The following is a 111946-nucleotide window of genomic DNA, read 5'->3' as shown; positions in this document are numbered from 1 at the left end:
GTAATTCGACAGGCCGGCCGGGGTGCTACCCGAAACGTAACCCGGCAACAGCGGATGATTGACGTGGAAAAACAGCGGCAGCAGGGTCAGCACCGTTTGCTGGCGGGTCGACAACCCTTCCATGGCACGGGCCATGCGACCCTCGTTGAGCTTCAGGAAACGGGCGCGCAGCTGGCTGAGAACCTTGCGATCGATTCCCTCGTCCAGATCGGGGCGGATTTCATGGGTGCGGGTCATGTCAGCTCAATCCGGCTCGCGGGGCTCGGACGTGGGAGGGCTCAGGGTGAGGGGCAGTTTAGCGCCTCGGCCCCGGGACTTTTAAGCTGATTTTGTTTTCCTGGCGTCAGATTTCTATCGTTTGGCGACGGCAGGTAACAGGGCCAGTCATCAAGTGTGCCCGCGGAAATCCCGTGACAGAGCTTTCCGTGGGCTATGCAGTGATGCTCAGGCTGTTTCCCGCACGGACAGAATGGTGAGAACGGTTTGCACGTTTTGTGCGGCGTCACGCCCCAGGCTGGTCAGGTAACCGCCATCGGGCTGGGTGATCAATTCTTTGTCGAACAGTCTTTGTGCGGCGGCAATGGCTTTCGGGGCAGCGGTCTGATGAATTTTCAAACCTTCCTGGGAACTGTCCAGGTTGAAGAGTGCGAGGATTTCCAGTTCGGCAACCAACTCAGGGGTAAGCGACATAAGGACTCCAGACTTTCTAGGAATTAGACGATAGCGCCCCTAAGGTGAACCCGTCGGTGAGGCATGTCCAGTGCTGGCAACAGGGTTTTTCTCCCCGAGAGGCATTCCCCGGAGGGTGGTACGGACCGCGGGGGTGGTTTCTGTAGGAGCGAGCGCGCTCCTACAGGGGGGGCGGGGTTATTGCTTTTCCGGCGGCAACTCTGGCAGTGCGCGCAGCGCCGTTTCATACCATTCGGTGTCGAATGCACGGTCCTCATCGAGCATGGCGTCGATCTCGTAGGCCAGCACATGGGCCATCAGGTTGAGGATTTCTTCACGTTCGTAACCCACCAGGGTCAGCTTGTTGAAGGTTGCCTTGGCCGCTGGCGGGTTGTCGCTTTCGATCTGGTTTTCGATTGCTTCGATCAGCGTCGTTTCGGCGAATTCTTCTTCGTCGTTGTCGATGTCGTTTGGCTCGCTCATGGCAGGCTCCTCAAGGAAAGGCGGCCAGTTTACCTGCATTCAGCATTGTGATGCTGCTGGCAAGAAGTGCCTGGGCGTTCTATAACTGGCGCTGCCAACCCCCTGCACGGCCTGGAGGCTATGTAATGCTCAAGCTTTATGGATTTTGCGTCAGCAACTATTACAACATGGTCAAGCTGGCGTTGCTGGAGAAGGGACTGTCGTTTGAAGAAGTGCCGTTTTACCCAGGCACCAGCCCCGAGGCGCTGGCTATCAGCCCGCGCGGCAAGGTTCCGGTACTGGGCGTCGAGCAAGGTTTCGTCAACGAAACCAGCGTGATTCTCGAGTATCTCGAGCAGAGCCAGAAAGGCACACCGCTGCTGCCGAGCGAGCCTTTCGAGCGAGCGCAGGCGCTGGCTTTGGCCAAGGAAATCGAGTTGTACATCGAACTGCCGGCGCGCGCCTGCTACCCCGAAGCGTTTTTCGGCATGTCAGTGCCGGAGGCGATCAAGGACAAGACCAAGGCCGAGCTGCTGCTGGGGTTCGCCTCACTGGGCAGGCACGGCAAGTTCGCCCCTTACGTAGCGGGCGACCGTCTCAGCATTGCGGATTTGTATTTCCTGTACAGCGTGCCGATGGCTTGTGCCGTGGCGCAGAAGCTGTTCGATATCGATCCGTTGGCTGAGATGCCGGCGGCCAAGGCGCTGCTGGAGCGTCTGGGGCAGAATCCGAACGTGCAGCGAATTGCGGCAGACAAGGACGCATCAATGCCCGCGTTTCTGGCGATGATCGCGTCAAAGAAATAGATTGTGTAACGATCTTGAGAATGCCTTCGCGGGCAAGCTTAGCTTCCTACAGGGACGGTTCCCTGTAGGAGCGAGCGGTGCGGCGATCCGACTTGCCCGCGAAGCTTTTAACGGCTGGCGAGTAGTGCCTGACCGCGAGCCACGGCAGCCTTGACCTGTGCCGGCGCGGTTCCGCCGATATGGTCACGGGCATTCACCGAACCTTCCAGGGTCAGCACGGCAAACACGTCCTGCTCGATCTGGTCGCTGAACTTGCGCAGTTCTTCCAGGCTCATTTCCGCCAGGTCCTTGCCGCTGTCTACGCCGTACTTCACCGCGTGGCCAACGATCTCGTGGCAATCACGGAACGGCAAGCCGCGACGTACCAGGTAGTCGGCCAGGTCGGTGGCGGTCGAGAAACCGCGCAGGGCCGCTTCGCGCATCATCGCGTGCTTGGGCTTGATCGCCGGGATCATGTCGGCGAAGGCTCGCAGCGAGTCGCGCAGGGTGTCGGCGGCGTCGAACAGCGGTTCCTTGTCTTCCTGGTTGTCCTTGTTGTAGGCCAACGGCTGGCCTTTCATCAGGGTCAGCAGGCCCATCAGCGCGCCGAACACCCGGCCAGTCTTGCCGCGAACCAGCTCCGGCACGTCCGGGTTTTTCTTTTGCGGCATGATCGAGCTGCCGGTGCAGAAACGGTCCGGCAGATCGATGAACTGGAACTGCGCACTGGTCCACAGCACCAGCTCTTCGGAGAATCGCGACAAGTGCATCATCGCGATGCTCGCGGCCGAGCAGAACTCGATGGCGAAGTCGCGATCGGACACGTTGTCCAGGGAGTTGCCGCCAACAGCGTCGAAGCCCAGCAACTGTGCGGTGTACTCGCGGTCGATCGGGTAAGTGGTGCCAGCCAGTGCAGCGCTGCCCAGCGGCATGCGGTTGGTACGCTTGCGGCAGTCCACCAGGCGTTCGTAGTCGCGGCTGAGCATTTCGAACCAGGCCAGCATGTGGTGCCCGAAAGTCACCGGCTGCGCGGTTTGCAGGTGAGTGAAGCCCGGCATGATGCTGCCGGCTTCGCGCTCGGCCTGCTCCAGCAAGCCTTTTTGCAGGCGGGTGATCTCGGCCAGGATCAGGTCGATCTCGTCACGCAGCCACAGACGAATGTCGGTGGCGACCTGGTCGTTGCGGCTACGGCCGGTGTGCAGCTTTTTACCGGTCACGCCGATGCGGTCGGTCAGGCGCGCCTCGATGTTCATGTGCACGTCTTCGAGGTCGATGCGCCAGTCGAACTGGCCGGCCTCGATTTCACCCTGGATGGTCTTCAGGCCATCGATGATGCTGTCGCGCTCGGCATCGGTCAGCACGCCGACCTTGGCCAGCATCGTGGCGTGGGCGATCGAGCCCATGATGTCGTGGCGATACAGGCGCTGGTCGAAGGTGACGGAGGCGGTGAAGCGGGCAACGAAGGCGTCGACGGGTTCACTGAAGCGGCCGCCCCAGGACTGATTGGTCTTGTCAGTGCTCATGAATTCGCTCGTATCGGCTTGAAGAAAGATGGCGTGGAACGCTGACGCGGATAATAACAGGGTTGCCAATCCTGTCGCTGACACTGGTCGATACGTTTTTTTCTCATGGGGCGATCCATACTCGAAGCCAGCGATGCGCAAATTGCGCAACGATATTTCTCATTTGAGCAATATCGTCGCGGCAACCGTCTACAGTTGGACAGTAGGATCAGCGCACTTCTCGATGCTGCAGCTGACTATAGAGAGAAGAGGGGTGTTCATATTGTGTATCAGCAAACCCTATGGCGATGCCTCGCCAACGCGGGCCTGGGCCGTCAGTCACCCGGCAGATGAAAATTTAGCCGCCGGTCTCGCGGCACTTTTTGGCCCTCGCGCTAGTCTTAGCGTGGATCGCGGTGACGGACGTCACTTCACCTGTCTACGCTATCTTTGTGCGAGACTCACGCAGGAATCCAGCGCAATATGAATGTCCTGATCGTTGATGACGAACCCCTGGCCCGCGAGCGCCTGAGCCGAATGGTCGGCGAACTCGAGGGATACAACGTCCTGGAGCCCAGCGCCACGAGTGGCGAAGAGGCGTTGGCACTGATCGACAGCCACAAGCCGGATATCGTTCTGCTCGATATTCGCATGCCGGGCCTCGATGGCCTGCAAGTGGCGGCACGATTGTGCGAACGCGAAACCCCGCCCGCCGTGGTGTTTTGCACAGGGCCCGATGAATTTGCCGTGGAAGCCCTACAGGCCAGCGCCGTGGGCTATCTGGTGAAGCCCGTGCGCACAGAACAGCTACATGAAGCATTGAAAAAAGCCGAACGCCCCAATCGCGTCCAGCTCGCAGCCTTGACTCGTCCCGCCGCCGAAACCGGCAGCGGCCCACGCAGCCATATCAGCGCTCGCACCCGTAAAGGTATTGAACTGATCCCGTTGGGCCAGGTGGTCTACTTTATTGCCGACCACAAGTACGTGACCTTGCGCCATGAAGGTGGCGAAGTGCTGCTGGATGAGCCACTCAAGGCCCTCGAAGACGAATTTGGCGACCGTTTCGTGCGGATCCACCGCAACGCACTGGTCGCCCGCGAACGCATTGAACGGCTGCAACGCACCCCCCTGGGGCATTTCCAGCTGTTTCTCAAAGGCCTGAACGGCGACGCCCTGATCGTCAGCCGACGCCATGTGGCCGGCGTGCGCAAAATGATGCAGCAGCTTTAATCCGCCATTCAGGGCGGATTTCTACCCTGTTTTAGGACCTTGAGGGCCAGGGAGGCCATGCAGTTTCTGATACAAGTCAAAGTGGATTTGGCTGAGCTGTTATTATCCGCCGTATCTATTCAGTACGGATTGATCCATGTCCTCTCGCGAAATCCGCATCGCCACCCGCAAAAGTGCTCTGGCCCTATGGCAGGCCGAATACGTCAAGGCTCGTCTGGAACAGGCCCATCCGGGCCTGCTCGTGACACTGGTGCCCATGGTCAGTCGCGGCGACAAGCTGCTCGATTCGCCCCTGTCGAAAATCGGCGGCAAGGGCCTGTTCGTCAAGGAGCTGGAAACCGCGCTGCTGGAAAACGAAGCCGACATCGCCGTGCACTCCATGAAAGACGTGCCGATGGACTTCCCCGAAGGCCTCGGTCTGTTCTGCATCTGCGAGCGCGAAGACCCGCGCGATGCATTTGTCTCCAATACCTTCGCCAGCCTGGATGAGTTGCCGCCAGGCAGCATCGTCGGCACCTCCAGCCTGCGCCGCCAGGCTCAGTTGTTGACCCGTCGCCCGGATCTGGAAATCCGCTTCCTGCGTGGCAACGTCAACACGCGCCTGGCCAAGCTCGATGCCGGCGAATACGACTCCATCATCCTCGCTGCGGCGGGTTTGATTCGTTTGGGCTTCGAACACCGCATCACCTCGGCCATCAGTGTCGATGACAGCCTGCCAGCCGGTGGCCAGGGCGCGGTCGGTATCGAGTGCCGTAGCGCCGACACTGAGATTCATGCACTGCTCGCGCCGCTGCATCATCAGGATACGGCCATCCGCGTGACCGCTGAACGTGCCCTCAACAAACATCTGAATGGCGGCTGCCAGGTGCCGATCGCCTGCTACGCCGTGCTTGAAGGCGAGCAGATCTGGTTGCGTGGCTTGGTGGGCGATCCGAACGGCGGCCTGCTGCTCTGCGCCGAGGCCCGAGCGCCACGCAGCGAGGCCGAGGCCCTGGGCGTGCAAGTGGCCGAAGACCTGCTGAGTCAGGGCGCCGACGCCATTCTCAAAGCAGTCTATGGCGAGGCTGGGCACGAGTGACTGGCTGGCGCCTGCTGCTGACGCGCCCTGCGGATGAATCAGCGGTGCTTGCCCGTGTGTTGGCTGACGCGGGGGTTTTCAGTAGCAGCTTGCCGCTTTTGGACATCGAGCCGATGCCGGCCTCTGCCACAATGCGCGCAGTGATTCAGGACCTGGATCACTATTGCGCGGTGATCGTGGTCAGCAAGCCGGCCGCCAGAATCGCTGTCGAGCTGCTCCACCAGCATTGGCCGCAACCACCGGTTCTGACGTGGTTCAGCGTCGGCGCGGCGACGGCACAGATCCTCGAAGCTAACGGGCTGGATGTGAGCTTCCCGGCCGACGGTGATGACAGCGAAGCCTTGCTTGAACTTCCACGGTTGCGCGAGGCTATCGCCCGTCCCGAGCCACGGGTGTTGATCGTGCGTGGGGAGGGTGGGCGCGAGTTGCTGGCTGAGCGTTTGCGCGAGCTTGGTGCTAGTGTCGAGTATCTGGAGTTGTACCGACGCGGCTTGCCGCAGTACCCACCGGCAGCGTTGCCTGAGCGGATCGAGGCGGAACGCTTGAATGGGCTGGTGGTCAGCAGTGGACAGGGTTTTGAGCACCTGCACCGATTGGCTGGCGATGCCTGGCCGATCATGGCGCGGTTGCCGTTGTTTGTTCCAAGCCCCAGGGTCGCCGAGCTGGCACGCGCCGCCGGGGCCCAAACAGTTGTGGATTGTCGTGGCGCCAGTGCCGCGGCCTTGCTGACGGCGTTACGGGAGCACCCCGTACCCGTTTTCTAATGCAAAGGATGGATACGTGAGCAAAACAGCCTTGCCTAAAGATGACGTCCAGCCGGTGCTCGATGCGCCGGTAGAAGCACCGGTTGTAACCGGGCCACCTGCTACTGAGCCGCGCCGAGGCAATGGGCTGGCAATCGTCGCGCTGCTGTTGGGCGCTGCCGGTGTTGCCGTAGGCGGTTGGGGAGTCTGGCAGGTGCGTCACCTGCAAGCCAATAACCTGCAACAGTTGAGTCAGGTACAGGCGTTGAACGATCAGGCGCAGAGCCTGAAGCTCAACGAGCAGCGTCTGACCGCTCGCCTCGAACAGATGCCTGCCGCCGAAGAGCTCGATGCGCGCAGTCGCCTGGTCACTCAACTTCAGGGCGATCAACAGCGTTTGAATCAACGCCTGGAAACCGTCCTCGGTGCCAGCCGCAAGGATTGGCGTCTGGCCGAGGCTGAGCATTTGCTGCGACTGGCCAGCCTGCGTCTGTCGGCCTTGCAGGACATCAGCAGTGCCCAGGCCCTGGTGCAGGGTGCCGATGAGATACTCCGTGAACAGAATGACCCGGGGGCTTTTGCCGCTCGCGAGCAAGTGGCCAAAACCCTGGTGGCCCTGCGCAGTACTGAACAGCCGGATCGCACCGGGTTGTTCCTGCGACTGGGTGCCTTGCGCGATCAAGTGATCAGCCTCACCGAACTGGCGCCCGAGTACAAGGACCGTGGCGAATCCCTGCTGGGCCTGACGGCCGATGGCGACGGCGCCAGTCGCTGGGCGCAATGGTGGGATCAGATCTCGCGTTACATCCGAATCGATTTCAACGCCGACAAGAATGTCCGTCCGTTGCTGGCAGGGCAGAGCCTGAGCCAGGTGCGTCTGGCCCTGAGTCTGGCGCTGGAACAGGCGCAGTGGGCCGCGCTCAACGGTCAGGCTGCGGTTTACACTCAGGCGCTGACCGAAGCGCGGGACGTGCTCAAGGGTAACTTCAACCCGGACAACCCTCAGAGCAAGATCATGCTGGAGCAGGTGGCCGAGTTGAGCAAACAGCCAGTCACGGTGGTCACGCCGGATCTGACAGGCACGTTGAGCGCCGTCCAGGCTTACCTTGAGCGACGCAACGTCAACGCCGAGGACTCAGTGAAACCTCTAGCCAAACCTGCCGCGAACACTGCGCAGGAGGCCACACCATGAAGCGTCTCTATGTGATCGTGTTCGTGGTCATCGCTGCCGCCGCCGCGTTGGGGCTGGCGATTGCCGAGCATTCCGGCTATGTGCTGATCGCCTACAAGAGCTTCCGTTACGAATCGAGCCTGTGGGCAACCCTGGCCTTGGTGGCCGTGCTGTGGCTGGTGTTCTGGGGCATCAAGGCGCTGGTCGAACTGGTGACGACTTCCGGTGGGGTGGTCAACCCATGGTCGCGGCGCAATCGCAGTCGACGGGTGCAAGTGGCGATCGAGCACGGCCAGCTGGATTTGGCCGAGGGCCGCTGGGCCAGTGCGCAGCGTCACCTGTATCGCGCGGCAGAAGCCGAACGTCAGCCGCTGCTCTACTACCTGGGTGCTGCCCGCGCCGCGAACGAACAAGGTCTCTACCAGGAAAGCGATAACTTGCTGGAGCGCGCTTTGGAGCGACAACCCCAGGCCGAGCTGGCGATTGCCTTGAGTCATGCCCAATTGCAGACCGACCGCGGCGACACCGACGGCGCCCTGGTCACACTGCAAGCCATGCATGAGCGTCATCCTCATAACGTCCAGACCCTGCGCCAGTTGCAACGCCTGCATCAGCAGCGGGGCGACTGGTCGGCAGTGATTCGTTTGCTGCCGGAGTTACGCAAGGACAAGGTGCTGCCGCCAGCCGAGCTGGCTGAACTGGAGCAACGCGCCTGGGGTGAGAATCTTTCGTTGGCGGCGCACCGGGAAGAGGACGGAACGGTCGGTTTGCAGTCGCTCGCTCGTGCCTGGCAGCAGCTCACCGCGGCTCAGCGGCAGGAACCGCAACTGGTGCTGGCCTATGCCGAGCAACTGCGGCAACTGGGCGCGCAGGTCGAAGCCGAAGAGGTTCTGCGTACGGCTCTCAAGCGCAAATACGACAGTCATCTGGCACGCCTGTACGGTCTGGTTCGCGGTAGCGATCCGGCCAGGCAGCTGCACACCGCTGAAGGTTGGCTCAAGGATCATCCTGCCGACCCGAGCCTGTTGCTGACGTTGGGCCGTTTGTGTCTGCAAAGCAGTCTGTGGGGCAAGGCCCGGGACTATCTGGAAAACAGTCTGCGTGTGCAGCGTAATCCTGAAGCCTGCGCCGAACTGGCGCGGTTGCTGGCGCAATTGGGTGACACCGAACGCAGTAATCAGTTGTTCCAGGAGGGCTTGGGCCTGCTGGACGAGCGCTTGCTGTCGGCTCCGCTGCCGGTGCCGGCTCATGCTTGATGCCGGCCTGTAGCCGCTGCCGGAGGCTGCGTTCGGCTGCGCAGCAGTCGTAAATCAGGCGTCGCAGTCGGAACAGGTGAGTCGTGTTAAATCGATTACGACTGCTGCGCAGCCGAACGCCGGCTGCGCGAGCTGCCATGGGGGGAGTCGTTCGTCAGGGCAATCCAACCGCTCCGAGTCTGCCACTGTTTTTGCCTTGTAGTCCTTGTCTGGCAAAGTCCTACAGCGGACTACATCTTATCCTCTCGACTCTGTCGGGAATTCCCTACACTTCTGGTGAAGTGTCCGTGCTGGCCTGCCTTGAAAGGCTGTTGCGCTTTCCTCTACCGTAACCGCTTGTCTCTACAGTTACGGAAAAGCCATGTCTTTGGCCTGCTCACGCTCCTTGTTTTTCATGGTTTTCATTGCAGGTGCCCTGGCCTTGGGCGTTTCCTATTACCTGGAATATGCGGTCGGCCTCAAGCCTTGCGGGTTGTGCCTGTTGCAGCGGGTTTGCCTGGCGCTGCTCACGGGTGTCTGCCTGACGGCTTCGGTGCAGGGGCCTGGTCGCTTGGGATCATTCCTGTATTGGCTACTGGGTCTGCTATGCAGTGTGGCGGGTACCGTCACGGCGTGGCGGCAGGTTGTGTTGCAGAGCGATCCGGTGCATCAGCTTTCGGCATGCTCGCCCAACCTGACTGATCTGTTTGCCAGTACACCCTGGTTGTGTGCCGTGCAACGGTTGTTCAAGGGAACCGCCGACTGCGCGGAAATTTCCTGGACGCTGTTCGACCTGAGTATCCCGGAATGGAGCCTGTTGTTCTTCGTTGCGATGATGATTCTGGGCGGGTATCAATTGCTGCGCCTTGTCTGGATCGCGTGTCAGCGACCGCTCAGCGACGAGTCGTCGCACCGGGTATTGGCGGGCGATTAAACACTTGTATGAACTTTATCTCCTGCGTACCTTGAAGCCATAGGCGCGCGGGCATAATCTGGCCCGCACGTATCATTGGAATTATGTTGCTCGTTGCTGTTCTGCCTGACCAAGACCGGATGTGCCGAGTCTTGGGGGCAGGCGTAGAACGGCATGACCCATTAGGGAAGAGAGATCGCCATGTTAGATAGTTGTCAGAATGCTCAGGAACGCTGGGGTGGGGTTCATAAGCTCATTGACCGCTGGCTACAAGAGCGTGAAGAGTTGGTAAAGTCGTTCCACGACTTGCGAAATGCCAAACCGGCTTTTGCCGACAAGTCCTTGAACGGTCGGTTCTGCGAGATTCTTGTCGATTACGTTTCTGCCTGGCACTTCGAAGTGAGTGAGCATCTGGTCAATGAGGCCAAGGCCTTTGGCGACGATGGCGGCCTTGAACTGGTGAAGCAGATCAACCCGCGTATCGACGTGAGCACCGAGATGGCGCTGTCGTTCAATGATCATTGTCACAAGGGTGACTGCAACGACACCGAGCGTTTCGCCGAAGCGCTGGAAAAGCTGGGCAGCCAACTGCGTGAACGCTTCGAACTGGAAGATTGCCTGATCGAAGTGCTGCACACCGCCCACAAGGAAGAGAGTTCGGTTCAGGCCTGACCCTTTCCCGGCTAGACACTGAAAACGGTGCGCAATGCGCACCGTTTTTCGTTTCCGGCATTCAGCTTGTAGCACCACGCAATTCGACTTCGAATACCAGCGGCGTGAACGGCGCGATCAAGTCGCCGGCACCGTCGGCGCCATAGGCTTGCGCTGATGGAATCACCAGGCGCCATTTCGCGCCGACCGGCATATTTTGCAGCGCGCTACGCCAGCCGCTGATCACACTATCAAGACTGAACCACTGCGGCTGACTGTTCTGATCGAACACGGTGCCGTCAGGTAGGCGACCGATATACAGCACCTGGACTTTGCCGTTCGGTCCTGCCTTCGCGCCGGTTCCGGGAGCCAGCTCGGTCAGCAATACTCCATCTGCCAATTGACGGACGCCGGGTTTGGTTTTTTCCTCATCGAGAAAGCGCCGCTCTTTTTCGAGGGCAACTTCACTTTGCGCGACGGCGGGTTGCTCGGCGACCTGGGCTTCGTGCTCGGCAAGAATCTGTTCGATCTGCTCGTCTTTCAGCGCCAGCGGCTTACCTTGGTAGGCTTGCTGCAAGCCTTCGAGCAGCGCCTGAAGTTGCAGGTCCGGAACCTCCTGGCGCAAGCGTTCGCCAAGGCTTGCACCCAAGCTGTAAGCGAGATCGTGAGCGTCATTTGTGGCGGTTTTTTCAGCGGCCTGGACCACGGAAAAAAACATGCACAGCGATAAAAAAAGGTAGCGCGACATAGGCACTCTCCGACCTGAGATGCGCAGGATTATGCCAGTGTGAATGCTCTCGAAGGTGAACTGGTTTTGCGTAAGCGCAGAACATTTTTACTTCGTTGCAACGCAGCGCTTTCGATACTGTCAACATGCCCTAGCGGCGGTTGCAGCAGAGGTCTAGTATGAGCCGCATTCACGTCAGCCAGGAGGTAAACCATGTCGGCCACCAAGAAGCCAGTAAATACTCCGTTGCACTTACTCCAACAACTCTCGGGCAGCCTGCTCGAGCATTTGGAAAACGCTTGTTCCCAAGCCTTGGCTGATGCTGAAAAACTGCTCGCCAAACTGGAAAAGCAGCGCGGAAAAGCGCAGGAAAAACTGCATAAATCCCGCACCAAATTGCAGGACGCTGCGGCGGCCGGCAAAGCCAAGGCACAAGCCAAGGCCAAAGATGCGGTGAAAGAACTTGAGGACCTGCTCGACGCCCTCAAGGCTCGTCAGTCCGACACTCGCAGCTACATCCTGCAACTCAAACGCGACGCTCAAGAAAGCCTGAAACTGGCCCAGGGTGTCGGTCGTGTCCAAGAGGCTGTCGGCAAGGCGTTGTCCCTGCGTTCGGCCAAGCCAGCCGCGGCACCTGCGAAGAAAGCCGCTGCCAAACCGGTTGCTGCAAAAGCACCGGCCAAGCCTGCTGCGGCTCCTGTTAAAAAAACCGCCGCCAAAGCACCGGTAAAAGCTGCAGCGAAACCAGCCGCAAAACCTGCGGCGAAAAAACCAGTCGCTGCCAGCGCTGCGAAACCAGCAGCTAAAACGACAGCTGCCAAACCTGCCACTAAGCCAGTCGCTGCCAAAACAGCTGCCGCTAAACCCGCTGCAAAAACCACGGCTGCCAAACCCGCCGTGGCGAAAACTGCAGCTGCCAAACCGGCTGCAAAACCGGCCGCTAAACCTGCTGCAAAACCAGCAGCCAAAACTGCCGCCGCCAAACCAGCTGCCAAACCTGTCGCGGCTAAAACCGCTGCAGCCAAGCCTGCTGCAAAACCGGCGGCGAAACCTGCTGCAAAAGCTGCAGCCAAACCCGCCGCTAAGCCGGCTGCCAAAACTGCTGCTGCGAAACCTGCCGTTGCTGCCAAGCCAGCGACTGCCGCCAAACCAGCTGTAGCGAAACCAGCAGCCAAACCTGCCGCTGCCAAACCGGTTGCAAAACCTGCCGCCAAGCCAGCAGCAAAACCGGCTGTGAAAAAGCCAGTCGTTGCTGCGAAGCCGACTGCCGCACCTGTTGTCAAGCCAGCAACCCCGGCTCCTGCCCCGGCTGCATCGGCTTCACCGGCTCCGGTAGCCACTACCTCGACAGCTTCGCCTGCGCCAACGCCAGCCGCATCGTCGAGCACCAGCACTACCCCAACCAGCGCTTCCTAAGTGCCGGTTACCGCGACGCGCAGCTGATGCAGCGCGTCGCGGTTCAGGTTGGCAGCGCCTGCTGCCATACCTTCCAGCCAGGCCGTTAGATCGGTCGCTTCACACTGCGGCCAACTCTGTGCCAAACGCTCCAGTCGCAGCAACAAATGCCTTTCGGCTTCCATCTCCAGTGTCTTCACTTGTTCGCGTAAATCATCCAGACCGGCATCCTCGCCGGCAGCGGCTTTCCATTGCTGGCGCAAGGTGCGCAACGGTTGCACGACATCCGCGTCCCAAGGCCCGGCTACATCGCCTAGCAGCTGCAAGCGTTGTTCGTTGCAGGCGACTCCACGTTGCCCCAGCCACAATCCACAGAGCAGCAGGCACACATTCACACCCGCTGCCTGTAATTGCAGGCAGGCGTGTTCAACGCCGGGACGGGCGTAAGTGTCGAGGGAAAAGCTCCACAGGTCAGAGGACATAGTGCTACTCGCGCCAGTTGCGAGCGAAGCTGGTAGACTCCGCCGCCATTATGATTCGACTTCAGAACCTGACTTTACAGCGTGGCCCGCAACGTCTGCTAGAAGACGCCGAGCTGACCCTGCACGCCGGCCACAAAGCCGGCCTCATCGGTGCCAATGGCGCCGGCAAATCGAGCCTGTTCGCCTTGCTTCGGGGCGAGCTGCACCCGGACTCGGGTGACTGCTTCCTGCCGGCTGACTGGCGCATCGCCCACATGCGCCAGGAGGTCGACACCCTCGAACGCCTGGCGGTCGACTACGTGCTCGATGGCGACCTGCGCCTGCGCCAGGTGCAACGCGACCTGGCGGCGGCCGAAGCAGCCCATGACGGCGCCGCTCAGGCCCGCCTGCACTCGGAACTCGACAGCGCCGATGGGTACACCGCCGATGCCCGGGCTCGCAAGCTATTGGCGGGCCTTGGGTTCACCAACGAGCAAATGGACCGGCAAGTAGGAGATTTCTCCGGTGGCTGGCGGATGCGTCTGAATCTGGCGCAGGCTTTGATGTGCCCTTCGGACCTGTTGCTGCTCGACGAACCGACCAACCACTTGGACCTCGACGCCATCATCTGGCTCGAAGAGTGGCTCAAAAGCTACCCCGGCACTTTATTGCTGATTTCCCACGACCGGGACTTCCTCGATGCCGTGGTCGATCACGTAGCTCACGTCGATCAACGCAAGATCACCCTGTATCGCGGCGGTTACACCGCGTTTGAACGGGCCCGTGCCGAACGTCTGGCACAGCAACAGCAGGCGTACGAGAAGCAACAGGCGCAGCGTGCGCACATGGAAAGCTACATTGCCCGCTTCAAGGCCCAGGCCACCAAGGCCCGTCAGGCCCAGAGCCGGATCAAGGCGCTGGAGCGGATGGAAGAACTGTCCGCCGCGCACGTCGACTCACCGTTCGACTTCGTCTTCCGCGAATCGCAGAAGATTTCCAGTCCGCTGATCGACCTGTCGGATGCACGCCTGGGTTACGGCGACAAAACCGTGCTGGAGAAGGTCAAGCTGCAACTGACCCCTGGCGCGCGCATCGGTTTGCTCGGCCCCAACGGTGCCGGTAAATCGACCCTGATCAAGAACCTCTCCGGTGAGCTCGAACCATTGGCGGGCCGACTGACCCGGGGCGAGAACACCGTGGTTGGCTACTTCGCCCAGCATCAACTGGATTCCCTCGATTCCAAGGCCAGCCCGTTGCTGCACTTGCAGCGCCTGGCGCCGACGGAACGTGAGCAGACCCTGCGTGATTTCCTCGGTGGTTTCGACTTCCGGGGGGCGCGCATCGATGAGCCGGTGTTGAATTTCTCCGGTGGCGAAAAAGCGCGACTGGCCCTGGCACTGATCGCCTGGGGCCGGCCGAACCTGTTGCTGCTCGACGAACCGACCAACCACTTGGACCTGGAAATGCGCCTGGCGCTGACCATGGCCTTGCAGGAATTCAGTGGTGCGGTTCTGGTGGTCTCCCACGATCGTCATTTGCTCAAAAGCACCACTGACAATTTCTATCTGGTGGCAGACGGCAAGGTCGAGGAGTTCGACGGCGACCTGGAAGACTACACCCGTTGGCTGGTGGAGTACCGTCAGCGCAACGTGCCGGTCAGCAACACCCCGGTCAACCCGGACAAGACCGACAAGAAAGCCCAGCGCCAGGCCGCCGCCGCGTTGCGCCAGCAACTGGCACCGCATAAGCGCGAGGCCGACAAGCTCGAAGCCGAGTTGGGCAAGCTGCACGAGAAACTGGCGAAGATCGACGTCAGCCTCGGCGACAGCGATATTTACGAGCCGGCACGCAAGAACGAATTGCGTGATCTGCTGGCCGAGCAGGCCCGGCTGAAGGTGCGTGAAGCCGAGCTGGAAGAAGCCTGGATGGAAGCGCTCGAATTGCTCGAAAGCATGCAGGCGGAGCTGGAGGCGCTGTCTTGATGGAGGCCTTCAAGCTGCCGTTGCCGGCGATGTGGGTCGAGCCGCTCTGGCTGGTCGTGCAAATCCTGCTGATCCTGCTGGCCGGCTATGTCGCTCAGCGCGTCGTCGCCAAATGCCTGACTCGCCTGGGCGAGCGCTACCCGTTCCCGCCGCAGTTCTTGATGCCGCTGCGCGGTGGTTTGCGTTGGCTGATCATGGGCAGCGCGCTGATCTTCGTGCTGGAACGCCTTGGGGTGTCGGCCACAGTGCTCTGGACCGCGTTGTCCGGTTTCGTGGCGGTGGCTGCCGTGGCGTTTTTCGCCATGTGGAGCGTGCTGTCCAACCTGTTGTGCGCGATCCTGATCTTCACCGTCGGCCCATTCCGAATCGGCGATGTGGTCGAGCTGGTGGACACCACCGACAAGCCCGGCGTCAAGGGCCGGGTGGTGGCGATCAATCTGCTCTACACCACGCTGATCGAAGCCGAAGAACTCGGTACCGGAAGTGCCATGGTGCAAGTGCCCAACAGCTTGTTCTTCCAGCGCTCGGTTCGACGCTGGCGCGGTACTGATGTATTCCCTTCAAACGGGTCCGAAAAACAGGCTCGATAGGACGCTACCGCCATCAACGCTGGTCGGCAGTCACTCTGTCCTGCAAAAAATCGATAGTCATTGGCCGTAAGGCGCATTAGCGTAGACGTTTGTCACGAGTCTGAGTCGAGGTGTGCGATGCTGCTTCAAACATGGCTGGCATTTTTTGCCGCCTGCTGGGTGATCAGTCTTTCCCCCGGTGCCGGCGCCATTGCGTCGATGTCCAGCGGTCTGCGCTACGGTTTCTGGCGCGGTTACTGGAACGCCCTGGGCCTGCAACTGGGCCTGGCGTTGCAGATTGCGATTGTCGCTGCCGGTGTCGGTGCGATCCTCGCGGCCTCTGCCACTGCCTTTTATGTGATCAAATGGTTCGGCGTAGCCTACCTGGTCTACCTCGCGGTCAAGCAATGGCGCGCGCTGCCCAATGAGATGAACGACGACGCTGCCATTCGGCAGATCGGCAAGCCGATGGCGCTGATGTTCCGCGGTTTTCTGGTGAACGTCAGCAACCCCAAGGCCTTGGTGTTCATGCTCGCGGTGCTGCCGCAATTCATCGATCCCCACGCGCCGCTGGTGGCCCAGTACCTGATCCTTGGCGTGACCATGATCTGTGTCGACCTGATCGTCATGGCCGGCTACACCGGGCTGGCGGCCAAGGTCCTGCGTTTGTTGCGCACGCCCAAGCAGCAGAAACGCATGAACCGCACTTTTGCCGGGCTGTTCATCGGCGCGGCGGCATTCATGGCGACTTTGCGCAAAGCAGCGACATAAAAGCTTCAGGCACAAAAAAGGCGACCCGTCGAGGTCGCCTTTTTCATTTGTGGCGAGGGGGCTTTTGTGGCGAGGGAGCTTGCTCCCGCTCGGCTGTGCAGCAGTCGTAAAACCGGCTGATGCGGTTTGCCTGATGTGACCGGCGGAATGGTTTTGGGGCCGCTGTGCGGCCCAACGGGAGCAAACTCCCTCGCCACAGGGTGGCCAGCCATATATCAGTGCAGAATCACCGGCGCCGTATCCCGCGGCAGGTTATTACGCAACGGTGCCTGCCCCGGCTGCTCGTAACCGCCACCACCGAGCTGTTGGCTCAGTTGTGAAGCCACGTCTTCACCCAACGCCTTGGACACGTCACGCACTACCCGTGGGCGGTTCAGGGAAACCCGGATGTCCCGGCCATTCACCAGTTTGGTGTCCTGACCTTCGCCCATCGCCGTGAAGGCCGAGGTGATCTCGAAGGTCTTGGTGTTGATCAGGCTGAAGTCCGCCACCAGCGTCAGCCCCAGCACCGCCGAATAGCTGTCGGTATTGGCCAACTCGTTCATGTCGCGGGTGAAGTCGATGTCTGACACGGTGCCGAACAGCACATAGTCGGCACCCTTGAAGCTACCGGCCTTGATGCGCTTGATCACGTCATACACGTCGCCTTTGGACGATGCCGTGTAAGGCGTGCCCTGCACCAGCTGGAACATGCCGGTGCGCAGGATCTCGCCCTTGATGTCGCCGGTGAATTTGCGCAACTCGCCTTGCTCGATGTAGCTGCTGGTGGCTTCGTACTCTTCGTAACTGGATGAACCACTGGCGCCGTAATAGCTCTGGCTATGGTTACTCTGTGCCGAAACAGTGTGGACGTATTGCTCCACGCGCTCCTGGTACGCCAGATCCGCTACTGCAACTTTCGGGGCCGCTTGCACGCTGAACGCGCAAGCCAGGGCCATCATGCCAATCCATGTGCGCATCGATTAACGCTCCGTGGTTTTGCGGATCTCTTTTTCGTCCATCCACTCGGCCAGACCGCTTTCAACGTCGATCAATTGCAGGCTGAATTTGTAGAAGACATCCTTGTAGTCGCTGCTGCGCTTGACGATCGAGCTGATCGAACCTTCAAGACGGTATTGGGCGGCAATCATGTTGCCGGTCTTGGCCACGGTGCTCTTCTTGTACAGGCCGCTCTGGTTTTGCAGCTTGAGCTGGTCTACCTGGCTCTGCATTGCGGTGTTGTCGCTGGCGAAACGGGCGACGCCGGACTTCATCAGCTGGGTCTTGATGCTGGTGGTGATTTCGCGGGTATCGATGTACTCGCTGGTCTTGTTCTTCACGTCGTAGACCTGAACCACCGGACGGCCTTGCAGGATGCCGGACTGTGCCAGGGAGCGGGTCATGGATTCGGCGATCATCTGCAGGTCGGTGGAGCCGAACTCGTTGGTCACGGTTTCAACCGCTTTGGTGTCGCCGTAGCTGATGTTTTTGCTGCCCAGCGTCGGCGAAGTGTTGGCGCAACCGCTGGCCAGGAGGGCGATGACGGCGATGAACGAAAAGCGTGCAAACATGGGAATGCTCTCTAGAACTGAACGAATAGGTGTCGGGCTTAAGGCGTTTTGATTTCGAGGCGGAAATCCACGGCTTTGGCGGTTGGCGCAATGGCCTGGATGAAACTGGTCTGCTCGCCATACATCATCTGGCTTTTCCAGGTTTCTTCTTCGGCAACCGGGAAACCTTCAGGGCCGAGCCAAGCAAAACGGTAGTAGAAGGTCTTGTTGTTGTAGCTGGTGTTGCTCAGCTGTGCGTTGACCGTCATGAAGCCGTTTTCCCGGGCCACGCGCATGGCGCCGACCACGATGTTCTTGAGCTTGCCCATGGCCACGACCTTGCTGGCAGCGCTGCCTGGCTCCGGTGGTGGCGGGGTGGCGCAGCCGGCCAGCAAGGCCAGGGCGACGACAGTGATGAGTTTGAAGCGCATGCAAAGACTCCGTTCTTAAGGTTGTTTGAGGCTGGCCACGGTGGTCGGGTTGGCGCTCGGGATCACATGAGCGGCCAGGCCGCTGGCGAACACCTTGTTGCCCACGGCACGCAGGCTGATGACCTGATAGCGCTGATCGACGGTGACCTTGACCACCGAACCACCCGCGGCGCTCGGCAGGGAGACTTGGTGCTCGCCTTTCTTCAAGCGCAGACGCACTACCTGAGTAGTGTCCGGCAGGGTTCGCCACGTACGGGTATCGGCACCTTCGAGCACGGCTGAAGAGATGCCGACCGCCAGGCCTGCCAGCGGGTTGGTTTCGTTGATTTTCTTCTGCGCCACGCCTTTGGTCACGGCACGGACGGTGGTGCGCAGGATGATGCCCGGCATGTCATCACGCAGCGCGCGGCGGGACATGGCGGTGGTGCTGTTGAGTTGCGTCAGGTTCACCTGCTGACCGTCCACGCCGATCTGGGCGAAGGGCGCGGTCGAGGTGTCCGGTTTGATGATCGGGAACGACAGCGGTGTGATCACCAGCTGGTTGCTGATTGGCAATGGCAGCGGAATGCGGATCGAGTCGCGGGACGGCGCCAGGCCGCTTTGCACGACGATCAGGATGTCGCTGTCGTCGTCCTTGGCGGGTTTGTCCAGGTTCACGAGTGCCTGTTCCAGCAGCGGGGTGTTCGGGCGCAACTCGGCAGCTTTGCGATAACCCGGCGCAGCCAGGTCTTTCTCGCCCAGGGCTTCATAGACGAAACCGGCCAGGTAATGACTGAACGCACTCTGGTAGCTGTTTTTCAGGCTGACCACTTCTGGCGCGTCGAGGCTGGCCACCGGATAACCCTGGAGGTCCTTGTACTGGGTTTTGACGCCTTCCTTCTCGGCCTGCTCTTCGCTCTTGAGGTATTCCTTGTCGCGCAGGTCGGCGATCACCGCTTCACGTTCGTGAGTTTTCTTGATTGCGGTGCGCGCGCCGTCGAAGTCATTCACCGCCAGCAGGTTGAGGGCCATCTGCGTGGTCAGCATGACTTTTTCGTAGTCGTAGCCTTCGTAGCGACGGACTTTGTCATTGACCAGGAAACTGCCGAACTGAGCCAGGTACTTTTCGGTGTCGAGTTTGACCGCGTCTTCCCATTTGCCCACCACCTGATCGGCGCTGGTCCAGGCGTTCTGGCTGCCGGACAAGTCGCCCTTGGCGCGCAGCAGTTCACCCTTCTCGAAGTAATAGAGCAGGTCTTTGTCGGTGCCGGTGTTGTTCTTTTCCAGCAGGCTCAAGGCAGCGTCGACGTTGCCGGCAGCCAGTTGCTGGTTGGTTTGTGCCAGTTCGGAATCGTAGTTGCGAAAAGCCGAACAGCCGGAGAGCAAGGTGACAGCGCTGAGCGCGATCGAGGTAAGGGCGCGGGAGGCCATAGGGGTACTTCTTCCCTGAGTGTAAGCAGCCGCGTGCTGGTCGGGCTGTTGGGACCCATCGACAGGGGGACTGGCGTCCTGCCAATTCCTCATAAAAAGAGGAGCTTAAATGCCGTATCGCGATAACGAGGGCGCGGCATTATAAACAGGGGTGGTGGCCATGTAATGGCTTTTTGAGGGCGTTTTTTTGATTGATGCCATCATTCATTTCAAGTCTGGGGTCCGATGAAATGGTGTGCTGCAGCTCGTTACCCGCAAAACCCGAACACAACAAAGCTTGAGCGAAACTCATTGGAAGTGAACAATGTGTTACTTCGTATTTCCATTTGAGATTTATTCATGACTGGCTCCTCTCGTTTTCTGGCGTGGCTCGTGCTGCCGATGATCGCGTTCTGCAGCTTCAATGCGCTGGCCGAAACCGCAGAGGGTGCGCCCAAGGCCTTGCATTTGCTCGATTACATTGCCGCCGATTACCCGACGGCGGTCGAGGGAGGCAAGGTTATTGATGAGGCTGAGTATCTCGAACAACAGACATTCCTGGGGGAGCTGCAAGGGTTGATCGCCGATTTGCCGGCCAAACCTGAACGTTCCGAACTGGAGCAGGGCGTCAACGGTCTGCGCACCGCGATCGCCGCTCGCAAGGACGGCGCGGACGTCACCCGTCAGGCGCGGCAACTGGGGGCAAAACTGGCGGTGACCTATGAAGTCAGCCAGGCTCCGGTCATTACCCCGGACCCGACCCGCGGTGCGCCTCTGTATGCCCAGCAATGCTCGGTGTGCCATGGCGATACGGGCACCGGTGACGGCCCGGCAGGTGTCGGCATGACGCCACCGCCGACCAATCTGCGCGATGCTGCGCGACTGGACCGTCTGAGCCTCTACGCGCTTTACAACACTTTGGGCATGGGCGTCGAAGGCACTGACATGCCGGCCTTCGCCGATCAGCTGGATGATCGTCAGCGTTGGGACCTGGCGACCTACATCGCCGGCTTGAGCGCTGATGCTGCCGCGGCAAAATCCGAAAAAATCTACAACATCGCCGACCTGGCACGTCAGACGCCAGCCGAAGTGCAGGCCGTCGAAGGTCCGCAAGCGGCCGCGACCTTCCGCGCGCAACGAGCGCAACCGCCGCAGGTCAAGCGTGGCCCGGGGCAATTGCTTGAATACACGGCGGCCACGCTGGACAAGAGTATCGCCGCCTATCGCGCCGGCGAGCACGATCAGGCCTATGACCTGTCGGTTGCGGCGTACCTGGAAGGCTTCGAACTGGTCGAAAGCTCCTTGGACAACGTCGACGCCAACGTGCGCAAAGACACTGAAAAGTCCCTGATGGCTTACCGTCAGTCGTTGCAGGACGGCTTGCCGGTGGCCCAGGTCGAGCAACGTCTGGAAGTGGCCAAGGCCAAGCTGAAAGAATCCGCTGGCCTGCTCGGTAGCGATGGCTTGAGTTGGTCGCTGAGCTACATTTCCGGTCTGTTGATTCTGTTGCGCGAAGGTCTGGAAGCCATTCTGGTGCTCGCGGCGGTCCTCGCGTTCCTGCGCAATACCGGGCAGCAATCGGCGGTGCGCAGCGTCAACATCGGTTGGGGCCTGGCGCTGTTGGCCGGGCTGGCGACCTGGGCGGTGGCGGCATATGTGATTGACGTCAGCGGGGCCCAGCGTGAGCTGCTGGAGGGGGCCACTGCGCTGTTTGCCAGTGTCATGGTGCTCTGGCTCGGTGTATGGATGCACGACCGTCGCCACGCAGCGGCCTGGCAGGATTACATCAAGAGCAGCCTGGTGAGCGGCGGTGGGCGTTTCGGGTTTGCGATCCTGGCGTTCTTCTCGGTGTATCGCGAACTGTTCGAAGTGATCCTGTTTTACGAAACCTTGTGGTTGCAGGCGGGGCCTGCAGGGCATAACGCCGTAATGGCTGGCGGCGCGACGGCGCTGGTTATGCTGGTCGGTCTGGCCTGGGTGATTCTGCGCGGCTCGGCAAAACTGCCGCTGGCACTGTTCTTTGGCATCAATGCCGGTTTGCTGTGCGCGTTGTCGGTGGTGTTTGCCGGCCATGGCGTGAAGGCGTTGCAGGAAGCAGGGGTTTTCGGCACGCGGCCGGTACCGTTCTTTGACTTCGACTGGTTGGGGATCCACGCTGACGCGTATTCGCTGAGTGCCCAGGCTGTGGCGATCATTGCGATCATCGTGCTGTACAGTCGCAGCCGGATGGCCGAGAAGCGGCAGTTGCCGGCTTCTTAAAAGCATTCGCTGCGCTCATATTCGCGGGCAAGCCTCGCTCCTACAGGTCTGCGTCGTGCACATATTCCACGAACGACATAAATCCGTAGGAGCGAGGCTTGCCCGCGAAGATTTTTTGAAGAGGTAAAAACAATGCGCGTGTGGATCGATGCCGACGCCTGCCCTCGGGCAGCCAAGGATCTGGTGGTGAAGTTCGCCCTCAAGCGCCAGTTCGAAGTGGTACTGGTGGCCGGTCAGCCGCAGATCAAGCCGGGCCTTGCGCTGGTGAAACTGATCGTGGTGCCCAGCGGCCCGGATGCCGCCGACGATTACCTGGTGGAACACGCGGTGCCAGGGGAGTTGGTGATTTGCAGCGATGTGCCGCTGGCGGATCGGCTGGTGAAAAACGGCGTTGCGGCGCTGGATCCGCGGGGCAAGGAGTTCGATGCGCAGAACATGGGCGATCGACTCGCGGTGCGTAACCTGTTCACCGACTTGCGCGAGCAGGGGCAGATGAGCGGCGGCCCGGCGCCGTTCGGCGACCGCGAGAAACAGGCGTTCGCCAATGCGCTGGACCGGATATTGACCCGGTTGTCGCGTAAAGCTTGAGCAAGACGGTAATGATCGTTCCCACGCGGAGTGGGAACAATCACGAGTGTTACTCGTCGTTTTCGTGGGTCAGTTCCAGTACGCGGTCGACCAATTTGTTGATGCCGGAAGCGGCTTCGCTGATCGATTGCGCGAGCATGTACGCCGGCGTGCTCACCAGCTTGCGCGCCTTGTCTTCGACAATGTCGGTCACTGCGCACTCGGCGTGGGTGGCGCCCATCTTGTTCATCGCGGCGGCGGTATCGGCATCGTTGCCGATGGTGCAGGTCACGCCCGGGCCGTAGATTTTTGCCGCCAGGGCCGGCGAGATGCAGATCAGCCCCACCGGTTTGCCAGCCTCGGCGAACGCTTCGGTCAACGCCAGGACGTCAGGTTGAACGCTGCAGCCGGCGCCTTCGACGGCAAAGTTCGACAGGTTCTTGGCCGCCCCGAAACCGCCGGGAACGATCAGCGCATCGAAGTCTTCGACGTCCGCTTCACGGATATCCTTGATGTTGCCCCGGGCGATACGCGCCGATTCCACCAGCACGTTGCGCGATTCGGGCATTTCTTCGCCAGTCAGGTGGTTGACCACATGCAACTGCGCGATGTTGGGTGCAAAGCACTGCACCTGGGCGCCGCGCTGGTCCAGCCGCAGCAGGGTGATCACGCTTTCGTGGATCTCGGCGCCGTCGTACACGCCACAGCCGGAAAGGATCACTGCAATTTTTTTGCTCATGGGCTTTTCTCCAGATTCATGGCGTTAAATGTCCACTAATTTGTCACTCGTTGCCATAGGGTTAATTCGCGGCTACACCTAATCTCTGCTGAACGATTCCGATCAGGTCGCGTCATGAACTTCATTCTGTATGCGGTGCCGTTTTTCTTTGTGCTGATTGCGGTCGAGTTGTTGGCCGACCGTTGGCGCGGGGTGAGCAATTACCGCGTGGCAGACGCGATCAACAGCCTCAGCACCGGCGTATTGTCGACTACCACGGGCCTGTTGACCAAAGGTGTCGGCCTGGTCACTTATGCCTTCGCCCTGGAACATCTGGCGTTGATCGAGCTGTCGGCCGACAGTGTCTGGGTCTGGGTGTTTGCATTCGTCTTCTACGACTTCTGCTACTACTGGCTGCACCGGATGGGCCATGAGCGCAACATCCTCTGGGCCGCGCATTCGGTGCATCACCAGAGCGAGGACTACAACCTCTCCACGGCCCTGCGCCAGACCAGCACCGGGTTTCTGTTGAGCTGGATTTTCTACCTGCCCCTGGCCGTGCTCGGCGTGCCGCTGCTGGTGTTCGTCAGCGTTGCGGCGTTGAACCTGCTGTACCAGTTCTGGGTGCATACCCGGCATATTCCCAAGCTTGGCTGGTTCGAGTGGTTCTTCGTCACACCGTCCAATCATCGGGCTCACCATGCACAGAATGCTCTCTACATGGATCGCAACTACGGCGGGGTGTTCATTATTTGGGACCGTCTGTTCGGCTCGTTCCAGGAAGAGGACGACAACGAACCGGTGATCTTCGGCGTGACCACGCCGCTAGCGAGCTGGAATCCGGTGTGGGCGAACGTGCAGTTTTACGCGCAGTTGTGGGATGACGCCCGGCGCGCCGAGCGCTGGTGGGACAAGCTGCGGATCTGGTTCATGCGCACCGGTTGGCGGCCGGCGGACGTGGCGGCCAAATACCCGATGAACAAGCCGGACCTGGCTCAGTTCCGCAAATTCGAGGTGCCGCTGGACGGACGTCAGCAGTGGTATGTGGCGCTGCAGTTCTGCGCCTACATCGCCTTGGGCAGTTACTTGATGAATTTGGAGCAGAGCCTGCCGACCGCAGCCCTGGTGTTGGGTTGGGGCGCCGTGGCGTTGGGGTTGTTCGTGTTGGGCGCAGCCCTGGAGAATCGCCCGCAGGCGTTGAAGCTGGAGCTATTGCGGCTGGTGTCGAACCTGCCGCTGGTGTGGCTGGCGCCGATGGTCGGGCTATGGCCGGGCAGCGCGTTGGGCTGGGTGGTGCTGCTCAGCTACAGCCTGCTCAGCGGCATCGGTCTCTACTGCTGTAGAAACCGCGTCACTCGATGGGCGTCGTAGGTTCGCTGGACTTGGCCTGTTCGGCTTTCAGCGCCTGCTCATCGGCATAGATCTTCTTCGCCAGGCGGGCATTCTTGAAACGCCGCCGCAGCCACAGCACAAAGCCCAGAACCAGCAGGGCGCCCAGCACCCACAGCTCGTATTTCTTGACGCTGCCCAGCATGCCTTCGAGCACCGCGCCGAAGTGATACGCGGCAGCGGCCAGTGCGGCGGCCCAGATCGCCGCGCCAATCCCGTTGAGCAGCAGATAGCGTCCTGGCGGGTAGCCCGACAGACCGATCGCCACCGGCATCACGGTGCGCAAGCCATAGACAAAACGGAAGCTCAACACCCAGATGTCCGGGTGCTTGCGGATATGTTCCAGCGCCCGATCGCCCATCAATTGCCAACGCGGTTTGCGCGCCAGTAATTTGCGCCCGTGCTTGCGCCCCAGGAAGTACCACAGCTGATCGCCGGCATAACTGCCGAAGAACGCCACGACCACCACCAGGTTGATGTCCATGTACCCACGGAACGCGAGGAAGCCTGCGAGTACCAGAATGGTTTCGCCTTCGAAAAACGTGCCGAGGAACAGGGCAAAGTAGCCGAAGTCATGTAGGAATTGTTGGAGCATTGTCTGGGTGCTGGCGAAATGAACGCGCAGCCTAACCCTTCGTGCACATTCATGAAAGTGTCCAAATGTGTCTCGACGTGAACATTTCCTACAAGGACAATGGAATGCGGCTACCTGTCACAGGGGTGCACACAACTGTCATACGTTGGTCATAATGGCCGCTTATAACTGTCACGCTCGCCCGCCAGCGCGGGCTCAGGAGTCTGCCGTGAGCTTTACCCCCGCCAACCGTTTGTTTCCTGCAACCCGCCTGCGTCGCAACCGTCGTGATGATTTTTCGCGTCGTCTGGTCCGTGAAAACGTACTGACCGTCGATGACCTGATCCTGCCGGTGTTCGTGCTGGACGGTGAAAACCGTCGCGAAGCAGTGGCGTCGATGCCGGGCGTCGAACGCCTGACCATCGATCTGTTGCTGGAAGAGGCTGCCAAATGGGTCGAGCTGGGAATTCCTGCGCTGGCACTGTTCCCGGTGACGCCGCCGGAACTCAAGTCACTGGATGCCGCCGAAGCCTGGAACCCCAACGGCATCGCCCAGCGCGCTACCCGCGCTCTGCGTGCGCAGTTCCCGGAGCTGGGTGTGATCACCGACGTCGCCCTGGACCCGTTCACCACTCATGGTCAAGACGGCATCCTCGACGAAGAAGGCTACGTGCAGAACGACATTACCGTCGACGCACTGGTTAAACAGGCTTTGTCCCACGCCGAAGCCGGCGCTCAAGTGGTGGCTCCGTCAGACATGATGGACGGGCGCATACAGGCGATCCGCGAAGCGCTGGAGCTGGCCGGGCACGTCAATGTGCGGATCATGGCCTACTCGGCCAAGTACGCCAGTGCCTACTACGGCCCGTTCCGCGATGCGGTGGGTTCGGCGTTGAACCTGGGCAAGGCCAACAAGGCCTCCTATCAGATGGACCCGGCCAACAGCAACGAAGCCCTGCACGAAGTGGCGGCTGACTTGTCAGAAGGCGCAGACATGGTCATGGTCAAGCCAGGCATGCCGTATCTGGATATTCTTTATCGGGTCAAGGAAGCGTTCAAAGTGCCGACCTTTGTGTATCAGGTCAGCGGCGAATACGCCATGCACATGGCGGCGATCCAGAATGGCTGGTTGAGCGAAGGGGTTATCCTCGAATCCCTGACCGCTTTTAAACGTGCAGGCGCTGATGGCATCCTGACTTACTTTGCCGTCCGTGCTGCTCAATTGTTACGAGAGCAAAAATAGCCCTCCCAGGAACATTCGATGAATACCGAAGGACTCACTGAAGTTGCCGTAAAAGACGCTCAACCCGTGGTGGAGCAAATCGCCGAAACTCCGCCGGAGCTGGAGCCCGCTCCACCCGCGGTGGTGGCCGAGCCCGTTGTGGCGGCGCCAGCGATTGCCATTCCCGGTCTGGATGACAGCAGCCTGTACATCCATCGCGAGCTCTCGCAACTGCAGTTCAACATCCGCGTGCTGGAACAGGCGCTGGATGAGTCCTACCCATTGCTGGAGCGGCTGAAGTTTCTGCTGATCTTCTCCAGCAACCTGGACGAGTTCTTCGAGATTCGTGTGGCCGGCCTGAAGAAGCAGATCACCTTCGCCCGTGAACAGGCCGGCGCCGATGGCCTGCAGCCGCATCAGGCCCTGGCCCGCATCAGCGAATTGGTGCACGGTCACGTCGACCGCCAATACGCGATCCTCAACGACATTCTGTTGCCGGAACTGGAAAAACATCAGGTCCGCTTCATCCGTCGTCGTTACTGGACTACCAAGCTCAAGACTTGGGTCCGCCGTTATTTCCGCGACGAGATCGCGCCGATCATCACCCCGATCGGTCTCGACCCGACGCACCCGTTCCCGTTGCTGGTGAACAAGAGCCTGAACTTCATCGTCGAGCTCGAAGGCATCGACGCCTTCGGTCGCGATTCCGGCCTGGCGATCATCCCGGCGCCGCGTCTGCTGCCGCGGATCATCAAGGTGCCGGAAGAAGTCGGCGGCCCGGGTGACAACTATGTATTCCTGTCGTCGATGATCCACGCGCACGCCGATGACCTGTTCCAGGGCATGAAGGTCAAGGGCTGCTACCAGTTCCGCCTGACCCGGAACGCCGACCTCGCGGTCGATACCGAAGACGTGGAAGACCTGGCCCGCGCCCTGCGCGGCGAGTTGTTCTCCCGTCGCTACGGTGATGCGGTGCGGCTGGAAGTGGCCGACACCTGCCCGAAACACCTGTCCGATTACCTGCTCAAGCAGTTCAACCTGCAGGAAACCGAGCTGTATCAGGTCAACGGTCCGGTCAACCTGACCCGGCTGTTCAGCATCACCGGCCTGGACAGTCATCCGGAGCTGCAATACACGCCGTTCACCCCGCAGATCCCGAAACTGCTGCAGAACAGCGAGAACATTTTCAGCGTGATCAGCAAGCAGGACATCCTGCTGCTGCACCCGTTCGAGTCCTTTACCCCGGTGGTCGACTTGCTGCGTCAGGCGGCCAAGGATCCACACGTGTTGGCGGTTCGCCAGACGTTGTATCGCAGCGGCGCCAACTCGGAGATCGTCGATGCGCTGGTGGATGCGGCGCGTAACGGCAAGGAAGTGACGGCGGTGATCGAATTGCGCGCGCGGTTCGATGAAGAATCCAACCTGCAGCTGGCCAGCCGTCTGCAGGCGGCCGGCGCCGTGGTGATTTACGGCGTGGTCGGCTTCAAGACCCACGCCAAGATGATGCTGATTCTGCGTCGCGAAGCCGGCGAGATTGTTCGCTACGCTCACTTGGGTACCGGCAACTACCACGCGGCCAATGCCCGTCTGTACACCGACTACAGCCTGCTGACCTCTGACGATGCCTTGTGCGAAGACGTCGGCAAACTGTTCAGCCAGTTGATCGGCATGGGTAAAACCCTGCGCATGAAAAAACTGCTGCACGCGCCGTTCACGTTGAAGAAGGGCATGCTCGACATGATTGCCCGGGAGACGCAATTCGCCCTCGACGGCAAACCGGCGCACATCATTGCCAAGTTCAACTCGCTGACCGATCCAAAGGTCATCCGCGCGTTATACAAGGCCAGCCAGTCCGGGGTACGCATCGATCTGGTGGTGCGCGGCATGTGCTGCCTGCGACCGGGCATCGCCGGGGTATCGCACAACATCCACGTGCGTTCGATCATCGGTCGTTTCCTGGAGCACACCCGGGTCTTCTACTTCCTCAATGGCGGTGAAGAGCAGATGTTCCTGTCCAGTGCCGACTGGATGGAGCGCAACCTCGACAAGCGCGTCGAGACTTGCTTCCCGGTCGAGGGCAAGAAGCTGATTTTGCGGGTCAAGAAAGAGCTGGAGCTTTATCTTACCGACAACACCCACAGCTGGAGCCTGCAGTCGGACGGTCGCTACGTCCGCAACACGCCGACCGGCAACCAGAACCCGCGCAGCGCCCAGGCCACCTTGCTGGAGCGGTTGGGCAGCCCGATTCTGGCGGTGCGTTAACGCAAACCTTGGGCGATAAAAAATGGCGATCCATGTGGATCGCCATTTTCATTTCCACCACCGTCCCTTGTAGCTGGCTTGCCAGCGAATGGCTTTCAAGTCATGCATCCATTTCAAGGACGCCTTCGCCAGCAAGCCGGCTCCTACAGGACCGTGTTCGGCGACCATTTTCGGTTTTTTAGCGAACGTTCAACACGAAGCTGACGCGGGTCAGCCATTCGGCTTCCAGGGCGAAGTCGGCCTGGGTCAACTGGTTGTCATCCAGCCAATGTTCCGGGAATAACACATCCAGGCTGTCGCCGTTGGCGTGCAGCACGACCTGTGGCATTTCCTGGGTGCCACGGATGTGGTGGAACAGAATCGCAAAGCGCAGCAGCACGCACAGGCGAATCAGCTTGATGCCGTCGTCGCCAAAATCGGCAAACCTGTCCTTGGGAATATTGCGACGGTGGCCACGCACCAGTAGCGCGAGCATCAGTTGGTCTTCGCGGGAGAACCCGGCCAGGTCCGAGTGCTCGATCAGGTAGGCGCCGTGTTTGTGGTACTGATAGTGAGCGATGTCCAGGCCCACTTCATGGACCTTGGCTGCCCAGCTCAGCAGTTCGCGCCAGACGCCATCATCCAGCTCCCAGTCTGCGGCCACTTGATCGAAGGCATGCAGCGCCTTGCGTTCGACCCGCGCGGCTTGCTCCAGATCGACGTGGTAACGCTCCATGAGCGAGCTGAGCGTGCGCTCACGGACATCTTCGTGATGATGACGGCCCAGCAGGTCATAGAGCACGCCTTCGCGCAGGGCGCCCTCACAGTGGTCCATGCGTTGCAGTTCGAGGGCGTCGAAGATCGCTTCGAGAATCGCCAGCCCGGCGGGAAAGATCGCCCGGCGGTCGGGCTTGATGCCTTCGAAGTCGATTTTCTCGACATCACCGAGCTTGATCAGCTTGCGCTTGAGCCAGGCCAAGCCTTCGGCGTTCACCTCGCCAGTGCCATGCCCGCCGGCCTTCAGCGCCAGGCCAATGGCGCGAATGGTGCCCGAGGAGCCGATGGCTTCATCCCAGGTCAGGCGGTGCAGGGCGTGTTCGATGCTCATGATCTCCAGCCGCGCCGCGGTGTACGCCTGGGCGTAGCGGGCCGGGGTGATCTTGCCGTCCTTGAAATAGCGTTGGGTGTAGCTGACGCAACCCATTTGCAGGCTTTCGCGCAGCAGCGGTTCGAAGCGCTGGCCAATGATGAATTCGGTACTGCCGCCGCCGATGTCGGCCACCAGGCGTTTGCCCGGGGTGTCGGCGAGGGTGTGGGAGACGCCGAGGTAAATCAGGCGCGCTTCTTCACGGCCGGAGATGACTTCTACCGGATGGCCGAGGATTTCTTCGGCCCGATGGATGAATTCACCGCGGTTACGGGCTTCGCGCAGGGCGTTGGTGCCGACGATCCGCACGGTGCCGGGCGGCATACCGCTGATCAGTTGGGCGAAACGCTTCAGGCAATCGAGCCCGCGTTGCATGGATTCTTCGCTGAGTTGACGCTCTTCGTCGATGCCGGCGGCCAGCTGAACCTTCTCCCCGAGACGCTCGAGAATCCGGATTTCGCCGTTCTGGGCCTTGGCCACGACCATGTGAAAGCTGTTGGAGCCCAGGTCGATTGCGGCGATCAGGGACAGATTCTTGACTTGGGATAGCGGCATGGTCAGGGGGTCTCGGTCGATAACCTCGATATCCTGCCACGATCAAACGCTCGCGCCAACGCGCAGAGTTGAAAGCCTTGATCCAACCCTGTGGCGAGGGGGCTTGCCCCCGTTCGGCTGCGCAGCAGTCGTAAAACCTGCATGCGCGGTCTATTTGGAGTTGATGTGAATGGTTTTGGGGCTACTTCGTAGCCCAACGGGGGCAAGCCCCCTCGCCACGGGGGTGTCAGCCCGCCGCCTCCACGGTCCCAATGAAGTTCGCCAGCTCCGCCGTCTGCGGGTTGGCAAACAGCACCTTCGGATCCCCCACCTCATGCACCTTGCCTTGGTGCATGAACACCAATTTGTCGCCCACCTCCCGGGCAAAACGCATCTCATGGGTGACCATGATCAATGTCATACCCTCCCTGGCCAGTTGCCGGACCACGCTCAACACTTCATTGACCAGTTCCGGGTCCAAGGCCGAGGTGATTTCGTCGCACAGCAAGACTTTCGGCGACATGGCCAGCGCCCGGGCGATCGCCACCCGCTGTTGCTGGCCGCCAGAGAGTCGATCCGGGAAGGCGTCGAATTTCTCGCCCAGCCCGACCCGTTCCAGCATCTGTCGCGCCAGCTCGGTGGCTTTGGCTTTCGGCACTTTCTGCACCACTTGTGGCGCAAGCATGACGTTTTCGCCGACGGTCAGGTGCGGGAACAGGTTGAACTGCTGGAACACCATCCCGACTTTCTGCCGCAGGCTGCGCAGGTCGGCGCGGGCGGCGTCGAGGTATTCGCCGTCGACTTCGATCACACCGTCATTGATCGATTCCAGACCATTGAGGGTGCGCAGCAAGGTGGACTTGCCCGAGCCGCTGCGACCGATGATCGCCACCACCTGGCCTTCCTCGATACTCAGATCGATGCCTTTGAGTACATGGTGGTCGCCGTAATATTTATGCAGGGCGGAAATTCTAAGCAGAGGCATGCAGTCTCCTTTCCAGGTAGCGCGCACTGAGGGACAAGGGGTAGCAGAGCAGGAAGTAACCGAGGGCGACGAGGCCGTAGACCATAAAGGGTTCGAAGGTCGCGTTGGCGAGCATGCCGCCGGTCTTGGTCAGTTCGGTGAAGCCGATGATCGAGGTGACGGCGGTGCCCTTGACCACTTGCACCGAGAAGCCCACGGTCGGCGCCACGGCGATGCGCAGCGCTTGTGGCAGGATCACGTAACGCAATTGCTCCAGCGGGTTGAGCGCCAGGCTCGATGAGGCTTCCCACTGGCCATTGGGGATCGAGTCGACGCAACCGCGCCAGATCTCCGCCAGGTAGGCGCTGGTGAACAGTGTCAAGGCAATCGCCGCCGCCATCCACGGTGAAATTTCCACACCGGCCAAGGCCACACCGAAGAACACCAGAAACAGCTGCATCAACAGCGGCGTGCCCTGGAACAATTCGATGTAGGTGCGGGCGAAGTGGCTGGGCAGGGATTTCTTAGAAATCCGCATCACCATGATCAGCAAACCGATCAGCCCGCCACCGATAAACGCCACCAGCGACAATGCCAGCGTCCATTGCAGGCCCGTGAGCAGGTTGCGCAGGATGTCCCAGAAGGTGAAATCGCTCATTGGCTGCTCCTCGCACTGCTTTTGGACAGGTAGCGGCGGCCGATCCAGTTCAGCAATTGGCGGATCAGCAGTGCCATGCACAGGTAGAGCAGCGTGGTCAGGGCGTAGGTTTCAAAGGCGCGAAAGTTACGCGACTGAATGAAGTTGGCGGCGAAACTCAGCTCTTCGGTGGCGATCTGCGAACAGACCGCCGAGCCCAGCATGACGATGATGATCTGGCTGCTCAGGGCCGGCCAGACTTTGCCCAGTGCCGGCAGCAGAACCACGTGGCGGAAGGCTTCGAAGCGGCTCATCGCCAGGGCGGCCGCGGCTTCCAGCTGCCCGCGGGGGATCGCCTGAATGCCGGCGCGGATGATCTCGGTCGAATAGGCGCCCAGGTTGATCACCATCGCCAGCACCGCCGCCTGCCATTCGGAAATCTGCAGGCCCAGCGACGGCAAACCGAAGAAGATGAAAAACAACTGCACCAGAAAGGGTGTGTTGCGGATCAACTCGACGTAGACCCCGAAAATGCCGGCGAACGGGCGGATGTTCCACGCCCGCACCAGTGCGCCGATGATGCCCAGAGCGACCCCGAACACCGCGCCAACGGCCGTCAGCTCAAGGGTGAACAACGCACCGCGCAGCAGCAGGTCGGTGTTTTCCACCACCGGCAAAAAATCGAACTGATAAGCCATAAGTCGTCTCCCGCGCGAACGATCAGAGATCGGCCGGCAGCGGTTCTTTCAGCCAGGTTTGCGAGTTCTTCTCCAGCGCACCGTCAGCCTTGGCGGTGGTGAGGATCTGATTGACCTTGTCCAGCAACGCCGGCTCGTTCTTGTTCACGCCGACGTACACCGGCGAGTCCTTGAGCTTCACTTTCAGGGCCGGTACGCGTTTCGGGTTTTTCTCGCTGATGGCTACCATCACCACGTTGCCGCTGGCGATCAGGTCGACCTGGCCCGCGAGGTAGGCGGCGATGGTCGAGTTGTTGTCTTCGAAGCGTTTGATGGTCACGCCTTCCGGGGCGACTTTGGTCAGCTCGATGTCTTCGATGGCGCCACGGGTGACGCTGATGGTTTTGCCCTTGAGATCGTCCAGCCCCTTGATGGCGGCGTCTGGCGGACCGAATACGGCGAGGTAGAACGGCGCGTAGGCGCGGGAGAAATCGATGACTTTCTCACGTTCAGGGTTCTTGCCGAGGCTGGATATCACCAGGTCGACCTTGCCGGTGGTCAGGAACGGGATGCGGTTGGTGCTGTTGACCGGGGTCAGTTCGAGTTTGACCTTGAGTTGGTCGGCCAGCAGTTTGGCGGTATCGATGTCGAGGCCGCGCGGTTTCATGTCCGGGCCGACCGAACCGAACGGCGGGAAGTCCTGGGGCACGGCGACTTTAAGGGTGCCGCGTTTGACCACATCCTCCAGACCGTCGGCGTGGGCGGGTGCCTGGCTCAGCATCAGGCTGGCAAACAGGGCGGCGAGGAGGGCGCTGTAACGCTGGGTCATGGCAAATCTCCGGATCGGCGGGAAGTGATTTCTGCGGATCGACAGAGCACGGGCCATGCCAAGATTCGGTTTCAGGGGTTGCAGGCCACGGTTTTGCTGGTGTTGCTCGGTCTTACTGGTCTGAACAGTTGGGTGGCATTTCGCACCTTGATGGCGCACCCGTGAAAACTCCCGAACCCCCATGGGGCACGACTTGCCGGACGTCGCGAATAGCTTTACAACTAGCCGCTCATTGGCCTGGTTCGTCTGAAGAAACCATGAACTCGATCTCCCGCGCAGTACCTGAAGTGGCGCTGCAAGCCATCCGCAAACTGATCACCGAGCAAGGTTTCGGGCCGGGTGATGCCTTGCCCTCGCAACGGGACCTGGCGGTGCAATTGGGGGTCAGCCGGGCGTCGTTGCGCGAGGCGTTGTCGTCCCTGAGTGCGCTGGGCGTGATCAGCATCCAGCCGGGCAAGGGCGTGTTCGTGCAGTCACCGGTCGATCTGCCCCGGGGCGAGGCGGTGCCGGGCTGGCCATTCGCGGCCCAGGCATCGCCGCTGGACATCTTCCAGTTGCGCTATGCGCTGGAGGGTTTTGCCTCGGGTTTGGCGGCCGTGACCCTGAGCACCGAGGATCTTGATGCCCTGGAAGACAACGTCGCCGCCATGCGCAACGAACTGCGTGCCGCCAACTTCGATGCGGCGGCGCGACTGGACTTCGAGTTTCACCGGCGCATCCTCCTGGCCAGCGGTAATCAGGCGATGCTGAGCATCCTGACAGCCAGCGCCGACATCTTTCTGGAGAGCCAGAAGCTACCGTTCATCCGGGCCGAACGGGCCATGGAAACCTGGCAGGAACACCGTAAAATCCTCCGTGCACTGGCGCGCCGATCGTCCGGTGCCGCACAGAAGGCCATGCAGGAGCATGTGCGCAACGCCGCCCTGCGCACCGGGATTGCCTTCGTCGCTCCCGCCACCTCGTGACTTGAGCTATACCCAAATTCATGGGCCACCATAGCGAGACTCAATCATCTGCGGCTTCCTGAACGGGGGAAGGGCAGCTATGATGGGCCACGTTTTTTTGCTTACAACCTGGAGACTTCCATGAGCAGCGATCTTATCAAACACGTTAGCGACGCTAGCTTCGAGGCCGACGTACTCAAGGCCGAAGGCGCTGTACTGGTCGACTACTGGGCTGAGTGGTGCGGCCCTTGCAAAATGATCGCTCCTGTCCTGGACGAAATTGCCGAGACCTACAAAGGCAAGCTGACCGTTGCCAAACTGAACATCGACGAGAACCAGGAAACCCCGGCCAAGCATGGCGTGCGTGGTATCCCGACGCTGATGCTGTTCAAGAACGGCAACGTCGAAGCCACCAAGGTCGGCGCGCTGTCGAAGTCGCAATTGGCCGCTTTCCTCGACGCCAACATCTAAGCGTTGTTATAAAGCGTCATGAAAAGGCCCCGCATTATGCGGGGCCTTTTCGTTATTGAGGGCTAGACGCTCCGAAACTCAGGTGGTACATTCGGCCCCGCACTGGTTTCTCCACTGCCCCCTGCTAGCCGTCGCCGACGCACTCCTTTTCGAATAAGTACGCGATCCTGTCGCCTTCTCTGCGGCGCGGCCTCATTAAGCCAAAAGCTTAATTTCCCCCCTCCATAAATGATTACGTCATTCCTATATGAATCTGACTGAACTCAAGCAAAAGCCGATTACCGAACTGCTCGAATTGGCCGAACAGATGGGCATAGAAAATATGGCCCGTTCGCGCAAGCAGGACGTGATTTTCTCCCTGCTCAAAAAGCACGCTAAAAGCGGCGAGGAAATCTCCGGTGATGGCGTGCTGGAGATTCTCCAGGACGGCTTCGGCTTCCTGCGCTCCGCTGACGCTTCCTATCTCGCCGGCCCGGACGATATCTACGTCTCGCCGAGCCAGATCCGTCGCTTCAACTTGCGCACCGGTGACACCATCGTTGGCAAGATCCGTCCTCCGAAGGAAGGCGAGCGGTATTTCGCGCTGCTCAAGGTCGACACGATCAACTACGATCGTCCCGAGAACGCGAAAAACAAGATTCTCTTCGAGAACCTGACCCCGCTGTTCCCGACTGTGCGCATGAAGATGGAAGCCGGTAACGGTTCCACCGAAGACTTGACCGGTCGTGTCATCGACCTGTGCGCCCCGATCGGCAAAGGCCAGCGCGGCCTGATCGTTGCTCCGCCGAAAGCCGGTAAAACGATCATGCTGCAGAACATCGCGGCAAACATCGCGCGTAACAATCCTGAAGTTCATCTGATCGTGCTGTTGATCGACGAGCGTCCGGAAGAAGTGACCGAAATGCAGCGCACCGTGCGCGGCGAAGTGGTTGCCTCGACGTTCGACGAGCCGCCAACCCGCCACGTGCAGGTTGCCGAAATGGTGATCGAGAAGGCCAAGCGCCTGGTCGAGCACAAGAAGGACGTGGTGATTCTGCTCGACTCCATCACCCGTCTGGCGCGTGCCTACAACACCGTGATCCCGAGCTCCGGCAAGGTGCTGACCGGTGGTGTCGATGCCCACGCCCTGGAGAAACCGAAACGTTTCTTCGGTGCTGCACGGAACATCGAAGAAGGCGGCTCGCTGACCATCATCGCTACCGCGCTGGTTGAAACCGGTTCGAAGATGGATGAAGTGATCTACGAAGAATTCAAAGGCACCGGCAACATGGAACTGCCTCTGGATCGCAAGATCGCCGAAAAACGTGTGTTCCCGGCCATCAACATCAACCGTTCCGGTACTCGCCGCGAAGAGTTGCTGACAGCCGACGACGAACTGCAGCGTATGTGGATCCTGCGCAAACTGCTGCACCCGATGGATGAAGTCTCTGCCATCGAGTTCCTGGTCGACAAGCTGAAACAGACCAAGACCAACGACGAGTTCTTCCTGTCGATGAAACGCAAGTAAGTCGAACAGGCCAAAAAGCCGGGGAAACCCGGCTTTTTGCTATCTGATTTTTGATCAACGGCAGTTCGTGGTTCTGAACTGAGGGGTTCGGCGCTAAACTGCCACCCCCGAACGCCACGGCCAAAACGAGGCTCACGCATGCAGTATCGCGACTTGCGCGACTTTATCAGCGGCCTGGAACAGCGCGGCGAACTCAAGCGCATCCAGGTTCCGGTGTCCCCAGTGCTCGAAATGACCGAGGTCTGCGACCGCACATTGCGCGCCAAAGGCCCGGCCCTGCTTTTCGAAAAGCCCACGGGTTATGACATCCCTGTGCTCGGCAATCTGTTCGGTACGCCTGAGCGCGTGGCGCTGGGCATGGGTGCAGAGGCGGTGAGCGAGTTGCGCGAAATCGGCAAGTTGCTGGCGTTCCTCAAGGAGCCCGAGCCGCCGAAAGGTTTGAAGGACGCCTGGTCCAAGCTGCCGATCTTTCGCAAGATCATCTCGATGGCGCCGAAAGTCGTCAAGGACGCGGTGTGCCAGGAAGTGGTCATCGAAGGCGACGATGTCGACCTCGCGATGTTGCCGGTGCAGACCTGCTGGCCAGGCGATGTCGGCCCGCTGATCACCTGGGGCCTGACTGTCACCAAAGGTCCGAACAAGGATCGCCAGAACCTCGGCATCTACCGTCAACAGGTGATCGGTCGCAACAAGGTGATCATGCGCTGGTTGAGCCACCGTGGCGGCGCGCTGGATTACCGCGAATGGTGCGAAAAACACCCCGGCCAGCCGTTCCCGGTGTCCGTGGCGCTGGGCGCTGACCCGGCCACCATTCTTGGCGCCGTGACACCGGTGCCGGACAGCCTCTCCGAATACGCTTTCGCCGGTCTGCTGCGGGGCAATCGCACCGAACTGGTGAAATGCCGCGGCAACGACCTGCAAGTACCGGCCACGGCTGAAATCATCCTCGAAGGCGTGATTCATCCGGGCGAAATGGCCGATGAAGGTCCGTACGGCGACCACACCGGCTACTACAACGAAGTCGACAGCTTCCCGGTGTTCACCGTCGAGCGCATCACCCATCGGATCAAGCCGATCTACCACAGCACCTACACCGGCCGTCCGCCGGATGAGCCGGCGATTCTCGGTGTGGCGCTGAACGAAGTGTTCGTGCCGATCCTGCAGAAGCAATTTCCGGAGATCACTGACTTCTACTTGCCGCCCGAAGGCTGCTCGTACCGCATGGCCATCGTGACCATGAAGAAGTCGTATCCCGGCCACGCCAAGCGGGTAATGCTCGGTGTCTGGTCGTTTTTGCGACAGTTCATGTACACCAAGTTCGTTATCGTCACCGACGACGATATCAACGCACGGGACTGGAACGACGTGATCTGGGCCATTACCACGCGCATGGACCCCAAGCGCGACACGGTGATGATCGATAACACGCCGATCGACTACCTGGACTTCGCCTCGCCGGTCTCCGGCCTGGGTTCGAAGATGGGGCTCGATGCCACGCATAAATGGCCAGGCGAAACCACCCGCGAGTGGGGCCGGGTCATCGTCAAGGATGAAGCCGTTACCCAACGGATCGATGCCATCTGGAATCAGTTAGGAATAGATTGATGCGTGTAACCTTGCAGCCCTCCGGAGCAGTGCTTGAGATTCTGCCCGGCGAGCGGATTCTCGATGGCGCGCGTCGCCTGGGCTATGAATGCCCGCAAAGCTGTCGTAACGGCAATTGCCATGTGTGCGGCGCGTTGCTGGTGGAAGGGCGGGTCGAACAGGAAGGCGATGTGCGCGACCATGGCGAGTTCTACACTTGCATTGCAGAGCCGCTGGAAGACTGCATCGTGTTGTGGGATGGCGTGCTCGCGCTGGGAGAACTGCCGGTGCGCAGCGTGTCGTGTCAGGTCATTGAATGCAGGGACGTCGGTGGCGATACCTGGCGCGTGCGTCTGCGTGCGCCAGCGGGCAAGCCACCGCGCTATCACGCCGGCCAGTACCTGATGATCGAGCGTGAGAATGGCGAGAAATCCGCTTTTTCCCTGGCCTCAGCACCGCATTCCGGCCGCGACCTGGAAATTCATGTGCTGGCGCGCGAAAGCAGCGCGCTGAGCCTGATCGAACAGCTCCAACGCAACCCGATGGTGCGGATCGAGATGCCGTTCGGCGACACCCATCTGGCGGAACTGCCGAACGGTCCTCTCGTACTGATTGCTGCCGGTACCGGCATGGGCCAGATCCACAGCCTCATCGAACATTGTCGCGCCACGGGCTTCAAGCATCCGGTGCACCTGTATTGGGGCGTACGTCGTCCCGAAGACTTTTATGAGATCGAACATTGGGATGAATGGCTGAAGCTGCCCAATCTGTTCCTGCATAAAGTCGTCAGCGATCAATGCGGCTGGCAGGGGCGTTGCGGCATGTTGCATGAGGCGGTGTGTGAAGATTTCCCTGATCTGAAAGCACTGCACGTCTATGCCAGCGGCTCTCCAGCCATGGTCTATGGCACGCTCGATGCTTTGGTCGAAGCGGGGATGGATGCCCATCAAATGCGTGCCGATGTATTTGCTTACGCCCCGCGATCATAGGTGCGTGAACCGTTCTAGAAGCGCACCCCGGTTGTCACCATGGCGGCATTGAAGCCGAGCAATACCAGCTCGGCTGCCAATGGTCCGTAGTGTGCCCCGACTGAAGGAATGATCACCGGCGCGACCCCGAAGTGATTCAGAGGGATCTTGTCCTGAGACTTGCCGCTGTAACCTTGCAACAGACCACCGGTGAGTTTTATGTACACGGGATAGTCAGCACTCTCGTAGCGTTTGCCCGCATACGCATAATATGAACGCTGGCTGAACGAGTTGCGAAAAGTTGCGCCACCAAACAACCAACCGGACGCTTGCTCGCGCTCAAGACCGATGAGGTCCTGATTGTTATTGTGGTCGGAGTCGGGGGAGAAGTGTCTGGTATAGACGCTGGCCTGCAAATACCAGGAGCCGGTGTCTTTCGCAGAGGTGTCCTCGGCCAGCGAGTGCTGCGCCGTGAGCATTAGAAGTAACCCGTAAATCCATGGTGTTTTCATTATTCAGGCCTTTGAGGCAGTTTGGTTTGCGTCTTTGGGTGGCCGTTATACGCGACGTAAAGCTGCAATGGGTAGGCGGTAAATCCGAAGGGTTTGTAGGTGTTTTCTCCTAAGTGAGCTTTATCCTAGACGCGCCGAATGCTTATGTATATTTCGTTCTGGTATTTAAGAATTCTCTTAAATGATATTAGGGTATATAGCCAAGCCCTCCAGCTTCAGTATTGGATTTTTTATGGGGGGCGCAAGGTCATAGGGCGCTTAGTACTTTTCGTTTTAGTATTACTGCTATATGTTCTATGAAGTGAAAGTTGTTTATATTTTGTAATAATTGCTGGGCCGAAATTTCATTGCCATGAGCGCCATCGAATCTGCTTTTTTGAATCTGGCTTACCCTCCGCGGCTCGATCTGGGGCCGCAGCTTACACACGAACAATTGCTCAGCTCGATGCAGTCGACCATGGCGCGCCACAAGGGTGGGCCGGTCTGGCTATTCGCGTATGGTTCGCTGATCTGGCGGCCTGAATGTGTGGCGGTTGAGCGAGTGCGCGGCCGGGTGCATGGCTACCATCGTGGTTTGTACCTGTGGTCCCACGAGCATCGCGGCACGCCGGAAGTGCCGGGGCTGGTATTTGGCCTGGATCGCGGTGGTTCGTGCAGCGGGTTCGCCTATCGCTTGCCCGAAGAACAACTCGAGGCTTCACTTTATGCACTCTGGCAGCGCGAGATGCCATTCCCTTCCTATCGTCCACACTGGCTCAACTGCCGTCTTGAAAACGGAAACCAGGTTCAGGCATTGGGATTTGTATTGGAGCGGCACCTGCCCAGCTATGCTGGCAACCTGCCAGATCACGTGCTGAGCCAGGTATTCGAGAACGCTTGCGGGCGCTATGGCACCACTCGCGAGTATGTCGAGCAGACCGCCCACGCCCTGCGTAGCCACGCCATGCCAGACCGGAATCTGGAGGCGCGGCTCAAGCGCTGCAAATCAAAGGCAGATCAGGCGAGCGCTTCGCGGCCCTGACTGGCGGCGTTTTTGTGGCCCAGGGTGGGTGCCAGGAACGCCATCGCCAGCAGGCAGGCAACGACCAACAGAATGAAGCCGCCATCCCAGCCGAAATAGTCCACGGTGTAGCCCATCATGGCGCTGGCCGCGACGGAACCACCCAAGTAACCGAACAGGCCGGTAAAGCCTGCGGCCGTACCCGCGGCCTTCTTCGGCACCAGTTCCAGCGCCTGCAGGCCGACCAGCATCACCGGGCCGTAGATCAGGAAGCCGATGGCGAACAGCGAGATCATGTCGATCATCGGGTTGCCCGGCGGATTCAGCCAATACACGATCGTCGCAACGGTCACCAACGCCATGAACACCATGCCGGTCAGGCCACGGTTGCCACGGAAGATCTTGTCCGACATCCAGCCGCACAGCAGCGTGCCGGGAATGCCCGCCCACTCGTACAGGAAGTAAGCCCACGACGTCTTGTCGAAGTCGAAGTGCTTGACCTCTTTGAGGTAGGTCGGCGCCCAGTCCAGAATGCCGTAGCGCAGCAGGTAGACGAAAACGTTAGCCAGTGCGATGAACCAGAGCATTTTGTTGCGCAGCACGTATTTGACGAAGATGTCCTTGGCGCTGAATTCCTCTTCGTGACTGGCGTCGTAGCCTTCCGGGTAATCGTTTTTGTACTTCTCAATCGGCGGCAGGCCCGTCGACTGCGGAGTATCGCGCATCACAATGAAGGCAAACACGGCGACCAACAGCGCCACGGCAGCCGGTACGTAGAACTTGCTGTGCCAGTCGTTGAACCAGCCCATGCCCAGAATCGCCAGCGGGCCGATCAAGCCACCGCCAACGTTATGCGCGGTGTTCCAGACCGAAACCACACCGCCACGTTCTTTCTGCGACCACCAATGCACCATGGTTCGCCCGCTCGGCGGCCAGCCCATGCCTTGCGCCCAGCCGTTGATGAACAGCAGGATGAACATCATGGTCACGCTGGAGGTGGCCCAAGGTGCGAAACCGAAAACGAACATCACCGCGGCGGACACCACCAGGCCAAAGGGCAGGAAGTAACGCGGGTTGGAGCGGTCGGACACGATGCCCATCAGAAACTTGGACAGGCCGTAGGCGATTGCAATCGCCGACATCGCCACACCCAGCTGGCCTTTTGTATAGCCTTGGGCGATCAGGTCCGGGAACGCCAGGGTGAAGTTCTTGCGCAGCAGGTAGTAACCGGCATAGCCAATGAAAATCCCGGCGAAGATCTGCCAGCGAAGGCGTCGGTAGGTGCTGTCTATTTTTTCTTCAGGCAATGGAGCCTGATGTGCGGCAGGACGAAAGAAAGCAAACATTCAAGAGCTCCAGATTTCTTGTTTTGACTGCGGATGCGAATGTTACAGTTTCGTTACCGAAAATAGCACCGGTTCGCATCGGCAAAACAGCGGAAATGTTGGAGATTGCATGTTCCTTTATGAACATGTCGCTCAGGTGTAAGTGAAGGGCGGTGTGGGAAACGTCCTGTGCAGCCCTTAATGCCGCATTTCGGTCCGGAGTAGGATGGGGCTTTGGGAAATGTCCTGCGTTTGAATGGGAAGTCGCGACGTTCTGCTTGAGGTCGCAGAGCCTTACCTTTGCGCTGTTGCCAGGTTTGGCATTTCAGTCGCGAAGGGGTGGGGTTTATGCGGTGGTTTGCATTGGTTGTTTTGTGTGTGATTTCCAGCGGTGTCCGCGCAGGTGCGGTGTTCCTGATACCGACGGACAATCCCAAGCCGACTTACCCTAGGGCACTTAACCGGGCTGGCATCACTGGCGAAGTGCGGGTCAGCTTGACCGTTCATGCTGATGGATCTGTGAGCAATGTGGCTGTTCCAAAAGACGCCCACCCCGACCTCGCCGAAGCCTCCCAATCTGCGGTCAGCCAATGGCGATTTCAGCCATGGGAAATCAGCGGCGATCGCCCGGCGCAAATTCAGGTAGTCGCGCCCATGGTCTTCAGGCTGGACGATACCCCGCCTATTCACGCTAACGAAGAATTGAAGAAGTTGCGTTGTTCAGACGTCAGTCGAGTAGCACAGCATTTTTCGGATTTCTCGTGGGTGGATCTGCCAGTTTTCAATTGGACACGCAGTTATCTGACCCACTCTATTTCGCCAACGCAATTTCCGGAGGAGAAACGTCTGGCACTTATCGCCAAACTCAACAAAAGTGCTCCTTCAATTGTTCGGAGCTGTAATACGCATCCTACGAGCCGGTTTGTGCGTTTTCTGCCACAGGATATTCGCGAGCTGCTGTAATGGACAATGTGGAGTGCGGCTGTGCGGCTGCACTCCTTTACACGACTTGAACTATTCGGGTTTGAAGCCTGGTTTACCGTTTTCTTTACGCCATTCTTTGATGCTGTTCAGTATTCCAGTGGGGGAATTGTCAATATCTTGCTCAGGATAGAAAAGGATATCAGTACCATTCGGGTGCTCAGAGGCATCGACTATTTGGTGAACAAGAGTATCCAGCTCTTCTTCGGATGAGTATTCGCCGAGAAACAATCTATTGATCATCTCTAGGAATTCAGACTCGGTATATTGATCGTAAGGTTTGATTGGATTCATAGAGACTCACCATTGTCCTTTGAGTGTTCAGCAATATGAGCTTTTGGAGTTGTTATTACCATATTGTCAATATTATAGACTTCGCCGCCTTTACCAATAGGAAGCACATGGTGGATTTCGAATTTTTCACGTCCGCCCACTTGTTCGCTTCGAGGGGCATAGGGTGAGTATCCACCTTTTGCGATCGCTTTGTTTAGAGGACTGAGTTGCTTGCTCAATTCTGAATCATTTGTCACAGCCCTCCAGAATTCCTCCCTGAATTTATCAAAGCTCCTGAAGTCCTGACCACGTAACTGATCCGCGATCTGAGCAGGAATCGGAGCACCACCAACCTCCCCCGCGCTACCGAGCCAATTCTCCCCAACGGCTTGACCCATTCCAGTCACCGTACCCGGCTCATAGCGCGGGCCCGAACGGCTGACCATGACATAGACGGGTTCAATTCCCGACTCTGCTGGAAACTCCAAAATGTAATCATCAACGTCGGCCTGATCACACATTGGATGTTCGTCAGTCCGACCCTCTATTTGCGTGACTCTGGCGCCTGGGTAAATCTTGATGTCAGATTGATGAGCAGGTAACTCCGTTGAGCCTAGAGAATCATCACCAGGCGCATTATTCGGTATCCAGGTCAGCGTTCTTGGTAGAAGGCCTTCCGTCGTGAAGGTGTAGAGATTCGTCTCAGGATCAAGTTTTACTTGCCTTACTTGGACGAACGGTGAGTTACCAGACGGGGTGAAATAGAGTTGGGTGTGTTCTCCGTGTACTGACGCTACGACACGGTATGGCAACCAATCCGTTTGGGCTTTGCCTTTGTGTCGGATAGGGGTGTATGCCTCGTCTTCTCCAAATTGCGACAACGGGATGGTGACCACGACAGGATTGCGTTGAAGTTCACCGTTTCCTAGCGTCGGTGTGTAGAACACTGATGCAAAAAAAGCGGCCACCGGTCCACTAATTGCCAAGGCGCGCAGGTTGCTCAGGGACTCAGTTGCTCTACTTACAGAGAAGGGCGCACCTTCATACCCGGCGATCACCCCGTCCGGAGTGATGACTAAAGGTTGAGCGGATGCTACCGCGCCGCCGACCGTCGTCAGGTTTACGTTTTCGATCCCATGTTTTACCCGGACTAATGCCTCGATATTATGTTGTACTTTTTCCAGCGAGCCCCAGCGTTTGCTGCTCTTTGGAAGGCCGTAGAAGCCTCCGACCTTGCGTTCCGCTTCAGACGCTTTGAGGTTTTCAGCATACAGTTCTTGGTATTTTTCCTTCATCCATCGCAGTTTTTCGTCAATACCCTCAGGTTGGTTCTGGGTGAGTTGGTGAAGCATTGCATCGAACCGATCAGCGAGTTCAGTCGCGATCTGCTGCTTCCTTCGTTGTTCCGCTCTCCTTGATTCTTCTTGCTTGGCCCGAAACTCTGCTTTGGCCTGCTGCTCCGCAATGTCCCTGGCCCGAGCCTCTGCTTGCCGCGCCGCCTTTTGACGAGCCTGAGCCTCTGCTTGCCGTGCTGCCTTCTGACGAGCCTGTTCCTCTGCTTGCCGTGCTGCCTCTTGACGAACCAACGCATCCGCATAAGCGGCATTGAGCTGATTTGAACGCTGCGTAAGAAGACGGATGGATTCGGTATAAAGTTTGACCGAATATCCGGCGGCGTAAGATCGTGCCCAATGTTTGTGTGTTTCCCTCGCGCTGTAATCTTGGCGAATGTAGCGATTGAAGGTACTTATATACTCCTGATTTGATTTGTTGTTTGGGTCGCTGCCATAAAACGAGTTGGCCTCTTTCAAGCTGCTTTGCAAACGTTCTGTTCTCAGCTGAATTAGCCGATTGACGATTAATTGGTCGCGTTCGATGCTGGGTGAATCGACTGGTATGGCTGTTGCTGTGCTTGTTGCGCCATTAGTAGAGAGCTCAGTCTGTATTTGCTGAGGAAGGTTATTAAGTTTGGCCTCGTAGTCGTTTTTTATATCGCTGTTAAGGCTCAATGTTCTTTCGGCAACGCTCGGTGTCATTCGAAAGTCGCCTTGTATCCTGTTTAGGTATCCGCCGCCTTGAAAGACTCGTGAGTAGCTTTGTTGTTTGTATGGATTAATCTCGGTTGCATCTATATGTAAGGTCTGGCCCGGCTGCCAGTTTTGATCGCTCATACAGTTACTCCTTGTGTCTGTATGGAATCAAACTAATGCAAAATCTTGCAGAGAGGGCGTTACATAATTACCACCACGCCAATTGAAAATTAATGTGTTGCTGCCAGCTTTTCAAACCTGTCAATGAAAAGGCCAGAACAACTTTGTCGGTTGTCCTGGCCTTTTTGTGCCCCGCGCTGATTCAGCGAACTTGAACCACCACCTTCCCGACTGCCTTGCGCTGGCCAAGATCATTGATCGCCTGCGCCGCATTGCTCAGTGGATACACCTGCGACACCAGCGGCTTCAACTTGCCTTCGGCGAACCAGTGAAACAACTGCTGGAAGTTCGCCGCGTTGTCCTGTGGTTGGCGCTGGGCAAACGAGCCCCAGAACACGCCGACCACTGCGGCACCTTTGAGCAGTGCCAGGTTCACTGGCAGTTCGGGGATACGTCCGCTGGCGAAACCGACCACCAATAGACGGCCGTTCCAGGCGATGGCGCGGATGGCCTGATCGAACAGGTCGCCGCCCACCGGATCGTAGATCACGTCGGCGCCCTGGCCGTCGGTCAGGCGTTTGATTTCGTCCTTGAGGCTGGTTTCGCTGTAGTTGATCAGCTCATCGGCGCCGGCGGCTTTGGCTACCGCGAGTTTTTCCGCACTGCTGGCGGCGGCGATCACCCGGGCGCCCATGGCTTTGCCGATTTCCACGGCGGCGAGGCCGACGCCGCCGGACGCGCCGAGCACCAGCAAGGTTTCGCCGGGTTGCAGGTTGCCCCGTTGCTTGAGGGCGTGCATCGAAGTGCCGTAGGTCATGCTGAAAGCGGCAGCAGTGTTGAAGTCCATCGATGGCGGGATCGGCAGCACGTTGTAGCCCGGCACCGCGACCTGCTCGGCGAAACTGCCCCAGCCAGTCAGGGCCATGACCCGGTCACCGACCTTGAGGTGGCTGACCTTTTCCCCCACAGCGCTGACCACGCCAGCCGCTTCGCCACCCGGTGAAAACGGGAAGGGCGGTTTGAACTGGTATTTGCCCTCGATGATCAGCGTGTCCGGGAAATTCACCCCGGCGGCGTGCACGTCCAGCAGGATTTCGTTCTTCTTCGGGGCGGGGCTGGCGACGTCTTCCAGCACCAGCGATTCGGCAGGGCCGAAGGCTTTGCACAGCACGGCTTTCATCAGGGCTATTCCTTTGGGAGTGATGGCCGATAAGTGTAGGTGTGTGAGTTAACGGGTCAACGAGCATGCCCGGCCCTGATAGTCAGCCATAAGCTTGTGCTTGAGCGGCGGGTCGTTATGCTAGGCCGCAAACCGGATAAGGAGCGAATTGTGAAAGCGTGGATCATGTTGATGCTGGCCCTGTCTCTGCCTGTGGTAGCGATGGCCGAAGAAGCCAAAGAAGGTGAAGCCCCGAAGGTCAACTACATCACCCTGAGCCCGCCGTTCGTGGGCAACTATGGGCTGGACGGTACGCCGAAGCTCAAGGTCTACAAGGCCGATGTGGCGCTACGGGTGACCGGTGACGAGGCGACCAAGGCGGTGAAGGCCAATGAGCCTCTGATCCGCAATCAGCTGGTGGCGTTGTTTGCCCAGCAGACCACTGAAACCATGAACAACGTCGAGGCCAAGGAAAAGCTGCGTCAGGAAGCCTTGAAGCAGACTCAGCAAGTGATGAACGACGAGACTGGCAAACCGGTGGTTGAGGATCTGTTGTTCAACAACCTCATTATCCAGTAAGACTTTTGTTGTCTGGGGCGGCCCCTTCGCGGGCTTGCCCGCGAAGGGTGACTCGGCCCTTCAGGACGCCAGGCTCTTGCGAAACCGCAGCAGCGCAATGGTAAAGAACAGCAGGCCGATGGCGCTTAATGCCAGCAAGTCCGGCCAGACCACGCCGATGCCGGCGTCGCGAAACAGTATCGCGGCGCTGAGGCTGACGAAGTGCGTCGATGGCGAGCCCTGCATCACCCATTGCAGCCATTGCGGCATGCTGTCGAGGGGCGTACTGCCCCCGGAAAGCAGCAACATCGGGATAATCACCGGAATCGCCAACAAGCCGAACTGCGGTGTCGAGCGGGCGAGGGTCGCGAGGAATATCCCCAGCGCCGTGCTGGCGAACAGATAAACCGCCGTTACCAGCAAGAAAAAGCTCATGGAGCCAGCCAGCGGCACGCCAAGAGCGCCTTTGACAATGACTTCCAGCGACACCCAGGTGCACAACACCACCACCAGCATGTTGCTCCAGACTTTCGCCAGCATGATTTCCAGTGCCGTCAGTGGCAGCACCAGCAAATGATCGAGGGTGCCGTGCTCGCGTTCACGCAGCAGCGCCGTGCCCGTCAGGATGATGGCCAGGATCGTGATGTTGTTGACGATCTGAATCACCGCCAGGAACCAGCCACCCTCCAGATTGGTATTGAACAGCGCTCGTGTTGTCAGCCGCACGGGTGTCTGGCTCGCCGCATCGCTCTGGCCACTGTAGGTCAGCAGCTCGCGCTGGAAAATCCTCCCGATATAGCCTGCCCCCATGAACGCCTGGCTCATGGCCGTGGCGTCGACGTTGACCTGCACCGCCGGCTGGTGGCCGCCCAGCAGATCGGCCTGAAAATTGGCTGGAACATTGATCACGAAGGTGTACCGCCCGTTGTCCAGCACCTCGTCCAGCTGACCATAAGGCAGCGGCACGGGCGGTTGAAATTCCGGCGGCCGCAGAACCTGGGCCAGTTGGCGTGACATGGGGCTGTGATCTTCATCGACCATGGCCACACTGGCGTTGTGCACGCCGATCACTGAGCCCGCGGCCGGCATGTAGATCGCCACTGTAAAGGCGTAGAACAGGAACAGCAGCAATACACTGTCATGTCGCAGGCTGGTGAGTTCCTTGAGGCCAAGACGCAGGATGTGCGCAAGCTTATGCATCAGACCTCCTGCTTTTTCAGCATGGCCAGGCTGAGCCCGGTGAACCCGAGAAAGAACCCGAACAGTGCCAGGCATTGTGGCCACAACTGCCGGATATCCAGCGCCTTGGTAAAGGTGCCGACAGCAATATCGAGAAAATAGCCTGCCGGAAACAGCATCCCCATGACCGCGGCCGCACCATCGAGGGACGATCGCGGCACGATCAAACCGGAAAACTGGATGGTCGGCAGGCTGGTGATGATCATGGTGCCGAGAATCGCGGCGATCTGGGTTCGGGTGAACGCCGAAATCAACATCCCCATGCTGGTGGTCGCCAGCACGTAGAGCAGCCCGCCGAAGGCCAGGGTCAATGCGCTGCCCTTGAAGGGTACGCCGAACAGCCAGCGGTTCATGGCCGCCAGCACGGCGAGATTGATCAGACTGACGGCCAGATACGGCACCTGTTTACCTAACAGGAACTCCAGGCGGGTCAGTGGTGTGGCGTAGAAGTTGGTGATCGAGCCCAGTTCCTTCTCCCGCACAATGCCCAGCGCAGTCAGCATGGCCGGGATGAACGCCAGGATCAGCGCCATCACTCCAGGGCCGATGGCGTTGACGCTGACGACATCCTGGTTGTAGCGGAAACGGGTTTCCAGTTTGGCTGGCGCTTGCCGGGGTGGTGCGGGACTGGACTGATCCGCCAGTTGCTCCAGGTTGGCCTGGTGTACCGCTTCCACATAGTTGCGGCTGGTTTCAGCGCGAAACGGCATACCGCCGTCGAGCCAGGCCGCCACCGTAGGCTGGCGACCGGCGAACAGATCCCGACCGAATCCGGGGGGAATCTCCAGCGCCAGTTTGATTTCCGAGCGCTGCAGTCGTCGATGCAACTGCGCCGGATCGCTTATCGGGGGTTGCTCGTCGAAGTAACGGGAGCCGCGGAAGGCCTCCAGATAAGCCCGGCTTTGCGGGGTCTGGTCCTGGTCGTAGACCGCGAAGGCGAGTTTCTCCACGTCCAGGGAAATGCCGTAGCCGAAAATCACCATCATGAGCATCGCCCCGAGCAGCGCGAAGGCCAGGCGTACTCTATCGCGCAGCAGTTCCTTGCCTTCACGGCTCGCCAATGCCCGCAGTCGCCCAAAGCTGAAGCGATGGTCTTTCATCGATGGGGTGGGTGCGAGCGTTGTGTCGATGGGCGTTGGTGGTGCCTCTGTCGCGACCGGGCTCTGGGCCTGTTCCAGGCAGGTGACGAACGCGGCCTCAAGTGTCTGGCCGTTGAACTGCTGTTGCAGTGCTGCCGGGGTGTCGCAGGCCAAAACCTTGCCTGCGTGCATCAATGAGATGCGGTCGCAACGCTGGGCTTCGTTCATGAAATGGGTGGACAGGAAGATCGTCACGTCCTGTTCACGGGACAGTTCGATCAGCAGTCGCCAGAAATCGTCCCGCGCCGCCGGGTCGACGCCGGAGGTAGGTTCGTCGAGGATCAGCACTTCCGGGCGATGCAGCACCGCCACCGCCAGGGATAATCGTTGACGCAGACCCAGCGGCAATGCACCGGACGGCTGATGGGCGACGCTGGCCAGGCTGAAGCGCTGGATCAATTCGTCGATGCGCTGAGTGCTGTCGGCCTGGGGCAGATCGAACAGTCGCGCATGCAGGTCCAGGTTCTGCCGCACGCTGAGTTCGCCATAGAGCGAGAAGCTCTGAGACATGAAGCCGACGCGCTTGCGGGTGGCCAGATCCTTGGCGTTCACTGGGTTGCCCAGCAGCGTGGCACTGCCTTCGCTGGCCGGAATCAGTCCGGTAAGCACTTTCATGGTGGTGGTTTTGCCGCAGCCGTTGGAGCCCAGAAACCCGAAGATCTCGCCGCGGCCGATGGCGAAGCTGACTTTATCCACAGCGGTGAAATCGCCGAAGCGCAGGGTCAGGTCATGGGCTTGGATGGCGATGTCGGCCGTAGCATTGGTTCGGGGAGGGATCACTAGCGGCTGGTTGTCGTGGCCGGTGTCGCCCTGAAAGTGGGTGAAGGCTTCATCGAGCTTGCCGCTGGGGGTTACCGCCGCCAGATCGCGGCTCAAACCGGCGGCGATCAGTTTGCCGCCGTCGAGCATCAGGCAGTGTTCGAACTGTTCGGCCTCTTCCATGTACGCGGTGGCGACCAGTAGCGTCAGTTGCGGGCGTTGGCGCCGAACATCATCGATCAACTCCCAGAAATGCCGTCGGGACAAAGGGTCGACGCCAGTGGTCGGCTCATCGAGGATCAACAAATCCGGCTCATGGATCAGTGCGCAACAGAGTCCGAGCTTCTGTTTCATTCCGCCCGACAGCTTGCCGGCCGGGCGCTCGGCAAATCGCAGTAGATCGGTGGCCTGTAGCAGGCTGTGCATGCGCTGATCGCTTTCGGCCGCGGAGAGCCCGAACAGTGTGGCGAAAAAGTGAATGTTCTCGCGGATCGACAGATCAGGGTACAGGTTGCCGCCCAGACCTTGAGGCATGAACGCGATGCGCGAGTAGAGGCTGTTGCGGTGGCGCCGGTCCTGGATCGAGCCGCCGAGCACTTCCAGTTGGCCCTCCTGTAGCGTCTTCACGCCGGCGATCAATCCCAGCAGGCTGGATTTGCCGGCGCCATCCGGGCCAATCAACCCACACCGGGTACCAGTGGGCAGACTGAGCGTGATGTCAGTCAGCGCATGCCGTTCGCCATAGCGGTGTTGAAGACGAGTGGCATGCAGTGCCAGGCCGGTCATTGAAGATTGGCCGGCCAGTCAATGGGAGCGGTGCGCACGTAGCCATTGCCGGGCATCCCCGGTTTGGCCTGGGGCACGGCGCTGGGACGGGTCAGGCGTAGCTTGACCCGAAACACCAGTTTCTGACGTTCATCGCGGGTCTCGACTTCTTTGGGCGTGAACTGCGATTTGGCCGCCACGAAGCTGATTTTTGCCGGCAACGGCTGGTCAGGCAGGGCGTCCAACAGGATCCGCGCTTCATCGCCGACCGCCAGGCGTCCGGCGACGGAGGCTGCAAGGTAGAGGTTCATGTATTGGTCATTCGGGTCAATCAGCAGCAACACTCGCCCTCCGGCGCCGAGCACTTCCCCGGGTTCGGCCATGCGAAGCTGAATTATCCCGTCGATGGGGGCTCGCAAACTGCTGTCGTCGATTTCACTGTTTAACTGAGCCACTTGCGCCTGTGCAGCGCCAATGGCGGCGCCGACGGCGGACACCTGTGCGCGGGCCGCAGTAACAGCCGCGTTGGCGGTGTCGAAGCGTGACTGCTGTTGGTCGATGATCTGGCCGCTGGCGAAACCGCGATTGAACAATGCCTGGGAGCGCTTGAGCTCTTGCTGGGCAAGCAGTTGCTCGCTCTGGCGCAGTTTCACATTGGCCTGGGCCGCGGAAAGATTTTCCCGGGCGCGTATCACTTCGGCTTCAGCCTGGTTGCGCTGGGCTTCGAGGGTACGGGTGTCCATGCGGGCCAGCAGTTGCCCCTGGGTTACCTTGTCGCCTTCGTCCACCAGCACTTCAGCCAATCGACCGGGTGTTTTGCTGGCGATCTGCACTTCAGTGGCTTCAAGTCGACCATTGCCGACAGACAACCCTTGGGGCAGTCGGTTAACGGTCGACCGCCAATAACCAAACCCTCCGGCGGCCAGCAATACAGCCCCCAGTAAAAAAACGAAGAAAAGCGAAGAGCGGCTGTGCGTCGACATGTCGGCATCCTGCGTCTATAGCGTCCCAGTCTGACAGGAACGCGCCTGAGCACCTTGATGTTAGTCAACTGAAGGGCAAGCTTGACCGGTTGGCAAGGTAAGCCTGCGTGACCGGCGGTTGTGCATTATTTAGCGCAGGCCAAGCACCGCCGCCCATTGCTCGGCTGTCACCGGCATCACCGACAGTCGCGAGCCTTTCTGCACCAATGGCATTTCGGCCAGCGCCGTTTGCTGTTTCAGATAGTCGAGCTTCAGCACCTTGGAAAACGTTTCGATGTGAGCGACATCGATCGCGCTCCAGGCGTTTTTCTCGGCAGTGGCCTTCGGATCGAAGTAATGACTCTCGGGCTCCAGCGCCGTCGGGTCCGGATACGCTGCCTCGACGATCTTTCCGACCCCGGCAATCCCCGGCTCAGGGCAGCTGGAGTGATAGAAGAAAAACTCGTCGCCCACTGCCATGGCCCGCAAAAAGTTGCGCGCCTGGTAATTGCGAACCCCGTCCCAGCGCGCTCGGCCAAGCTTCTCCAGGTCTTTGATGGAGAGTTCGTCGGGCTCGGATTTCATCAGCCAATAAGCCATGTTTTTGCTCCTTGCGAGGTGGGTGGGCAAGTGGTCAGGCAATTTTATGACAAACCGACAGTCGGTTGACGCCAGCGTTTGCGTGTCGGTTCACGTTGTCGCAAAATGCCGGCCTTCTTAGCTTGACGCTGCTGCACGGCCTACACCTACAACGGAAACCGCTGCTGTCATCGTGTTGATGTGCCTTTGGGGGGCAGTCGATGAAACGCAAACCGGATTTACTATGGATTTTGGTTATTTTATTCGGCCTTGGTGTCGTGACCACCGGCTATGCCCAAAGCCTGTGGAACAACAAACCCGATGCTCCCGTCGAGATCGCGCAGCAACAGCCGTCGGCGTTCAAGCGCTGAACCTGTCGCCTGGACGCCGCTGAGATCAGTGGCGTCTAGCCCGCGAAATACCACGCCTTGTCAGTGACCGTGCCCTGCAACGGTACATCCCAGCTCGCCTGAGCCAATCGTTGAACCTTCTGACATTCATGGGCCAAGCCCAGCAGCGTCGGCTTGCGCCAGTTTTTTCGGCGCGCCAGGTACGCCAGGCTTCGGTCGTAGAAGCCGCCGCCCATCCCCAGGCGTCCGCCGACATCGTCAAACCCCACCAATGGCAGCAACACCAGATCCAGCGCCCAGACTTTGCGTTGCCGGGCGATATTGGCCCGTGGTTCTGGAATACGGAAACGGTTGGGTTTGAGCTTTTCGCCGGGGCGAATCCGCTGGAACACCATTTTGGTTCGCGGCCAGGCGCTGAGTACCGGCAGGTACGTCGCCTTGCCCCGACGTTGCGCGGCACGCATCAGCAGGCGCGGGTCGATTTCACCGTCGGTGGGCAGGTACAGGGAGATGTGTTTTGCGCGGCGAAACAGCGGGTGCTGGGCCAATTGCTTATACAGCCCGCGAGCGGCTTCGCGTTGCTGACAGGGGGTCAGTGCGCGGCGGGCCTTGCGCAGCATGCGTCGAAGTTGCGGTCGGGGCAGCAGCGCAGGTTCGGTCATGGATTCAGGCTTCAGAAAGTGCGAGTACTAAAAGCGTACCCGTAAACATGCCGATGCCGGTATGAAAACCGGCATCGGATTGAAATCAGGCTCCCCGGATGAACCGCTGCTGACTTAGCCCTTGAACCCGAAAGTTCAAGGTGGAAGATGCAGTAGGCTTTAAGGCTTTCCGTCTAGCGGACATGCACACCAGCCCAACGTGCAACCTCCAGGGTAGTGCGAATCGGCTCAGGGACGTGGTCAACTGGCAAGCACCCCAGGGAGTGATGCGAGTATAACTCAAGCGGCCTGGCGAATCAGCCCTTGGTGACATCCGGATCGGTCGACAGCGCCAGATCGACGCGGTCCAGCAGGTCGCGAACCTGTTCGCGGGTCGAACCGCTGGCCTGCACATCCGGACGTTCTTCCTTGTGCAGAAGGTCGTGCGTGATGTTCAGCGCAGCCATCACGGCAATGCGGTCGGCGCCGATGACTTTGCCGCTGCTGCGGATTTCGCGCATCTTGCCGTCCAGGTAGCGGGCGGCGCTGATCAAGTTGCTGCGCTCTTCCTGGGGGCAGATGATCGAATATTCTTTATCGAGGATCTGCACGGTAACGCTATTGCTTGAACTCATGAGTCTTGCTCCAGGGCCTTGAGGCGCGAAATCATCGATTCGACCTTACGCCGGGCGATTTCATTTTTTTCAATGAGGTGCGCGCGTTCCTCGCGCCAGGTCTTTTCTTGAGCTAGTAAGAGTGCGTTTTGACTCTTTAGTTGCTCGACTCGGGTAATCAGCAGCTCGAGTCTGGCCATCAGCGCTTGCAGGTCGGTGTCTTCCATTGTGTCCACGTGTTCGTCTGATGGGAGGTAGCTGGCGGACAGCCTTTAATAGTCTTGGCGAGTCTGTCGATGTAGGATACAAGGCCTTCATTCTAGACATAGCGCCGTCTGGCGCCTAGCTACCCATGCCCATTCAGAATTCTCCGTACCAAGCCTTCGCCACCCTGCTGAGTACCAGCGGCCATCCCGTCTCGCCTGCCGAGTTGCACGGCCTGCTGCTCGGCCGTAGCTGCGCCGGTGCCGGTTTCGATGCCGACAGCTGGCTGGCAGACGCCGCCGAGCTGCTCGAAGGCGAGCCGCAAGACAACGTTCGCAACGCCTTGATCGGCCTGCAAGAGATGGTCAAGGGCGAGCTTACCAGCGACGACATGACCGTTGTTCTGCTGCTGCCGAGCGACGACGCGCCGCTCACCGAGCGTGCAGCCGCGCTGGGCCAGTGGTGCCAGGGCTTCCTCACTGGCTTCGGCCTGACCCGTCGCGAATATGCCCTCAGCGCTGAAGCGACTGAAGTGCTGCAGGATCTGGCCGCCATTTCTCAGGTGCAAGACGCCCTGGAAGAGTCCGACGACGGCGAAAGCGACTACATGGAAGTCATGGAGTACCTGCGCGTCGCACCGTTGCTGCTGTTCACTGAAACCAAGAAAACCGACGAAGCAGCCGCCAAACCGTCGTTGCATTAATCGCGAGCCAGGAAAAGCCATCTGCCCATGATTCATATCCCGAAATCGGAATACAGCCGTCGCCGCAAGGCCCTGATGGCGCAGATGGAACCCAACAGCATCGCCATCCTGCCCGCCGCCGCGGTTGCCATTCGCAACCGTGACGTCGAGCACGTTTACCGTCAGGACAGCGACTTCCAGTACCTCAGCGGCTTTCCCGAGCCTCAGGCCGTTATCGTTTTGATTCCCGGTCGCGAACATGGCGAGTACATCCTGTTCTGCCGTGAACGCAATGCCGAGCGTGAGCTGTGGGACGGCCTGCGCGCCGGCCAGGAAGGCGCGATCCGCGACTTCGGCGCCGACGACGCTTTTCCCATCACCGACATCGACGACATCCTGCCGGGCCTGATCGAAGGCCGCGACCGGGTGTATTCGGCCATGGGCAGCAACCCGGAATTCGATCGACATCTGATGGACTGGATCAACGTGATCCGCTCCAAGGCGAATCTCGGTGCCCAGCCGCCGAACGAATTCGTTGCCCTGGATCATCTGCTGCACGACATGCGCCTGTATAAATCGGCGGCAGAAGTGAAGGTGATGCGCGAAGCCGCGCGGATTTCCGCCCAGGCGCATATCCGGGCGATGCAGGCCAGCCGTGCCGGTTTGCATGAGTTCAGCCTCGAAGCCGAGCTCGATTACGAGTTCCGCAAGGGCGGGGCGAAGATGCCGGCCTATGGTTCGATCGTCGCCGCCGGGCGCAACAGCTGCATCCTGCATTATCAGCAGAATGACGCGGTGCTCAAAGACGGCGATCTGGTGCTGATCGACGCCGGTTGCGAGATCGACTGCTATGCCAGCGACATCACCCGCACCTGGCCGGTCAACGGCAAGTATTCACCGGAACAGAAGGCGATCTACGAGCTGGTGCTGGCTTCCCAGGAAGCGGCGTTTGCCGAAATCGCACCGAACAAACACTGGAATCAGGCGCACGAAGCCACGGTTCGAGTCATTACCACGGGCCTTGTGAAGTTGGGCCTGTTGCAGGGCGAAGTCGATGAACTGATCGCCAGCGAAGCCTATAAGGCGTTTTACATGCACCGCGCCGGCCACTGGCTGGGCATGGATGTGCATGATGTCGGCGAGTACAAGGTCGGCGGCGAATGGCGCGTGCTGGAAGTCGGCATGGCGCTGACGGTCGAACCGGGCATCTACATTGCCCCGGACAACCAGAACGTAGCGAAGAAATGGCGCGGCATTGGCGTGCGCATCGAGGACGACGTGGTAGTCACCAAAACCGGTTGTGAAATCCTGACGAGCGGCGTGCCGAAAACGGTCGCCGAGATCGAGGCCTTGATGGCCGCCGCACGGACACAAGCGGCATGAGTCGAGTCAATCTGGCAATCATCGGCGGTGGCCTGGTTGGCGCCAGCCTTGCGTTGGCGTTGCAGGCCGGGGCCAAGGCCCGTGGCTGGAAGATCGTGCTGATCGAACCCTTTGCCCCTGGCGATACGTACCAACCGAGCTATGACGCTCGCTCTTCGGCGTTGTCGTTCGGCGCCCGGCAGATTTATCAACGGCTGGGCGTGTGGCAGGAAATCTCCCGCCGCGCCGAGCCGATCAAGCAGATTCATGTCTCCGACCGTGGGCGTTTTTCCACGGCGCGGTTGTCGGCGATGGAAGAGGGCGTTCCAGCACTGGGTTATGTGGTGGAAAACGCCTGGCTCGGCCAATGCCTCTGGCACAGTCTGGACAAGGACGTGATCAGTTGGCGTTGCCCGGCGGAAGTCACCGCCATGGAACCGCTGACCGACGGCTATCGCCTGACGCTCAACGATGAAACCCTGGTGGAATGCGACCTCGCGGTGTTGGCCGATGGCGGCCGTTCGGGCCTGCGTGAACAGCTGGGGATCGGCATCAAGAAGCGCCCGTACAACCAGAGCGCGCTGATCGCCAACATCACTCCGAGCGAAGCGCACAACGGCATGGCCTTCGAACGCTTCACTGACGACGGCCCAATGGCTTTGTTGCCGCTGCCGGAAAACCGCTGCGCCCTGGTCTGGACCCGTCTGGGCATGGACGCGCAACGGCTGGCGGCCCTTGATGACCGCAGCTTTCTCAGCGAGTTGCAGGGCGTGTTCGGTTATCGCCTCGGCACGCTGAAACAGGTTGGCGCCCGCAATTTGTATCCGTTGTCGCTGATCGAAGCCGAGGAACAAGTCCGCCCGCATCTGGCGATCCTCGGCAACGCCGCGCATAGCCTGCACCCGATTGCCGGACAAGGCTTCAATCTGTCCCTGCGCGATGCCCAGGCCTTGGCCGACACCTTGCTGAGCAGCGAGACCGCGCTCGGCGATTTCACCACGTTGCAGGCTTATCGCGAGCGTCAGCGGATGGATCAGAATCTGACCGTGGGCTTCTCCGATCAGGTCACCCGGTTGTTCGGCAGCACCCAGCCGCTGGTTTCCCTGGGGCGCAACATCGGCTTGCTCGGTCTCGATCTGCTGCCGCCGGCCAAGCGCTGGTTCGCCCGGCAGGCCATGGGCCTGGGTACGCGTCCCGATGTTTAAGCGGGCGCACTTGCACGTCAATATTCATGACGACGCGAGCACTTCGGTGACGCGCGTCGAGAAAACCCTTTATCTGCGGCTCAAGTCGCAAGCGAGACAGGCCTAAAGCATGGAAATGCGCGCAGATCTGCTGATTGTCGGGGCCGGAATGGTCGGCAGTGCCCTGGCGCTGGCGTTACAAAACAGCGGGCTTGAAGTCCTGCTGCTGGACGGCAGCCCTTTGAGCGTCAAACCCTTCGATGGCCAAGCGCCGTTCGAGCCGCGGGTAAGCGCCCTGTCGGCGGCCAGCCAGCGAATACTCGAACGCCTGGGTGTGTGGGGCGGCATCGCCAACCGGCGCAGCAGTCCTTACACCGATATGCACGTCTGGGACGGCAGCGGCACCGGGAAAATCCATTTCTCGGCGACCAGCGTACATGCCGACGTGCTGGGGCATATCGTCGAGAACCGCGTGGTTCAAGATGCCTTGCTCGATCGGCTGCACGACTGTGACCTCGGGATGCTGGCCAATGCGCGTCTGGAGCAGATGCGCCGCTCCGGTGATGATTGGCTGCTGACCCTGGCCGATGGCCGCACCTTGCGGGCACCGTTGGTGATCGCGGCGGATGGCGCCAACTCGGCGGTGCGGCGCCTGACCGGCGTTGCGACCCGCGAATGGGATTACATGCACCACGCGATCGTCACCAGTGTGCGCTGTTCCAAACCGCATCAAATGACCGCGTGGCAGCGTTTCACCGACAACGGCCCGCTGGCGTTTCTGCCGCTGGAACGGGACGGTCAGCAGGATTGGTGCTCGATTGTCTGGTCGACCACGCCGAGCGAAGCCGAACGCCTCATGGCGTTGGACGACGAAAGCTTCTGCAAGGAGCTGGAGCGGGCCTTCGAAGGCTGCCTCGGCACGGTGCTCAGTGCCGACCCGCGTCTGTGCGTGCCGCTGCGTCAGCGTCATGCCAAGCGTTACGTGGCAGAAGGTCTGGCGCTGATCGGCGACGCGGCCCACACCATCCATCCGCTGGCCGGACAGGGCGTGAACCTCGGTTTCCTCGATGCGGCAGTGCTGGCCGAAGTACTGCTGCAAGCGGTCGCGCGCGGTGAGCGGTTGGCGGATGTGAAGGTGCTCAGTCGCTACGAGCGTCGGCGCATGCCCCACAACCTGGCGTTGATGGCGGCGATGGAAGGCTTCGAACGGCTGTTCCAGGCCGATCCGTTGCCGGTGCGCTGGTTGCGCAATACCGGGTTGAAGATGGTCGACCAGATGCCCGAGGCCAAGGCGTTGTTCGTGCGCGAAGCGCTTGGGTTGATTGGGGATTTGCCAGCGTTGGCCAAGGCCTGAAGCCCCTCGCCACATTGTCATTCATTCGATTGTGCAACATCTGGTAACTCCTCCACCCAGTGTTCGATTGAGAAGCGAAATGTGAGTCCTTATCATTTGGGCTCACTTCCCCATTTCGAGAGACCGCTTCCATGTTGGCACCCAAGCGTCTACTGACCGCACTGGCCCTGACCCTGATAGGCAGCACCGCCGCCCAGGCTGCCGACGCGGTGGTGGTTTACTCCTCGCGTATCGATGAGCTGATCAAACCGGTCTTCGATGCCTACACCCAGAAAACCGGCGTACAGGTGAAGTTCATCACCGACAAGGAAGCGCCGCTGATGCAGCGGATCAAGGCCGAGGGCGAAAACGCCACTGCCGACCTGCTGCTGACCGTCGATGCCGGCAACCTTTGGCAGGCCGAGCAGATGGGCATCCTCCAGCCGTTCACCTCCAAGGTGATCGACGCCAACATCCCGCTGCAATACCGCGCATCCTCCCATGCCTGGACCGGCCTGAGCCTGCGGGCGCGAACCATCGCCTACTCCACCGACCGGGTGAAACCCGGTGAGCTGACCACCTACGAGGCGCTGGCCGATAAACAGTGGGAAGGCCGCCTGTGCCTGCGCACGGCGAAGAAGGTCTACAACCAGTCCCTGACCGCCACCATGATCGAAGTCCATGGCGCCGAGAAAACCGAGAAAATCCTCAAAGGCTGGGTCAACAACCTGTCCACCGACGTGTTCTCCGACGACATCGCCGTGCTGGAAGCGATCAATGCCGGTCAGTGCGACGTCGGCATCGTCAACACCTACTACTATGGCCGTCTGCACAAGCAGAAGCCGGACCTGCCGGTGAAACTGTTCTGGCCGAATCAGGGCGACCGTGGCGTGCACGTCAACCTGTCGGGTATCGGCCTGACCAAACATGCACCGCACCCGGAAGCCGCCAAGGCGCTGGTGGAGTGGATGACCACACCTGAAGCGCAGAAGATTTTCGCTGACGTGAACCAGGAGTTCCCGGCCAACCCTGCCGTTCAGCCTTCGGCTGAAGTCGCGAGCTGGGGCAAGTTCGTGGCCGATACCTTGCCAGTGGAAATCGCCGGCAAGCGTCAGGCTGAAGCGATTCGGATGATGGATCGGGTCGGCTGGAACTGAGTCTGTCGATATACTGCGCCACCGAATGAAGTGGCGGCGTCCCTGCCGGCCTGATCGTTCCAACGTTCTGCGTGGGGATGCATCCACCGACGCTCTGCGTCGAGGCGTGACGCAGAGCATCACAAGATGTGTGCCCACGCAGAGCGTGGGCACAATCATTTAAACGAGAACTGTCCTTGGCCCACCCCGCCCAACGCCGCTGGTACCCCCTGGTCTTCGCCATCGCTGCGCTGGTCCTGCTGCCCCTGAGCGTCCTGCTTCTTTCCTGGCAAACCATCGATCAGCAGATCTGGTCCCACCTGTGGGGTACGCAGATGCCGCGGCTGCTGGGCAATACCCTCACGCTGGTCGTCGGCGTTGGCATCGGCGTGACGCTGTTGGGCGTCAGCCTCGCCTGGCTCACCAGCCTCTGTGAGTTCCCGGGGCGGCGGTGGCTGGACTGGGCGTTGATGCTGCCGTTCGCGATTCCTGCCTACGTGCTGGCCTTTGTCTTTGTAGGCCTGCTGGATTTCGCCGGGCCGGTGCAAACCCTGTTGCGCGAATGGTTCGGCAGTGGTCTGAGGCTGCCGCGAGTGCGTTCCACCGGCGGCGTGATTCTGGTGCTGGTGCTGGTTTTCTATCCCTACGTTTACCTGTTGGCGCGCACTGCATTTCTGGCTCAGGGCAAAGGCCTGATGGAAGCGGCGCGAGTCCTTGGGCAATCCCCGTGGCAGGCGTTCTGGCGAGTGGCGTTGCCCATGGCGCGTCCGGCGATCGGCGCGGGGGTGGCGTTGGCGCTGATGGAAACCCTGGCGGATTTCGGTGCGGTGTCGGTGTTCAACTTCGATACGTTCACCACCGCCATCTACAAGACTTGGTACGGCTTTTTCAGTCTCCCCACCGCCGCGCAACTGGCCAGCCTGTTGCTGTTGGTGGTGATGGTCGTGTTGTATGGCGAGCGTCGCGCCCGGGGAGCCAACCGGGCGGGCAACGAACGGCCGCGGGTCAAGGCGCTGTATCACCTGCATGGGGTCAAGGCGCTGGCGGCGATGAGCTGGTGTGGTCTGGTGTTCGCCTGCGCCTTCGTCATTCCCGTGCTGCAACTGCTTGTGTGGTTCTGGCAACGCGGGCGCTTCGATCTGGACGAACGTTATGCCGGGTTGATCGTGCATACCCTATACCTGGGCGGCATGGCGGCGTTGATCACCGTCAGCGTCGCGCTGCTGCTGGCGTTTGCCCGTCGATTGGCACCGACCCGGGTGATCCGTTCCGGCATCAGCCTGGCCAACCTCGGCTACGCACTGCCAGGCTCGGTATTGGCGGTGTCGATCATGCTGGCGTTCAGTTATCTGGATCGCGAACTGGTGATTCCGCTGTCGGGCTGGCTTGGCGGCGCGGGCAAACCGTTGCTGCTGGGCAGTCTGTCGGCGTTGTTGCTGGCCTATCTGGTGCGATTCATCGCCGTGGCTTACGGGCCGCTGGAAAGCAGCCTGGCGCGAATACGGCCCTCTTTGCCCGAAGCGGCACGTAGCCTTGGCGTCAGTGGGCCACGACTGTTTTTCAAAGTGTATCTGCCGCTGCTGCTTCCGGGCACGTTGAGCGCTGCGTTGCTGGTGTTCGTCGACGTGCTCAAGGAAATGCCCGCGACCCTGCTGATGCGCCCGTTTGGCTGGGACACGCTGGCAGTACGGATCTTTGAAATGACCAGCGAAGGCGAATGGGCGAGGGCCTCGTTGCCGGCACTGACCCTGGTTCTGGTCGGGCTGTTGCCGGTCATCGGATTAATCAGAAGGTCGGCGCATCGAAACGGCTAGGTGTCAGTCCTACACCTTGCGGCTACAATGCGCGGCATTCGGTGCGGTCCGTCTTTCAGACCGGGTTGCTGAAATCGGCTGAAAGCCTTTATTTCAAGGCATTTCACCCCATACAGCGGCTGTCCGCACCTTCGCCACGCCCGGAAGGAGAAACCCATGGGACAGCGCACGCCTCTGTATGACCTTCATCTCGCCCTCGGCGCGAAGATGGTCGATTTTGGCGGTTGGGATATGCCTCTGCATTACGGCTCGCAGGTCGAGGAACACCATCAGGTGCGCCGCGATTGCGGGGTTTTCGATGTATCCCATATGACCGTGATCGATGTCGACGGCCCCCAGGCCAAGGCCTGGCTGCAATACTTACTGGCCAACGACGTCGAGCGCCTGCACAGCCCCGGCCGTGCCTTGTACAGCGCCATGCTCAACGAGCACGGCGGTATCGTCGACGACATGATCGTCTATCGCCTTGATGACGGATATCGGCTGGTGGTCAACGCCTCCACCCGCAATCAGGACCTGGCCTGGATGCAGGCTCATCTCGGCGACTTCGATGTACAGCTCAACGAGCGCTCTGAGTTGGCGATGCTGGCCATTCAAGGGCCTCACGCCCGGCACAAGATTGCCGAACTGGTGACCCAGTCCCGAGCTACGTTGATCCAGCAACTCAAACATTTCGAAGGTCAGGCCGACGGTGACTGGTTCATCGCCCGCACCGGTTACACCGGTGAGGACGGTCTGGAAATCGTGCTGCCGGCCGATCAGGCGCCGGGGTTTTTCAACGATCTGGTGGGCGCGGGTATTTCCCCGATCGGTCTCGGAGCGCGCGATACCTTGCGGGTCGAAGCCGGCATGAACCTGTACGGTCAGGATATTCATCAAGACGTTTCACCATTGGCTTCCAACATGGCCTGGAGCATTGCCTGGGAACCGGCCACGCGCCAGTTCCTTGGCCGCACCGCCCTGGAGGCCGAGCAGGCCGCTGGCGTGCAGCACAAACTGGTCGGTCTGGTCCTTGAGGAACGTGGCGTTCTGCGGGCTCATCAGGTGGTTCGCATCGCCGATGTTGGCGAAGGGGAGATCACCAGTGGTAGTTTCTCTCCTACGCTTAGCAAGTCGATTGCACTGGCGCGCGTGCCGGCGGCCACCGCTGACCGTGCCGAAGTGGAAATCCGTGGCAAGTGGTACCCGGTTCGAGTGGTCAAGCCGACCTTCGTACGCCATGGCAAAACCTTGATCTAACCTTTTTTGGCGGTCAATGACTGCCGACATTTTTCTTGAGGACACAGAACATGAGCGAAATCCCTGTCGACCTGCGTTTTGCCGAAAGTCACGAATGGGCCCGTCTAGACCATGATGGCGGCGTGAAAGTGGGTATTTCAGACCATGCTCAGGAAGCCTTGGGTGATGTGGTGTTCGTCGAGCTGCCGGAAATCGGCAAAGTGTTCGCTGCCGGTGAGGCTGCGGGTGTCGTCGAGTCGGTCAAGGCTGCGTCGGATATCTACTCACCGGTCTCCGGTACCGTCATTGCGGTCAACGAAGAGTTGGCCAACAGCCCGGAACTGGTCAACAGCGCGCCTTATGACAGCTGGTTCTTCAAACTTGAGCCAAGCGATACCTCTGAGCTGGACAAGCTGCTCGACCCGATGGCCTACAAGGCCGCCATCGGCGAGTAATACCCGCTTTGCAGGAGCTGTCTTCGGCAGCTCCTGCAAAGGCCGGATCAAGTCCGCAAGACGGCTTTCACCGCGGCCACCGAACGCTCGACGTCCGCTTTATCCATGGCCGTAAACATCGGCAGCGAGACGATCAGTCGTCCGACCCGCTCGGCGATCGGGAACATGCCTTCCTTGAACCCGCGTTCGCGGTAAAGACTCAGCAGGTGAATCGGCGGGTAGTGATAGCCGATACCCACTCCCAGTGCCTGCATCTGCTCCATGAAAGTAGCCCGTGCCGGTTTGCCATCCTGGCGTTCCGGGAGCACCAGTTGGAACAAATGCCAATTGCTGTTCTCGAAATCCGCCGGGGGCAGTTGAGCACCGTATTGCGCTTCGAAGTCCTCGCCGAAGCAAGCGAAGTAATGTTTGGCCAGCTCACGACGATGAGCGGTGATCGCTTCGATGTGGGCAAACTGGTCCAGGCCAATGGCTGCCGCGACATCGGTCATGTTGAACTTGCCGCCCAGCACATCAACGTCCAGCCCATCGAAACCGCTGCGGGTGACGCCCTGCAAGCGGTACTTTTCCGCCAGCCGTGCTTCCTCGGCATTATTCAATACCAGGCAACCGCCCTCTGAACAGGTGACGTTCTTGTTCGCCTGGAAACTGAAGGACACGAAATCGCCAGTCGCACCGATTCGCTGGCCGTTCCAGCTCGAACCCAATGCTTGGGCGGCATCTTCCACCACTCGCAAACCATGCTTTTTTGCAATCGCGTAAAGGCGCGTCATGTCCACGGGCAGTCCCGCGAGAAACACAGGGATGATGGCTTTGGTGCGCGGGGTAATCGCTGCTTCAAGCTGCGTCAGGTCTATATTGCGAGTGACTGGGTCGATGTCGGCAAACACCGGCGTGGCGCCAACTTCCAGAATCACGTTGGCGGTGGCCACCCAGGAAATCGGCGTGGTGATCACTTCATCACCCGGTCCGACGCCGGCAATTCGCAATGCGATCTCCATGGTGCAGGTGCCGGAATTGAACGTACGCACCGGGCGCCCGCCGAAGTATTCCGAGAGTTGCGCTTCAAAGGCCTGAACCTTGGGGCCGCTGGTAATCCAGCCCGAGCGCAGCACATCGCCGACAGCGGCAATCGTGGCTTCATCGATGGTGGGTTTGGAGAAGGGCAGGAAAGACAGTTGGCTCATAAATGTGGATACCCGATCAGCGAACGTTTGTAGGCGCCGAGCATAATGATCCGGATTGACCGACAGCGCCACGCCATCCGTGCCGGTATCGACTGCTATGCTGGTTTGACCGAGTTGCATCGACGCTGAGCGCCAGTCATGAGAGAGCCCGTCATGTCCCAGTTGCCGTCCTTGAGCCAGTTACGCGACCCCAATACCTTCCTGCGCCGCCACCTCGGGCCCGATGCCGCCGAGCAGCAGGCGATGCTCGACAGCCTCGGTCTTGGCAGCCGCGTCGAGTTGATCGAGCAGACGGTGCCGCCGGGAATCCGCCTCAACCGACCGCTGGACCTGCCGCCCGCCCTCGATGAGGTAGCCGCACTGGCCAAACTGCGCGGCTACGCCGAGCAGAACCAGGTTTGGACCAGCCTGATCGGCATGGGGTATCACGGCACCCTCACGCCGGCCGTCATCCTGCGCAACGTGCTGGAAAATCCCGGTTGGTACACCGCTTACACGCCTTACCAACCGGAGATTGCCCAAGGCCGGCTCGAAGCGCTGCTGAATTTCCAACAGCTGACCATCGACCTGACCGGTCTGGAACTGGCCAACGCTTCGCTGCTGGATGAAGCCACGGCGGCCGCCGAGGCCATGGCGCTGGCCAAGCGTGTCGCCAAGTCCAGAAGCAATCTGTTCTTCGTCGACGAAAACTGCCACCCGCAGACGATTTCCGTGGTGCAGACCCGGGCCGAAGGGTTCGGTTTCGACCTGATCGTCGACGCTGTGGATAACTTGAAGCAGCATCAAGTGTTCGGCGCGTTGCTGCAATATCCCGACACCCATGGCGAAATTCGTGACCTGCGTCCGCTGATCGATCATCTGCATGCCCAGCAAGCCTTGGCCTGCGTCGCCACCGATCTGCTCAGCCTGTTGTTGCTGACTCCGCCGGGAGAGTTGGGCGCCGATGTGGTGTTCGGTTCATCCCAGCGCTTCGGCGTGCCCATGGGGTACGGCGGCCCGCACGCGGCGTTTTTTGCCAGCCGCGACGAGTACAAACGCGCGATTCCCGGGCGGATCATCGGCGTGTCGAAAGATGCTCGCGGCAATGTCGCCCTGCGCATGGCCCTGCAAACCCGCGAACAACACATTCGCCGGGAGAAGGCCAACTCGAATATCTGCACCGCCCAGGTGCTGCTGGCCAATATCGCCAGTTTCTATGCGGTCTACCATGGCCCGGAAGGGCTCAAAAATATTGCCCAGCGTGTCCATCGGCTGACCTGCATCCTCGCCGCCGGCCTGGAACGCCATGGCGTTACACGTGTGAACCAACAGTTCTTCGACACGCTGACCCTGGAGGTCGGTGGCACTCAGACCGCGATCATCGAAAGTGCCCAGGCGGCGCAGATCAACTTGCGCATTCTCGGTCGCGGGCGGTTGGGCCTGAGCCTCGACGAAACCAGTGACGAAACAACCGTGGCGAAGCTGTTCGATGTGTTTCTCGGTGCCGATCATGGGCTCAACGTCGACGAGCTGGATGCTGAGACCCTGGCGTCCGGCATTCCTGCAGGATTGCAGCGCAGTACGCCTTATCTGCGTCATCCGGTGTTCAACGCCCATCACAGCGAAACCGAAATGCTGCGTTACTTGAAGCAGCTGGAAAACAAAGACCTGGCGCTCAATCAGTCGATGATCCCGCTGGGCTCCTGCACCATGAAGCTCAATGCCACCAGCGAGATGATCCCGATCACCTGGCCGCAGTTCGCCAACCTGCACCCGTTCGTGCCGAAAGAGCAGGTGGTGGGTTATTCCCTGATGATCGAGGAACTGGAACGCTGGCTCTGCGCGATCACCGGTTTCGATGCAATCTGCATGCAGCCCAACTCGGGCGCCCAGGGCGAATACGCCGGGTTGCTGGCGATCCGTAAATATCACGAGAGCCGTCATCAGGGCGCGCGGGATATCTGCCTGATCCCGTCTTCGGCTCACGGCACCAACCCGGCCTCGGCGCAAATGGCCGGGATGAGGGTAGTGATCGTCGAGTGCGACGAGGCGGGTAATGTCGATCTGGAAGACCTGAAAGAAAAGGCCATCGAGGCGGGGGACAAACTCGCCTGCCTGATGGCGACTTATCCTTCGACCCATGGGGTCTACGAGGAAGGCATCAGCGAGATCTGTGAAGTTATCCACCGCCATGGCGGTCAGGTGTACATGGATGGCGCCAACCTCAACGCGCAGGTCGGGTTGGCGCGGCCGGCAGATATCGGTGCCGACGTGTCGCACATGAACCTGCACAAGACTTTCTGTATTCCCCACGGCGGTGGCGGACCGGGGATGGGTCCGATTGGTGTCCGGGCGCACCTGGCGCCGTTTGTCGCCAATCACCCGGTGGTGCCGATCGATGGCCCGCTGCCGGGGAACGGAGCGGTAAGCGCAGCCCCTTGGGGCAGTGCAAGCATTCTGCCGATCAGCTGGATGTACATCGCGATGATGGGGCCGCAACTGGCGGATGCGAGTGAGGTGGCGATCCTCGCCGCGAATTACCTGGCGCAGCATTTGTCCGGGGCGTTTCCGGTGCTCTACACCGGGCGCAACGAGCGAGTGGCCCACGAATGCATCCTCGACTTGCGTCCGCTCAAGGCGCTGACCGGGATCAGCGAAGAAGACGTTGCCAAACGCCTGATGGACTACGGCTTCCACGCGCCGACCATGTCATTCCCGGTGCCGGGGACGTTGATGGTCGAACCGACCGAGAGTGAATCGAAGGCGGAACTGGACCGTTTTATCGATGCGATGCTGAGCATTCGCGCGGAAATCAACGAGGTGCAGAACGGCAACTGGACGGCGGAGGACAACCCGCTGAAGCGTTCGCCGCATACCCTGGCCGACATCACCGGTGTCTGGGAGCGGCCGTACAGCATCGAGCAGGCGGTGACGCCGGATGCTCACACCAAGGCCCATAAGTACTGGCCGGTGGTGAACCGTGTGGACAATGTCTACGGCGATCGCAACCTGTTTTGCGCGTGTGTGCCGGTGGATGAATACCGCTGAAATCACTCGCTCCTACAAATCAGGGGCAAAAAAATGCCGCTCATTTAGAGCGGCATTTTTTGTTCAGCAACGAACCTTACTTCGAGGCGATGGCATTCTTCGCCAGGATGGCGTTCGCCAGTTCCATGTCCGTGGCTTGCAGGCCAGGGTTTTCAGCGCGGACTTTCTGCATGGCAGATTCCAGATAGGGGCCGCGAATGGCGCCGTCACTGGCGACAAAGCTGCCGGCGTCGTCCTGGGCGGCGACGATCAGCTTGTGATCCCTGGAGGTCAGGTAGGACGTACCGGTGGTGGCACCGGAAGTAAGGACGTTACGCAAAAAGCTGTCATCAGCCATCGCCGAACCGACTTGAAGGGACAACACGGCGACGGTAGCGACAGCAAGTTTGAGACGCATAAAAGGTGACTCCACTGGGTTTTAACTGCGGCCTTTGATTGCCAATAACCCAATCGAGTTCCGTGACGTTAGTCGGCCCGCTCCACCAGTAAAATCGCCCCTTGTTGTCCGATCACCCGAACACGGCTGCCAGGCGCGGCATCAGGCCCTCGGGCCATCCACACACCGTCGGCGACCTTGATCTTGCCACGGCCATCGACAATCGCTTCAGTGACCACGAACACCTTGCCGATCAGCTCTTGCCCTCGCAGGTTCAGGTTCGGCTGATCGCTGGCCCGCACCACACTGCGCTGACGTCTCCACCAGTACAGGGCGGTGAGGATCGAAAAAACGGCAAACAACAGCACCTGCCATTCCCAGGGCAAACCCGGTATCAGGAACGTCAGCACGCCGACGGCGGCAGCTGCCATGCCGATCCACAGCAGATAACCGCCGGCACCGAACACCTCGAGGATCAGCAACAGCGTGCCCAGGGCCAGCCAGCTCCAGAACGAAAACAGTTCCATGGGCGGCGACCTCAGCCTTTCTTGCCGTCGAAGGTGGCCTTGACGATTTCGCCGATGCCGCCGACTGCACCAATCATCGAACCGGCTTCGAGCGGCATCAGGATCACTTTGCTGTTGTTGGCCGAGGCCAGTTTGCCCAAGGCATCAATGTACTTCTGTGCGACGAAGTAGTTGACCGCCTGCACGTTACCGCCGGCGATGGCTTCGGACACCACTTTGGTGGCCTGGGCTTCGGCCTGGGCCTGACGTTCCCGGGCCTCGGCTTCGAGGAACGCCGCCTGACGACTGCCCTCGGCTTCGAGAATCTGCGCCTGCTTCTTGCCTTCGGCGGTGAGGATCGCCGAAGCGCGCAAACCTTCGGCTTCCAGAATCTGTGCGCGCTTGATCCGCTCGGCTTTCATCTGGCCGGACATGGCGGCCATCAGGTCGGCGGGAGGGCTGATGTCCTTGATCTCGATCCGGGTGATCTTGATGCCCCACGGCGCAGTGGCTTCGTCGACGGTGCGCAGCAGTTTTTCGTTGATGTTGTCGCGCTGGCTGAGCATCGCGTCCAGCTCCATGGACCCGAGCACGGTGCGGATATTGGTTTGCAGCAAATTGCGCACGGCATGTTCGAGGTTGTTCACCTCGTAGGCGGCCTGGGCAGTATTGACCACCTGGAAGAAGCACACGGCGTCGATCTGCACGGTGGCGTTGTCGGCGGTGATGACTTCCTGGGGCGGAATGTCCAGCACGCTTTCCATCACGTTGATCTTGCGGCCGATGCGGTCCATCACCGGAATGATGATGCTCAGGCCTGGCTTGAGGGTGTTGGTGTAACGGCCGAAGCGTTCGACCGTCCATTCAAACCCTTGGGGCACCACTTTGAAACCCATGAAAAGAATGGCCACGACCAGCGCGACGAAGAGAATCAGTGCAATGCTCATAACGGTCCCTGTCCAGTCTGGATTGAGTTGCGATGACCAGAGTGTAGGGCAAAAGGTTTGAATGCGACTTGGAGAGGCCAAATGCCGGTAAGTCTAGAAATTTGAGTGACGAAAATCCTGTGGGAGCGTGGCTTGCCCGCGAAGAACGATGACGCGTAATACCTGAAAAACGCGGTGTATTCTTCGCGGGCAAGCCACGCTCCCACAGGGGATGTGTCTTAACTTACCGGCATTAGGGGCTGTCTATCTCTGCTCACTCTGCGGTGTCACCCGCAACACCTCTTCAATCGTGGTCAACCCCGCCGCCACTTTCTGCGCCCCCGACAACCGCAAACTGCGCATGCCTTCCTTGAACGCCTGACGGCGGACCGCCAGCAAGTCGGTGTCGGGGTTGATCAGCGCTTTGATGCCATCCGTCAGCAGCATGATTTCGTAAACCCCGGCGCGACCGCGATAGCCGGTTTCGCGGCATTCCAGGCAACCGATGGCGCGCTGGGCATTGGTCGGCAGTGGCGCTTGCCAAGGCCGGGTCAGGGTTTGCCAGTCGTCTTCGCCCAACATTAAGGGGGCCTTGCAGTGAGGGCATAACGTACGCACCAGACGCTGGGCCATGACCCCGAGCACCGTGGCCTTGATCAGGTAATGCGGCACGCCGAGTTCCAGTAGGCGGCTGATGGCGCTGGGGGCATCGTTGGTGTGCAACGTCGACAGCACCAGGTGGCCGGTAAGTGCCGCCTGAATTGCCATCTCCGCGGTTTCGAGGTCGCGGATCTCGCCGATCATGATGATGTCCGGGTCTTGCCGCATCAGCGCGCGCACGCCGGCGGCAAAGGTCAGGTCGATGTTGTGCTGGACCTGCATCTGATTGAACGCCGGCTCGACCATTTCGATCGGGTCTTCGATGGTGCAGAGGTTGACCTCCGGCGTCGCCAGTTTCTTGAGGGTGGTGTACAGCGTGGTGGTCTTGCCCGAACCGGTTGGCCCGGTCACCAGAATGATGCCGTTGGGCTGGCGGATCATGTCTTGCCAGCGGCGCAGGTCCTCGGCGGAGAAGCCCAGTTGGTCGAAATCCTTGAGCAGCACTTCCGGGTCGAAGATCCGCATGACCATCTTCTCGCCGAACGCTGTCGGTAATGTCGACAACCGCAGCTCGACTTCGCCGCCGTCCGGGGTCTTGGTCTTGACCCGGCCGTCCTGGGGTTTGCGCTTTTCCGCGACGTTCATCCGCCCCAGGCTTTTCAGGCGGCTGACGATGGCCATGGTCACTTGCGGCGGAAATTGATAGACGTTGTGCAGCACGCCGTCGATGCGAAAGCGCACCGTGCCTTGCTCGCGCCGGGGCTCGATGTGGATATCGCTGGCCCGTTGCTGAAACGCGTACTGGAACAGCCAATCAACGATGTTGACGATGTGCGCATCGTTGGCGTCCGGCTCCTGGTCGCTGGCGCCGAGGTTGAGCAATTGTTCGAAGTTGCCCAGGTTGCTTGTCTGCTGATCGGCGTTGGTGGCGCCGGTGACCGATTTGGCCAGGCGGAAAAACTCCACGCTGAAGCGCTGGATATCCACCGGGTTGGCCACCACGCGCTTGATCGGCAGTTTCAATACGTGGGTCAGGTCGACTTCCCATCCGCTGACGAAGGGCTGGGCGCTGGCCACGGTGACGGCATCGCGGTCGATGGCCACCGCCAGAATCTTGTGGCGTTGGGCGAAGGCATAGGACATCAGCGGCGTAATGGCGGCGACGTTGATTTTCAGTGGGTCGATGCGCAAGTAAGGCTGGCCGGCCTGCTGGGACAGCCACAGCGTCAGGCTTTCCAGATCGAGGTGTTTACCGGGACGGCTGAGGTCGTCCAGGTGTTGGCTGGCGATAAACTCCAGCGGATGTTGCTGAGCATTGGTGGCGTGACGGCGGCGGGCATTGAGTGCGTGTTCGGCCGAGTCCTGGCTGACAAAGCCCTGGGCGACCAGTTCACGCAGCAAATCGTTAAGGTCCAGCCAGCGGTCCTGAGTGGCAAGTTGAACGGACATGCGGGCTCCTTATGAACAACCGTTCGCAAAGGATAGCTGCGCACCCGCAGACCGTTGGGCCACTACCCGACCAACACGTGTCGGGTTTTTTCAGGGGAGGGGTCAGCCCGCTGCCTGCGCCGGCTCCTGCCACGCCGAATCGGCCGATTGCAGATTCACCGAGCAGACGCTGATCAGGTTACGCAGTTTTTCCGCGATCACCTGGGCTCGGTGCCAGCTCAGGCCGTCCATGACGATGTCGATCGACAGCAGATCGTCCAGGCGCTGCACGTTGACCTGCTGCGGCGTCAGAAACTGCAAGGCGAACAGATTGAGCGCGCGGCACAGCAGATCCGGCTCGGCCTCGGCCAGCAGTTGGTATTGAACGCGGCAGTGGGCGTTGCTGACGTTCCAGACATCGGCGCGGGCGGGCGCGGTGTTCACGGCTTCGAGGGGCGGCATGGTCGGGCTCCAAAATCATTGGAGGAATTTTTACATTCGGTGTGGGGTATTTCTTATCTATGATTGGGCTTATTGACGATTTATCGAATAGATCAATTCAATATCATATTAATTTCAGGTTTTTCTATGCATAGCGAGCTGGATGGCTACGACCGCAAGATTCTCGCGTTGCTGCAAGAGGACGCTTCGCTCTCCAGCGCGCAGATCGCCGAACAGGTGGGGCTCTCGCAGTCGCCCTGCTGGCGGCGGATTCAGCGGATGAAGGAGGAAGGGATCATTCGCGGTCAGGTGACGTTGCTTGACCGCAAGAAAATCGGCCTCAACACGCAAATCTTCGCCGAGATCAAACTCAACGCCCACGGGCGCTCGAACTTCACTGAGTTCACCGAAGCGATTCGCGGTTTCCCCGAAGTGCTGGAATGTTATGTGCTGATGGGATCGGTGGATTTCTTGTTGCGGATCGTCACGGCAGACATCGAGGCTTATGAGCGTTTCTTCTTCGAGAAACTGTCGATGGTGCCGGGGATACAGGAGGTCAACTCGATCGTGGCTTTGTCGGAAATCAAATCCACGACGAGTTTGCCGGTGTTGCGTTGATTGTTGCGGTAGAGGTTTTTTGTGGCGAGGGGGCTTGCCCCCGTTGGGTCGCGAAGCGGCCTCAAAAGCTTTGCGACTGCTTCTCAGCCGAACGGGGGCAAGCCCCCTCGCCACAGGGTGTTACATGCGCAATAGCATTTTCCAGGCACGATTCTGATACACCGCAATCGCCTGCTGCTTACGCGCATCCAGCGACTCATCGGTGATCGGCTCGTTAGCCAGCAGGGCAAGCTGTTTCAGCTCACCGTACAGGCGATCCATCTCCGGGATGTCCAGCACGCTACGGGCATGATGCAGCCAGGCCTGGATGCGCTCGATGCGCGGCAGTTGCTCGGCCAGGTCTTCCGGCTGTTGCTGGTAACGCTGTAATTGCAGCGAGTTGGCTTCTTCGCCCAGCAGGCGTGGCAGCCAGCTGCCCAGTTGCGCGGCGCCCTGGCGATTGCCACGGGTGTTGCGATCGGTAGCCCAGGTACGGGCCAGCAACCAGCGCGAAGTGTTCAGCGAGAACAGGCCCCAACGCGGGTCTTCCAGCTCTTCGAGGAACTGCTCCGGCGCGGCTTTGCGCACGTCTTCGTCGTCCAGGCCGGCTTGTACCAGCGGGCGCCAGTCTTCCAGCAAGGCATCCAGCGCGGCCCGCAGATCGTGAGTCGACTGACGTGGCGCGGCTTGACCGAGGCTGCTGATCAGCGCGCGCATTTCAGCGAGGTTTTCGACCCAGTCCTGTAGCAGGCGCCAGTGGCCATTGAAGCGATACTGCTCGGCCAGGCGCTGGCTGCTGCCCAGCAAATGCCAGCACAGGGCGGCGAATGCATCGTCCAGTGGCATTTCGGCGGTGATCTGCGGCGCCGGCAAGCTCAGCGAGTAGCTGTTGGCGTCGAACAGGCGATAACCGCGCTCGGCCTTGCTGATGTCGCATGGCATCAGCGGCAGGGTCGCGGCCAGTTCGGCGGCCAGTTCCAGCAGCGCGGCCGGCTCGCCTTCGCGCAGTTCCAGTTCCAGCTCGCAGATTTCTTCTTTCTGCTTGCCGACCACCACGTGGCCCAGGTCCAGCGCGGCTTCGATGACCACTTTGGTCTTGCCACGGCCCCAGGCGATTTCCGCGCGTTCACGCACGAAATCGGTGGTGAAGATGGCTTTCAGGGTTTTCTTGTCCAGTTCGGCCAACTGCTCGGGCCAGCATTCGCCGTCGAGTTTTTTCACGTCGAGTTTGGCTTTGGGCAGGTGCCAGTCGTACTCGTGACGTTCGGACAGACCGGCGACGCTCTGGCCACGGGTCTTGAGGGTCTGAATCACTTCTTCGCCATCGCGGCGCAGGCGCAGGGCAACCTTGGCGCGGGCCAGGTCGCGCTCAGGCGTGTCGAAGTACTGGTTCATCAACTCACGGCGTTCCCAGCCACTTTTGTTGCGTTTTTTCAGTAACGGGTGCTCGCGCAGGGCGGCGAGGGTTTCGCGGCTGACGCGGAGTTTGATTTCGGTTTCTTTCTGCATGGCCGGAAAATCCAGGATCGGGAGCGCAGCCGGGGGAATGTGTGGCTGCCAAGGTCGTGCAGTGTACAGGACTCGTTCATCCTACGCGCCGCGGCGGTTTATTCCTGTCGCCGGATGGCTCTATGATGGACTTCAATTCGGGAGTTGGGAGTCAGCGATGCCTTTGCCGTCCATGAGAGATCAGTTCGCTGCGCTGATCGCCGCGCCGTCTGTCAGCTGTACCCAACCCAGCCTGGATCAAACCAATCGGCCGGTCATCGACTTGTTGGCGACATGGCTCGGGGAGCTGGGTTTTGCCTGCGACATCCAGCAGGTCAGCCCCGGCAAATTCAACCTGCTGGCCAGTTTCGGCACAGGTCCCGGCGGCCTGGTGCTGGCCGGTCATAGCGATACGGTGCCGTACGACGCGGCGTTGTGGCAGACCGACCCGCTGAAACTGACGGAAGTGGACGGCCGTTGGGTCGGCCTGGGCAGTTGCGACATGAAGGGCTTTTTTGCCCTGGCCATCGAAGCCGTCAAACCCTTGCTCGACCAACCATTCAAGCAACCCTTGCTGATTCTTGCGACCTGCGATGAAGAAAGCTCGATGTCGGGTGCGCGTGCCTTGGCCGAAGCCGGGCGACCACTAGGTCGTGCGGCGGTGATTGGCGAGCCGACGGGGTTGAAGCCGATCCGTCTGCACAAAGGCGTGATGATGGAGCGCATCGATATCCTCGGTCAGAGCGGTCACTCCTCGGACCCGAGCCTGGGCCATAGCGCCCTCGAAGCGATGCACGATGCCATCGGCGAACTGCGCGGCTTGCGTCTGGCATGGCAGCGGGAATTTCGTAATCCGCAGTTCAGCGTGCCGCAGCCGACGATGAATTTCGGCTGCATTCACGGTGGCGATAACCCTAACCGTATCTGCGGCCAGTGCTCACTGGAGTTTGACCTGCGTCCGCTGCCGGGCATGGACCCCAGTGCCCTGCGCGCGGCGATTTTGCAGAAACTCAACCCTATTGCCGCACGGCACCAGGTGAAGATCGATTACGCGCCATTGTTCCCCGAAGTGCCGCCATTCGAGCAGGCCGAAGACTCGGAATTGGTGAGGGTCGCCGAAAAGCTCACCGGCCATCGCGCCGAAGCAGTGGCGTTCGGCACAGAAGCGCCTTATCTTCAGCGCCTTGGCTGTGAAACACTGGTCTTGGGCCCCGGCGATATCGCCTGCGCCCACCAACCGGGGGAATACCTCGAAATGTCACGTTTGCAGCCTACCGTGCATCTATTACGTCAACTGATCGAACATTACTGCCTGACGCCGGCGTCGCTCGTATAAATTGCCAGTGTCACTACCCGTACTTATGAGGAGAGCGCGCGTGTCGCCAAGCCTGTTCCGACGATAACCATCAGCCTGCTGTGCGTTTACTGCGTTACTCTTTTTTCGGCTGCTATTTATTACAGGCCCAGGTTCATGCCCGAATACGTCAATTGGCTTCGTCACGCTTCGCCTTACATCAACGCCCACCGCGATTGCACCTTCGTCGTCATGCTGCCCGGCGACGGTGTGGAGCACCCGAACTTCGGCAATATCGTCCACGACCTGGTGCTGCTGCACAGCCTGGGCGTGCGACTGGTGCTGGTTCACGGTTCGCGTCCGCAAATTGAAACCCGCCTCGCTGCTCGCGGCCTGACCCCGCACTACCACCACGGCATGCGCATCACCGATGCAGCGACGCTGGAGTGCGTGATCGATGCGGTCGGCCAACTGCGCATCGCCATCGAAGCGCGGTTGTCCATGGACATGGCCTCGTCGCCGATGCAGGGCTCGCGCCTGCGGGTGGCCAGCGGCAATCTGGTCACTGCGCGGCCGATCGGCGTGCTCGAAGGTGTCGATTATCACCACACCGGCGAAGTGCGCCGGGTCGACCGCAAGGGCATCAATCGCCTGCTGGACGAACGCTCCATCGTGCTGTTGTCGCCGTTGGGTTACTCGCCGACCGGCGAAATCTTCAACCTCGCCTGCGAAGACGTCGCGACCCGCGCGGCCATCGACCTGGGCGCAGACAAGTTGCTGCTGTTCGGCGCCGAGCTCGGTCTGCTGGATGAACAGGGTCGTCTGGTTCGCGAGTTGCGTCCGCAACAAGTGCCGGCACACCTGCAACGCCTGGGCAGCAACTATCAGGCCGAGCTGCTGGATGCGGCCGCTGAGGCATGCCGGGGTGGTGTGGCGCGCAGTCATATCGTCAGCTACGCCGAAGACGGCGCGCTGCTGACCGAACTGTTCACCCGTGACGGTGGCGGTACGCTGGTGGCCCAGGAACAATTCGAAGTTGTGCGCGAGGCGGCCATCGAGGACGTCGGCGGTTTGCTCGACTTGATCAGCCCGCTGGAAGAGCAGGGGATTCTGGTACGCCGTTCCCGCGAGGTGCTGGAGCGCGAGATCGAGCAGTTCAGTGTGGTCGAGCGTGAAGGCATGATCATCGCCTGCGCGGCGCTGTATCAGATTGCCGATTCGGATGCGGGGGAGCTGGCGTGCCTGGCGGTGAACCCGGAGTACCGCCATGGCGGTCGCGGCGATGAATTGCTGGAACGCATCGAAACCCGCGCCCGTGCGCAGGGGTTGAAAACCTTGTTCGTGCTCACCACCCGGACCGCCCACTGGTTCCGTGAGCGAGGTTTCGTGCCGAGCAGCGTTGATCGCCTGCCATCGGCGCGGGCATCGCTGTACAACTATCAGCGTAATTCGAAGATCTTCGAAAAAGCCCTCTGACTGAGTGATGATCGTTCCCACGCGTGGGAACGATCATCACTCAGTGACGTATTTGGCGCTGACCTACGGCGAATAATCCGGCAGCACCGTTTCTACCTTCCCTTGCTCCCGCAAGAACTTCGCCATCTCTCCAATCGCCTTCGTCGTGCCGCCAACGCACCGCGGTCTGCTGCGCGGCGCTGACCACTTACGAACCGCGATCGAAACGACGCCAATCGACTTTATGGCCTATGGTTTCTCGAATCGCCGTCCCGCCCGAGCCGAAAGAAAAATAATAGCGATACACAAACTGTAACAAATTGACTAGATAGTGCGCGTTTAGCCATGATGGCGTCGCCTTTTCGATAGGGATTGACGCGTACGGGATGTGCCAAAGCCAATGGGAATAAAAAAAGGCTGGTAAATACCCTTTAGGAATTAGCTTTTGGGCCAATGCCGTCATGTCCGGTTCGATGAGCCACCGGCAGGGACTCAATATTCGACGTTAGACCTTGGTCGTAGACATACATGGTTACGATTGACTTGGTAGTCACGGTCTGGCGCTAATCGCGCATCTGTGGATCCAGGGCTTTCGACCCAAGACCAAAGAACACAAAAATTAGAAAACGAGAGGAGCGAAACATGAATAAGTCCACCTTAGCCCTGGCTGTGGCCGTGGGGGTTTTGGCGCAGCAGGCAGGCGCAGCGGGTTTCCTGGAAGACAGCAAGGCTTCCGTCAGTTCCCGGACCATGTATTTCAATAACGACAACCGGGAAGGCGGCGCGGATCAGAGAGAGACCGCTGAAGGCCTCAAGTTCGATTACCTGTCCGGTTTCACCCAAGGTACTGTCGGCTTCGGTATCGACGCCCAGGCCTTGGTCGGTATCCATCTGGACGGTGGCAAGGGTCACCACCCAGCCAACAACACGTTCTTCCCAAGCGATACCGATGGCTCGGCCGTGAACGAGTGGAGCCGCGCGGCGGCTAACGTCAAGGCACGTTTCTCGAAGACCGAGGCCCACCTGGGTGGCGCTCTGCAGCCTAACCTGCCGATTCTGGTAGCGAATGACAGCCGCCTGCTGCCACAGACCTTTGAGGGTGGCACCATCACCTCGAAGGAAATCGACAACGTGACCTTCAACGCAGGTCAGTTGGAACACTCGGCGGGTCGCGCCTCGTCAAACGCTACTGGCCTGGCTGTGGCTGGCGGTACTCAGGACAGCAACCAGTTCCGTTATGCCGGTGCAGACTGGAAGGTCACCAAAGACCTCACCCTGCAGTACTACCACTCGAACCTGAAAGATTACTACAAGCAGGACTTCCTCGGCCTGGTCCACGTCTTTCCGATCGATGCCAACCAGTCCTTCAAGACCGATCTGCGCTATTTCGACAGCAGCTCAGACGGTAAGAACGGTGATGCCGGTTATCATTTCAACAACAATAACGGTTATGCCAGCAAGCCGAACGAGGTCGATAACAAGACCTGGAGCGCCATGTTCACCTACACCCTGGGTGGCAACGCCTTCCTGGTCGGTCACCAGCGCGTCAGCGATGACGGCGGTTTCGTTTACCTGAACCAGGGCAGCGTGGTTGATGGCAATGGTCGTTTGGAAGGGAACGGTGGTGCCAGCTTCTACCTGTTCACCGACTCCATGATCAACGGCTTCGTTCGTGCCGGTGAAAACACCACCTTCGGTCAGTACTCCTATGACTTCGCTGCGCTGGGTGTGCCGGGCTTGAAAACCTCGATTGCCTATCTGCATGGCGATGACATCAAAGCAACGAATGGCCGTGGTCCTGATGGGTCCGAGTGGGAACGCGACATGCGGATTGACTACACAATCCAACAGGGCAGCTTCAAAGGTTTCGGCGTGACGTTGCGTAATGGCGTCTACCGTGGCAGTGAAGTCACCAACAACCCTGATGTTGACCAGACCCGTCTGATCTTCAACTACACCTACAGCTTCCTGTAATAACCCTCAAAAAAAAGCCCCGCCTGTTGGCGGGGCTTTTTTTTTGCGTATTTTTTGATATTCCAAAAAAATAGCTTCAATTGATTATTTATTCTTTTTTGTTTTTTGCCCAAGTCTATAAAATGAATCCATCAGGTACTCATTGGCAGCAACACGAGTATCGGATTCAGCACCCCCCGACTTTGAAGATCAAGGAATTGGTTCATGAGCCGATACCTTGAGTCCCGGCATGGATATATATGCCTAAATGGCATTAAAAAATACCGCGGTAAATCTTTTGGTTTGTCATGTCGGCAAAAACAAGGGGGGCTGACCACCCGGCGCTCATTGCGCATCTTTGGATCCGGGCACTCGACCAGGACCAGGAACCCAGAATTAGAAATGAGAGGAGCGAAACAATGAACAAGTCCACCTTGGCCCTGGCTGTGGCCGTAGGGGTTTTGGCGCAGCAGGCAGGCGCCGCCGGTTTCATCGAAGACAGCAAGGCTACATTGGGGCTGCGCAACTTCTACATCAACACTGATAACCGTGATTCGGCAGCTAGAACTGCTTCCAATGTTCAGAGCAAAAACGAAGAGTGGGGCCAAGGCTTCGATCTGCGTTTCACCTCGGGCTACACCCAAGGCACCGTTGGTTTTGGTATTGATGCCATCGGCCTGCTGGGCGTCCGTCTGGATTCGGGTGGCGGCACCAACGGCGCAACTCCTACCTCTTACGGCGGCACTGTTTTCCCAAGTGAGTCCAACGGCAAAGCGGTTGATAACTTCTCCAGCCTGGGCCTGACTGCCAAAGCCAAGATCTCCCAGACCGAACTGAAGTTGGGCACCCTGCAGCCAAAACTGCCGGTGATCGTGACCAACGACGGTCGTCTGCTGCCGCAAACCTTCCAGGGCGGTCAGATCACCTCGAACGAAATCAAAGACCTGACACTGGTCGGCGGTCAGATCGAGCACGCCAAGGGTCGTAACTCCAGCAACAACGAAGAGTTGTCGATCGCTGGGGCGAACGCCCACACTGCTGCCGGTCGTGACAGCAACAAGTTCATCTACGGTGGCGGTGACTACAAAATCACCAAAGACCTGACTGCCCAGTACTACTACGGCAACCTGGAAGACTTCTACAAGCAACACTTCCTGGGCCTGGTTCACAACTGGTCGATTGGTCCTGGTGTGTTGAAGTCTGACTTGCGTTACTTCAACAGCTCCGATGACGGTGCCAACGGTCACGACTCGGCTTATTTCAGCTCCGGCAACTATCAGGGCTTCCGTGCCGGTCGCGGTAAAGTCGACAACAACCTGTATAGCGGCCTGTTCCTGTACTCCGTTGCCGGTCACACCTTTGGCGGCGGTTATCAGGTCAGCAATGGCAGCAGCGACTTCCCTTGGTTGAACCAGGGTGACGGCTCGTCGGCCTACATAATTACCGACAGCCAGATCGCCAAGTTCGCCCGTGCCGGCGAACGTACCTGGCAAGCTCGCTACTCGTATGACTTCGCCAAGGTTGGCCTGCCAGGCGCTACTGCCGGCATCGTTTACCTGCGTGGTGACAACATCGACACTATCGCCAACACCGCTGCTCACCCGGTATCCGGTAGTGGTCGTTCCGAGTGGGAGCGCGACCTGACCCTGGCGTACGTAGTACAAGAAGGTCCGTTGAAAAACCTGGGCCTCACCTGGAAAAACGCCATGTGGCGCAACGACGTTCCGGGTCAGCGCGACCAGGACGAAAACCGTCTGATCGTCAGCTACTCGATCCCGCTGTTGTAATAGCGCTCGCGTAACCGACAAAAAAAAGCCCCGCCCGGCATCACGCCGGGCGGGGCTTTTGCGTTTTCAAGGCGGGCTCACCCCCGTAAACCCGCCTTGAAGTTCCCTTTTTGCAACAACTCAAGGCCTTCTCGAACCTTGGGATCGATGTTCGTCCCGATGGCGGATCAGGTCCAGTGAACAGATCTTTAATATTTCTTTATGATCTAAATAAATTGATATTTATTCTTTTTAATTAAAATGGAACGCAGGCACAGTTGAGCTCAACAAGCACTCACCAGGAGCAGCACCATGAGCCTCAGACTTGGCGATATCGCCCCCGATTTCGAACAGGATTCCAGCGCCGGCACCCTCCGTTTCCACGAATGGCTAGGCGATAGCTGGGGCGTGCTGTTTTCCCATCCGGCAGACTTTACGCCGGTGTGCACCACCGAGCTGGGCTTCACTGCCAGGCTCAAGGATGAATTCGCCCAGCGCGGTGTCAAAGCCATTGCCCTGTCCGTGGACCCGGTGGATTCGCATCACAAGTGGATCGAGGACATCAACGAAACCCAGAACGCCATCGTCAACTTCCCGATCCTCGCCGATGCGGACCGTAAAGTGTCCGACCTGTACGACCTGATCCATCCGAATGCCAACGACACCTTGACCGTGCGCTCGTTGTTCGTGATCGATCCGAACAAGAAGATCCGGCTGACCATCACTTACCCGGCGAGTACCGGCCGTAACTTCAATGAGATTCTGCGGGTAATCGATTCGCTGCAGCTCACCGACAACTACAAGGTGGCCACCCCGGCCAATTGGCAGGACGGTGATGAGGTGGTGATCGTGCCGTCGCTCAAGGACGAAGATGAAATCCAGCGACGTTTTCCCAAGGGTTACCGTGCGGTGAAACCGTACCTGCGGCTGACGCCGCAGCCGAATCGCTGAACCTTTGTAGGAGCGAGGCTTGCCCGCGAAGCGAACGCCTCGGTCTTTCTAGCGTCAGGGATGACGCCTTCGCGGGCAAGTCGGATCGCCGCACCGCTCGCTCCTACAAGGGCTGTGTAGATTTACAAAGCAGGGGATTTTCAGGCCGTTTCGACGGCCTGTTTTTTGTCTGGAAAAAGACAAACAGTTTATTCATTTAAGCTATAACTAAATGAATAAATATGATTTATGGATATATAAATCACCTGTTAAGGTCATTTCATCGATGCGAGATCGCAAGCTGCGAATCGCCAACACCGCTCAAGGAATTGTCTGAATGCTGGTCGTCTCACTCGGTGGCAGCCCCAGCCTACGCTCCCGTTCCGGGGTGTTGCTGGAGCGCTCCAAACGCTGGTTGCAAGAGCAAGGTGTGGAAGTGGTGAGTTACCAGGTACGGGACTTCCCGGCTGAAGATTTACTGCATGCCCGTTTCGACAGCCCGAAGGTGATCGATCTGTTGCAACAGATTGATAACGCCGACGGCCTGCTCATCGCCACACCGGTTTACAAAGCCTCGTTCTCCGGCGCGTTGAAAACCGTACTGGATTTGCTGCCCGAGCGCGCTCTGGCCCACAAAGTGGTTCTGCCAATGGCGACCGGCGGCAGCATCGCCCACATGTTGGCGGTGGATTACGCGCTCAAGCCAGTGCTGTCGGCGTTGAAGGCCCAGGAAATGCTCCACGGGATTTTCGCCGTAGACAGTCAGATCGCTTACGGCGAAGGCAGCACCCAGGCGCAGTTGGCTCCCGAGCTTGCACAACGACTGAATGAATCGCTGGAGCTGTTCTACAGCGCCATGGCTCGCCGGCCCAAGCCGCTCGATCCGAACCTGTTGAACGAACGTTTGTTGAGTGCTCGCTGGAGCATTTAAGCCAGCCCTCAAGCAACATCTGAATTTGAAGTACTCACCTTACTGGCCCGCTAACGGGCAAGCAGGTGCAGCCAAAACCCAACTGCAAAAAGGAGAGCGCCATGCGCCCTGTCATTTTGCGTCGTGGTCTGGTCGCTCTGTTTGCTGCGGCTGTGTCCTTCGGCGTCATTACTCAAGCCCAAGCCGAGACTTTGCGAATCGGCTATCAGAAATACGGCACCCTGGTGCTGCTCAAAGCCAAAGGCACTCTGGAAAAACGCCTCGCCGCCCAAGGCGTGGACGTGCAATGGACGGAATTCCCCGGCGGCCCGCAACTGCTTGAAGGCCTGAACGTCGGCTCCATCGACTTCGGCGTCACCGGCGAAACGCCTCCGGTTTTCGCTCAGGCCGCGGGCGCCGATCTGCTCTACGTCGCTTATGAACCGCCAGCGCCCCACAGCGAAGCGATCCTGGTGCCGAAGGGCTCGCCGATCAAATCGGTGCAGGAACTCAAGGGCAAGAAAGTCGTGCTCAACAAAGGCTCGAACGTGCACTACCTGCTGGTGCGTGCGCTGGAAGACGCCGGCCTCAAATACACCGATATCCAGACCGTGTTCCTGCCGCCCGCCGATGCCCGCGCCGCATTCGAGCGCGGCAGTGTCGATGCCTGGGTGATCTGGGACCCGTACCAGGCTGCCGCCGAACAGCAACTGCAAGCGCGCACCTTGCGCGATGGCAAAGGCATCGTCGACAACCATCAGTTCTACCTGGCGACCAAGCCTTACGCGCAAAAAAATCCTCAAGTGATCAAAACCCTGGTGGAAGAAGTGCGCGCGGTCGGTGAATGGTCCCGGGCCAATCCCGAGGACGTAACCAGACAGGTTTCGCCACTGCTCGGCCTGCCGGCGGACATCACCCTGACTTCGGTGAAGCGCCAGGGCTACGGCGCGCTGTTCCTGACCCCTGAGGTGGTCGCCGCCCAACAGAAAATCGCCGACAGCTTCTACCAACTCAAGCTGATTCCCAAGCCCTTGAGTATCAAGGACGTGATCTGGACGCCACCGGCAGCCGTCGCCAAAGCGCCGTAATCCGATTCCCCAAGGAGACTACTCCATGAGCCTCAATATCTTCTGGTTCCTGCCTACCCACGGCGACGGCCATTACCTTGGCACCGCCGAAGGCGCTCGCGCCGTCGACCACGGTTACTTGCAACAAGTCGCGCAAGCGGCGGATCGTCTGGGTTTCGGCGGGGTGCTGATTCCCACCGGTCGCTCCTGCGAAGATTCGTGGCTGGTGGCTGCCTCGCTGATCCCGGTGACCCAGCGTTTGAAATTCCTCGTCGCCCTGCGCCCCGGGATCATTTCCCCGACGGTGGCGGCGCGTCAGGCCGCGACCCTGGATCGTCTGTCCGGCGGCCGTGCGCTGTTCAACCTGGTCACCGGTGGCGATCCGGAAGAACTGGCCGGCGACGGTCTGTTCCTCAGTCACGAAGAGCGCTATCAGGCCTCGGTGGAATTCACCCGCATCTGGCGCCGGGTCCTGGAAGGCGAAACCGTCGATTACGACGGTCAGCACATCAGCGTGAAGGGCGCCAAGTTGCTCTATCCGCCGATCCAGCAACCGCGTCCGCCGCTGTATTTCGGCGGCTCGTCGGAAGCGGCGCAGGATCTGGCGGCGGAGCAGGTCGAAATGGTCCTGACCTGGGGTGAGCCACCGGCCGCCGTTGCCGAGAAAATCGCACAGGTTCGCGCCAAAGCCGCGAAGCTCGGGCGCACCGTGCGTTTCGGTATTCGCCTGCATGTGATCGTTCGCGAAACCAACGCCGAGGCGTGGCAAGCGGCGGATCGACTGATCTCTCATCTGGACGATGACACCATTGCCCGCGCCCAGGCTTCTCTGGCGCGTTTCGATTCGGTCGGCCAGCAACGCATGGCCGCTTTGCATGGCGGCAGTCGTGACAACCTGGAAGTCAGTCCCAACCTCTGGGCCGGTGTCGGTCTGGTGCGCGGCGGGGCCGGTACGGCGCTGGTCGGCGATGGTCCGACCGTGGCCGCTCGGGTGAAGGAATACGCCGATCTGGGCATCGATACGTTCATCTTCTCCGGTTATCCACACCTGGAAGAATCCTATCGGGTGGCCGAGTTGCTGTTCCCGCACCTGGACATCGAGCGCCCGGAACTGCCGAAAAGCGCCGGTTACGTCAGCCCGTTCGGCGAGATGGTGGCCAACGACATTCTTCCCAAAGCCGCGTCCCAGAGCTGAGGCGTGGCCATGAAGAAAACTATCCACAGCCTCGCACCCTGGGTGTTGCCGATTCTGTTGCTGGCGGTATGGCAGTTGTCGGTGTCGGAGGGCTGGTTGTCGACGCGGATTCTGCCGGCGCCCATCGCGGTGATTGAAGCCGGTGTGAGCCTGTTCCGCAGCGGTGAAATCTGGACTCACCTGGCTATCAGCGGCTGGCGCGCGGCGCTCGGGTTCGCCATTGGTGGCGGCATTGGCCTGGCGCTGGGCTTTATCACCGGCCTGTCGAAGTGGGGCGAGCGCCTGCTCGACAGTTCGGTGCAGATGATCCGCAACGTTCCGCACCTGGCGCTGATTCCGCTGGTGATCCTGTGGTTCGGCATCGATGAGTCGGCGAAGATTTTCCTGGTGGCGTTGGGCACGTTGTTCCCGATCTACCTCAACACTTATCACGGCATCCGCAACGTCGATCCGGCGCTGGTGGAAATGTCCCGCAGTTATGGCCTGTCCGGTTTCAGCCTGTTCCGTCAGGTGATCCTGCCGGGTGCGCTGCCTTCGATTCTGGTCGGTGTGCGTTTTGCCCTGGGCTTCATGTGGCTGACCTTGATCGTCGCCGAAACCATCTCTGCCAGCGCCGGCATCGGTTACTTGGCGATGAATGCCCGGGAGTTCTTGCAGACCGACGTGGTGGTGCTGGCGATTCTTTTGTATGCCGTGCTCGGCAAACTCGCGGATCTCGCGGCCCGTGGACTTGAACGCGTGTGGCTGCGCTGGCATCCGGCCTATCAGGTTGCCAAGGGAGGTGCCGCATGACGGCTCAACAACCTCCACGCCTGCTGCGCGGAATTCCGCTGGCAGTGCGCAAGCTGCAAAAGACCTTCGGTTCGCGGCAAGTGCTGCGTGAAATCGACCTGCATATTCCTGCCGGGCAGTTTGTGGCGGTGGTCGGGCGCAGCGGTTGTGGCAAAAGCACCTTGTTGCGCTTGCTCGCCGGTCTCGACAAGCCTACGGCTGGCGAGTTGTTTGCTGGCTCAGCGCCGCTGAGTGCCGCCCGGGAAGACACCCGGCTGATGTTCCAGGAAGCGCGGTTGCTGCCGTGGAAAAAGGTCATCGACAACGTCGGTCTCGGGCTCAAGGGCAACTGGCGGCCGCAAGCGCTGGACGCGTTGGAGTCGGTCGGCCTGGCGGACCGCGCCCACGAATGGCCGGCGGCGCTGTCCGGTGGCCAGAAGCAACGCGTGGCCCTGGCCCGCGCGCTGATCCATCAACCGCGCCTGCTGTTGCTCGACGAACCGCTGGGCGCACTGGATGCCCTGACCCGTATTGAAATGCAGCAACTGATTGAACGGCTCTGGCAGAAGCACGGTTTCACCGTGTTGCTGGTAACCCACGACGTCAGTGAGGCGGTGGCGATTGCCGATCGGGTGATTCTGATTGAAGAGGGCGAAGTCGGTCTCGACCTGGCAGTGGAATTGCCACGCCCTCGGGTTCGCGGCTCCCATCGGCTGGCGGCGCTGGAAACCGAAGTGCTTAACCGCGTGCTGTCGGTACCCGGCCAACCGCCGGAACCGGAACCTGTTTCACCATTGCCCACGCAATTGCGCTGGGCTCAATAACGTAAAAACTCATCCAACGACAGGAATCAACATCATGACTATCAAAGCCATCAACGTTCGTAACCAGTTCAAAGGCTCGATCAAGGAAATCGTGCTCGGCGACGTCCTCTCGGAAATCGACGTGCAGACTGCCTCCGGCATCGTCACTTCGGTGATTACCACTCGTTCGGTGAAAGAGCTGGAATTGGTGGTCGGCAGCGAAGTGATCGCGTTTGTGAAATCCACCGAGGTGTCGATCGCCAAGTTGTAAGTGCGTGCGCCAACAACAACCCCGGAGGGTGTGAGCCCTTCGGGGTTTTTTATGCGCGTGAATCAGTGAGCTCGGTGAAGATCAAATGTGGGAGCGGGCTTGCTCGCGAAAGGGCCAGTGAATACAGCAAAAAAATCAGACTGGAACAGCACGCTTGGGCAAATACGGCGGCAAATACAGCCCGAGGTACGCATCAAACACCCGCATCCCTTCTTCAGCCATGCGCGGCGTGATCTGCCCATGTTGCTGCACCGAGCGTGCATACACTCGATCCCCCAGCTCCATGGCCAGGGCAAACACATCGACATCTGTTGGCAGCTTCGGCAGTTCGAAGTGGTGGTCGAACAGTTTGTGCATCAGGTCGCCGAGCTCGATGTCGTGCTGGCGGTCAGCCTGGGTGACTTCGGTCAGGCCGTGCTGGGCGAGGATCAACTGGCGGGCGGCGGCGTCTTCGCCGTAGATGTCGAGCATGCGTTGTTCCACCAGTCGCGACAAATCGCGCCAGCCGTTGAGGGCGTGGTGGTCGATGGGCGCTTGCAGGCAAGCACGGAACGCGGCGTGGACGTCGGCGGTCAGGGCTTCGAGCAGGGCCGGGACGCTGGCGAAAAAGTGGTAGACGGAGGAGGGCGGGATCTCTGCGCGTTCAGCGACGCTGTAGATCGACAGACTGGCCACGCCCTCGGCGGCCAGCAGCGTGCGGGCGGCATCGAGTATCGAATCGATCCGGGCCTGGCTGCGTGCGCGGGGTTTGCGTGGGGTGGCGAGTCGGGTCATTGAAGTCTCCTGCAGGGCAGCGGGCATTGTACGCAGAGGGCAGAGATGATCCATACCCCGTGGTGAGGGGGCTGCCCCCGTTGGAGTGCGCAGCAGTCCCCAATCCAGCTAACGCGGTATCCCTGATACAACGAGATTGCCTGTTCTGGGGCTGCTACGCAGCCCAACGGGGGCAAGCCCCCTCGCCACAATGTTTAGTGGTTGGCCATAAAAAAACGCCGCAGGCTGTAAAGCCGGCGGCGTTGTTTTTACGGCAACCGTTTACACGGTATGCAGGTACCAGTTGTATTCGAGGTCGGAGATGGAGTGTTCGAACTCCTCCAGCTCGCTCTCTTTACAGGCGACGAAGATATCGATGTATTTCGGATCGATGTACTTGGCCATGACTTCGCTGTCGTCCAGCTCGCGCAGTGCATCGCGCAGGTTGTTCGGCAGGCTTTGCTCGTTCTGCTCGTAGCTGTTGCCTTCCACGGGCGCGCCCGGCTCGATCTTGTTGACCAGGCCGTGGTGCACGCCGGCCAGGACCGAGGCCATCAGCAGGTACGGGTTGGCATCGGCACCCGCCACACGGTGTTCGATGCGCACGGCATCGGAGGAACCGGTCGGTACGCGGATCGCCACGGTGCGGTTGTCCAGACCCCAGCACGGCGAGTTCGGCACATAGAACTGTGCGCCGAAACGACGGTAGGAGTTGACGTTCGGGCAGAGGAAAGCCATCTGCGCAGGCAGGGTCTCGAGCACACCGCCGATCGCGTGACGCAGTGCGGCGTTCTGCTCGGGATCCTCGCTGGCAAAAATGTTTTTGCCATCTTTATCAAGAATCGAGATGTGGACGTGCAGACCATTACCCGCCTGGCCTGGATAAGGCTTGGCCATGAAGGTGGTGTCCATCTCATGGTCGTAGGCGATGTTTTTGATCAGACGCTTGAGCAGGACCGCGTAGTCGCAGGCCTTGATCGGGTCGGCCACGTGGTGCAGGTTCACTTCGAATTGCGCCGGGGCACTTTCCTTGACGATCGCATCGGCAGGGATGCCTTGCTCTTTCGCACCTTCCAGAATGTCCTGGAGGCAGTCGACGTATTCGTCGAGGTCGTCGATCAGGTAGACCTGGGTCGAATGCGGGCGTTTGCCGGAGATCGGCGAGCGCGGCGGTTGCGGGCGACCGTTCACGTTTTCCTGGTCGATCAGGTAGAACTCCAGTTCGAACGCGGCGCAGATTGTCAGGCCCATCTCATCGAACTTGGTCACTACTTGACGCAGGACTTCGCGCGGGTCGGCGAAGAAAGGTTCACCTTCGAGTTCGTGCATGGTCATCAGCAGTTGCGCAGTCGGGCGCTTCTGCCAGGGCTCATTGCACAGGGTGTCGGGGATTGGATAGCAGATTCGGTCAGCATCGCCGATGTCCAGGCCCAGGCCGGTGCTTTCCACCGTCGAGCCATTGATATCCAGAGCAAATAGAGAGGCCGGCAGGTTGATGCCTTTCTCGTAAACCTTGTGGAGGCTGGTGCGTTCGATGCGCTTGCCGCGCACCACACCATTCATATCCGCAATCAGAAGGTCAACGTACAGAACCTCAGGATGTTCCTTAAGGAACGCGTTCGCTTCGTTAAGCTGAACGGCACGCGGGGGTACCGACATGATGCAACACCTTTGTTGTTAAAAATATCAATCATTGATCTTTTCAGATTCCAGTCAACCCGAACGGCATGCCGAAGTCAAGCGAGGCCTTTTTTGCCCTAAAAAAGCGCTCGCAAGGCTTTTTTGAGGCACTTTGGGGCGTATTTTTGTCTTCTGACGTCTTGGCGCCCGCGGGCTTGAGCGGGCCGTGTTGTATTTTTTACGGGGGTGTTGTGTAAAAAAATGAACAAGGCTAAGCTCGATTTAAACCCATAACAGCAATAATACCGGGGTGCTTCATGTCTCGCCTGCCGTTAATCGGCGTCACCGCCTGCTCAAAGCAGATCGGTCTGCATGCTTATCACATCAGTGGCGACAAATACGTACGCGCCGTGGCTTCAGCTGCCAAAGGCCTGCCGTTGATTCTTCCATCCCTGGCAGATCAACTGGCGCCGTCCGATATTCTGGACGCTCTGGACGGCATTCTTTTTACAGGCTCTCCTTCTAATATAGAACCGTTTCACTACAACGGCCCGGCCAGCGCGCCAGGCACTGCTCATGATTCTGCACGCGATGCCACCACTCTCCCGCTGATCCGCGCCGCTGTCGAGGCTGGCGTTCCCGTGCTCGGTATCTGCCGCGGCTTCCAGGAAATGAATGTGGCGTTCGGTGGCAGCCTGCATCAGAAGGTCCACGAGGCCGGTCCCTTCATGGATCACCGTGAAGACGACAGCTTGTCGCTCGAAGGGCAGTACGCCCCCAGTCACCCGGTGCACGTCCAACCGGGTGGTGTACTTGCGGGGCTGGGCCTGTCGAGCGAGATTCAAGTCAACTCGATTCATGGTCAGGGCGTCGAGCGGCTGGCGCCGGGCCTTCGTGTGGAAGCTGTGGCGCCCGATGGGCTGATCGAAGCGGTCTCTGTGATCGAAGGCAAGGCTTTTGCTTTAGGCGTGCAATGGCATCCCGAATGGCAGGTAAGCTTGAATCCTGACTACCTTGCGATTTTCCAGGCATTTGGCGATGCCTGCCGCAAGCGCGCACTACAACGCGACGCCGATGCGTCAAACAACGCCTGACTTATAAAAGTCAGGAAACTCAAGCCTAAGAGGCATTTATGAGTAACAACCTCGACCAGCTCACCGATTGGTTGAAAGACCACAAGATCACAGAAGTCGAATGCATGATTGGCGACCTGACCGGCATCACCCGGGGCAAGATCTCGCCGACCAATAAGTTCATCGCCGAAAAAGGCATGCGCCTGCCCGAAAGCGTTCTGTTACAGACCGTGACCGGCGACTATGTCGAAGACGACATCTATTACGAACTGCTCGACCCGGCCGACATCGACATGGTCTGCCGCCCCGACCAGAACGCCGTGTTCCTGGTGCCCTGGGCCATCGAGCCCACCGCCATCGTGATCCACGACACCTACGACAAGCAGGGCAACCCGATCGAGTTGTCGCCGCGCAACGTGCTCAAGAAGGTACTGAAACTCTACGCCGACCACGGCTGGCAGCCGATCGTGGCGCCGGAAATGGAGTTCTACCTCACCAAGCGCAGCGATGACCCGGACTACCCGTTGCAACCGCCGATTGGCCGTTCCGGTCGTCCGGAAACCGGTCGCCAGTCGTTCTCCATTGAAGCGGCGAACGAATTCGACCCATTGTTCGAAGACGTCTACGACTGGTGCGAATTGCAGGAGCTGGATCTCGACACGTTGATCCACGAGGACGGCACCGCGCAGATGGAAATCAACTTCCGTCACGGCGATGCCCTGTCCCTGGCCGACCAGATTCTGGTGTTCAAACGCACCATGCGAGAAGCCGCACTCAAGCACAACGTGGCGGCGACCTTCATGGCCAAGCCCATGACCGGCGAGCCGGGCAGTGCCATGCATTTGCACCAGAGCATCATCGACATCGAGACCGGCAAAAACGTCTTCTCCAATGAAGACGGGACCATGAGCCAGCTGTTCCTCCATCACATCGGCGGTTTGCAGAAATTCATCCCTGAGTTGCTGCCGCTGTTCGCGCCCAACGTCAATTCGTTCCGCCGCTTCCTGCCGGATACCTCGGCACCGGTGAACGTGGAGTGGGGCGAAGAGAACCGCACCGTGGGCCTGCGGGTGCCGGATGCCGGGCCGCAGAACCGTCGGGTGGAAAACCGTCTGCCGGGTGCCGACGCCAACCCTTACCTGGCCATCGCCGCCAGCCTGTTGTGCGGCCTGATCGGCATGCTCGAAGGGCATAACCCGAGTGCCCCGGTGGTAGGGCGTGGTTACGAGCGGCGCAATCTGCGCCTGCCGTTAACTATCGAAGACGCGCTGGATCGTATGGAAAACAGCAAGACCATCGAAAAGTATCTGGGCAAGAAATTCATCACAGGCTACGTCGCGGTCAAGCGGGCCGAGCATGAAAACTTCAAGCGCGTGATCAGTTCGTGGGAGCGGGAGTTCCTGCTCTTCGCCGTCTGATGCGCCGGGCGCGACAAGGGGCGTGATTGCCCTCTGACGTCGCGCCGTCACTGCAATCCAAGGAGAATTCGCATGACCAGCAACAACCCGCAAACCCGTGCATGGCAAACCCTGAGCAATGATCACCACCTGGCCCCGTTCAGCGACTTCAAGCAGCTGAAAGAGAAAGGCCCGCGGATCATCACCAATGCCAAGGGTGTTTACCTCTGGGACAGCGAAGGCAACAAGATCCTCGACGGCATGGCCGGTCTGTGGTGCGTCGCGATCGGCTATGGTCGCGATGAACTGGCCGATGCCGCCGCCAAGCAAATGCGCGAACTGCCTTATTACAACCTGTTCTTCCAGACCGCTCACCCGCCGGTGCTGGAGCTGGCCAAGGTCATCGCTGAAATCGCGCCTGAAGGCATGAATCATGTGTTCTTCACCGGTTCCGGTTCCGAAGGCAACGACACCATGCTGCGGATGGTTCGCCACTACTGGGCGATCAAGGGCCAGCCGAAGAAGAAAGTCATCATCAGTCGCAAGAACGGCTATCACGGCTCTACCGTGGCCGGTGCGAGCCTGGGTGGCATGACCTATATGCACGAGCAAGGCGACTTGCCGATCCCGGGCATCGTCCACATCGCCCAACCGTATTGGTTCGGTGAAGGCGGTGACATGACGCCACAAGAGTTCGGTATCTGGGCGGCCAATCAGCTGGAAGAGAAGATTCTGGAAATCGGCGTCGACAACGTCGGTGCCTTTATTGCCGAGCCGATCCAGGGCGCCGGCGGCGTGATCATTCCGCCAGACAGCTACTGGCCGCGCATCAAGGAAATCCTCGCCAAGTACGACATCCTGTTCGTGGCCGACGAGGTGATCTGCGGTTTCGGTCGTACCGGTGAGTGGTTCGGTACCGATTTCTACGACCTCAAGCCCCACATGATGACCATCGCCAAAGGTCTGACGTCCGGCTACATCCCGATGGGTGGCCTGATCGTGCATGACGATGTGGTCGAGGTGCTCAACGAAGGTGGTGATTTCAACCACGGTTTCACCTATTCCGGGCACCCGGTGGCCGCGGCGGTGGCGCTGGAAAACATCCGCATCCTGCGCGATGAGAAAATTGTCGAGCATGTGCGAGCAGAGACGGCACCTTATTTGCAGAAGCGTCTACGGGAACTGAACGATCACCCGTTGGTGGGGGAAGTGCGTGGGGTCGGTCTGTTGGGGGCTATCGAGCTGGTTCAGGACAAGGCCACTCGCAAGCGTTACGAAGGCAAGGGCGTCGGCATGATCTGCCGGCAGTTCTGCTTCGACAACGGCCTGATCATGCGCGCGGTCGGCGACACCATGATCATTGCTCCGCCACTGGTGATTACACCGGCTGAAATCGACGAGTTGGTGACCAAGGCGCGCAAGTGCCTGGACCTGACCCTGAGTGCGTTGCAGGGCTAAGTGCTAGGCTCTGAGCGAGGTGCAATGTCTGCACTTCGCTCAGTGCAAACAAAGGATGGGGCTTTCCTTGAAAGCCTGCCTTGGATCTTGCCAGACTAACGGTTGTTCGGATGCCCTGTAACAGGCTGCTGAGCACGTGGTTAAAAAGAAAAACTGGAGCATTACCCATGAAGGCATTAGGTATGAAGATAACTGGCAAGACCCTCCTCGCCATGTCCCTGATGGGCGTGATGGCGGGCGCCGTTCAGGCCGACGATAAAGTGCTGCACGTGTACAACTGGTCCGATTACATCGCACCGGACACCATCGCGAACTTCGAAAAAGAGTCCGGGATCAAAGTGGTGTACGACGTATTCGACAGCAACGAAACCCTGGAAGCCAAGTTGCTGGCAGGCAAGTCCGGTTACGACGTTGTCGTACCGTCGAACAACTTCCTCGCCAAGCAAATCAAGGCCGGTGTTTACCGGGAGCTGGACAAGTCCAAGCTGTCCAACTACGGCAACCTGAACAAATCGCTGCTTAAAGCGGTTTCTGTCAGCGACCCGGACAACAAACACGCCTTCCCTTACATGTGGGGCTCGATCGGTATCGGTTACAACCCGGCGAAGGTCAAGGCTGCGCTGGGCGTCGATACGATCGATTCCTGGGACACCCTGCTCAAGCCTGAAAACATTGCCAAGCTCAAGGGCTGCGGTGTGAGCTTCCTGGATTCGCCTACCGAAATGCTGCCGGTCGCCCTGCATTACCTGGGTCTGCCAACCGACAGCCAGAAGAAAGAAGACATCAAGAAAGCCGAGGAACTGTTCCTCAAGATTCGTCCTTCGATCACCTACTTCCACTCGTCCAAGTACATCTCGGACCTGGCCAACGGCAACATCTGCGTAGCCGTCGGCTATTCGGGTGACGTCCAGCAAGCCAAGTCCCGTGCTGCCGAAGCCGGTGACAAGGTGAAAGTCAGCTACGCCATTCCAAAAGAAGGCGCTGGCAGCTTCTACGACATGGTCGCAATCCCCAAGGATGCGGAAAACGTCGAGGGGGCCTACAAGTTCATGAACTACCTGCTGCAACCGAAAGTAATGGCTGACATCACCAACGCTGTGCGTTTCCCTAACGGTAATGCTGAAGCCACCCAGTATGTGAGCAAGGACATCACTTCGGATCCGGGCATCTATCCGACTCCTGAAGTACAGGCCAAGCTGTATGCGATCGCTGATTTGCCAGCCGCAACCCAGCGCGAACTGACCCGCAGCTGGACCAAGATCAAATCCGGTAAATAAGTAATAAACCTGTAGCCGCTGCCGCAACCTTGGGCAGCGACTACAGGGCTCTGCATAAAAGTTTTGCTGGAACGGTTTTTCGAGGGTAAGTTGCGCGCCGGTTTTGTTGTCAGGCAGCCATGGCTGTCATGTAGCGCGGGGCAACTTGGGCCCAACTAATTTTAGAGGACCTCCACTTGCCTGTTTTTTCTTTGTTGCGCAATGCCCTGCTGGTCGGCGCCGGGCTGACGCTTGCCGTCAGTGCCCAGGCCACCGGCACGGTGCATATTTATAACTGGTCGGACTACATCGGTGAGACCACCCTGGCCGACTTTCAGAAAGACGCCGGTATCAAGCCGATTTACGACGTATTCGATTCCAACGAAACCCTGGAAGGCAAATTGCTGGCCGGGCGTACCGGTTACGACGTGGTCGTGCCGTCCAACCATTTCCTTGGCAAGCAGATCAAGGCTGGCGCTTTCCAGAAGCTCGACAAGTCTAAGCTAGGCAACTATTCCAACCTCGACCCGGTGTTGCTCAAGCGCCTGGAGCAGAACGATCCGGGTAACCAATATGCCGTGCCGTATCTGTGGGGCACCAATGGCATCGGTTACAACGTCGACAAGATCAAGGCTGTGCTGGGCCTCGACAAGATCGATTCCTGGGATGTGGTGTTCGAGCCGCAAAACATCAAGAAGCTGCACAGCTGCGGCGTCGCGTTCCTCGACTCCGCCGATGAAATGATGCCCACGGTCCTCAATTACATGGGCCTGAACGCCAATAGCACCAACCCCGAAGACTACAAAAAGGCCGAGGCTAAATTGCTGGCGGTGCGACCTTATGTGACGTACTTCCACTCATCCAAATACATCGCGGACCTGGCCAACGGCGATATCTGCGTTGCGATCGGTTTTTCCGGCGACATTTTCCAGGCCAAGGCACGCGCGGCTGAAGCCGGTAAAGGCATAAACATCGCCTACTCGATTCCAAAAGAGGGTGGCGCACTCTGGTTCGACATGCTGGCGATCCCCAAGGACGCGGCCAACGTCAAGGAAGCCCACGCCTTCATCAACTATTTGCTCAAGCCTGAAGTGATTGCCAAGGTCAGCGATACCGTCGGCTATGCCAACCCAAACCCCGGGTCGGACAAATTGATGGAGCAGTCCATACGTACCGACGCATCGGTTTATCCACCACAGGCGGTCCTCGACAAGACGTATGTGTCCATCGAGTTGCCACCGAACATTCAACGTTTGATGACGCGCAGCTGGACCAAGGTCAAGTCGGGCAAATAGCGTCAAACTATCCAGGTTCGCCACGTTGAGCGAACTGCAAATTCTGTTGGGAGTTTCGTAAATGGCAGTTGCCTCCGGCGCCTATAAGAAAGCCCTCGAGGGCGACCAATCACCTAAACAGGTGTTGGTCAAAATCGACCGGGTCACCAAAAAGTTCGACGAGACGATTGCCGTGGACGACGTGTCCCTGGAAATCAAGAAAGGCGAAATCTTCGCCTTGCTCGGCGGCTCGGGTTCGGGCAAATCCACCTTGCTGCGGATGCTGGCAGGTTTCGAACGGCCCACGGAGGGGCGCATTTTCCTCGATGGCGTAGACATCACTGACATGCCGCCGTACGAGCGGCCGATCAACATGATGTTCCAGTCCTACGCATTGTTCCCGCACATGACCGTGGCGCAGAACATCGCTTTCGGCCTCAAGCAGGACAAGATCCCGACGGCCGAGGTCGATGCCCGCGTAGCCGAGATGCTCAAGCTGGTGCAGATGAGCGAGTACGCCAAGCGCAAACCGCATCAGTTGTCCGGTGGTCAGCGTCAGCGCGTGGCCCTGGCGCGTTCGTTGGCCAAGCGGCCGAAGCTGTTGTTGCTCGACGAACCGATGGGCGCGCTGGACAAAAAGCTGCGTTCGCAAATGCAGCTGGAACTGGTCGAGATCATCGAACGCGTCGGCGTAACCTGCGTCATGGTGACCCACGACCAGGAAGAGGCCATGACCATGGCCGAGCGCATCGCGATCATGCACCTGGGCTGGATCGCCCAGATCGGCAGCCCGATCGACATCTACGAAACCCCAACCAGCCGCCTGGTCTGCGAATTCATCGGCAACGTCAACATCTTCGAAGGTGAAGTGGTGGACGACGCCGAGGGCCATGCACTGATCACCTGCAAGGATCTGGACCGCAACATTTACGTGGGTCACGGCATCAGCACCTCGGTGCAGGACAAGTCCGTTACCTATGCGATCCGTCCGGAAAAACTGCTGGTGACGGCCGAAATGCCGACCTGCGAACACAACTGGTCCAGCGGCAAGGTGCACGACATCGCCTACCTCGGCGGCCATTCGGTGTTCTACGTCGAACTGCCGAGCGGCAAGCTGGTGCAGTCCTTCGTCGCCAACGCCGAGCGCCGTGGCCAGCGCCCGACCTGGGGTGACCAGGTTTACGTGTGGTGGGAAGACGACAGCGGCGTGGTACTTCGCTCATGAACATGCGCAAACTCAAACGCCGGCTCAATCGAATAATTCCCGGTGGCCGTCAGCTGGTCATCGGGGTTCCGTTCATCTGGCTGTTCATGTTCTTCATGCTGCCGTTCTTCATCGTCCTGAAGATCAGCTTCGCTGAAGCCGACGTGGCCATTCCGCCGTACACCGAGATCTACACCTTCGTTGACCAGAAACTGCAGGTGCTGCTCAACCTGGCCAACTACGCGATGCTGGGCGATGACGAGTTGTACATCGCCGCTTACCTAGGCTCGTTGAAGATGGCGCTGTTCAGCACCATCCTCTGCCTGCTGATCGGCTACCCGATGGCCTATGGCATTGCCACCGCCCGCAAAGAGCTGCAAACGGTGCTGGTGCTGCTGATCATGATGCCGACCTGGACCGCGATCCTGATCCGCGTGTACGCGTGGATGGGCATCCTCAGCAACAACGGACTGCTCAATGGTTTTCTGATGAGCATGGGCTGGATCGACGAGCCGTTGCAGATCCTCAATACCAACCTGGCGGTTTATATCGGGGTGGTTTACTCCTACCTGCCGTTCATGATCCTGCCGCTCTACGCCAACCTGGTTAAACACGATCACAGCCTGCTGGAAGCCGCATCGGACCTCGGTTCGAGCAACTTCAACAGCTTCTGGAAGATCACCGTGCCGCTGTCGAAAAACGGCATTATCGCAGGCTGCATGCTGGTGTTCATCCCGGTGGTGGGGGAGTTCGTGATCCCGGAACTGCTCGGCGGTCCGGAAACCCTGATGATCGGTAAAGTGCTCTGGCAAGAGTTCTTCAACAACCGCGACTGGCCGGTGGCGTCTGCCCTGGCGGTGGTGATGCTGGCAATCCTGATTGTGCCGATCATCCTGTTCAACCGTAGTCAGGCCAAGGAAATGGAGGGTAAAGAATGAAGCGCTTCCGTTTCTCGAACCTGATGCTGGTGCTGGGTCTGCTGTTCATCTACGCGCCGATGCTGATCCTGGTGATCTACTCGTTCAACGCCTCGAAACTGGTGACGGTGTGGGGCGGCTGGTCGGTCAAGTGGTACGTCGGCCTGCTCGACAACACGCAACTGATGGGCTCAGTGGTGCGCTCGCTGGAAATCGCTTGCTACACGGCGATAGCGGCGGTGGCATTGGGGACGCTGGCGGCGTTCGTGCTGACCCGCATCACCCGCTTCAAGGGCCGCACACTGTTTGGCGGCCTGGTTACCGCACCGCTGGTGATGCCGGAAGTGATCACCGGTCTGTCGCTGTTGCTGCTGTTCGTGGCCATGGCGCAGATGATCGGCTGGCCGCAGGAGCGCGGCATCGTCACCATCTGGATCGCTCACACCACATTCTGTGCAGCGTATGTGGCGGTGGTGGTGTCGGCGCGCTTGCGTGAATTGGATTTGTCGATCGAAGAAGCCGCCATGGACCTCGGTGCGCGGCCATGGAAAGTGTTCTTCCTGATCACCATTCCGATGATCGCGCCGTCACTGGCGGCCGGCGGCATGATGTCGTTTGCCTTGTCGCTGGATGATCTGGTGTTGGCGAGCTTCGTGTCCGGGCCAGGCTCCACGACCCTGCCGATGGAAGTGTTCTCGGCGGTGCGTCTGGGCGTGAAGCCTGAGATCAATGCCGTGGCCAGCCTGATTCTGCTGGCGGTGTCGCTGGTGACCTTCCTGGTCTGGTTCTTCAGCCGTCGCGCCGAAGAAAGCCGCAAGCGTGCGATCCAGCTGGCTATCGAGGAAGCCGCTGCCGATTCCTGGAAACAACCGGACGTACGTCGGGCGCAGGCACCGGAAGCGGCTTAAAACTGCTGCAGATCAAAAGATCGCAGCCTGCGGCAGCTCCTTGTGGAATGTGAATCCCAAGGAGCTCCCGCAGGCTGCGATCTTTTGACTTTATGGCCCAGAATTTTGCGGCGAAGGCGTCAGCCCGGCCAGAAAAAATCTACCGCGCCGGCAACAGCTTCAAGGTGCTGCGGGTATTGGCCATCACTTCTTCCTCATTGAAATTCGCCTGGTAATAAACCCCTTCGATATACGCCTCGGCCTGGTCGGCATAATGGCTGTCGAACGGCACGCCGCTCTGGCCCACCGGGTTGATGGTCAGGCTGTGGGCCGGGTCGGCGAAGTCAATCAGGCGCCGGGTCGACGGGCCGTAGGTCACGGGCCACGGCGCCGGGCCGATCTTGGCCGAGAGGTTGTTCGGTACTTCGTGGGTGCCGGGTGCCGCGAATGGGCCAACGTTGAAAATCTGGTCCAGGGGCTTTTGCATCCCCAGCGGATGGCCGTGGGTCAGGGTGTGCGCCTTGCCCCACTGCCATTGCGCGGAATCGGCGCCAAGGGTGGCTTTGAGATGAGCCATGCTCGCTTGCCAGGCCACCTTGACCGTATCGGCACGGGTTTCCTTGCCGGGGGTGTTGCGATTGTCCCACCACGGTGAATCGGCGGAGGCCGCCAGACGCGGCAGCGCGGCATCGATCACCCGGGTCGGGAGCAGCGTTTCGAAGAAGTCATTGCCCAGCTCATCGCGCAGCGCCGCGTCGGCGAGGTTGAACAGGAACTGGTTGAACAGGGTGGCGCTGATGGAGTCCAGCGGGTAATCGCCGCTCCACTGCGCCAGTTGCTCCACCAGTTTGAGTTCGGCCGGATCGCTCACCACTTCACGCAGTACCGGCAGCAAAGGTGCCAGCAAGCGCGGCCCGTAGGCGGTGGTGGTACCCAGTTGCAGCTTCTGGTTGGCCACGTTGTCCCACTTCACATTCTTGTCACTGAGCTGGCGATTGAGCTGCTGCCCGCGATCGGCGAGGTTGTAGTAGCCGGGAATTTCCATGCCGGTCGGCGACACCGGTTGGAAGTTGGCCGAGACGATGTAGCCCCGCGCCGGGTTTTCTTCCTGCGGGTTGGCACTGAACGGGTAAAAACCTTCCTTGTCTGCCTGAGGAGTGCTGCCATCGAGGATGAAACCGGGCTTCACCCCGGCCGGACGCTTGGGCAGCAACGCCGAGGCCCACCAGCCGATGTCGCCCTTGGCGTTGGCGTAGACGATGTTCAATCCTGGAGCCTGAACCTTGGCGGCCGCGGCGCGGGCCTTGGCCAGGGTGTCGGCGCGATTGAGCTGGTAGAAGCCGTCAAGGATCGGATTCGGGGTTTCGAGGAACGCCCACCACATGGCAACCGGCGTCTTGCCGGCGGCAGTGCCGAGCGCATCGTTGACGATCGGGCCGTGGGGCGACTGGCGCAGCGTCAATGTGACCGGTGACTGGCCTTTCACTGCGATCTGTTGTTCGGTAGTGACCATGTCCACCCACTTGCCGCGATACCAGACCTGGTTCGGGTTGTCCGGGTTGACCTTCTCGGCGATCAGGTCCAGATCGTCGTTCTGGAACATCGTCAGGCTCCAGCCGAAGTCCAGGTTGTGGCCGAGAAATGCAAACGGCACCAGCGCCTGGTGGTAGCCATAAAGCTCGAAGCCTGGCGCCGACAGGTGCGCCTCGTACCACACTGACGGCACCGAGAAGCGTATGTGCGGGTCACCGGCAAGCAGCGGCTTGCCGCTTTTGCTGCGGTTGCCGGAAATCACCCAGGCGTTGCTGCCTTCGAATTGCGGCAGGCCGTGGTCGGCCAGCGCCTGTTCGCTCAGGCGGGCAAGGGCGTTCAGGTCTTTCCAGTCACTAGCGGCGAGGACCGGCGCGGGGCTGGCGCGCCTTTTGGCCAGTACGCCGTTGGGTTGCCAGTCGAGATCGAAGATGTTCAGGTACTCGGCGCCCAGTTGGTCACGCACGTAAGTCAGCAGGGGCTCGGTGCGAAACGCCGCGGCAAAGCTGTAGGCCATGTAGCCGGCGATGCTGATGCTGTCTTCGGCGGTGAAAGGGCGCTTGGGGATTCCCAGCACGTCGAACTCTACTGGCGCTGCGTGGCTGTCCTGATATTGATTGATGCCGTCCAGATAGGCTTGCAGGGCCTTCCACGCCGGCGACTGACGATCCAGCGCGGCCACGTAACTGTCAGCACGTTCGCGGATGCGCAGGCTGCGAAACAGTTTGTCGGTGTCGAGCAGTTTCGGGCCGAGGACTTCGGCCAGCTCTCCACGGGCCAGGCGCCGCACGGCTTCCATCTGGAATAGTCGGTCCTGGGCCTGCACGTAGCCGAGGGTGCGGTAGAGGTCGGTTTCGTTTTCGGCGCGGATATGCGGCACGCCGCGCTCGTCGTAGTGCACGGTCACTGAACCTTGCAGATGCTGCAACGCCACCTGGCCCTGGCGCGTCGGTTGTTTGCTGTACACATACCAGCCGCCCCCGGCGGCGAGCGCGACGATCAGCAAGGCAAGTACGGTCAGGACGCGTTTCATGGTGACTCCTTGTTCTTTCGGGGGTTGCCACCCGTGCGGGCTGCAAACGTGTAGCACAGACCTCCTGTGCCGGGCATCGCGGTCCTGGAAAAGTCAGGAATGCCTTACTTCGCCTCCGCGGGCCACGGGCAGTAGCAACCCACCGCCAGCGTGTGGGTGGCGTTCACCGCCCTGCCTGCGTTCAGCGCTTGCAGGATGGGCTCGATAAAACTGTTGCTCGAATTGCAGGTCAGGCCTTCGCTATACGGGCCGAAATATGCCAGCTTGCCGTCGCGGTCCCATATCGCCACTGCCGGGCTGGCGGGGATCTGTTCGGAGCCAGGCAGGGCCGCGAGGGTTTTCAGGCGGCTCAAGGTGCCGGGCAACTGACCGTGACTGCCGGGCTTTTGTACCGTATAGAACTCGACACCCTGCGGTACATATTGCTCAACCAGTTCTGTCAGGTGTTGTTGGTTGCCGACATTGCACGGGCAGGCCGGGTCCCAGAAGTGCACCAGGCGAATGGCGCCGGGGCCGGCGAGTTCGTCGGGCAGGCGCAACGGGTCGCCGGAGAACACGGCGGTGTGCGAACTGAAGGCTCGCAGGTAGCGTCCCTGAAACCAGTTGTAAGCGGCCCACAGCACACTGGCACACACAAGGGCGAGCAAGCTGGCAAGCAGTGTGGTGCGATAGGCCGGGCGCATGGGTTTCAATCCTCGAAGGTCGGCTAGCTTGCCATGCTTGCCGCGACAGATGAATATCGCAGGCCCATAAAGTCTGTTTCGCGCTCTGGAATAGCCCATGTCTGCCACTTTCGACCCCGATCATTTGCGTGCCAGCCTGCGGCCATTGGCCGAGTGGCAGCCGCTGTCGACGGAGGCCATGGCCTATCAGCGTTTTTACGGGCTGGATTTTCCACAGCGGACCCTGCGCCGTGGCTTGGGGCGTTTCGAGATCGATGGCTATGAAGTGGTCAGCCAGCTCTGGTGGCCCGAGCGGGCGAAGGCGACGCTGTTTCTATTTCACGGCTTCTACGATCACACCGGGCTCTACCGGCATGTGATCGAGTGGGCGCTGGACCAGGGGTTTGCGGTAATCGCCTGTGACCTGCCGGGGCATGGCTTGTCCAGTGGCGAACGGGCGAGTATCAAGGACTTCGCCGAGTACCAGAGCGCCCTGCAAGGCCTGCTGGCCGAGGCGCAGTCGTTGGGCCTTCCGCAGCCCTGGCACTTGTGCGGGCAAAGCACCGGCGGGGCGATTGTGATCGACCATGTACTCAATCAAGGTGCGAGCAGCCCGGCCCAGGGGCAAGTGATTCTGCTGTCGCCCTTGGTGCGGCCGCGAGCCTGGGGTTGGTCGCGGCTCAGTTATTACCTGCTCAAGCCGTTTGTCAAAGGCATCGCCCGGCGCTTCAGCGAGAATTCCAACGACCCTGACTTCCTCGCGTTCCTGCAAGCCGATCCACTGCAACCGCTACGTCTGCCTACGGCCTGGGTCGGTGCGCTGGGACGGTGGATCAAACGTATAGAAGCGGCACCGAGCAGCCCGCGGCGGCCGCTGATCGTGCAGGGGCAGGCGGACATGACCGTGGATTGGGAGCACAACCTTGAAGTGTTACGAGGCAAGTTCGATCGGCCCCAGGTGTTGATGCTGCCTGAGGCGCGGCATCATCTGGCGAATGAGTCGCCGGGGTTGCGGCAGGAGTATTTCGGGTTTTTGACCAAACGCATGAGTCGGGATCGGCGGTGACATTTCGACAGTCATCGCGGGCCATTTCACAGACGCCAAAAAATTACTGGGTCAGACTGGACGTGCTTTGCCCCACCGCCAACCCCGCCCGAATCGCCGCCAATGCCGCTTGGTAATAAGCCTTGCCTTCAGAGGACTCGGCAAAGGTCGAAAACTCTTCCAGTTCGTCATCCGACAGGTCGCGATAGACATACAGCAGCGTGTTGTTCAGGTCGGCGCCGATCTGTTCCATCAGGCGCTGGCGCTGACCGTTCAACATGCCTTGAGCCTGACCGTTGCCGAGCAGGCCCGGGATCATCGAGCTCAGGCTATCGGCCGCGACGCCTGCGATCGCCAGGCTGACTTCAGCGCCGGCCTCGCGGGCGGGCAGGGCCTGGGCCAGGTGGCCGATGATCAGTTGACGGGTATCGCTGGCCTGCATCTTCGGCAAGCCCTTGGCGTTTTTCGCCAATTGATCGCGACGGGTCGCCAGCAGTTCGGCGGCGACGATTTTCTTGCCCAGGGGCGATTGAAAGAAGGTCAGCGCAGGTTTCGGGTCGGCGAGCTTCTTGCGCAGTTGCGCTTCGGCGCGCTGGTCCATGGCCTTGGGGGCGAACCGCTGATTGCTGTTGTCGACCAGGGCCTGGAACACTGCCGGTGGCAAGCTGTTCTGATAGCGCTGCTGAGCGGCCGAGAGAGCATCGTTGAAATGCGCGCGTTGTTCTGGCCAACCGGCGACCTTGTACAACTGGTCGTGGCCGTCCGCCCAGGCGGGCAAAACGCAGAACATCAACAGTGAGAAAAGCAAGCGACGCATAGGGACTCCTGTCAGCAGGCGACTATTCTCCGTGCGGCATTCGTACTTGTCGAGAATTCGTATCAGGTTGAGTACCTTATCCGACCAATCCTCCGCTGCGTGGCTCTGTCGGATTTGCGGGCACAGGAATACTATGCGCGCCATGCACATACCCTCTGATCATCCACTGCTGTTACGTATCGTCGACGACCTGGCCGAACACGGCTGGTCGCAGCAGAATATTTTCCTGCCCCTGGACCTGACCCGGGCGCTGGCGGCCGAGTGTCGTAAACGTGCCGCCGAGGGTGAACTCGCCCCGGCCGCCGTGGGGCGCGGGGCGTTTTCGGAGATTCGCGAGGGCATTCGCGGCGACCATATCCAGTGGCTCGAACCTGGCCAGGCCGAGTCCTGCGACAGCTACCTGGGGTTGATGGACAGCCTGCGTGAGGCGATGAATCGTGGTTTGTTCCTGGGCCTGGAAGATTTCGAAAGCCATTTCGCCCTGTACCCGCCCGGCGCTTTCTACCTCAAGCATGTCGACCGTTTCCGTGACGACGACCGGCGCATGGTCTCGGCGGTGATCTATCTCAACGACGCCTGGCTGCCCGAGCATGGCGGTCAGTTGCGCATGTACCTGGACGAAGGCGTCGAACACGATGTAGTGCCCACCGGTGGATGCCTGGTGGTGTTCCTGTCGGGCGACGTCCCTCACGAAGTCCTGCCCGCGACCCGAGAACGCCTGTCGTTGACGGGCTGGTTCCGCCGTCGTGGCAACGAGCCGTTCTGATCATGCAAAAGATTCTGGTAAGCCGCTGTTTGCTCGGTCACCGCGTCCGTTATGACGGCGGGGCCAGCGGGCCGTTCGATCTGTTGGAGCAGTGGATTGCCGAAGGCTGGGTGGTGCCGCTGTGTCCGGAAGTCGCCGGCGGGTTGCCGACACCCAGGGCCGCGGCGGAAATTCCCGGCGGGCAGGGCGGTGAAGTGCTTGATGGCCTTGCATCGGTCATCACCACCGAGGGCGAGGACGTCAGTGCCGAGTTTCTTTCGGGGGCTTCTCAGGCGCTGGAGCTGGTGCAACAGCACGGCATCCGGATTGCCGTGCTCAAGGCCAACAGCCCGTCTTGCGGGAATCTGCTGACCTATGACGGGACGTTCAGTGGCGTGAAGGTCAGCGGTGAGGGCGTGACCGCCGCGCTGCTCAAGCGCCATGGTGTGCAAGTCTTCAGCGAACTGGAGTTGCCGCAAGCGGCTCAGGCCCTGGCAATTCTGAAGTAACAGCCCACAGGATTACTCATTCACCCGAATCAAGGTTTCGGCGCCACACCCGCATCCGCTCCAAACCACTTCTGCTCCAGCGCCTCCAGCCGGCCATCGGCCTTGATCCGCTGCAGGGCGTTTTCCAGGCTGGCATGGAACGCCGGGTTACCCTTCTGAAACGGAATGGCCAGGCTTGCAGCCGGGGCGGCTTTCGGCTTTTCTTCCGTCAGCGACTGCACCAACAGGATTGATCGCGGTTGTTCTTCTTTCTGCGCGATCAATTGCGCGTTGGTGTGAATGTAAGGTTCGCTGAAGTCGAAACGATCCTTCAGGTCCGGGGTCAGTGCTATGTGATTGATGGCAACGTCGTATTTGCCGCTTTCGACGCCGGTCATCAGATCGTCGGAATCGGTGACGACGAAGTCGGCCCGTACATCCAGCTCATTGGCCAGCAGTTGACCCAACTCGACCTCGAACCCGGTCAGTTTGCCGTCATCCTTGAAATTGAAGGGCGGTGTATTAGCCTCAAGAGCAATGCGCAATTCGCCGCGGTCGTTAACATCGTCCATCAGTTCGGCATGAGCCAAAGGGCTCAAAAGGGGTAGCAGGCAGATCAGGCCAGGCAAAAAGCGCATGGTCACTCCTTTGAATTCATTTATCGCGACGCGCTGTTCAGGCTCGCTTTGCTATGGTTATCGAGAGCCTTCGACAACGTATGACCGTTAAGTTGTCATAGTCGAGCGAATTTTATGGAAAAACTGGAGAAGAGAATGAAAACCTTTATGTCACGAGCAGCATTGGCTGGCCTGTTGATGGGTGTTTCGGTGCTGGCCAGTGCTGCAACGCCGGCCCCGAAAGGTGCTGAAGTGTTCATCGTATCTCCTGCGGACGGAGCCACGGTCGCGCAAACCTTTACCGTGAATTTCGGCGTCAAGGAAATCGCGCTGGCACCAGCAGGCGATGTCACCAAAAATACTGGCCATCACCATTTGCTGATCGATGTCGACAAACTACCAGCCGCCGGTGCTCCGATTCCAAACGATGCCAATCATATGCACTTCGGCAAAGCTCAGACTCACGCTGAAATCAAACTGGCTCCGGGTAAGCACACTTTGCAGCTCGAGCTGGGCGACAGCGGTCACATGCCGTTCGATCCGCCGATCGTGTCGAAGAAAATCACCGTGACGGTGAAGTAACTTTTCCACAGCGATGAAAAAGCAGCCGTAAAAAAGGGAGCTCCGAGGAGCTCCATTTTTTGTCGCTCAAGTCGCGATCAGAACAGCACGCGGCAACGAATGGTGCCGTTGATGTGCTGCAGCTTCTCTTGCGCCATTTCCGAGTAATCGGCATCGACGTCGATCACGACGTAGCCGACTTTCTCGTTGGTCTGCAGGAACTGACCGGAAATGTTGATGCCGTTTTCGGCGAAGACCTTGTTGATCTCGCTCATCACACCCGGAATGTTCTCGTGGATGTGCAGCAGGCGGTGCTTGCCAGGGTGAGCCGGCAGGGCCACTTCCGGGAAGTTCACGGACGATACCGACGTACCGTTGTCGCTGTACTTGACCAGTTTTTCCGCCACTTCCAGACCGATGTTGGCCTGGGCTTCAGCGGTAGAGCCACCGATGTGCGGGGTCAGGATCACGTTGTCCAGGCCACGCAGCGGGCTTTCGAACTCTTCTTCGTTGGAGCGCGGCTCCACCGGGAATACGTCGATGGCCGCGCCGATCAGGTGCTTGTCCTTGATCGCGTCCGCCAGGGCGTCCAGTTCGACCACGGTGCCGCGGGCGGCGTTGATCAGGATGCCGCCCTTCTTGATGGCGCGGATTTCCTTCTCGCCGATCATCCACTGGGTGGCAGCGGTTTCCGGAACGTGCAGGGTGACGATGTCGGACATACCCAGCAGCTCGTGCAGGTTGCCGACCTGAGTGGCGTTGCCCAGTGGCAGCTTGGTCACGGTGTCGTAGAAGTAAACCTGCATGCCCAGACCTTCAGCCAGGACCGACAGTTGAGTACCGATCGAGCCGTAACCGACGATACCCAGCTTTTTGCCACGGATTTCGAAGGAGTTGGCTGCGCTTTTGATCCAGCCGCCACGGTGGCAGGAAGCGTTCTTCTCAGGGATGCCGCGCAGCAACAGGATCGCCTCGGCCAGCACCAGCTCGGCAACGGAGCGAGTGTTGGAGTACGGCGCGTTGAATACCGCGATACCGCGTTCGCGAGCCGCGTTGAGGTCGACCTGGTTGGTGCCGATGCAGAAACAGCCGACAGCCACCAGTTTCTTCGCGTGATCGAAGATCTCTTCGGTCAGTTGAGTGCGGGAGCGAATGCCGATGAAGTGAGCATCAGCGATCTTTTCCTTCAGTTGGGCGTCTGGCAGAGAACCTGTGAGGTACTCGATGCTGGTGTAGCCCGCCGCCTTGAGGACGTCGACAGCCGATTGGTGGACGCCTTCGAGAAGAAGGAACTTGATCTTGCTCTTATCGAGAGAAGTCTTGCTCATCTGCGTAAACCTGTGTCCCGGAGAAAAAATGGCAGGGAAGGGAGCAGCCAGAGCTGACCCGGACGGCAGGAAAGCCGTCGCCGCAGAACAGCCTTTGGGCACTATCCTGCGGGGTCGGTATGCTAGCATATGCGACCTGCTAACACTCATTCTGCGACGTGAAGCGTACTCAGGATGACCATGAATTGTTCGAGAGTTCTGTCGATGACCAATCCTGCGCTGATTGATGAGCTGAAGACCCTGGTTGAGCCTGGCAAGGTCCTGACCGACGCCGACTCCCTGAACGCTTACGGCAAGGATTGGACCAAACATTTTGCCCCGGCCCCGACGGCCATTGTGTTTCCCAAGACCATTGAGCAGGTCCAGGCCATTGTCCGTTGGGCCAATGAACACAAGGTTGCGCTGGTGCCGTCCGGCGGTCGTACCGGGCTTTCTGCCGCAGCAGTGGCGGCCAATGGCGAAGTGGTCGTGTCCTTCGACTACATGAACCAGATTCTCGACGTGAACCTCACCGATCGCACCGTTGTTTGTCAGCCGGGCGTGGTTACCGAACAATTACAGAACAAGGCTGAAGAGCACGGTTTGTATTATCCGGTGGACTTCGCTTCGGCAGGTTCCAGCCAGATTGGCGGCAATATCGGCACCAATGCCGGCGGGATCAAGGTAATTCGCTACGGCATGACCCGTAACTGGGTGGCTGGCATGAAAGTCGTCACCGGCAAGGGCGATCTGCTGGAACTGAACAAAGACCTGATCAAGAACGCCACCGGCTACGACCTGCGTCAGCTGTTCATCGGCGCTGAAGGCACCCTGGGTTTTGTCGTCGAAGCCACCATGCGTCTGGACCGTGCGCCGAAAAACCTCACCGCGATGGTGCTCGGTACCGCCGATTTCGATTCGATCATGCCGGTATTGCATGCGTTCCAGAGCAAACTTGACCTGACTGCCTTTGAATTCTTCTCCGACAAAGCCCTGGCCAAGGTCATGGCACGCGGCGATGTGCCGGCGCCGTTCGAATCCGACTGCCCGTTCTATGCATTGCTGGAATTCGAAGCGACCACCGATGAAGTGGCCAATCACGCCCTGGAAACCTTCGAGCACTGCGTAGAACAGGGCTGGGTGCTGGACGGCGTGATGAGCCAGAGCGAAACCCAGTTGCAGAACCTCTGGAAGCTGCGCGAGTACATCTCCGAAACCATTTCCCACTGGACGCCGTACAAAAACGACATTTCGGTCACTGTGTCGAAAGTCCCGGGGTTCCTGAAGGAAATCGACGCGATCGTCGGCGAACATTACCCGGATTTCGAAATCGTCTGGTTCGGCCACATTGGCGACGGCAACCTGCACTTGAACATCCTCAAGCCGGACAACCTGAGCAAGGATGAGTTCTTCGCCAAGTGCGCCACCGTCAACAAGTGGGTGTTCGAAACCGTCGAGAAGTACAACGGTTCGATTTCCGCCGAACACGGTGTGGGCATGACCAAGCGTGATTACTTGACCTATAGCCGCTCACCGGTTGAGATCGAGTACATGAAAGCCGTCAAAGCGGTGTTCGACCCGAATGGCATCATGAACCCGGGCAAGATTTTCGCTGTTTGATTCTTCGAACTTTAAGAGCACGAAGCAGGAGTCGGTCAATGAGCTATCAGCACCAGTATGTCGACGGCACGCGTATTCACTTCCCGCTGGGGAAAGTGGTGTGCATCGGCCGTAACTACGCCGAACACGCCAAGGAACTGGACAACCCGGTGCCCACCGAACCACTGCTGTTCATCAAGCCCGGCAGCTGCGTGGTGCCACTGGAAGGCAGCTTCAGCATTCCGACCGAGCGCGGTTCGGTGCATTACGAAGCAGAAATAGCGGTGCTGATCGGCAAGCCATTGTCGACCAAGCCGAGCCGCGAAGAAGTGCTGGATGCCATCTCCGGCTTCGCCCCGGCCCTGGACCTGACCCTGCGCGACAAGCAGGCCGAGCTTAAAGCCAAGGGCCTGCCGTGGGAAATTGCCAAGTGCTTCGACGGTGCGGCGGTGATTGCACCATTCGTGGCCGGCAGCACGTTTGCCGACCTGACCGACATCGGCATCCGCCTGACCATCAATGGCGAAGTCCGCCAGGATGGCAACAGCAAGGACATGCTCAATCCGATCGTGCCGATGATCCAGTACATGGCCGGCTGCTTCTCGCTGCAGGCCGGTGACGTGATCCTCACTGGCACGCCGGTGGGCGTTGGCCCGCTGAATGTCGGTGACGAACTGGTGCTCGAATTGCCAGGTGTCAGCCGATTTACCAGTAGCGTTCTCTAAAAAGCAAAAGATCGCAGCCTGCCGCAGGCTGCGATCTTTTGATCTTGGCTGCCCACGCAGGGCAATCCGGCCATTTCCCGTTTTTTTCACATTTTGTCTGGATAATTCCGGGGCTTATGGCATCTGAGCCTGTCCCAATGTGCTATTACCCATAGCTTGAATTTCTGGAACGCATCCCTGAATGGCCATCGAATCGCTGCCCAAGCTGAAAACTGCCCGCCGCTCGCGTTTTGTCATGCGTTGGTATTCCTGGCTTTCACTGGTGGCGGTCGCTGCTTATGGCCTTGCGTTCGCGATGCATTGGGATGACCGCGGTGTGCTCTGGGTGAAGGAGCGCTTCGAAAGCCCTGCCGAACGAAAAGAGAGTGTCTGGCTGCCGGACTATCGGGCGGTGATCGACGCCAAACTGCTGCCGGGCATGGAGAAGGACGAAGCGTCCGACGTGTCTTACGACCCGCAGACCAAAACCCTGTTCTCCGTGATGGGCAAGAACCCGTTCCTGGTTGAGCTGACGTTGCAGGGCGACGTGTTGCGCAAAATGCCGCTGGTGGGTTGGAGCAACCCGGAAGGGGTGACGGTAATGGGCAATGGTTTGCTGGCGATTACCGATGAGCGCGAACACATGCTCTCGATCGTCAAGGTCGATGCCGATACGCGCGAGCTGAACATCGCCAATTTCCCGAAATACGATCTTGGTCCCTCGAAAAACCAGAATAAAGGCTTCGAAGCCGTCGTCTGGGATGCCCGTCGCCAGCAACTGCTGCTGGGTGAAGAGCGTCCACCAGCGCTGTTCAGCTGGAAAAGCGATGGCAGCCAGATCCTGAAGGGTGACAAGCAAAAACTCTCCAGCGACGCACTGGATGTTCGTAACCTGTCGGCCCTGGCCATCGATCCGCGCACCGGCCACACTCTGGTGCTGTCCGCCGACTCTCACTTATTGCTGGAACTGGACGAGAAGGGCGAGCAGGTCAGTTTCATGACCTTGCTCGGAGGGTTCAATGGTCTGAAGAAAACCATTCCCCGTGCCGAAGGCGTCACCATGGACGAAGCAGGCACGCTATACATGGTGAGCGAGCCGAACCTGTTCTACCGCTTCGAAAAGCAACAGGTTCGGTAGTTGCGGTAGAAGGTCGCGGGCCATTAGGGTTTTAATTCAGGCAGCCGTGGTGTTTCATCCGCCCGTCCTGTTTCCGAGTTTGCCTGAATGCGTCGACTTGTCCGCCCCAAACCCCTGATGCTGATCCTGTCGGTCATTGCCCTGATCGTGTTGGTTGCCGTCGGCCAGTACCAGCGCCTGTTCGAGCGCAGTGGGTTCAATGTGCAGGCGCTATGGCAGCCGATGAATGCCCAGCCCATTGGCCTGGACCAGTATCAGGTGGCGATCGAGGCGCGAGTCATTGACGGTCTGGACGACGATGTTTCAGCGCTGACCTTCGATCCCGTGCGCAAAAGCCTGTTCACGGTCACCCACAAAAACGCCGAGCTGATCGAGTTGTCCCTGGAAGGCAAAATCCTGCGGCGTGTGGCGCTGGTCGGGTTCGGCGACCCGGAAGCAGTCGAGTTCATTAGCGCTGACACTTACGTGATCACCGATGAGCGTGAGCAACGGCTGATCAAGATTCATCTGCGCAAGGGCACGACGTTCCTCGATGCCGCGGACGCCGAGCAGATGACCCTCGGCGTGCACATGAGCGGCAACAAGGGATTCGAGGGGTTGGCCTATGACTCGGTGGGCAAGCGCTTGTTCGTCGCCAAGGAGCGCGACCCGATGCTGATCTACGAAGTGCAGGGCTTTCCCCATTACAACCCGGAGAAGTCCTACGCGGTGCACGTGGTGAACAATCCCAAGCGCGATGCCGGAATGTTCGTGCGAGACCTGTCGAGCCTGCAATATGACGAGCGCAGCGGCCATTTGCTGGCACTGTCTGATGAGTCGCGGTTGATTCTTGAACTGGATGTGGACGGGCGACCGCTGAGCACCCTGTCACTGAGCAAGGATCTTCAGGGATTGCACAAGCCAGAAGGCATTGCCATGGATGACGACGGCACCCTGTACCTCGTCAGCGAGCCGAACCTGTTCTACGTCTTCAAAAAACCGGCACAGCCCTGACCAACACCGCAAAACCAATTGTAGGAGCGAGCAAGCTTCGCTCCTTGTATGTTGGCCGAACACCCGGCGAGAGCAGCTAAGCTCCTCGGTGTTGTCTCAAAGATGTGTTTCTGGGGGAGGCCGACCGCTCCTGAAGGCAGGACTTGCTCCTGACCTTGTCTGTAGAGAGGCTCCCCCGCCTCATTGCCCACCACGAAGAGTATCGAGAAGCCGACAAGTCGGACTTCGCATTACAAGGTTGCAGCGGCATGAAGTTCGAGGTCAGGGGAACCAGGAGCCATCTTCACCCAGTTTCCTTGGAGTGGAAAGCATGAGTGTTCACGTCGGATTGGATGTTGGTTCTCGCACCACAGCAATGGGATGGCGTGACAAAGGCCGTGCAGCTGGCTCGTGGGATATCGCTCAAACGCCCAAGGGGCGCAAGGCTGCCGTGAAAAAGCTGTTAGCGCTCAAACCGCTTTCTGTGGTCATGGAAGCCACCGGGATTTATTACCTGGATCTGGCCCTGGAGTTAAGCACTGCAGGCTTGCCGGTTTCTGTGATCAACCCGAAAAGCTC

At 59.6% G+C, this 111946-nt stretch carries 106 protein-coding genes, 1 other RNA gene and 1 pseudogene (1 of these 108 cut by a window edge); 64 read left to right on the top strand and 44 right to left on the bottom strand.

Annotated elements, in window-relative coordinates; translation table 11 throughout:
- The 3 genes from JUI81_RS09910 to JUI81_RS09900 all read right to left on the bottom strand — a co-directional run.
- Nucleotides 1-237, bottom strand: partial view of a class I adenylate cyclase gene (locus tag JUI81_RS09910; RefSeq protein ID WP_204124182.1) — the 5' portion only. It extends 2610 nt beyond the left edge of the window; 237 of the gene's 2847 nt are visible here — the first part of the coding sequence; its start codon is at nucleotides 235-237; its stop codon lies beyond the left edge, outside the window.
- Between the two features lie 207 nt (nucleotides 238-444).
- Nucleotides 445-690, bottom strand: coding sequence for a TIGR02647 family protein (locus tag JUI81_RS09905; protein ID WP_007894898.1), 246 nt, complete (start codon nucleotides 688-690; stop codon nucleotides 445-447).
- Nucleotides 691-867: 177 nt separating this feature from the next.
- Entirely contained in the window at nucleotides 868-1152 is a 285-nt protein-coding gene (locus tag JUI81_RS09900; RefSeq protein WP_018927538.1) for a hypothetical protein, read from the bottom strand.
- Nucleotides 1153-1277: 125 nt separating this feature from the next.
- On the opposite strand from JUI81_RS09900, the gene JUI81_RS09895 reads away from it, so the two are divergent.
- The gene (locus JUI81_RS09895; protein ID WP_019580503.1) at nucleotides 1278-1937 is read left to right on the top strand and encodes a glutathione S-transferase family protein; all 660 of its coding nucleotides are present in this window, start codon (nucleotides 1278-1280) and stop codon (nucleotides 1935-1937) included.
- 107 nt (nucleotides 1938-2044) lie between these two features.
- Here JUI81_RS09895 and argH read toward each other — a convergent pair whose 3' ends face one another.
- Complete coding sequence (gene argH / locus JUI81_RS09890) at nucleotides 2045-3439, bottom strand: argininosuccinate lyase (RefSeq protein ID WP_019580504.1); 1395 nt, start codon at nucleotides 3437-3439, stop codon at nucleotides 2045-2047.
- 462 nt (nucleotides 3440-3901) lie between these two features.
- Between argH and JUI81_RS09885 the strand changes: the two genes are divergently transcribed.
- From JUI81_RS09885 to JUI81_RS09855, 7 genes are all read left to right on the top strand, one after another.
- Nucleotides 3902-4648, top strand: coding sequence for a LytTR family DNA-binding domain-containing protein (locus JUI81_RS09885; RefSeq protein ID WP_204124181.1), 747 nt, complete (start codon nucleotides 3902-3904; stop codon nucleotides 4646-4648).
- Nucleotides 4649-4784: 136 nt separating this feature from the next.
- Nucleotides 4785-5726 (top strand): hydroxymethylbilane synthase, encoded by a 942-nt coding sequence (gene hemC / locus JUI81_RS09880; protein WP_204124180.1) that lies wholly within the window; start codon nucleotides 4785-4787, stop codon nucleotides 5724-5726.
- A complete protein-coding gene (locus JUI81_RS09875) occupies nucleotides 5723-6490 on the top strand; it encodes a uroporphyrinogen-III synthase (protein ID WP_019580506.1) in 768 nt (255 codons plus the stop codon). The genes hemC and JUI81_RS09875 overlap by 4 nt, the downstream gene beginning before the upstream one ends.
- A gap of 16 nt (nucleotides 6491-6506) precedes the next feature.
- Complete coding sequence (locus JUI81_RS09870; RefSeq protein WP_019580507.1) at nucleotides 6507-7661, top strand: uroporphyrinogen-III C-methyltransferase; 1155 nt, start codon at nucleotides 6507-6509, stop codon at nucleotides 7659-7661.
- Entirely contained in the window at nucleotides 7658-8896 is a 1239-nt protein-coding gene (locus JUI81_RS09865) for a heme biosynthesis protein HemY (protein ID WP_018927545.1), read from the top strand. The genes JUI81_RS09870 and JUI81_RS09865 overlap by 4 nt, the downstream gene beginning before the upstream one ends.
- 361 nt (nucleotides 8897-9257) lie before the next feature.
- Nucleotides 9258-9809 carry a disulfide bond formation protein B gene (locus JUI81_RS09860; RefSeq protein ID WP_019580508.1) on the top strand — a complete coding sequence of 184 codons (552 nt, stop codon included), beginning with the start codon at nucleotides 9258-9260 and terminating at the stop codon, nucleotides 9807-9809.
- A 180-nt stretch (nucleotides 9810-9989) separates the two neighbouring features.
- Nucleotides 9990-10460: an Rsd/AlgQ family anti-sigma factor gene (locus JUI81_RS09855; protein ID WP_019580509.1), complete on the top strand. Its 471-nt coding sequence runs from the start codon at nucleotides 9990-9992 to the stop codon at nucleotides 10458-10460.
- A gap of 61 nt (nucleotides 10461-10521) precedes the next feature.
- Here JUI81_RS09855 and JUI81_RS09850 read toward each other — a convergent pair whose 3' ends face one another.
- Entirely contained in the window at nucleotides 10522-11187 is a 666-nt protein-coding gene (locus JUI81_RS09850) for an FKBP-type peptidyl-prolyl cis-trans isomerase (RefSeq protein WP_028939135.1), read from the bottom strand.
- A 192-nt stretch (nucleotides 11188-11379) separates the two neighbouring features.
- On the opposite strand from JUI81_RS09850, the gene JUI81_RS09845 reads away from it, so the two are divergent.
- The gene (locus JUI81_RS09845) at nucleotides 11380-12582 is read left to right on the top strand and encodes an AlgP family protein (protein ID WP_204124179.1); all 1203 of its coding nucleotides are present in this window, start codon (nucleotides 11380-11382) and stop codon (nucleotides 12580-12582) included.
- Here JUI81_RS09845 and JUI81_RS09840 read toward each other — a convergent pair.
- The gene (locus JUI81_RS09840) at nucleotides 12579-13043 is read right to left on the bottom strand and encodes a TIGR02444 family protein (RefSeq protein WP_204124178.1); all 465 of its coding nucleotides are present in this window, start codon (nucleotides 13041-13043) and stop codon (nucleotides 12579-12581) included. The genes JUI81_RS09845 and JUI81_RS09840 overlap by 4 nt on opposite strands.
- A 50-nt stretch (nucleotides 13044-13093) precedes the next feature.
- Between JUI81_RS09840 and JUI81_RS09835 the strand changes: the two genes are divergently transcribed.
- The 3 genes from JUI81_RS09835 (at nucleotide 13094) to JUI81_RS09825 (ending at nucleotide 16344) form a co-directional block, all read left to right on the top strand.
- Nucleotides 13094-15004, top strand: a complete 1911-nt coding sequence (locus JUI81_RS09835) for an ATP-binding cassette domain-containing protein (protein WP_019580513.1) — start codon at nucleotides 13094-13096, stop codon at nucleotides 15002-15004.
- A complete protein-coding gene (locus tag JUI81_RS09830) occupies nucleotides 15004-15594 on the top strand; it encodes a mechanosensitive ion channel family protein (RefSeq protein ID WP_018927552.1) in 591 nt (196 codons plus the stop codon). Before JUI81_RS09835 ends, JUI81_RS09830 begins: the two co-directional genes overlap by 1 nt.
- Before the next feature lie 117 nt (nucleotides 15595-15711).
- Nucleotides 15712-16344, top strand: coding sequence for a LysE family transporter (locus tag JUI81_RS09825; RefSeq protein ID WP_019580514.1), 633 nt, complete (start codon nucleotides 15712-15714; stop codon nucleotides 16342-16344).
- 215 nt (nucleotides 16345-16559) lie between these two features.
- Here the strand turns inward: JUI81_RS09825 and JUI81_RS09820 are convergent, their stop codons facing one another.
- Genes JUI81_RS09820 through JUI81_RS09805 form a run of 4 tightly spaced genes read right to left on the bottom strand, consistent with a single transcriptional unit; the run spans nucleotide 16560 to nucleotide 19714 of the window.
- On the bottom strand, nucleotides 16560-17303 hold the full coding sequence (locus JUI81_RS09820; RefSeq protein ID WP_019650133.1) for a hypothetical protein: 744 nt from the start codon (nucleotides 17301-17303) through the stop codon (nucleotides 16560-16562).
- A gap of 3 nt (nucleotides 17304-17306) precedes the next feature.
- Complete coding sequence (gene lpoB / locus JUI81_RS09815) at nucleotides 17307-17894, bottom strand: penicillin-binding protein activator LpoB (RefSeq protein ID WP_007941608.1); 588 nt, start codon at nucleotides 17892-17894, stop codon at nucleotides 17307-17309.
- 38 nt (nucleotides 17895-17932) lie between these two features.
- The gene (locus tag JUI81_RS09810; protein ID WP_018927555.1) at nucleotides 17933-18304 is read right to left on the bottom strand and encodes a YcfL family protein; all 372 of its coding nucleotides are present in this window, start codon (nucleotides 18302-18304) and stop codon (nucleotides 17933-17935) included.
- Between the two features lie 15 nt (nucleotides 18305-18319).
- Nucleotides 18320-19714 carry a COG3014 family protein gene (locus tag JUI81_RS09805; RefSeq protein ID WP_204124177.1) on the bottom strand — a complete coding sequence of 465 codons (1395 nt, stop codon included), beginning with the start codon at nucleotides 19712-19714 and terminating at the stop codon, nucleotides 18320-18322.
- A 339-nt stretch (nucleotides 19715-20053) separates the two neighbouring features.
- Here JUI81_RS09805 and JUI81_RS09800 point away from each other — a divergent pair, with 339 nt between their 5' ends.
- Both JUI81_RS09800 and JUI81_RS09795 read left to right on the top strand, forming a co-directional pair.
- On the top strand, nucleotides 20054-21952 hold the full coding sequence (locus JUI81_RS09800; RefSeq protein ID WP_204124176.1) for an FTR1 family protein: 1899 nt from the start codon (nucleotides 20054-20056) through the stop codon (nucleotides 21950-21952).
- A gap of 132 nt (nucleotides 21953-22084) precedes the next feature.
- Nucleotides 22085-22540: a YaiI/YqxD family protein gene (locus tag JUI81_RS09795; RefSeq protein WP_019580518.1), complete on the top strand. Its 456-nt coding sequence runs from the start codon at nucleotides 22085-22087 to the stop codon at nucleotides 22538-22540.
- Nucleotides 22541-22589: 49 nt separating this feature from the next.
- Here JUI81_RS09795 and elbB read toward each other — a convergent pair whose 3' ends face one another.
- Entirely contained in the window at nucleotides 22590-23258 is a 669-nt protein-coding gene (elbB, locus tag JUI81_RS09790) for an isoprenoid biosynthesis glyoxalase ElbB (protein WP_018927560.1), read from the bottom strand.
- A gap of 114 nt (nucleotides 23259-23372) precedes the next feature.
- Between elbB and JUI81_RS09785 the strand changes: the two genes are divergently transcribed.
- Nucleotides 23373-24608 carry a sterol desaturase family protein gene (locus JUI81_RS09785; RefSeq protein ID WP_204124175.1) on the top strand — a complete coding sequence of 412 codons (1236 nt, stop codon included), beginning with the start codon at nucleotides 23373-23375 and terminating at the stop codon, nucleotides 24606-24608.
- On the opposite strand, the gene JUI81_RS09780 is transcribed toward JUI81_RS09785, so the two are convergent.
- Nucleotides 24589-25221 (bottom strand): DedA family protein, encoded by a 633-nt coding sequence (locus JUI81_RS09780; RefSeq protein WP_018927562.1) that lies wholly within the window; start codon nucleotides 25219-25221, stop codon nucleotides 24589-24591. The genes JUI81_RS09785 and JUI81_RS09780 overlap by 20 nt on opposite strands.
- Before the next feature lie 208 nt (nucleotides 25222-25429).
- On the opposite strand from JUI81_RS09780, the gene hemB reads away from it, so the two are divergent.
- The gene (hemB, locus tag JUI81_RS09775; RefSeq protein WP_019580521.1) at nucleotides 25430-26443 is read left to right on the top strand and encodes a porphobilinogen synthase; all 1014 of its coding nucleotides are present in this window, start codon (nucleotides 25430-25432) and stop codon (nucleotides 26441-26443) included.
- A gap of 18 nt (nucleotides 26444-26461) precedes the next feature.
- On the top strand, nucleotides 26462-28684 hold the full coding sequence (gene ppk1, locus JUI81_RS09770; protein ID WP_018927564.1) for a polyphosphate kinase 1: 2223 nt from the start codon (nucleotides 26462-26464) through the stop codon (nucleotides 28682-28684).
- Nucleotides 28685-28862: 178 nt separating this feature from the next.
- Here the strand turns inward: ppk1 and ppx are convergent, their stop codons facing one another.
- The 5 genes from ppx to JUI81_RS09745 form a co-directional block, all read right to left on the bottom strand.
- A complete protein-coding gene (gene ppx / locus JUI81_RS09765) occupies nucleotides 28863-30365 on the bottom strand; it encodes an exopolyphosphatase (protein WP_019580522.1) in 1503 nt (500 codons plus the stop codon).
- Nucleotides 30366-30591: 226 nt separating this feature from the next.
- On the bottom strand, nucleotides 30592-31329 hold the full coding sequence (locus JUI81_RS09760; RefSeq protein ID WP_018927566.1) for an amino acid ABC transporter ATP-binding protein: 738 nt from the start codon (nucleotides 31327-31329) through the stop codon (nucleotides 30592-30594).
- The gene (locus JUI81_RS09755; RefSeq protein ID WP_007899375.1) at nucleotides 31316-31966 is read right to left on the bottom strand and encodes an amino acid ABC transporter permease; all 651 of its coding nucleotides are present in this window, start codon (nucleotides 31964-31966) and stop codon (nucleotides 31316-31318) included. Before JUI81_RS09755 ends, JUI81_RS09760 begins: the two co-directional genes overlap by 14 nt.
- Nucleotides 31963-32643, bottom strand: coding sequence for an amino acid ABC transporter permease (locus JUI81_RS09750; protein ID WP_019580523.1), 681 nt, complete (start codon nucleotides 32641-32643; stop codon nucleotides 31963-31965). The genes JUI81_RS09755 and JUI81_RS09750 overlap by 4 nt, the downstream gene beginning before the upstream one ends.
- 22 nt (nucleotides 32644-32665) lie before the next feature.
- Complete coding sequence (locus JUI81_RS09745; protein ID WP_018927568.1) at nucleotides 32666-33451, bottom strand: transporter substrate-binding domain-containing protein; 786 nt, start codon at nucleotides 33449-33451, stop codon at nucleotides 32666-32668.
- 257 nt (nucleotides 33452-33708) lie between these two features.
- Between JUI81_RS09745 and JUI81_RS09740 the strand changes: the two genes are divergently transcribed.
- The 5 genes from JUI81_RS09740 to JUI81_RS09720 all read left to right on the top strand — a co-directional run bounded on the left by JUI81_RS09740 (nucleotide 33709) and on the right by JUI81_RS09720 (nucleotide 38946).
- Nucleotides 33709-34416, top strand: coding sequence for a FadR/GntR family transcriptional regulator (locus JUI81_RS09740; protein WP_018927569.1), 708 nt, complete (start codon nucleotides 33709-33711; stop codon nucleotides 34414-34416).
- 120 nt (nucleotides 34417-34536) lie between these two features.
- Nucleotides 34537-34866 (top strand): thioredoxin TrxA, encoded by a 330-nt coding sequence (trxA, locus tag JUI81_RS09735; RefSeq protein WP_003206727.1) that lies wholly within the window; start codon nucleotides 34537-34539, stop codon nucleotides 34864-34866.
- Nucleotides 34867-35113: 247 nt separating this feature from the next.
- Nucleotides 35114-36373 (top strand): transcription termination factor Rho, encoded by a 1260-nt coding sequence (rho, locus tag JUI81_RS09730; RefSeq protein ID WP_007899384.1) that lies wholly within the window; start codon nucleotides 35114-35116, stop codon nucleotides 36371-36373.
- Between the two features lie 138 nt (nucleotides 36374-36511).
- Nucleotides 36512-37978, top strand: a complete 1467-nt coding sequence (ubiD, locus tag JUI81_RS09725; RefSeq protein WP_019580527.1) for a 4-hydroxy-3-polyprenylbenzoate decarboxylase — start codon at nucleotides 36512-36514, stop codon at nucleotides 37976-37978.
- The gene (locus JUI81_RS09720) at nucleotides 37978-38946 is read left to right on the top strand and encodes a CDP-6-deoxy-delta-3,4-glucoseen reductase (protein ID WP_204124174.1); all 969 of its coding nucleotides are present in this window, start codon (nucleotides 37978-37980) and stop codon (nucleotides 38944-38946) included. Before ubiD ends, JUI81_RS09720 begins: the two co-directional genes overlap by 1 nt.
- Before the next feature lie 14 nt (nucleotides 38947-38960).
- Here JUI81_RS09720 and JUI81_RS09715 read toward each other — a convergent pair whose 3' ends face one another.
- Nucleotides 38961-39404, bottom strand: coding sequence for a hypothetical protein (locus tag JUI81_RS09715; RefSeq protein ID WP_019580529.1), 444 nt, complete (start codon nucleotides 39402-39404; stop codon nucleotides 38961-38963).
- Nucleotides 39405-39789: 385 nt separating this feature from the next.
- Here JUI81_RS09715 and JUI81_RS09710 point away from each other — a divergent pair, with 385 nt between their 5' ends.
- Complete coding sequence (locus JUI81_RS09710) at nucleotides 39790-40458, top strand: gamma-glutamylcyclotransferase (protein ID WP_019580530.1); 669 nt, start codon at nucleotides 39790-39792, stop codon at nucleotides 40456-40458.
- Here JUI81_RS09710 and glpT read toward each other — a convergent pair.
- The gene (gene glpT, locus JUI81_RS09705) at nucleotides 40434-41783 is read right to left on the bottom strand and encodes a glycerol-3-phosphate transporter (RefSeq protein ID WP_204124173.1); all 1350 of its coding nucleotides are present in this window, start codon (nucleotides 41781-41783) and stop codon (nucleotides 40434-40436) included. The two genes, JUI81_RS09710 and glpT, sit on opposite strands and share 25 nt — an antisense overlap.
- Before the next feature lie 327 nt (nucleotides 41784-42110).
- On the opposite strand from glpT, the gene JUI81_RS09700 reads away from it, so the two are divergent.
- On the top strand, nucleotides 42111-42725 hold the full coding sequence (locus tag JUI81_RS09700; protein WP_204124172.1) for an energy transducer TonB: 615 nt from the start codon (nucleotides 42111-42113) through the stop codon (nucleotides 42723-42725).
- 51 nt (nucleotides 42726-42776) lie between these two features.
- On the opposite strand, the gene JUI81_RS09695 is transcribed toward JUI81_RS09700, so the two are convergent.
- From JUI81_RS09695 to JUI81_RS09685, 3 genes are all read right to left on the bottom strand, one after another.
- Nucleotides 42777-43037: a bacteriocin immunity protein gene (locus JUI81_RS09695; RefSeq protein ID WP_204124171.1), complete on the bottom strand. Its 261-nt coding sequence runs from the start codon at nucleotides 43035-43037 to the stop codon at nucleotides 42777-42779.
- Nucleotides 43034-45187, bottom strand: coding sequence for an S-type pyocin domain-containing protein (locus JUI81_RS09690; protein ID WP_204124170.1), 2154 nt, complete (start codon nucleotides 45185-45187; stop codon nucleotides 43034-43036). The genes JUI81_RS09695 and JUI81_RS09690 overlap by 4 nt, the downstream gene beginning before the upstream one ends.
- A gap of 181 nt (nucleotides 45188-45368) precedes the next feature.
- Nucleotides 45369-46346 (bottom strand): NADPH:quinone oxidoreductase family protein, encoded by a 978-nt coding sequence (locus tag JUI81_RS09685; RefSeq protein ID WP_019580532.1) that lies wholly within the window; start codon nucleotides 46344-46346, stop codon nucleotides 45369-45371.
- 150 nt (nucleotides 46347-46496) lie between these two features.
- On the opposite strand from JUI81_RS09685, the gene JUI81_RS09680 reads away from it, so the two are divergent.
- The gene (locus JUI81_RS09680; RefSeq protein ID WP_204124169.1) at nucleotides 46497-46904 is read left to right on the top strand and encodes a flagellar basal body-associated protein FliL; all 408 of its coding nucleotides are present in this window, start codon (nucleotides 46497-46499) and stop codon (nucleotides 46902-46904) included.
- A 60-nt stretch (nucleotides 46905-46964) separates the two neighbouring features.
- On the opposite strand, the gene JUI81_RS09675 is transcribed toward JUI81_RS09680, so the two are convergent.
- The 4 genes from JUI81_RS09675 to JUI81_RS09660 form a co-directional block, all read right to left on the bottom strand.
- Entirely contained in the window at nucleotides 46965-48083 is a 1119-nt protein-coding gene (locus JUI81_RS09675; protein WP_019580534.1) for an ABC transporter permease, read from the bottom strand.
- On the bottom strand, nucleotides 48083-50806 hold the full coding sequence (rbbA, locus tag JUI81_RS09670; protein ID WP_204124168.1) for a ribosome-associated ATPase/putative transporter RbbA: 2724 nt from the start codon (nucleotides 50804-50806) through the stop codon (nucleotides 48083-48085). The genes JUI81_RS09675 and rbbA overlap by 1 nt, the downstream gene beginning before the upstream one ends.
- Nucleotides 50803-51768, bottom strand: coding sequence for an HlyD family secretion protein (locus tag JUI81_RS09665; RefSeq protein ID WP_019580536.1), 966 nt, complete (start codon nucleotides 51766-51768; stop codon nucleotides 50803-50805). The genes rbbA and JUI81_RS09665 overlap by 4 nt, the downstream gene beginning before the upstream one ends.
- Nucleotides 51769-51897: 129 nt before the next feature.
- Nucleotides 51898-52347: an EVE domain-containing protein gene (locus JUI81_RS09660; RefSeq protein ID WP_028939123.1), complete on the bottom strand. Its 450-nt coding sequence runs from the start codon at nucleotides 52345-52347 to the stop codon at nucleotides 51898-51900.
- A 200-nt stretch (nucleotides 52348-52547) separates the two neighbouring features.
- On the opposite strand from JUI81_RS09660, the gene JUI81_RS09655 reads away from it, so the two are divergent.
- The gene (locus JUI81_RS09655) at nucleotides 52548-52697 is read left to right on the top strand and encodes a hypothetical protein (protein ID WP_018927582.1); all 150 of its coding nucleotides are present in this window, start codon (nucleotides 52548-52550) and stop codon (nucleotides 52695-52697) included.
- Between the two features lie 35 nt (nucleotides 52698-52732).
- Here the strand turns inward: JUI81_RS09655 and JUI81_RS09650 are convergent, their stop codons facing one another.
- The 4 genes from JUI81_RS09650 to JUI81_RS09635 all read right to left on the bottom strand — a co-directional run bounded on the left by JUI81_RS09650 (nucleotide 52733) and on the right by JUI81_RS09635 (nucleotide 54158).
- Complete coding sequence (locus JUI81_RS09650) at nucleotides 52733-53338, bottom strand: 5-formyltetrahydrofolate cyclo-ligase (protein ID WP_028939122.1); 606 nt, start codon at nucleotides 53336-53338, stop codon at nucleotides 52733-52735.
- An 87-nt stretch (nucleotides 53339-53425) separates the two neighbouring features.
- Nucleotides 53426-53604: non-coding RNA, 6S RNA (ssrS, locus tag JUI81_RS09645), on the bottom strand.
- Nucleotides 53605-53634: 30 nt separating this feature from the next.
- Nucleotides 53635-53952 (bottom strand): cell division protein ZapA, encoded by a 318-nt coding sequence (locus JUI81_RS09640; protein ID WP_018927584.1) that lies wholly within the window; start codon nucleotides 53950-53952, stop codon nucleotides 53635-53637.
- Nucleotides 53949-54158, bottom strand: coding sequence for a TIGR02449 family protein (locus JUI81_RS09635; RefSeq protein WP_007940359.1), 210 nt, complete (start codon nucleotides 54156-54158; stop codon nucleotides 53949-53951). Before JUI81_RS09635 ends, JUI81_RS09640 begins: the two co-directional genes overlap by 4 nt.
- Nucleotides 54159-54283: 125 nt before the next feature.
- On the opposite strand from JUI81_RS09635, the gene JUI81_RS09630 reads away from it, so the two are divergent.
- From JUI81_RS09630 to gcvH, 8 genes are all read left to right on the top strand, one after another.
- Complete coding sequence (locus tag JUI81_RS09630; RefSeq protein ID WP_007940361.1) at nucleotides 54284-54838, top strand: YecA family protein; 555 nt, start codon at nucleotides 54284-54286, stop codon at nucleotides 54836-54838.
- A 27-nt stretch (nucleotides 54839-54865) separates the two neighbouring features.
- On the top strand, nucleotides 54866-56200 hold the full coding sequence (gene pepP / locus JUI81_RS09625; RefSeq protein ID WP_018927585.1) for a Xaa-Pro aminopeptidase: 1335 nt from the start codon (nucleotides 54866-54868) through the stop codon (nucleotides 56198-56200).
- Nucleotides 56197-57384 (top strand): 2-octaprenyl-6-methoxyphenyl hydroxylase, encoded by a 1188-nt coding sequence (gene ubiH / locus JUI81_RS09620; protein ID WP_019580538.1) that lies wholly within the window; start codon nucleotides 56197-56199, stop codon nucleotides 57382-57384. Before pepP ends, ubiH begins: the two co-directional genes overlap by 4 nt.
- A gap of 115 nt (nucleotides 57385-57499) precedes the next feature.
- Nucleotides 57500-58717 (top strand): 2-octaprenyl-3-methyl-6-methoxy-1,4-benzoquinol hydroxylase, encoded by a 1218-nt coding sequence (locus JUI81_RS09615; protein ID WP_204124272.1) that lies wholly within the window; start codon nucleotides 57500-57502, stop codon nucleotides 58715-58717.
- Between the two features lie 131 nt (nucleotides 58718-58848).
- A complete protein-coding gene (locus tag JUI81_RS09610; RefSeq protein WP_096479394.1) occupies nucleotides 58849-59853 on the top strand; it encodes an extracellular solute-binding protein in 1005 nt (334 codons plus the stop codon).
- 176 nt (nucleotides 59854-60029) lie between these two features.
- A complete protein-coding gene (locus JUI81_RS09605) occupies nucleotides 60030-61646 on the top strand; it encodes an iron ABC transporter permease (protein WP_204124167.1) in 1617 nt (538 codons plus the stop codon).
- A 156-nt stretch (nucleotides 61647-61802) separates the two neighbouring features.
- Nucleotides 61803-62885 carry a glycine cleavage system aminomethyltransferase GcvT gene (gcvT, locus tag JUI81_RS09600; RefSeq protein ID WP_204124166.1) on the top strand — a complete coding sequence of 361 codons (1083 nt, stop codon included), beginning with the start codon at nucleotides 61803-61805 and terminating at the stop codon, nucleotides 62883-62885.
- A 50-nt stretch (nucleotides 62886-62935) separates the two neighbouring features.
- Nucleotides 62936-63319 (top strand): glycine cleavage system protein GcvH, encoded by a 384-nt coding sequence (gene gcvH / locus JUI81_RS09595; RefSeq protein WP_018927591.1) that lies wholly within the window; start codon nucleotides 62936-62938, stop codon nucleotides 63317-63319.
- 47 nt (nucleotides 63320-63366) lie between these two features.
- Here gcvH and JUI81_RS09590 read toward each other — a convergent pair whose 3' ends face one another.
- A complete protein-coding gene (locus tag JUI81_RS09590) occupies nucleotides 63367-64506 on the bottom strand; it encodes a DegT/DnrJ/EryC1/StrS aminotransferase family protein (RefSeq protein WP_204124165.1) in 1140 nt (379 codons plus the stop codon).
- Between the two features lie 153 nt (nucleotides 64507-64659).
- Here JUI81_RS09590 and gcvP point away from each other — a divergent pair, with 153 nt between their 5' ends.
- Complete coding sequence (gcvP, locus tag JUI81_RS09585) at nucleotides 64660-67533, top strand: aminomethyl-transferring glycine dehydrogenase (protein WP_204124164.1); 2874 nt, start codon at nucleotides 64660-64662, stop codon at nucleotides 67531-67533.
- 76 nt (nucleotides 67534-67609) lie between these two features.
- Here the strand turns inward: gcvP and JUI81_RS09580 are convergent, their stop codons facing one another.
- From JUI81_RS09580 to JUI81_RS09560, 5 genes are all read right to left on the bottom strand, one after another.
- A complete protein-coding gene (locus JUI81_RS09580) occupies nucleotides 67610-67930 on the bottom strand; it encodes a DUF2388 domain-containing protein (RefSeq protein ID WP_019580544.1) in 321 nt (106 codons plus the stop codon).
- 68 nt (nucleotides 67931-67998) lie between these two features.
- On the bottom strand, nucleotides 67999-68436 hold the full coding sequence (locus tag JUI81_RS09575; protein WP_019580545.1) for an NfeD family protein: 438 nt from the start codon (nucleotides 68434-68436) through the stop codon (nucleotides 67999-68001).
- Between the two features lie 11 nt (nucleotides 68437-68447).
- The gene (locus tag JUI81_RS09570; RefSeq protein WP_007940374.1) at nucleotides 68448-69362 is read right to left on the bottom strand and encodes an SPFH domain-containing protein; all 915 of its coding nucleotides are present in this window, start codon (nucleotides 69360-69362) and stop codon (nucleotides 68448-68450) included.
- A 243-nt stretch (nucleotides 69363-69605) separates the two neighbouring features.
- Nucleotides 69606-71390 (bottom strand): GspE/PulE family protein, encoded by a 1785-nt coding sequence (locus tag JUI81_RS09565; RefSeq protein ID WP_204124163.1) that lies wholly within the window; start codon nucleotides 71388-71390, stop codon nucleotides 69606-69608.
- A 102-nt stretch (nucleotides 71391-71492) separates the two neighbouring features.
- A complete protein-coding gene (locus JUI81_RS09560; protein ID WP_019580547.1) occupies nucleotides 71493-71831 on the bottom strand; it encodes a hypothetical protein in 339 nt (112 codons plus the stop codon).
- Between the two features lie 126 nt (nucleotides 71832-71957).
- Here JUI81_RS09560 and JUI81_RS09555 point away from each other — a divergent pair, with 126 nt between their 5' ends.
- Nucleotides 71958-72428: an Lrp/AsnC family transcriptional regulator gene (locus JUI81_RS09555; protein ID WP_018927598.1), complete on the top strand. Its 471-nt coding sequence runs from the start codon at nucleotides 71958-71960 to the stop codon at nucleotides 72426-72428.
- Nucleotides 72429-72548: 120 nt separating this feature from the next.
- Here JUI81_RS09555 and JUI81_RS09550 read toward each other — a convergent pair whose 3' ends face one another.
- Nucleotides 72549-73916, bottom strand: a complete 1368-nt coding sequence (locus JUI81_RS09550; RefSeq protein ID WP_204124162.1) for an inorganic triphosphatase — start codon at nucleotides 73914-73916, stop codon at nucleotides 72549-72551.
- Between the two features lie 157 nt (nucleotides 73917-74073).
- Here JUI81_RS09550 and argE point away from each other — a divergent pair, with 157 nt between their 5' ends.
- The 11 genes from argE to JUI81_RS09495 all read left to right on the top strand — a co-directional run bounded on the left by argE (nucleotide 74074) and on the right by JUI81_RS09495 (nucleotide 86310).
- Entirely contained in the window at nucleotides 74074-75231 is a 1158-nt protein-coding gene (gene argE, locus JUI81_RS09545) for an acetylornithine deacetylase (protein WP_019580549.1), read from the top strand.
- A gap of 135 nt (nucleotides 75232-75366) precedes the next feature.
- Nucleotides 75367-76665, top strand: coding sequence for an amino-acid N-acetyltransferase (argA, locus tag JUI81_RS09540; RefSeq protein WP_019580550.1), 1299 nt, complete (start codon nucleotides 75367-75369; stop codon nucleotides 76663-76665).
- Nucleotides 76666-77286: 621 nt separating this feature from the next.
- Complete coding sequence (locus JUI81_RS09535; RefSeq protein ID WP_019580551.1) at nucleotides 77287-78618, top strand: OprD family porin; 1332 nt, start codon at nucleotides 77287-77289, stop codon at nucleotides 78616-78618.
- A 398-nt stretch (nucleotides 78619-79016) separates the two neighbouring features.
- A complete protein-coding gene (locus JUI81_RS09530) occupies nucleotides 79017-80384 on the top strand; it encodes an OprD family porin (protein ID WP_019580552.1) in 1368 nt (455 codons plus the stop codon).
- Nucleotides 80385-80675: 291 nt separating this feature from the next.
- Nucleotides 80676-81314: a peroxiredoxin gene (locus tag JUI81_RS09525; RefSeq protein WP_018928623.1), complete on the top strand. Its 639-nt coding sequence runs from the start codon at nucleotides 80676-80678 to the stop codon at nucleotides 81312-81314.
- Nucleotides 81315-81630: 316 nt separating this feature from the next.
- Nucleotides 81631-82224: an NADPH-dependent FMN reductase gene (gene ssuE / locus JUI81_RS09520; protein ID WP_019580553.1), complete on the top strand. Its 594-nt coding sequence runs from the start codon at nucleotides 81631-81633 to the stop codon at nucleotides 82222-82224.
- Nucleotides 82225-82325: 101 nt separating this feature from the next.
- The gene (locus JUI81_RS09515) at nucleotides 82326-83291 is read left to right on the top strand and encodes a sulfonate ABC transporter substrate-binding protein (protein WP_018928625.1); all 966 of its coding nucleotides are present in this window, start codon (nucleotides 82326-82328) and stop codon (nucleotides 83289-83291) included.
- A gap of 25 nt (nucleotides 83292-83316) precedes the next feature.
- Nucleotides 83317-84465, top strand: a complete 1149-nt coding sequence (gene ssuD, locus JUI81_RS09510; RefSeq protein ID WP_018928626.1) for an FMNH2-dependent alkanesulfonate monooxygenase — start codon at nucleotides 83317-83319, stop codon at nucleotides 84463-84465.
- Between the two features lie 9 nt (nucleotides 84466-84474).
- A complete protein-coding gene (ssuC, locus tag JUI81_RS09505; RefSeq protein ID WP_204124161.1) occupies nucleotides 84475-85257 on the top strand; it encodes an aliphatic sulfonate ABC transporter permease SsuC in 783 nt (260 codons plus the stop codon).
- Nucleotides 85254-86060 carry an aliphatic sulfonates ABC transporter ATP-binding protein gene (gene ssuB / locus JUI81_RS09500; RefSeq protein ID WP_096479400.1) on the top strand — a complete coding sequence of 269 codons (807 nt, stop codon included), beginning with the start codon at nucleotides 85254-85256 and terminating at the stop codon, nucleotides 86058-86060. Before ssuC ends, ssuB begins: the two co-directional genes overlap by 4 nt.
- A gap of 34 nt (nucleotides 86061-86094) precedes the next feature.
- Nucleotides 86095-86310 carry a molybdopterin-binding protein gene (locus tag JUI81_RS09495; protein WP_003229256.1) on the top strand — a complete coding sequence of 72 codons (216 nt, stop codon included), beginning with the start codon at nucleotides 86095-86097 and terminating at the stop codon, nucleotides 86308-86310.
- 135 nt (nucleotides 86311-86445) lie between these two features.
- On the opposite strand, the gene JUI81_RS09490 is transcribed toward JUI81_RS09495, so the two are convergent.
- Together JUI81_RS09490 and JUI81_RS09485 are read right to left on the bottom strand one after the other, a co-directional pair.
- Nucleotides 86446-87084, bottom strand: a complete 639-nt coding sequence (locus JUI81_RS09490; protein WP_096479401.1) for a TetR/AcrR family transcriptional regulator — start codon at nucleotides 87082-87084, stop codon at nucleotides 86446-86448.
- Between the two features lie 261 nt (nucleotides 87085-87345).
- The gene (locus tag JUI81_RS09485) at nucleotides 87346-88722 is read right to left on the bottom strand and encodes a glutamine synthetase family protein (RefSeq protein ID WP_018928630.1); all 1377 of its coding nucleotides are present in this window, start codon (nucleotides 88720-88722) and stop codon (nucleotides 87346-87348) included.
- A 278-nt stretch (nucleotides 88723-89000) separates the two neighbouring features.
- Here JUI81_RS09485 and JUI81_RS09480 point away from each other — a divergent pair, with 278 nt between their 5' ends.
- The 8 genes from JUI81_RS09480 to JUI81_RS09445 all read left to right on the top strand — a co-directional run bounded on the left by JUI81_RS09480 (nucleotide 89001) and on the right by JUI81_RS09445 (nucleotide 98170).
- Nucleotides 89001-89777, top strand: coding sequence for a gamma-glutamyl-gamma-aminobutyrate hydrolase family protein (locus JUI81_RS09480; RefSeq protein WP_019580558.1), 777 nt, complete (start codon nucleotides 89001-89003; stop codon nucleotides 89775-89777).
- Between the two features lie 38 nt (nucleotides 89778-89815).
- Nucleotides 89816-91174 (top strand): glutamine synthetase family protein, encoded by a 1359-nt coding sequence (locus JUI81_RS09475; protein WP_018928632.1) that lies wholly within the window; start codon nucleotides 89816-89818, stop codon nucleotides 91172-91174.
- Between the two features lie 72 nt (nucleotides 91175-91246).
- Nucleotides 91247-92611, top strand: a complete 1365-nt coding sequence (locus JUI81_RS09470; RefSeq protein WP_018928633.1) for an aspartate aminotransferase family protein — start codon at nucleotides 91247-91249, stop codon at nucleotides 92609-92611.
- A 182-nt stretch (nucleotides 92612-92793) separates the two neighbouring features.
- On the top strand, nucleotides 92794-93888 hold the full coding sequence (locus JUI81_RS09465; protein WP_019580560.1) for a polyamine ABC transporter substrate-binding protein: 1095 nt from the start codon (nucleotides 92794-92796) through the stop codon (nucleotides 93886-93888).
- A gap of 176 nt (nucleotides 93889-94064) precedes the next feature.
- Nucleotides 94065-95162 (top strand): polyamine ABC transporter substrate-binding protein, encoded by a 1098-nt coding sequence (locus JUI81_RS09460; protein WP_019580561.1) that lies wholly within the window; start codon nucleotides 94065-94067, stop codon nucleotides 95160-95162.
- Between the two features lie 61 nt (nucleotides 95163-95223).
- Nucleotides 95224-96366, top strand: a complete 1143-nt coding sequence (locus JUI81_RS09455; RefSeq protein WP_018928636.1) for an ABC transporter ATP-binding protein — start codon at nucleotides 95224-95226, stop codon at nucleotides 96364-96366.
- Nucleotides 96367-96401: 35 nt separating this feature from the next.
- The gene (locus JUI81_RS09450) at nucleotides 96402-97283 is read left to right on the top strand and encodes an ABC transporter permease subunit (RefSeq protein WP_172901220.1); all 882 of its coding nucleotides are present in this window, start codon (nucleotides 96402-96404) and stop codon (nucleotides 97281-97283) included.
- Nucleotides 97280-98170, top strand: a complete 891-nt coding sequence (locus JUI81_RS09445) for an ABC transporter permease subunit (RefSeq protein ID WP_019580562.1) — start codon at nucleotides 97280-97282, stop codon at nucleotides 98168-98170. The genes JUI81_RS09450 and JUI81_RS09445 overlap by 4 nt, the downstream gene beginning before the upstream one ends.
- 139 nt (nucleotides 98171-98309) lie before the next feature.
- On the opposite strand, the gene JUI81_RS09440 is transcribed toward JUI81_RS09445, so the two are convergent.
- Nucleotides 98310-100712, bottom strand: a complete 2403-nt coding sequence (locus JUI81_RS09440) for a penicillin acylase family protein (protein ID WP_096479402.1) — start codon at nucleotides 100710-100712, stop codon at nucleotides 98310-98312.
- Between the two features lie 104 nt (nucleotides 100713-100816).
- The gene (locus tag JUI81_RS09435; RefSeq protein WP_204124160.1) at nucleotides 100817-101395 is read right to left on the bottom strand and encodes a DUF6436 domain-containing protein; all 579 of its coding nucleotides are present in this window, start codon (nucleotides 101393-101395) and stop codon (nucleotides 100817-100819) included.
- Between the two features lie 97 nt (nucleotides 101396-101492).
- Between JUI81_RS09435 and JUI81_RS09430 the strand changes: the two genes are divergently transcribed.
- A complete protein-coding gene (locus JUI81_RS09430) occupies nucleotides 101493-102440 on the top strand; it encodes an alpha/beta hydrolase (protein ID WP_204124159.1) in 948 nt (315 codons plus the stop codon).
- A 43-nt stretch (nucleotides 102441-102483) separates the two neighbouring features.
- Here the strand turns inward: JUI81_RS09430 and JUI81_RS09425 are convergent, their stop codons facing one another.
- A complete protein-coding gene (locus JUI81_RS09425; RefSeq protein WP_019580566.1) occupies nucleotides 102484-103236 on the bottom strand; it encodes a DUF2059 domain-containing protein in 753 nt (250 codons plus the stop codon).
- Nucleotides 103237-103369: 133 nt separating this feature from the next.
- Between JUI81_RS09425 and JUI81_RS09420 the strand changes: the two genes are divergently transcribed.
- Together JUI81_RS09420 and JUI81_RS09415 are read left to right on the top strand one after the other, a co-directional pair.
- Nucleotides 103370-104002 carry a 2OG-Fe(II) oxygenase gene (locus JUI81_RS09420; RefSeq protein WP_018928643.1) on the top strand — a complete coding sequence of 211 codons (633 nt, stop codon included), beginning with the start codon at nucleotides 103370-103372 and terminating at the stop codon, nucleotides 104000-104002.
- Nucleotides 104003-104004: 2 nt separating this feature from the next.
- Nucleotides 104005-104490, top strand: coding sequence for a DUF523 domain-containing protein (locus JUI81_RS09415; protein ID WP_204124158.1), 486 nt, complete (start codon nucleotides 104005-104007; stop codon nucleotides 104488-104490).
- 29 nt (nucleotides 104491-104519) lie between these two features.
- On the opposite strand, the gene JUI81_RS09410 is transcribed toward JUI81_RS09415, so the two are convergent.
- Entirely contained in the window at nucleotides 104520-105107 is a 588-nt protein-coding gene (locus tag JUI81_RS09410; RefSeq protein ID WP_019580568.1) for a transporter substrate-binding domain-containing protein, read from the bottom strand.
- 135 nt (nucleotides 105108-105242) lie between these two features.
- Between JUI81_RS09410 and JUI81_RS09405 the strand changes: the two genes are divergently transcribed.
- Complete coding sequence (locus JUI81_RS09405; RefSeq protein WP_018928646.1) at nucleotides 105243-105668, top strand: DUF4399 domain-containing protein; 426 nt, start codon at nucleotides 105243-105245, stop codon at nucleotides 105666-105668.
- A gap of 77 nt (nucleotides 105669-105745) precedes the next feature.
- Here JUI81_RS09405 and serA read toward each other — a convergent pair whose 3' ends face one another.
- The gene (serA, locus tag JUI81_RS09400) at nucleotides 105746-106975 is read right to left on the bottom strand and encodes a phosphoglycerate dehydrogenase (protein ID WP_018928647.1); all 1230 of its coding nucleotides are present in this window, start codon (nucleotides 106973-106975) and stop codon (nucleotides 105746-105748) included.
- 204 nt (nucleotides 106976-107179) lie between these two features.
- Between serA and JUI81_RS09395 the strand changes: the two genes are divergently transcribed.
- The 5 genes and pseudogenes from JUI81_RS09395 to JUI81_RS09375 all read left to right on the top strand — a co-directional run.
- Nucleotides 107180-108574, top strand: a complete 1395-nt coding sequence (locus tag JUI81_RS09395) for an FAD-binding oxidoreductase (protein WP_018928648.1) — start codon at nucleotides 107180-107182, stop codon at nucleotides 108572-108574.
- A 38-nt stretch (nucleotides 108575-108612) separates the two neighbouring features.
- Nucleotides 108613-109278 carry a fumarylacetoacetate hydrolase family protein gene (locus tag JUI81_RS09390; protein ID WP_019580569.1) on the top strand — a complete coding sequence of 222 codons (666 nt, stop codon included), beginning with the start codon at nucleotides 108613-108615 and terminating at the stop codon, nucleotides 109276-109278.
- 181 nt (nucleotides 109279-109459) lie between these two features.
- Nucleotides 109460-110395: an SdiA-regulated domain-containing protein gene (locus JUI81_RS09385; RefSeq protein ID WP_204124157.1), complete on the top strand. Its 936-nt coding sequence runs from the start codon at nucleotides 109460-109462 to the stop codon at nucleotides 110393-110395.
- Nucleotides 110396-110482: 87 nt separating this feature from the next.
- Nucleotides 110483-111388 (top strand): SdiA-regulated domain-containing protein, encoded by a 906-nt coding sequence (locus JUI81_RS09380; RefSeq protein ID WP_204124156.1) that lies wholly within the window; start codon nucleotides 110483-110485, stop codon nucleotides 111386-111388.
- 310 nt (nucleotides 111389-111698) lie between these two features.
- Nucleotides 111699-111946, top strand: a pseudogene (locus tag JUI81_RS09375) (IS110 family transposase); the annotation flags it as partial.

The sequence above is a fragment of the Pseudomonas sp. 008 genome (assembly GCF_016861935.1).
In the GTDB taxonomy this organism is placed as follows: domain Bacteria; phylum Pseudomonadota; class Gammaproteobacteria; order Pseudomonadales; family Pseudomonadaceae; genus Aquipseudomonas.
The sequence above is the reverse complement of the archived record's forward strand: the minus strand, read 5'-3'. Positions and strand labels throughout refer to the sequence as shown.

Excerpts from the sequence above, each read along its gene's own strand:
- JUI81_RS09750 (WP_019580523.1), bottom strand. The coding sequence starts at position 32,643 with ATGGCTTATCAGTTCGATTTTTTGCCGGTGGTGGAAAACACCGACCTG.
- JUI81_RS09410 (WP_019580568.1), bottom strand. The coding sequence starts at position 105,107 with ATGCGCTTTTTGCCTGGCCTGATCTGCCTGCTACCCCTTTTGAGCCCT.
- JUI81_RS09490 (WP_096479401.1), bottom strand. The coding sequence starts at position 87,084 with ATGACCCGACTCGCCACCCCACGCAAACCCCGCGCACGCAGCCAGGCC.
- JUI81_RS09565 (WP_204124163.1), bottom strand. The coding sequence starts at position 71,390 with ATGTCCGTTCAACTTGCCACTCAGGACCGCTGGCTGGACCTTAACGAT.
- JUI81_RS09845 (WP_204124179.1), top strand. The coding sequence starts at position 11,380 with ATGTCGGCCACCAAGAAGCCAGTAAATACTCCGTTGCACTTACTCCAA.
- elbB (WP_018927560.1), bottom strand. The coding sequence starts at position 23,258 with ATGAGCAAAAAAATTGCAGTGATCCTTTCCGGCTGTGGCGTGTACGAC.
- JUI81_RS09885 (WP_204124181.1), top strand. The coding sequence starts at position 3,902 with ATGAATGTCCTGATCGTTGATGACGAACCCCTGGCCCGCGAGCGCCTG.
- JUI81_RS09640 (WP_018927584.1), bottom strand. The coding sequence starts at position 53,952 with ATGAGTTCAAGCAATAGCGTTACCGTGCAGATCCTCGATAAAGAATAT.
- JUI81_RS09850 (WP_028939135.1), bottom strand. The coding sequence starts at position 11,187 with ATGTCGCGCTACCTTTTTTTATCGCTGTGCATGTTTTTTTCCGTGGTC.
- JUI81_RS09405 (WP_018928646.1), top strand. The coding sequence starts at position 105,243 with ATGAAAACCTTTATGTCACGAGCAGCATTGGCTGGCCTGTTGATGGGT.
- JUI81_RS09700 (WP_204124172.1), top strand. The coding sequence starts at position 42,111 with ATGCGGTGGTTTGCATTGGTTGTTTTGTGTGTGATTTCCAGCGGTGTC.
- JUI81_RS09685 (WP_019580532.1), bottom strand. The coding sequence starts at position 46,346 with ATGAAAGCCGTGCTGTGCAAAGCCTTCGGCCCTGCCGAATCGCTGGTG.
- JUI81_RS09690 (WP_204124170.1), bottom strand. The coding sequence starts at position 45,187 with ATGAGCGATCAAAACTGGCAGCCGGGCCAGACCTTACATATAGATGCA.
- JUI81_RS09895 (WP_019580503.1), top strand. The coding sequence starts at position 1,278 with ATGCTCAAGCTTTATGGATTTTGCGTCAGCAACTATTACAACATGGTC.
- trxA (WP_003206727.1), top strand. The coding sequence starts at position 34,537 with ATGAGCAGCGATCTTATCAAACACGTTAGCGACGCTAGCTTCGAGGCC.
- JUI81_RS09660 (WP_028939123.1), bottom strand. The coding sequence starts at position 52,347 with ATGGCTTATTGGCTGATGAAATCCGAGCCCGACGAACTCTCCATCAAA.
- JUI81_RS09555 (WP_018927598.1), top strand. The coding sequence starts at position 71,958 with ATGCATAGCGAGCTGGATGGCTACGACCGCAAGATTCTCGCGTTGCTG.
- JUI81_RS09635 (WP_007940359.1), bottom strand. The coding sequence starts at position 54,158 with ATGGAAGACACCGACCTGCAAGCGCTGATGGCCAGACTCGAGCTGCTG.
- JUI81_RS09435 (WP_204124160.1), bottom strand. The coding sequence starts at position 101,395 with ATGCGCCCGGCCTATCGCACCACACTGCTTGCCAGCTTGCTCGCCCTT.
- ubiH (WP_019580538.1), top strand. The coding sequence starts at position 56,197 with ATGAGTCGAGTCAATCTGGCAATCATCGGCGGTGGCCTGGTTGGCGCC.
- JUI81_RS09835 (WP_019580513.1), top strand. The coding sequence starts at position 13,094 with ATGATTCGACTTCAGAACCTGACTTTACAGCGTGGCCCGCAACGTCTG.
- JUI81_RS09480 (WP_019580558.1), top strand. The coding sequence starts at position 89,001 with ATGTCTCGCCTGCCGTTAATCGGCGTCACCGCCTGCTCAAAGCAGATC.
- JUI81_RS09900 (WP_018927538.1), bottom strand. The coding sequence starts at position 1,152 with ATGAGCGAGCCAAACGACATCGACAACGACGAAGAAGAATTCGCCGAA.
- ssuE (WP_019580553.1), top strand. The coding sequence starts at position 81,631 with ATGCTGGTCGTCTCACTCGGTGGCAGCCCCAGCCTACGCTCCCGTTCC.
- JUI81_RS09390 (WP_019580569.1), top strand. The coding sequence starts at position 108,613 with ATGAGCTATCAGCACCAGTATGTCGACGGCACGCGTATTCACTTCCCG.
- ssuB (WP_096479400.1), top strand. The coding sequence starts at position 85,254 with ATGACGGCTCAACAACCTCCACGCCTGCTGCGCGGAATTCCGCTGGCA.
- JUI81_RS09855 (WP_019580509.1), top strand. The coding sequence starts at position 9,990 with ATGTTAGATAGTTGTCAGAATGCTCAGGAACGCTGGGGTGGGGTTCAT.
- JUI81_RS09745 (WP_018927568.1), bottom strand. The coding sequence starts at position 33,451 with ATGACCCAGCGTTACAGCGCCCTCCTCGCCGCCCTGTTTGCCAGCCTG.
- JUI81_RS09530 (WP_019580552.1), top strand. The coding sequence starts at position 79,017 with ATGAACAAGTCCACCTTGGCCCTGGCTGTGGCCGTAGGGGTTTTGGCG.
- rho (WP_007899384.1), top strand. The coding sequence starts at position 35,114 with ATGAATCTGACTGAACTCAAGCAAAAGCCGATTACCGAACTGCTCGAA.
- JUI81_RS09830 (WP_018927552.1), top strand. The coding sequence starts at position 15,004 with ATGGAGGCCTTCAAGCTGCCGTTGCCGGCGATGTGGGTCGAGCCGCTC.
- JUI81_RS09445 (WP_019580562.1), top strand. The coding sequence starts at position 97,280 with ATGAAGCGCTTCCGTTTCTCGAACCTGATGCTGGTGCTGGGTCTGCTG.
- lpoB (WP_007941608.1), bottom strand. The coding sequence starts at position 17,894 with ATGTTTGCACGCTTTTCGTTCATCGCCGTCATCGCCCTCCTGGCCAGC.
- ubiD (WP_019580527.1), top strand. The coding sequence starts at position 36,512 with ATGCAGTATCGCGACTTGCGCGACTTTATCAGCGGCCTGGAACAGCGC.
- ssuD (WP_018928626.1), top strand. The coding sequence starts at position 83,317 with ATGAGCCTCAATATCTTCTGGTTCCTGCCTACCCACGGCGACGGCCAT.
- JUI81_RS09425 (WP_019580566.1), bottom strand. The coding sequence starts at position 103,236 with ATGCGTCGCTTGCTTTTCTCACTGTTGATGTTCTGCGTTTTGCCCGCC.
- JUI81_RS09715 (WP_019580529.1), bottom strand. The coding sequence starts at position 39,404 with ATGCTCACGGCGCAGCACTCGCTGGCCGAGGACACCTCTGCGAAAGAC.
- argE (WP_019580549.1), top strand. The coding sequence starts at position 74,074 with ATGCCTTTGCCGTCCATGAGAGATCAGTTCGCTGCGCTGATCGCCGCG.
- JUI81_RS09395 (WP_018928648.1), top strand. The coding sequence starts at position 107,180 with ATGACCAATCCTGCGCTGATTGATGAGCTGAAGACCCTGGTTGAGCCT.
- JUI81_RS09630 (WP_007940361.1), top strand. The coding sequence starts at position 54,284 with ATGCCCATTCAGAATTCTCCGTACCAAGCCTTCGCCACCCTGCTGAGT.
- JUI81_RS09570 (WP_007940374.1), bottom strand. The coding sequence starts at position 69,362 with ATGAGCATTGCACTGATTCTCTTCGTCGCGCTGGTCGTGGCCATTCTT.
- JUI81_RS09840 (WP_204124178.1), bottom strand. The coding sequence starts at position 13,043 with ATGTCCTCTGACCTGTGGAGCTTTTCCCTCGACACTTACGCCCGTCCC.
- JUI81_RS09865 (WP_018927545.1), top strand. The coding sequence starts at position 7,658 with ATGAAGCGTCTCTATGTGATCGTGTTCGTGGTCATCGCTGCCGCCGCC.
- JUI81_RS09665 (WP_019580536.1), bottom strand. The coding sequence starts at position 51,768 with ATGTCGACGCACAGCCGCTCTTCGCTTTTCTTCGTTTTTTTACTGGGG.
- JUI81_RS09905 (WP_007894898.1), bottom strand. The coding sequence starts at position 690 with ATGTCGCTTACCCCTGAGTTGGTTGCCGAACTGGAAATCCTCGCACTC.
- JUI81_RS09785 (WP_204124175.1), top strand. The coding sequence starts at position 23,373 with ATGAACTTCATTCTGTATGCGGTGCCGTTTTTCTTTGTGCTGATTGCG.
- JUI81_RS09385 (WP_204124157.1), top strand. The coding sequence starts at position 109,460 with ATGGCCATCGAATCGCTGCCCAAGCTGAAAACTGCCCGCCGCTCGCGT.
- JUI81_RS09495 (WP_003229256.1), top strand. The coding sequence starts at position 86,095 with ATGACTATCAAAGCCATCAACGTTCGTAACCAGTTCAAAGGCTCGATC.
- JUI81_RS09825 (WP_019580514.1), top strand. The coding sequence starts at position 15,712 with ATGCTGCTTCAAACATGGCTGGCATTTTTTGCCGCCTGCTGGGTGATC.
- JUI81_RS09590 (WP_204124165.1), bottom strand. The coding sequence starts at position 64,506 with ATGAGCCAACTGTCTTTCCTGCCCTTCTCCAAACCCACCATCGATGAA.
- JUI81_RS09780 (WP_018927562.1), bottom strand. The coding sequence starts at position 25,221 with ATGCTCCAACAATTCCTACATGACTTCGGCTACTTTGCCCTGTTCCTC.
- JUI81_RS09420 (WP_018928643.1), top strand. The coding sequence starts at position 103,370 with ATGCGCGCCATGCACATACCCTCTGATCATCCACTGCTGTTACGTATC.
- gcvT (WP_204124166.1), top strand. The coding sequence starts at position 61,803 with ATGGGACAGCGCACGCCTCTGTATGACCTTCATCTCGCCCTCGGCGCG.
- rbbA (WP_204124168.1), bottom strand. The coding sequence starts at position 50,806 with ATGACCGGCCTGGCACTGCATGCCACTCGTCTTCAACACCGCTATGGC.
- JUI81_RS09820 (WP_019650133.1), bottom strand. The coding sequence starts at position 17,303 with ATGCGCACATGGATTGGCATGATGGCCCTGGCTTGCGCGTTCAGCGTG.
- JUI81_RS09470 (WP_018928633.1), top strand. The coding sequence starts at position 91,247 with ATGACCAGCAACAACCCGCAAACCCGTGCATGGCAAACCCTGAGCAAT.
- JUI81_RS09675 (WP_019580534.1), bottom strand. The coding sequence starts at position 48,083 with ATGCATAAGCTTGCGCACATCCTGCGTCTTGGCCTCAAGGAACTCACC.
- JUI81_RS09485 (WP_018928630.1), bottom strand. The coding sequence starts at position 88,722 with ATGTCGGTACCCCCGCGTGCCGTTCAGCTTAACGAAGCGAACGCGTTC.
- JUI81_RS09560 (WP_019580547.1), bottom strand. The coding sequence starts at position 71,831 with ATGCCGCCCCTCGAAGCCGTGAACACCGCGCCCGCCCGCGCCGATGTC.
- JUI81_RS09415 (WP_204124158.1), top strand. The coding sequence starts at position 104,005 with ATGCAAAAGATTCTGGTAAGCCGCTGTTTGCTCGGTCACCGCGTCCGT.
- JUI81_RS09720 (WP_204124174.1), top strand. The coding sequence starts at position 37,978 with ATGCGTGTAACCTTGCAGCCCTCCGGAGCAGTGCTTGAGATTCTGCCC.
- JUI81_RS09655 (WP_018927582.1), top strand. The coding sequence starts at position 52,548 with ATGAAACGCAAACCGGATTTACTATGGATTTTGGTTATTTTATTCGGC.
- JUI81_RS09810 (WP_018927555.1), bottom strand. The coding sequence starts at position 18,304 with ATGCGCTTCAAACTCATCACTGTCGTCGCCCTGGCCTTGCTGGCCGGC.
- glpT (WP_204124173.1), bottom strand. The coding sequence starts at position 41,783 with ATGTTTGCTTTCTTTCGTCCTGCCGCACATCAGGCTCCATTGCCTGAA.
- JUI81_RS09760 (WP_018927566.1), bottom strand. The coding sequence starts at position 31,329 with ATGCCTCTGCTTAGAATTTCCGCCCTGCATAAATATTACGGCGACCAC.
- JUI81_RS09525 (WP_018928623.1), top strand. The coding sequence starts at position 80,676 with ATGAGCCTCAGACTTGGCGATATCGCCCCCGATTTCGAACAGGATTCC.
- JUI81_RS09580 (WP_019580544.1), bottom strand. The coding sequence starts at position 67,930 with ATGCGTCTCAAACTTGCTGTCGCTACCGTCGCCGTGTTGTCCCTTCAA.
- serA (WP_018928647.1), bottom strand. The coding sequence starts at position 106,975 with ATGAGCAAGACTTCTCTCGATAAGAGCAAGATCAAGTTCCTTCTTCTC.
- JUI81_RS09710 (WP_019580530.1), top strand. The coding sequence starts at position 39,790 with ATGAGCGCCATCGAATCTGCTTTTTTGAATCTGGCTTACCCTCCGCGG.
- JUI81_RS09535 (WP_019580551.1), top strand. The coding sequence starts at position 77,287 with ATGAATAAGTCCACCTTAGCCCTGGCTGTGGCCGTGGGGGTTTTGGCG.
- JUI81_RS09465 (WP_019580560.1), top strand. The coding sequence starts at position 92,794 with ATGAAGATAACTGGCAAGACCCTCCTCGCCATGTCCCTGATGGGCGTG.
- JUI81_RS09610 (WP_096479394.1), top strand. The coding sequence starts at position 58,849 with ATGTTGGCACCCAAGCGTCTACTGACCGCACTGGCCCTGACCCTGATA.
- pepP (WP_018927585.1), top strand. The coding sequence starts at position 54,866 with ATGATTCATATCCCGAAATCGGAATACAGCCGTCGCCGCAAGGCCCTG.
- JUI81_RS09800 (WP_204124176.1), top strand. The coding sequence starts at position 20,054 with ATGACTGGCTCCTCTCGTTTTCTGGCGTGGCTCGTGCTGCCGATGATC.
- JUI81_RS09695 (WP_204124171.1), bottom strand. The coding sequence starts at position 43,037 with ATGAATCCAATCAAACCTTACGATCAATATACCGAGTCTGAATTCCTA.
- argA (WP_019580550.1), top strand. The coding sequence starts at position 75,367 with ATGCCCGAATACGTCAATTGGCTTCGTCACGCTTCGCCTTACATCAAC.
- hemC (WP_204124180.1), top strand. The coding sequence starts at position 4,785 with ATGTCCTCTCGCGAAATCCGCATCGCCACCCGCAAAAGTGCTCTGGCC.
- ssuC (WP_204124161.1), top strand. The coding sequence starts at position 84,475 with ATGAAGAAAACTATCCACAGCCTCGCACCCTGGGTGTTGCCGATTCTG.
- JUI81_RS09755 (WP_007899375.1), bottom strand. The coding sequence starts at position 31,966 with ATGAGCGATTTCACCTTCTGGGACATCCTGCGCAACCTGCTCACGGGC.
- ppx (WP_019580522.1), bottom strand. The coding sequence starts at position 30,365 with ATGCCGCTATCCCAAGTCAAGAATCTGTCCCTGATCGCCGCAATCGAC.
- JUI81_RS09430 (WP_204124159.1), top strand. The coding sequence starts at position 101,493 with ATGTCTGCCACTTTCGACCCCGATCATTTGCGTGCCAGCCTGCGGCCA.
- JUI81_RS09650 (WP_028939122.1), bottom strand. The coding sequence starts at position 53,338 with ATGACCGAACCTGCGCTGCTGCCCCGACCGCAACTTCGACGCATGCTG.
- JUI81_RS09475 (WP_018928632.1), top strand. The coding sequence starts at position 89,816 with ATGAGTAACAACCTCGACCAGCTCACCGATTGGTTGAAAGACCACAAG.
- JUI81_RS09380 (WP_204124156.1), top strand. The coding sequence starts at position 110,483 with ATGCGTCGACTTGTCCGCCCCAAACCCCTGATGCTGATCCTGTCGGTC.
- JUI81_RS09740 (WP_018927569.1), top strand. The coding sequence starts at position 33,709 with ATGAACTCGATCTCCCGCGCAGTACCTGAAGTGGCGCTGCAAGCCATC.
- ppk1 (WP_018927564.1), top strand. The coding sequence starts at position 26,462 with ATGAATACCGAAGGACTCACTGAAGTTGCCGTAAAAGACGCTCAACCC.
- JUI81_RS09550 (WP_204124162.1), bottom strand. The coding sequence starts at position 73,916 with ATGCAGAAAGAAACCGAAATCAAACTCCGCGTCAGCCGCGAAACCCTC.
- JUI81_RS09575 (WP_019580545.1), bottom strand. The coding sequence starts at position 68,436 with ATGGAACTGTTTTCGTTCTGGAGCTGGCTGGCCCTGGGCACGCTGTTG.
- JUI81_RS09515 (WP_018928625.1), top strand. The coding sequence starts at position 82,326 with ATGCGCCCTGTCATTTTGCGTCGTGGTCTGGTCGCTCTGTTTGCTGCG.
- argH (WP_019580504.1), bottom strand. The coding sequence starts at position 3,439 with ATGAGCACTGACAAGACCAATCAGTCCTGGGGCGGCCGCTTCAGTGAA.
- gcvP (WP_204124164.1), top strand. The coding sequence starts at position 64,660 with ATGTCCCAGTTGCCGTCCTTGAGCCAGTTACGCGACCCCAATACCTTC.
- JUI81_RS09440 (WP_096479402.1), bottom strand. The coding sequence starts at position 100,712 with ATGAAACGCGTCCTGACCGTACTTGCCTTGCTGATCGTCGCGCTCGCC.
- JUI81_RS09615 (WP_204124272.1), top strand. The coding sequence starts at position 57,500 with ATGCGCGCAGATCTGCTGATTGTCGGGGCCGGAATGGTCGGCAGTGCC.
- JUI81_RS09795 (WP_019580518.1), top strand. The coding sequence starts at position 22,085 with ATGCGCGTGTGGATCGATGCCGACGCCTGCCCTCGGGCAGCCAAGGAT.
- JUI81_RS09455 (WP_018928636.1), top strand. The coding sequence starts at position 95,224 with ATGGCAGTTGCCTCCGGCGCCTATAAGAAAGCCCTCGAGGGCGACCAA.
- JUI81_RS09860 (WP_019580508.1), top strand. The coding sequence starts at position 9,258 with ATGTCTTTGGCCTGCTCACGCTCCTTGTTTTTCATGGTTTTCATTGCA.
- JUI81_RS09805 (WP_204124177.1), bottom strand. The coding sequence starts at position 19,714 with ATGGCCTCCCGCGCCCTTACCTCGATCGCGCTCAGCGCTGTCACCTTG.
- gcvH (WP_018927591.1), top strand. The coding sequence starts at position 62,936 with ATGAGCGAAATCCCTGTCGACCTGCGTTTTGCCGAAAGTCACGAATGG.